Raw genomic sequence first — 115343 nt, 5'->3', positions numbered from 1 at the left:
GACAAGGTTAAACCGTAGGTTCTAAACCGGGAGTAACCTAGTACCAGCACTCCTATGTTCACCGAGATTTTTTCGCCATCACTCGTGATATAAGGTACATTCTCTTTCCAGTCAAATTGTGCTTGTTCTCCTGGTGGCGTTTCATACCGCACGACTACGTGAGGGTTTGGCACTCTTTGCCCTTTACTAAAGTACGCTTGGCATTCCGGCTTGGTTGATAAATATCTTCTAAAAGAGGACTCCGAACACTCTAATCCATGGTGATCCTTCATAAACTGCCATAAGACTTTTTTGTAGTAAAAGGTTTGCGGAGTTTTATCTGATAAAAGGTCTAGAATGATTTCATAATATGGATCTATTTTTGAGGCTCTCACCCTTTTCTTTTCTAAATCCTTTCCAGACAAGTATCGATCGACGGTTCTCCTATCCACCCCTAAATCCCTTCCTAACTTACTCTTGTTGATTTTCATATTTAAGTTCTCCATTAACTCTTTATATTTTATTAAATCCTCTAACTGTTTAATCTCTATCTCCGTTGTCACTTCTATTTGCACATGCATCTGTCTCTCACCTCTAGCTCAGTATGCATGCGCTGACTAAAAGTGTACATTCTTATTTAATCGTTTCTGTACATTCTAAGACTAGCATTTATAAATGCATCTGTCTCTCACCTCTAGCTCAGTATGCATGCGCTGACTAAAAGTGTACATTCTTATTTAATCGTTTCTGTACATTCTAAGACTAGCATTTATATGAAAATCGAACGGTTAGGTTTTTGATTTCCACTTTAGGTAGATGCTTTCCCAAGGGCTTGTCTTCAGCTAACTCTGACTACGCAGAGATTGGTCAGAGTGGATCTTCAGACTACGCTGATCCTTTGGTAGTCACTACCTACCGTTACAATCATCGAGTGAGTTCAGAAACATTCAGTACATTTTCATAATGAATGATCGTTTTATTCATTTAAACCCACTTCATCATTCATATTCTTAGATGAAAATCGAGCGGTTAGGTTTTTGATTTTCACTTTAGGTAGATGCTTTCCCAAGGGCTTGTCTTCAGCTAACTCTAACTATCCAGAGCGTCGTCAGAGTGGATCTTCAAACGGCGCTCATCCTTTGGGAGTCACTACCTACCGTTACAATCATCGAGTGAGTTCAGAAGCATTCAGTACATTTTCATAATGAATGATCGTTTTATTCACTTATAGAGCAATGATGAAATTCACTTAGTTAGAATATTAAGAAAAAAAGATTGATTGTCTCAAATCTTTGTAGTAAGGTTTATTTAATAAATATATATATTAATATTATTTATAAATGTAAATCAAATGATGAATGGTGCATCTGTATTACGTTTTTTTATAATTGTAAGATTTAAGTTTAGTAATCACTGAGTAATAATTATGAAAGCGTTATCAAAGGAGGGTTTTTATGAAAAGAGTGTTAATGTTGATATTGTTTGCTGTTTTTATTAGTTTAGTTGCTTTTAAGGCTGAAGCGAATGAGCCTAATCCTGTTTTTAAAGAAGCATCTGTACACGATCCCTCGGTCATAAAAGTAGAAGACACATTTTATGTATTTGGCTCACATTTAGCCGCAGCTAAAAGTAAGGATTTTATGCAATGGGAGCAAATAACCACTCATGTTCATGAGGGAAATCAGTTAATCCCTAATGTTTACGAGGAATTAAGCGAAGCATTAGAATGGGCTAATAGTGATACGTTATGGGCTGCTGATGTTATTCAGCTAGATGATGGTCGTTATTACATGTATTATAATGCTTGCGAAGGGAGTTCTCCTCGCTCTGCAATGGGAATTGCTGTAGCGGATCATATTGAAGGACCATATGAAAATTTAGGAATATTTTTAAAATCGGGAATGTGGGGAGAGGAAAGTGAAAATAGTGGCGAGATTTATGACCCACAAAAACATCCAAATGTCATTGATCCTCATGTGTTTTTTGATGCTGAAAATAGACTCTGGATGGTTTATGGCTCGTATTCTGGTGGGTTATTTATCTTGGAAATGAATTCAGAAACAGGGTTTCCTTTAGAGGATCAAGGCTATGGAACCAAATTAATAGGAGGTAATCATGCTCGAATAGAAGCCCCATACATCCAATATCACCCAGATACTGAACATTATTATTTGTATATGACCTTTGGTGGCTTAGATACAACAGGTGGCTACAATATGAGAGTGGCTCGTGCTGAGAATCCGGAAGGACCTTATTATGATGCTGAGGGAAATAACATGCTTGATGTATATTCTGATCCGACTTTACCTCTTTTTGATGATCAATCTATTGAACCTTATGGAGTAAAGCTAATGGGTAATTTTTTGTTTAAGAGAGAGCTTGGAGAGGCTGGGTCTGGAATAGGAAATGGTTATATTTCTCCTGGTCATAATTCGGTTTATTATGATGAAGAAAAAAATGAACAGTATTTAATTTTTCATACTCGTTTTCCTCAAAGAGGGGAAGAACATGAAATTCGTGTTCATCAGATGTTCATGAATGAGGATGGCTGGCCAGTAGTTGCTCCAGTCCGTTATAGTGATCATGCTCTTCCTGAGGTTGTAAATGAGGAGATTGCTGGTGATTATCGTTTCATTAACCATGGAAAACAAATAAGCGCCGAGATCAATGAATCTGTTTATATGTCATTGAATCAAGATGGCACGATTACTGGAAGCGAAACAGGAAGCTGGCAGAAATATAATGACGATGATATTTTGATTGAAATAGCCGGCGTCGAATATGTAGGAGTTGTCCAAAAACAATGGGATCCTGATGCAAAAGCCGAAGTGATAACCTTTTCAGCACTTTCAGAACAGGGTGTAGCGATATGGGGTAGCCAATTAAAATCTTTGAAGAACGAAGAGCTCGTTCAAGCAATAGCTGACCAATTAAATTTAGGGGCTACTCATAGTGTGATACAAGACATATTTTTACCAACTCTCGGAAGTAGAGGAGCGATTATAGAATGGGAGTCATCACACCCAGAGTATATTTCGCCAACTGGAAAAGTTACTCGTCCAGTATCTGGAGAAGGCAATATAACGACAACTTTAACCGCTACTATCAAAAAAGAACAAGCAATCGCTACCGTATCGTTTGAAATTACCGTTTTAGAAAGTGTAAAAAGTGGGCTTGTTGTTCATTATTCATTAGATGGTCATTTAGAAGATAGTAGCGGTACTTTTCGTCCAGGAACGATTGTAGGAAATCAAATAGACCGTGATGGTGGAAATCTCTTATTTGAGGAAGGAATGGTAGGAGAAGCTGTTCTATTTGATGGAGAGACAGGTGTCCGTTTAGATGATGGCCTTATTACTAGTGATCAGTATTCCATCTCTTTCTGGCTTAAACCTTCTCAACTAACCACATTTTCGACTACTTTTTTTGCTGCAAAAGATTCAGAGAATTGGATGAGCTTTGTACCGATGGGGCATGATGGTGTTCAAAACCAAACGATGCTCTGGTCAGGATCACAGCAGTGGTATGATGCAAGTTTAGGAACAAGCTTGGATATCAATGAATGGTCTCATATCACCTTTACAAATAACAGGGGTGAAATTCATCTATTTCTTAACGGAGAGCTTGTATTCGAAGGAAGTAATTTTCCTCATATTTTTTCAAGTGGAGATGGAACTTTTACATTAGGTGTCAATTGGTGGGATGAACCTTATAAGGGACTAATGGATGAGATTCTAATTTACAACGAAATAGTCTTATCCGAATCTGAGATTATCTCCTACTATCAATCAAATGGATTAGAAATTCCTCGGAAAGAAAACGAGGACTCCGATACTAATGATGATGAAGAATTAATAATAGATAAGGATGAACAGGAAAGCGATTATAAAGAAGAGGGAAATGACACAGAAACAGATAAACAGATAACAGGTGACAAAGACCCTCAAGAGGAAATGAAGGGAAATCAAAAAAGAGAACAGGAACAAATAGAACAAAGGCTACCAAATACATCTACTGATTCTCACCGAAATGTATTAATAGGACTCATTATTTCTTTAATAGGCGCTGGATTATTTACTATATTGAAAGTAAAAAGAATAAAAATGAAAACATAGAATGGTTAAGGTTTATTCAGATGTTAACGAAAAAGAGTGGGGCACAACTTGTTTTTAAAATATCTCTCAAATCGAAACTTGAAATGATCAGTAACGGATGCAAACACAATGAACCCTCCTTCTTGTTAAAAGAATGAGGGTTGTGTTAAATGGATAAATTCTTTATGGAAAGACAAAATTAGCGGAGTGCCTTGGGAAAGTGAACAGCCGGGCGCTTAACATGTGAAGAGTCATTTATTTCATGCGTATTATCCAAGACTAAGACTCTTATTTTCTTTTAATTTATTATGATTTTATTCTTTTAAATGAGTGAATTTCATCATTGCTTTATAAGTGAATGAAACCGAACGTTTTTATAAAATATATTTTGAATGTTTGTGAATTCACTCGATGATTGTAACGGTAGGTAGTGACTCCCAAAGGATGAGCGTAGTCGGAGTTAGCTGAAGACAAGCCCTTGGGAAAGCATCTACCTAAAGTGAAAATCAAAAACCTAATCGTTCAGTTTTCATTATAAGATATGAGTGATGAAATGGATTCAATTAACGTATCGTTATTTTCAATCGAAAATGAGGTGGCATTAGTTTTTCGGAGATAGCTACTTGGGTAAGGCGCTCATAGCGTGTAACCTCAAGCGCTTTTTTTTCTTTTTGAAGCTTTATAATTTGTTTGCCTTCTCCACTTTCATAGAAATTTTCTCCGTATTTCTTCTTGCTATAGTCCAATAAATCAAATATTTGTAAATCTAATGATTGAATCGATTCGGCTAGAGAATATATTCTTCTTTGCTCGTAAATAGAAAGAGATGTTAGGGGAATAATGACACTAACAGCTGCTTCAATTCTTTTTTGATAGCTAATGATTTCCCAATTTAATTCATTTCTTTTTCCAGGCTCCAAGCAATAATTTCCATCTTGTAAAAGCAAGAGGTGAGGGTATCCTGAATAGGTTTTATTAAGTAGTTTGTTTCTTTTTTGGAGTGGTGGGACTAGATACTTTTTTTGATTATGATTAATAGGTAATCCTACTATCTTCTTTGTTTCCACTACCTTAATACCTATATCAAGCCATTCATAATCAGTACTAGCATTTTGATTAACTCTTAACATATATTCTGCTTTTCTATTAGCCATCAAATCAACTCCATTTTAAAATAATCAATGTACCCTATATGAGTGATGTTCATAATTGCTTTATAAGTGAATAAGAACCGAGCATTTTTTATAAAAATGTCTTGAATGTTTGCGAATTCACTTGTTGATTGTAACGATAGGTAGTGACTCCCAAAGGAGCAGCGCCGTTTGAAGATCCACTCTGACGACGCTTTACATAGTCAGAGTTAGCTGAAGACAAGCCCTTGGGAAAGCATCTACCTAAAGTGGAATCAAAAACCTAATCTTTCGGTTTCCATTATAAGATATGAGTTATGAAATGGATTCATATATAAATTTAATAGTTTATAAACCTTATTAAAAGTTATGTGAGATGATAGAGTAATATGTCTGTTTTCATGAAAAAATCGTAAAGATAAACTATGAAGCTAGTACATAAATTACCATGCAAATACCTATACTATTTCCTAGAAAATATAAAAATTTGAACATGTTATCGAAAAACAAATGAATTGTTTATAGTAAGTGTTATAATTTCCTTAATAGATTTTAATAAAAAAATGCAACTAGAACATAGTATCTATTTAAATTAGTAGAAATCAAGTAAAGATGAATTGAAAGCGTTTCACTTTAGGTGTGTCATCATATGAAAACTTACTTGATTTTAAAATTTCATTAAGATACTAGTAATCTTTTGAGGAGGTCATTTAATCATGCAATTAGAATATTTGGATCGTGGTTTAGTAGCTGTTTCGACGGATGAAGGGATTTTTCTTAGCTGGAGACTTAGAGCAACAGAGGTAGATGGCTATTCAAAATCGGGACTTACGGGTGTAAACTTCAACGTTTATAGAGATGGAGAATGGATTATTCAAATAGAGGATAGTACCAATTTTTTAGATAAATCAGGGACTAACCAATCTAAGTATTTTGTGAGGGCGGTTAAAGAAGACAAAGAATTAGATGAAAGCTCAACAGTAACCCCTTGGAGTGAGGGATATTATGATTTACCTTTACAAAAACCAGAGGATGGAATAACACCTGTAGGAGAAACCTATACGTATCATGCAAATGATATGAGTGTAGCGGATGTAGATGGCGATGGTCAGTATGAGTTTATTGTCAAATGGGACCCGAGTAACTCCAAAGATGTATCTCATAAAGGATATACTGGAAATACCTATATTGATACATATAAATTAGATGGTCATCTATTATATCGAATTGATTTAGGAGTTAACATTCGTTCAGGGGCACACTATACCCAATTTATGGCATATGATTTTGATGGTGATGGAAAAGCTGAAATTATGTTTAAAACGGCACCTGGCACAAAAACGGTTCATTACAAGGAAAATGGTGAACCAAAATCTGAAACATACATAACGATGCCTTCTTCTGATAGAGAGGCAGGATATAGTCATACAGACGACTATAGAATGAGCAGTGATGATTATTATGAGCACATTGTAGAGATGTTTAGTAAATGGCATGAGCATAGTGAGGTTTTAAGTGGGAACTGGCCAAAAACTTTAGAAGAAGCCTTTGGAACGACGCCACAATATGACTATCCTTTATCTAATAAAGATGCAAGAGCATTAGCTGATTATTTTATAGATGAATATGCACCAAGTCGCAGCGAGAAGAATCAATTGCGTAGCTTTGAAGGTTTTATAGTCAATGGACCAGAATATTTGACTATTTTTAATGGAGAAACAGGAGAAGAGCTTCAGACTATTCATTACAAACCTGCTCGCCATGATGATGGCTTAATGTGGGGAGATTATTCTGCCAAACGTATAGAACCAGGGAATCGAGTGGATCGGTTTTTAGCAGGAGTCGCTTATTTGGACGGCGAGAAACCATACGCTATTTTTGCAAGAGGGTATTATACAAGAACGACTCTTGCTTCATATAGTTGGGATGGAATGAATTTAGAACAATATTGGTATGTAGATAGCGGATGGATACCGATGGATAATCCATTTAATGATAATCAGCATGGTAAAGACGGGACAAGTGAGCAGTACGGAAAGATTACTACACAAGGAGCCCATTCCTTAAGTGTGGCGGATGTAGATGGAGATGGAAAAGATGAAATTGTTTATGGAGCTGTGACAATTGATCATGATGGTTCTGTTCTTTATAGTTCCTTTGATGTGTTACCACCAGAAAGTGCTGATCCAGGGAAATATGTACGATTAGGTCATGGAGATGCTCTTCATGTAGCTAATATTGACCCTGATCGTCCAGGCTTAGAGATTTTTATGGTATTTGAAGGAGGTCAAGTTGCTCCTTATGGATATGCTTTAAGAGATGCTGCAACAGGTGAAGTACTATACGGTGGATATTCCGGACGTGATACGGGAAGAGGAATGATAGGAGATATTGATCCAAGCATAAGAGGACTTCAAACCTGGGCAGAAGGGTTATTTTCTGCTAAGGGGGAGCACTTAGGAGATTCAATACCAGGCTCGAATATGAATATTAAATGGGCAGCTAATATGACTACTCAAATTATCAATGGGGCTATTGACCAGACACCGACAATTGATGATTGGATTCGAGGCCGTCTTTTAACTGCAGAGGGTACTAGGACAAATAACCATACAAAAGGAAATCCTTGTTTAGTTGCCGATATATTCGGTGATTGGCGTGAAGAATTGTTAGTTCGCACAACCGATAGCTCAGCAATAAGAATATTTGTTAGCACAGAGGTAACAGATCGAAAGCTCTACACACTTATGCATGATGCTCAGTATCGAACTGGAATTGCTTGGCAAAACACATGTTATAACCAGCCAGCGTATCCAAGCTTTTATTTTGCTTCTGATATGGATTGGTCTAAGGTCCCTATCCCAAAAATAAAAATAGTGGAAGCGGGTAATAGGTAAAGACAAGGATGAAATTAGTCTCTCGATGATTATGAGCTAATCTCCATTAAAAGATCTGATACATTGTCATTTTTTAATTGTTTCAGCGAATTCTTTGATTATCAGCAGTATGTTTTCATGGTAAGAAAGTCACTTCATGTTATTTTTTATTCGTTACTTAAACTAGGAGGGATTATGATGCGAGTTACTGTATGGAATGAAAATCGTCATGAACAAACAAATGCTACTGTAAAAGACATTTATCCGAATGGAATACATGGAACCATTGCCCAATTTTTATCATCTGAAGAAGTAGAGGTGCACACCGCTACATTAGATGAAAAAGAGCATGGTTTAACAGAGGAAGTTTTAAGTGAGACAGATGTATTAATATGGTGGGGTCACTTAGCACACCATGAAGTAAAAGATGAGATTGTAGCTAAAGTTAAGAAAAGGGTTCTAGAAGGTATGGGACTGTTGGTCCTCCATTCGGGACATTTTTCGAAGATTTTTAAATCATTGATGGGAACTACCTGTGATTTAAAGTGGAGAGAAGCAGATGAGCGTGAGAGGTTGTGGGTGGTTGATCCAAGTCATCCTATTGTTGATGGAATAGGTGAATATATTGAATTAGAAAAGGAAGAAATGTATGGAGAGCATTTTGATATTCCAGCACCTGATCAATTGATTTTTATGAGTTGGTTTGAAGGAGGAGAAGTGTTCAGAAGTGGGTGCACGTATCAAAGAGGAAGCGGAAAGATATTCTATTTCCGACCAGGACATGAAACGTACCCTACTTATCATCAATCCGATATTCAGAAGGTTATTAAAAATGCGGTTCAATGGTTAAAACCGGTAAATAGAAATACTCCTATTTATGGAAATTCTAAGCCGTTAGAAACTATAACTCAAAAAGAGTAAAATCTCGATTGATTTTTTGAAATCAATTATAATTAAAGACAGGCAACTATAATTAGAAGACTATAAAAAAGAGGTGTGTGTATGCCTAATTTATCAGCTTGGTTTGAAAAAGGCTTGTCCAAAAATGAATATATTAGAGCGATGGAAGTTCATAAGGATAACTTATTAAATGTGTATAATCACTTTGAGTTACCTGATGAGGAAAAGAAACAATTATGGGAGCTTCAGGATAAAGGGCTGAAAGCTGTTATTATAACAGCCGATTGGTGTGGCGATGCAATGGTTAATTTGCCTATTTTAATGAGAATAGCAGATGAAGCTTTAATTGAAACACGATACTTAATTCGTGATGAAAATCTTGAATTAATGGATCAGTATTTAACAAACGGAAAATCAAGGTCAATCCCTATTGTTATTTTTCTAAATGAATCTAATCAAGAAATTGGAAAATGGGGGCCAAGAGCACCAGAGGTCCAAAAGCTTGTTGAACAAATAAAGAATGAAAAAAGAATCCCTGAGGATAAAAACGCTCCGGGCTATGAAGAAGCTTTCAAAGCTTTTGTTAAGGAAATGACAACAATGTTTAGAGAAAATCAAGATATATGGGGTTTAATTAAAGAGGACTTATGTACTGAATTGAATAATGCAGTTGAAGAAAATTAGGGCTGGGACATAACCTTTTTTTAAATAACATCTCATATAACGAAACTTGAATGATGTGGAATGAATGCAAACACATATAACGAACTATGAACCCTCCTTACTGTAAAAAAGGAGGGTTCTGTTGAACCAATAAAGACGAAACCTAGCGGACAGAAGGCACGGAGACTCCAGTGAGATGAAGTGGTCATGCCCAACACCCTTTTAAAAAAGTTAGTTCGGCAGCGCCCAGCTGGACGCGTAGTGACTTGGGGAAGCGAACGGACGGGCACCTATCCTGTGTGGAGTTCTTCATTCATGCGTTTCGCTTTCTTTAATTTTTTTGCAGGAAATCTATTAAGAGTCTAACTGTCTAATGAGTAAAATTTTTAGTTAGAGAGGGGAAATGAAAATGGAGAAGGTTGTTCTTGTAGGATGCGGTGGAATGGCAAATGTTTGGATCGACGAGGCTTTGAAAAGAGAAGACGTTGAAGTGGTAGCTTTAGTGGATTTATATGTAGAAACGGCCAAAAGGTTTGCTGAAAAAAAACAAGTATCTATCCCTATTTTTTCTAATTTATCAGAAGCGATTGAGGAGACAAAGCCAACCATTATATTTGATGTGACGATTCCTGCAAGTCATAAAGAGGTAGCAACAACGGGTTTATTAGCAGGACTTCATGTCTTCGGTGAAAAACCAATGGCTGAATCGATACAGGATGCAAAGGAATTAGTTCATTTAACAGAAAAAACAGAAAATAATTATTTTATTATGCAAAATAGAAGGTATGTTAAGGGAGTAAGAGCAATCGAGCAATATTTAAAAGATGGACATTTGGGAAAATTAGGCTCCGTGCATACTGACTTTTTTATTGGACCTCATTTTGGAGGGTTTCGAGAATTAATGAAAAACCCATTATTAGTTGATATGGCCATACACACTTTTGACCAAGCTCGTTTTATGATTGGAGCTGATCCAGTAGCAGTTTACTGCCATGAATTTAACCCTCCAGGCTCTTGGTTTCAGCATCCTTCATCCGCAATTTGTATATTTGAAATGAGTGATGGAACCGTATTTTCTTACCGTGGTTCATGGAGTGCTGAAGGTTTTGAGACTTCATGGGAAGCTGATTGGCGCTTTGTTGGAACGAAAGGAACATTGAAATGGGATGGAACTTCTTCTCCTAAGGCAGCCATTGTTAGACCATCTGAGGAGCAGGTATTTTTGAATGAATCTGAAGTAATAGAGATTCCGTTAAATTGGAAAGGAAGAGAAGGACATTTAGGCTGTCTGGATGAAATGTTTTTAGCGTTAAAAGAAAATAGAAAAGCCGAAACAGATTGTAGTGATAATATTAAAAGTTTAGCAATGGTTTTAAGCGCAGTCGAAAGTGCACAAAAAGGAGAAAAAGTGCAAATATCTTGGTAATATTTTATGTTTAAGGTTTAAAGGCTCACTTTGTCTTTAAACCTTTTTAAATGGAGTTCACATGCTTGGATAATTTCTTTAAAGAGAGAAAAATAGTAAGAGCGACTAATACGAATAATAAATCAAAAAATAGAATTAAAAAATAAAAGTTTGATTGATGGAAAACCATCATCCCCGTCATCGCACCCATCATTCCACCCATAATCCCTTCAATAGTTCCGCAAAGTATACAGAGGGCTTCAAAGTCTTTTCCTACTAAATAACCGATTGATATTCCAATGAAACTGGCTATTAAAGTCGACCAAACCAAATCATGTCCAAATAATAAGCCAATAGTAATACCGAATGATAAGCTCGACATTAAACATAAAGCCATAACGATTATATGAAGATGCTTGGCTGAGTTTTTTAACTGTATTCTATTGTAATGGATATGAAGCATACAAAAAAAGGTTATAAAAGTTAATAGAATGAAATTAATAATCAGTATATACATTAAAAAAACGCTCCTTTTATTACTAAATAAGGTTTTCTTACAGTCTATTCGTTCATTGGGACAATAAGACCGTAATCTGAAAATAACAAGAATAGATGGAAGGATTTTTTGTCTAACGGACGTAATTGGCGAATCTATATGGTAATCAATCCTACTCTTGATAAATAAAATTATTAATTGTAATATATATTTATTAACAATTTAATTAGCGTTCTATTTTATAGTTCAATAGAGATTAAATGAGGGGAGTAGGAATGTGAAAGAAAATAAATTAGAAACCGTAATGATAGAAGCAAAGTTGGGAGAAGAAGTGAAGTTACCGAATGCCATAAAGGTTCCATTATCAAGCGAAACTTCTATAGAAATAGAGGTGGTATGGGATCTTGAAGTGGAATCTTTTAATGAGGCAGGAATCTATCCGATAGAAGGGAGATTAGCGATAGAAGATTATCCGAATCCATTAATTGAACAAAGAGCCGATCCTTACATTTATAAGCATAGTGATGGCTATTATTACTTTACGGGTTCTTATCCAAGCTACGATAGAATTGTTTTAAGGCGTGCAAAGACCATTAAAGCTTTAAAAACAGCGGAAGAAAAAGTCATTTGGCAGAAATATGATCAAGGTATTATGGGAAATCATATTTGGGCGCCAGAAATTCATTACATAAATAATAGCTGGTTTATTCATTTTGCCGCGGGCAGTGCGGAGGATAAGTGGGCTATTCGTCCTTACGTTCTTCAAACAAATGCTAGTAATCCTTTGGAGGGTGATTGGAAGGAGCTTGGTCAAATCAACCTTTCATTTGATAGTTTTTCTCTTGATGCTACTACTTTTGAACATCAAAATACGAGATATTTAATTTGGGCACAAAAACCTGATAATGCACACATATCTAATTTATATATTGCGGAAATGGAAAATCCTTGGACAATAAAAGGCTCTCCAACTTTATTAGCTCAACCAGAATATTCATGGGAACAGGATGGAGAGAGAGTTTGTGAAGGAGCTAGTGTCATTAAAAGAAACGGTAAAATATTTGTCACTTATTCTGCTAGCGGTACTGATGATCGGTATATGATGGGATTACTAACGATTAATGAAGAAGATGATTTGTTAAATTCAGCTGCATGGACTAAATCAAGTGAGCCTATTTTTTTCAGTTCAGTTGAAAACTCTGAATATGGACCAGGTCATAATAGTTTTACAGTTAATGAATCTGGTGAGGATTTACTAGTCTATCATTCTAGATCTTATAAGGACATTGAGGGACACCCACTCTATGATCCTAATCGTCACACAAGAGTTCAAAGAATGTTTTGGGATTCAAAAGGATTTCCCTTTTTCGGAGAACCAGGTCAAACTAAAAAGCTGCAAAGTTTAATTATTGAAGGTAAAGTGATTGTTCATAAAGAATATGTTAAGGAAGAGAATATTCTTTAGCTCATAAAATAAAAGCAATGATAGGGGAGAATCGTCATGACTAATTTCGTTAAGTTAAATGTTGATATTGAACAAGGAATTATTAATAAAAATGTTTATGGCCATTTTGCTGAACATCTAGGTCGCTGTATTTATGAAGGAATTTGGGTAGGTGAAGATTCAGAGATTCCAAATACAGAGGGTATTCGAAATGATGTATTAGAGGCATTAAAGCAATTAAAAATACCTGTTTTAAGATGGCCTGGAGGCTGCTTTGCTGATGAATATCATTGGAAAGATGGAGTAGGCCCGAGAAATGAAAGAAAACGAATGGTTAACACTCATTGGGGCGGAGTGGTTGAGAACAATCATTTTGGTACACATGAGTTTATGAGATTATGTGAGCTTTTAGAAAGTGATCCATATATTTGCGGTAATGTGGGAAGCGGAACGGTTCAAGAAATGCAAGAATGGGTAGAATATATGACTTTTGATGGAGAATCGCCCATGGCAAATTGGAGAAAGGAAAATGGGCGGGACGAGGCTTGGCCATTACCTTATTTCGGGGTAGGAAATGAAAATTGGGGTTGTGGTGGTCATATGAGACCTGAATATTATGCTGATTTATATAGAAGATATCAAACATATGTCCGACAATATGGAAAGAACAAGATTTATAAAATTGCTGGTGGGGCAAATATTGATGATTACCATTGGACGGAAGTGTTAATGAGAGAAGCCCATTGGCTTATGGATGGGCTAAGTCTACATTATTATACAGTTCCTAAAATTTGGGAAGATAAAGGAAGCGCTACCAATTTCCCTGAAAACGAATGGATTGCAACCTTGAAAAAAGCTCTTCATATGGATACCTTGATTACGAGGCATTCAACTATCATGGATAAATATGATCCTAGTAAAAGAGTGGGACTCATCATAGATGAATGGGGAACTTGGTTTAATGTAGAGCCTGGCACAAATCCAGGATTTCTTTATCAACAAAATACCATTCGTGATGCACTAGTAGCTTCTCTGCATTTTGATATTTTCCATAAACATAATGAACGAGTGCAAATGACAAATATAGCTCAAACAGTTAATGTGCTACAGGCAATGATTTTAACAGAAGGTGAAAAAATGATTAAGACGCCTACTTATCATGTTTTTGACCTATACAAAGTACATCAAGATGCGACCAAGCTTTCCTTAGATATCCAAGCAGAGAACTATCAGTTTGGAGAGGAGAATATTCCAGCTATCAGTGGGACGGCTTCTATAAATAAAAATGGACAAGTTCATATTTCTTTAAGTAATGTTGATCATTTACAGACTCATTCTATTGAGGTTGATATTAGAGGCTTGAACCTTTCTGAAGCAGCCGGTCAATTATTAACGGCGGACCATATAGACTCACATAATACATTTGAAGAGCCTGAGCAAGTTAAGCTAGTCGAATTCACAGATATGGAACTTCAGGATCAAAAGCTTGTCGTTCAATTACCATCTATGTCTGTGGTCACCATAGCTTTATCATAGTAGAATATGAGTTTAGAAGAAAAAGTTTGCAAAGGCTGCGAATCATCTGTTACTGTCGAAAAAAAAGAATTAATTAGACTTTTGGGATCTATTCCTCCAGATAAGATGAGTTCGAATACGGTTTATGAAAAAAGAGTTTCAACCTGTTTAGGTTGTGAGGCATTGTTGTATGGTACAACATGTAAATTTTCCGGTATGATTGTTTTTTATAAAGCGAAACAACAAGAAAAACGCTGTCCTTACCCTCAAAATGGGAAATGGTAAAGAAAGTAAAGCTTCAAATAAAAGCAATCAAAAAACATACTAAGATTAGAGGGTAGCTTCATCGATGGATGATTCTACCCTCTATTTTGATTTGAGAGCATAGTGAGAAGTGAGCAAAAGCTTGACCAAGGCCTCTGGCAATTACAATCTATTTCATATGAAAGGTTGTTGATGAGTGTAAACCAATGAACAGTGGCCTTAAGATTATATAAATTCTCAATGAAATACAGGCAAACAGCCGGTGCATCGTTCCTCTATCGTTCTCCATATTTATGCGTTTTGTTCCATCCTCTAATTCCTTAAGAAAACATTAATAACCACTTGAGTAATTCACTTGATTAATGGGCAGCTGATCCTTTTTTTCTAGATAAGCTTGAAGGTTAGGCAAAAATATATCTTGTATAACTCGTTGATTGTAGTACTCAGTACTACCAGCTGTGTGAGGAGTAATAATAACTTGCTCCATCTCCCATAGTGGACTATTTACAGGTAAAGGTTCTGTTTCAAAAACATCAAGTCCTGCTCCTGCTATGATTCCATTTTCTAGTGCCTCAATGAGATCCTGTTCTTTAACAGAAAGACCGCGTCCAATATTAACAAAAAAAGCTGTATTCTTCATTAACTTAAAGCTTCTTTTATTAAAAAGGTGGTGAGTTCTTTCTGTTAAAGGCAAAGCACAAATAATAAAATCGCATTGAGGAAGTACTTCTTCTTGTTGTTCTTGACTATACATCTGATCAAAATACTCCTCTTTAATGGGGCGGTTTCTTACTCCTATTACCTTCATATTAAAAGATTTACAGATTTTAGCGATTTCTTTTCCGATCGCACCAACACCAAATATCCCGACCGTTTTATTGTGTATTTCTAGCTTTAAGCCTTGATTATGCCACTTTTTTTCTTGTTGATTTCGAACATACTCATGAATTTTCCTTGTGAAGGAGAGTATAAGTGCCATAACCGTTTCAGAAATTGGATAAGCATGTACGCCATTTGCACTTGTTAGAGTGATTCCTTTTTCTTCGAATTGCCTTAATGGAAAAGAATCTACTCCAGCTGACCAAGATTGAATCCATTTTATTTGTGAGGAATCTAAGGCGTTTTTCATTTCATCTCGCCAACCTATAATAATTTCAGCTTTTGCTACTTCATTATTCCAAATCGAAGGGTCTTTACCATGAATAATTTCCCAATCAGACATTTTGTCAGAAATTGCTTTTAATAAATCCTGATTAATATTTTGGCTGATGATTATTTTTCTTGTCATAACGTCACCTCATTTATGTTTGTAAAGAAGAAATTAATTCGTTATTTATTATCATAAAACAACTGCACTTTACTTGTCACAAAATTTAATCAATTCTATACTAAAGGTAAGAATAAATTTAGAAGGAGGAATTGTAATGGAATATCGTCGTTTAGGAAGAACGGATCTAAAGGTTTCAACTGTAGGTGTAGGTACATGGCAATTTGGTGGTGAGTGGGGTAGAGATTTTAATCAGGATGAAGTCAATGCTATTTTAGATACAGCCAAAGATGTTGGCATTAACTTAATAGATACGGCAGAATGCTACGGTGACCACTTATCAGAAAAATTTATCGGACAGTATTTAAAAGATTCGAATCGTGATGATTGGATTTTGGCTACAAAATTTGGACACCAATTTCATAATCATTTCGAGAGAACAGATTATTTTGATGCGAAGTCTGTATTGAATCAATTAGACCAATCTTTGCAAGCGCTATCGACCGATTATGTTGATTTGTATCAATTCCATTCTGGAAGTGATGAAGTTTTTCGTAACGATGAACTATGGACTACTTTGGATAAACAACGGCAAGCAGGAAAGATTAGACATTTAGGAATTTCAATTGGAAGCAATGAAAATATCTTTCAAGTAGATTTGGCTTCTGAATATCAAGCAGATGTTATTCAGGTAGTATATAACCGACTTGAAACTCAGCCTGAAGCAAAGGTTTTTCCTTCTTGTATTGAACAAGATTTAGGTGTGCTAGCACGTGTTCCATTAGCGAGTGGTTATTTAAGTGGGAAATATAAAGCTAATGCTACTTTTAATGAACAAGATGTCCGCTCGAGACATGAAGCTGAAAATCGCAAAAGAATTTTACATAACGTTGAAGATATAAAAAAACAAGAGGTTCCGACAGGTATGGATATGGCTCAATGGGCTTTAGCATGGTGCTTAAAGCACCCGGCAGTTACGACCGTTATTCCAGGATGTAAAAATCCTGAACAGGTCATTTCTAATGCAAAAGCTGCCAGCTTAGATTTAGGAACAGGTGAGCATAGACAATTATTGAAATAAGTATCGTATTGTAGCGGTAGTTAGACAAGATAAAACAAAAGAAGCACAAAATGAGGCTGTCTCAAAAGCCCTTGGTCTTCGTGATTTTGCGGTGAACTTAAGAAAGTTCACCGCAGCCACCACCCAACCGCCTCTATTCACCTTAAAAAGAAGCAAAATGAAGAGTGGGATGAACAAAAAATGTTCATCCCACTCTTTGTTGTTGAATATAAAATCAGCTAGACAGGCAACGACTTTGTGTGGAGTTCTTCATTCATGCGCAATATACTAGCTGCTTTTTTTCCTCATCCTGCTGTTCTACAGTTACCTTTTTTTAAAACCATCATCGTTTATGAAGCCATTTTAATGTTCTTAAGGTTTCTTTAATTTTTCTTTCTTTTTTCTTTAATCTAGTTATGTAAATTAAAGATATTAAAATGACATTAGGAGAGAAACGTTATGAACAAAAAAATATTGCCGTATGGAGTATTATCTGATCATCATTTTGCGTAAATCGGTCGATTTTCAGTTGATGTCAGCGAAAACAAATTCACTCATACAACGGAATAGAGAAAAGGATATCCTTTGTCGGAAGAGTATTGGGTGAGCGAACAGCCCTTTCTTTTTATTTGAAAGGAATAATTACTATGAAAAACGGGAAAAAGGATAAAGCTAATGTATGAGAGGAACTTCATATTTTGCATGGAGGATTCTACTTTTTTTTAATATCTTTGAGATTTTATCACATAAAAAGTGACAGAATTGTAACAGTGATAGCCTATAATTTGTTTAGTTTCTTTTCATCTATAGACATAAACAAGGTGAATGTAAGATAAGGAGTGTTTAGTGTGACAGAAGTGAGAAGTGCGCCAGGAAGAGCACTAAATGAGAGAAATTCATATTTTGACAACATAAAATTCTTTTTAATTTTTTTAGTGGTAGTGGGTCATGTCATTAGCCCACTTAAAGGACAAGAAGGCTTTTTATTTGACTTATATGTCATGATTTATTTGTTTCATATGCCTGCTTTTATATTTGTATCTGGTTTTTTTGCTAAAGGGTATAAAAAGAAAGGGTATCTATATAAGGTTTTTAAAAAGGTACTTATTCCATATTTTATCTTTCAGCTTATCTATTCTGTTTTCTATTACCTCAATGGGTCGGCAAATAGCATAAGCTTCGATCTATTTTCTCCTCATTGGACCATGTGGTTTTTGTTAAGTTTATTTTGTTGGAATGTATTGTTGTTTGTTTTTGCAAAATGGAGCTGGGCTGGTTTAGTGCCTGCCATTGCGCTTGGTTTAGGAGTTGGTTATTTCGATTTTCTAGGAACCTATTTTAGTCTATCGAGAACCTTTGTCTTCTTTCCATTTTTCCTTTTAGGTTTCCTTATGAAAAAGGAATATTTTCAAAAGTTAAAACGAAGTAAATATACTAGCTATATAGGGGCTTTTATCCTACTCGTCACCTTTATACTTGTTTATTTTTTCTTTCCAGAAGAGGGAATACCTTGGTTGTTTGGTAGCTCTTCTTATGCAGATATTGGTGTAGGAGCTTGGAGTGACAGTCTTATACGATTATCTCAGTATTTTATTTCGGCGGTCGTTATGTTCTCTTTTTTGGTAATCGTTCCACAGAAGAATTATTTTTTTACGATTATTGGCCAAAGAACGATGTATATTTATTTACTACATGGTTTTATCATTCAGCTTATACAAACTTTTGTTTCCAAAAACGTTTTGTATGAATTTGCAGGGAATTATGCATTATTAATAGGGATATCTTTAGTGATTTGTTTTATATGTGGAAGCTATTATTCAAAGAAATTAATTCCTATCCTAAATTAAAGCAACAAGTCCTATTTGAGCTCATTCAATAGGACTTGTTGTTTTCTTTTTAATACTTCGAGTTTCAAACTAATTTCAGATACGGTAAAATAAGATAGAGAGAGGCTTAAGGGGGAAAGAGAGTGTGCGAATGATTTTAAATTTTTTGAAACCTTATCGTATTCCTTTATATATTGCTTTATTTTTTATGCTTGCCGAACTAGTAGTTGAGCTTATTCATCCTTTATTATTAGCCAAAATTATTGATGAAGGGATAGCTAATAACAGACTAGATACGGTCCTTATTTGGGGAGCACTAATGGTAGGAAGCTCTTTAATTGCTTTTGTTTCAGGGGTTTTAAACTCTTTTTTTGCTGGACACGTCAGTCAAGCGACAGGATTTGATATTCGCAATACGTTATATAGCAAAATCCAATCCTTTTCTTTTGCTAGTTCACAAAGGTTTCCTACTTCTTCACTAATTACACGATTAACTAATGATGTTACTCAAATTCAAAATACAATATTTATGGGATTAAGAATTATGATGAGAGCACCATTAATTGTCATTGGTGGTGTCATTATGGCCTTACTAATAAATGTACAGCTTGGTCTCTTTTTAGTCATTACGATTCCAATTCTTATCCTATTTCTGATGGTAATGATGAAAAAAGGAGGAGCATTATTTAAGCAGGTTCAACAAAAGCTGGACGGAGTTAATTCCATTATTAGAGAGCATTTAGGTGGTATAAAGCTGATTAAGGCTTATGTGAGGAGAAAACATGAAAATAAGAGGTTTGTTCAACAAAATAAACAGTTAATGGAACATACGGTAAAGGCTTTACGTTTAATGGAAATAACCATGCCTATTTTGTTATTTCTAATGAATATTACAATTATAGCGATTCTTTGGTTTGGTCGTGAATTACTACTCACTGGCTCTATTCAAGTAGGGGAAATTGTCGCGATTATTAATTATATATTAAGAATAACAGGTGCATTAACCGTCTTTTCAATGATCATTATGGTATTCTCAAGGTCAAAAGCATCAGCGGAGAGAATTGCGGAGGTCTTACATAATAAAGAGGATTTGACAGAGCCATTACAAGTGGAAAATCCTTTACTCAATCCTAAGGAAACGGTGTTATTTGAAGATGTATCGTTTCGTTATCCTAATTCAACTAAATGGTCTTTACAACACCTTAATCTAAGTATACAAAAGGGAGAGACTGTTGCCATAATAGGAGGTACTGGCTCTGGAAAAACGTCACTTTTTCAGCTAATCCCAAGATTATATGATGCAACAGAGGGTTCTGTGAAGATAAACGGGATTGAAGTAAAAAAACAATCTATAGAAGCTTTAAGAACCTCCATTGCCTATGTTCCTCAAGACGTAATGCTTTTTACAGGAACGATAAAAAGTAACATTAGCTGGGGAAAAAATGATGCATTAGACGAGGAAATTATGAATGCAGCAAAAAGTGCCCAAATTCATAGCACTATTGAAAAGCTACCTCAGCAATATGAAGAAAGAATTGGCCAAAAGGGTGTCAATTTGTCTGGTGGGCAGAAGCAAAGAATTTCTATTGCAAGAGCTCTTATTCGTCAGCCGGATATCTTGCTTTTAGATGATTGTACAAGTGCACTTGATGGAGAGACGGAAAGTCATTTAATGACTGCATTAAAAAAATATGACTGTACCACTTTAATCATCACACAAAAAGTGAGCAGTGCTAGTCAGTGTGATCGTATTATTTTGTTGGAAAATGGTAAGGTACATGCTAATGGAACTCATGAGGAGCTTCTAGCTAATAATGAATTGTATCGGAAAATTGAGGAGTCACAAAGAAGGGGAGGGGTTCTAAGTAATGCTTAAATCAATAAAGGAACCATTTCAATACGAAAAAATACCGCTTCGTCAAAAAGTAAATACCTCTAAGACTCCTCGCCCTGAGCAACAAAAAGTGAAAAATTGGTTTACTACTTCAAAGCGAATATGGGGGTATTTAGCTACCTATAAGGGACAAATATTTGCTGTATTATTTTTAGTCATCATTAGTTCAGGGTTATCACTATTAGGTCCATATATTGTCGGAAAATCAATTGATCATTTTTTGATAAATAGAGAATGGGATTGGTTCCTTCCTATATTATGCTTATTAGCACTCGTTTATCTTTTGCATTCTTTGAGCGTATGGATTCAAAATGTATGGATGGTTACAATTGCGCAAAAAACTATTTTTACTATAAGAAAACAACTTGTTCAGCATCTTCATGTATTACCTCTTCCCTTTTTTGATAAAAGGCAGCATGGTGAATTGATGAGTAGAGTGACGAATGATATTGAAAATATAAGCTCTACATTAAACAGCTCAGTTATTCAAATTTTCTCTAGTATCATCACTTTTATTGGTATTATTGTGATTATGCTCATTTTAAGTCCTCTGCTAACGTTTATTACGATGCTGGTGATTCCTTTAATGTATCTGGGTATGAAGTGGATTACAAAACGAACCTCGCAATTTTTTAAGGAACAACAAAAACAGGTCGGCGAGTTAAACGGTTATATCGAAGAAACTATTTCTGGACAGAGAGTTGTTAAAACTTTTTCTCAAGAAAATAGAGTAATTAACGAATTTTATCAAAAAAATCAGAAGCTGAAGGTTGCAAGCTTTTGGGCACAAACGTATTCGGGATTCATTCCTAAATTAATGAATGTGTTAAATAATTTAAGCTTTGCCTTTATTGCGGCTATCGGTGCTATTCTTGTTTTGAATGGAGAAGTTATAACAGTAGGAGTTATTGTGATTTTTGCTGAATATTCTCGTCAATTTACGAGACCTTTAAATGACTTAGCTAATCAATTCAATACTTTATTATCAGCAGTTGCTGGCGCAGAGAGAGTATTTGATATCTTAGATGAAACGAAAGAGAAAGACGCTCATGGAGCAAAAGAAATAAATGCAATGAAAGGCGAGGTCGAATTTAAGCACGTTTCGTTTTCATATAAAAAAAATCAAAAAACGCTTGAAAATGTGTCCTTTTTTAACGGTCACGGCAAAGCGACAGCCTTAGTAGGGCCAACTGGAGCAGGAAAGACAACGGTCGTTAATCTATTAGCAAAGTTTTATGAACCTACATCAGGAGAGATCGTAATTGATGGAATGGACATTTCGAACATAAAAACAGAAAGCTTACGGAATAAGATGGCTTTTGTGCTTCAAGATACCTTTCTTTTTCATGCAACCATTCGTGAAAATATTCGATATGGTCGCTTAGATGCAACGGATGAAGAAGTTGAAGTAGCAGCCACTATGGCGAATGCTGAATCTTTTATCAAAGAACTTCCTCATGGCTATGATACGATTCTTGACCAAGATGGCAGTGGCATTAGTCAGGGTCAAAAACAATTATTATCGATTTCCCGAGCTATTCTTGCTAATCCTTCTATTTTAATACTAGATGAAGCTACAAGTAGTATCGATACGATTACTGAAATGAAAATACAGGAAGCGTTAGATACATTAATGAAAGGAAGAACAAGCTTTATTATTGCACATCGCTTGAATACGATCGAAAGAGCGGATCAGATATTAGTCATTGATGAAGGTAAAGTAATTGAAAAAGGAAATCACCAGGAATTAATTAATAAGAGAGGTCATTATTATAAATTACAAAATTTATAATAATGATTTCAATTCTATACCATTACAGCTGCAAAGTTGATGTCATTAATAATAGTAGAGCTGGGACAAAACGCATGAAATGAATGACTCTACTATTAGATTACCGGCTGTTCGATCTCTCAAGACACTTCAGTTCGGTGTGGTGCTGCCGAACTAACTTTATTAAAATGATTTAGACATGGCCATTTCATCCCACTAGAGTCTCCGTGCCTTATGTCTGCTAATTTGTACTTCATAAAGAATTTATCCGTTCATCAGAGAGCTCCTTCTTTTCATAAGAAGGAGCTCATTGTTCGTTAATTGTGATAGAAAGTTTATGAACTTGTACCATATTTTAACCCCTTGTCTCATATAGTGAAGTAACAGACATAGACAAGGAGAGAAATTATGAAGCGATTTGTCAAAGGTGCAATACTGTTAATGATAGCTGCTTTTATTGGAGAATGTTTAGAATTTATTATTAATATAGTACTTGCCAAAGAATTAGGCGAAGAAGGTTTAGGACTATACATGTCGATTTTGCCGACCATTGTATTTTTTGTTGTGATTGCAAGCCTTGAATTACCCGTCTCCATTTCTAAGTTTATCGCAGAGAAGGAATCGATTTTTCATTACAGCATGTTGACCCACACGATACGCTTTGCCAGTTTATGTACTTTAGTATTTATGGCTTTGGCTCTTGCTGTTTTGCCACTTCTCAGTATTTTAGATCATTATCATCCAATGGTAAAAGTATTATTAATTATACTAATACCAATTGTTTCCTTTAGCTCGGTGGCAAGAGGTTATTTTATGGGTGCTCAAAAAATGACCAAGATAGCCTTTGCTAATCTCATCCGTCGAGTTGTTCAGCTACTATTTTTAGTGGTTATGTTTGGACTGTTCAAATTTGATTTACAGACTTCTATATTAATTGGTTTATCAGCAGTTATCGTATGTGAAATGATTGTACTTGCCTATTTAATCCTCGCTTTTGTTGGACAAATGAAAGGTATGAAGAAAGAACCAAGAGCTGAAATCTCTTCAAAGAAAGTACGTAAATCATTACTAGAAGTTTCATTACCAACAACAGGACTTCGCATTTTCCATGCCGCTACTTTTGCCATTAAACCTTTTTTAATAAAAGAGGCACTTATTAGAGCGGGTGTTTTGGATTCAATGGCAGTCATTCAATATGGTAAGCTCGCGGGTGTAGCTTTTACGATCGGTTTTTTTCCTGCCTTTATCGCTCATTCCTTATTAATCGTTTTAATTCCTACCGTTTCAGAGGCTTATAGTAAAGGTGACCGCTATCAGTTACACAATCTTTTAAGGAAAGTATTAATGTTTACCATGGTTTATGGAATTCCAGTCGTAGCTATTTTTTATTTGTTTTCCTCACAATTAACGACCTTATTCTTTGAGGATTCACCTGCAGCCGGTTATCTTCAATTATTGATTCCTTACTTTTTATCCCATTATTTTATTATTCCCATGCAAGCTTATCTAATTGGTCTTGGGCTTGTAAAGGATGCTTTTATTCATTCGGTCATCACAACCATTCTTTCCTTTTTAATGATGTTCTTCCTTGGCTCGATGCCACAACTACAGATGGATGGAATTATATTAGGAATGAATATGAGTGGTGTATTATTAATGATGCTGCATTATGCAACCATTTGTAAGAAACTTGAGATCGGCTGGCTTTTAAGAAGTAGATAAATTAGCTTAATAATATACGGGCAATAAAGAATCCCAAATATCTTTCTGAAAATGGTAAAATAAAATAAATATCGTTGCTTGAGTGAATTTCATCATTACTTTATAAGTGAATAAAACCCAATATGTCTTGAATGTTTGAGAATGAACTTGTTGATTGTAACGGTGGTTGTGACTCCCAAAGGATGAGCGCCGTTTGAAGATCCACTCTGACGACAAGCCCTTGGGAAAGCATCTACCTAAAGTGAAAATCAAACACCTAATTGGTCGGTTTTCATTATAAGATATGAATGATGAAATGAATTCGATTGTTATAAAAAAATTGAATTTTGAATTTATTGAGGTAAAATATGCAAGCCATTTTTTTAGGATGTATCGTTATATTATTTATATTATTTGAGAAGGGTACGTTGGTTGCTGAACCGCTATTTTGGCTGTGGGTAGGAGTTATGCTTACAGGCTTTAGTGTCGTTCAAATCTTGAAAAAGCCTCAAATTCTTCTGTTATCATTAGCTATTTTGACAGCTGGCTTTCAGCTTGTTTTATTATCTGAAAATCTATTTAGTTTTAGCTTCATTTATTTATTACTGCTTTTTTTTAATAAAACCTTCTCGGAATCGTTTAGACAACTTGTTAGTATCATGATCGTATCGCTCATTCCAATTTTAATGAATTTAAATTGGATGTTTTTAGTTGTCCACGTATTGATGCTACTTTTTCTATTTTATTCTTTTTGGAAAAGTGATCAAGAAAGAGAGAAAAGAATATCCTTGGAGGATGAATACAATCAACTTCTTCTTTCACATAGAAAGCTGAAAAGACAATTTCAAAATCAAGAAATTGATACAAGGGCTTCAGAGCGCACAAGAATTGCCCGAGATATACATGATACAGTTGGACATCAATTAACCGCTTTAACGATGCAGCTTGAAATGTTAAAAATAAAAAATGAGAAGAGTTTTTTAGAAGACAGCGATTTGGAGCAAGCAAAAAATTTAGCAACAGATAGCTTAGAAAAAATGCGCTCTTCAGTTCATGCTTTACAAAATGAAAATATTCAGGGATTTGGATCTGTTCTACAATTAATTCGTCGCCTAGAGGCTGAGAGTCATGTTCGAGTTGATTTGACGACACGGTCAGGGGTGCTTTCTGCTGCTTTATCTACTGAGCATATGATCGTCATCTATCGAATTGTACAAGAAGGACTAACGAATGCAATGAGGCATGGTCAATCAAGAGAAGTAGAAATCATTTTTGAAATCATTGGTGAACGAGGCTTTTCACTAACTATGAAAAATAAGCATTATACGAAGGATAAAGAGTATCAGATGGGTTTTGGTTTATCACAATTGCAACAGCGAGTCAAAATGTTAAAAGGCAGATTTACTGTAGAAAAAACAGATGACTGTTTTGTTCTAGCCGCTTTTTTCCCCATTCAAAAAGAGGAATATTAGTGCTAAGGAGTTTACATATGAAGAAAATTTTACTGGTTGAAGACCAGATGCTGGTTCGACAAGGTTTAAAGATGATGATTGAGTATACAGAAGAAAATGTGATTATTGCAGAAGCGGAAAATGGAAAAGAAGCCCTTTTATTATATGAAAGCCATCATGTGGATTTAGTAGTGATGGATATTAGAATGCCAGAGATGGATGGATTAGAAGCAACTAGAAGGTTAAAGAAATTAGACCCTAACGTTAAAATATTAATCCTAACTACCTTTGCGGATGATGAATACGCCTTAGAGGCTCTTAAGCTTGGTGCGGTTGGGTATTTGTTAAAGGACGCTGACCGCTATCGATTGCTCTATTCTATAAAAAAAGCTATAGAGGGGGGCTTAGCCTTAGATGAACAAGTTGCTGCAAAGGTAGTCCCAACTTTATTAAGTCAGGAACAGAAAGCTTTACCCAAACCTGACAACCTTTCGGAAAGAGAGCTTTCGATTATACGATTAATTGGGAATGGCAAAAATAATCAAGAAATTTCAGAAGAACTGTACTTGTCCACTGGGACCGTGAAAAACCATATTAGTCAAATTTTAATGAAATTACATTTACGAGATCGAACACAAATAGCGATTTTTGCCCTCAAGCATCAATTGACTAGCTCTGACAAATAAAGGTGAAAAATAAGAAAACCACAAAGAAGTGCTACGTTATTACAACGAAAGCCTTCTTCCTTTTTTTATTCCTCAAACAAGTTCTCTACACTTGATTTTATAATCCCATTCTTTGTTTTTCATGATTTATATATTTGAGTCATTTCATCATTGTTTTATAAATGAACGTAGCCGAACCTCTAATATAAAAATTCACTCGTAGATTGTAACGGTAGGTAGTGATTCTCAAAGGATGAGCGCCGTGTGAAGATCCACTCTGACGAAGCTCTGCGCCGTCGGAGTTAGCTGAAGACAAGCCCTTGGGAAAGCATCTACCTAAAGTGAAAATCAAAACCTAATCGATCGGTTTTCATTAAAAGATAGGAATGATGGAATGGATTCATTAAAAAAAAGATTACATTTATTTTTGCCTGGTTGTTGTTTAGTTTAGTAAAAGTAAAGAATTTATTAAAAGATTAAACCCCAAAAAGAAACGAGGTAAAATGGTATTAGTATTAGGAGGGAAAAGGATGTCGAACGCCACGATTTTACTTGTTGAAGATGATCCGGAAATTGCTCGGATTATATGTGACCATTTACGAAAAAATAACTTTCAGATTACTTGGGCAACTACGGGACATGAGGGTTTAGAGGATTTTAAAAAAGATGATTACGATTTAGCACTAATTGATTTGATGCTACCAGAACTTGATGGAATTACCTTGATTCGCTCGCTTCGAAATGTTTCTGATATTCCCTTATTAATTATCAGTGCAAAGGCCGAAGAACAAGAAAAAATAGAAGGCTTAAAGGTTGGAGCGGATGATTATATTACGAAGCCTTTTAGTTTAGATGAGTTATTAGCTCGGATCGACTCTCAATTGCGGCGTTTTAGACGGTATCAAAATAAAGAAGTACAGATACTTACTACTGAATATGTAGGTGGATTAAAAGTTGATTTTGAGAATGAGCTGGTCTATCTAAAAAGCTCTAGAATTAGTCTAACAGCCAAAGAGAAGGGGATATTCTTTTTACTTGCTAAAAATCCTTTTAAAACTTTTTCAAAAAGTGAAATTTATGAGCAGGTATGGTTTGAACAAGAGCTAGATGGTGGAAAAACGGTTACCGTCCATTTAAAAAGTCTAAGAACGAAATTAAAGGAAACTTCGCGAGCACCTAAATTTATCGAAACAGAATGGGGTATTGGTTACCAATTCATTGGAGTCGAAAAGCGATGAAGCTGAAAAATTATTTAATGTTCAGCTATTTTATTGTGATGCTTCTTCCTTTATTAGCTCTCTACTTTATTTACACAAGTTCACAGTATTACTGGCAGGAGAAAAATAGCCAGATTGAAAGTGAGGTTCTTCAAGAAGTGGAAGAATTTCAAAAGGTCATTGAAGACCCTAAATGGTTTACATTAAATCCAGATTTGTCCTATGAACCTCTTCATGATTTTATAGATGCGGATGTCGTTTTATCTGTTTATCGCTCAGATGGCCTTATTCTTTACCAGTCCCATCAAAGTGGAATGAAATCCTATTATCAATTCAGTAATGATCCCAATCTTTATCGAAAAATCGGCGAGCTCCAATCTAATACTAGAGGCTTTCAATATAAGGATATCGCTATAGTCAAAGGTGAAGTGCTAGGAGTTTATGAGATGAACATTCTTCATTCGGGCTGGAGTGAAGTATATCAGAGAAATAGTTCCTTTTACGTTGTTTTGTTTATGTTGATTTTTATTGGGATTTATTTATCGGTGCTATACCTTCTACACAAAAGGTTAAATGCTCCATTAAGCCAATTAGAGCTGGAAATGAATTTCTTTGCAAAAGGGAAAAATATTCAATCAGCTCCCCTTAAAGCGGCAAAAGAAATTACACAATTACAAAAGCATTTTAATGAAATGAAGAAGGAAATTACACAGCAACAAGAATTGGTAAAGCATGAGCAAAGAGAGAAAGAGTGGATGGTGAGCTCGTTATCCCATGACTTGAAAACTCCATTGACAGTGGTTAGGTCCTATTCTGAAGCTCTTTGGAAAGAAAATTATTTAACAGAGCTTGAAAAGGAAGAATATAAAGAAATTGTCATTAAAAAGCTTCATTATATGCAACAGCTCATTAATGATTTGTCGATTTATTCTTCTATCCAATCAACCAATTACCAAACAGAATTAGTAGAAGTTGATGGAGAAGAGTTTTTCGAAATGCTTTTGCAAGGCTATGAAGAGTTAGCACAAAATCAAAACATTCAAATCAACACGAGTATTGAAACGAAAAAATTGTATCGTCTTGATCCGAAACAAATGATTCGAATCATGGACAACCTTGTTGAAAATGGTGTCAGACATACTCTTGCGGGACAAAATCTATCTTTAGCTGCTATTTCATCAGAGCATCAGCTACCAGATTGGGTTTTTAAACCTTTTACTGAAAAAATGGAACAATTCCGTGAAAATGATACGGTTATACTGGTGCAAAATCAAGGATCCTTTATTCCATCCGATCAAATTCATTTAGTATTGAAGCCTTTTTATCAAATCGATCAGGCGAGAACTAAAGGGTCTTCTGGACTTGGACTAAGTATCGCAAAATTATTAATAGAAAAACAAAACGGCGATTTACAGTTATATTCGGACAAGAATTACGGAACCTTAATTGCTTGTCGTATCCCAGAAAGAGAGGAAAAGTGATGATGAAAAAAATATTATTTTTATTTAGTATGTTATTGCTCCTATTAGTGGGCTGTCAGGCACAAGCTGCTACTACACCGGAGGAGATTATTCATAACCTAGTATCAGATAGTACAACCTTTCAATCTTATTATGGAGTATCACGCCTTACGGAACATTACGATGACTTGACGATCGAAACGATTATGGAAGAAAAAGTGGCAGGGCCCGATTTAAGATATGTAGAAAGTACTGATGTTACAACTGGTTATAAAGCCTATTCTATGTATAAAGATAAAATCTTAACCTTTTATTCAGAAGAGCTGGAGGAAGCCTTTCAAACAGAAGGAGAATTGCCTGGCCTTGACCTGTCTAATCAGCTTGATTTTATCATAGATTTTCTTTCAACTTTTACTGAAGAAGAAGTAGAGCTTGAAGTGGTTGGGGAAGAGGAGATAGTAGGGAGAATGACTGATCAATTACAAATAAAGAATTTAGGTACAAACTCTTTGTTTGATGAGATGGTATTGTGGGTCGACCAAGAAATGAATATGATTTTGAAATTTTATAGTAAAACTGGCGAAATGGTTAGCACCACTGAATATGAAGAGCTACAATTGGAACCTTCCTTCGATGAAGATGACTTTTTTATCCCGATTCCCGAGCATATGGTGATTGAGGATTTAGAGGAGGGGTTTAAACCAGAGAGTATTACTTTAGATGAGGCAAAGGAATTTCTCGGTAAGGATTTTCTATTATTAAGTGAAGAGCTTGTAACATTAAGTGATATAGAAATAAGTCAATTTGAAGAGTTAGTAGATATTTCGTTTATTTATAGTAGAGACTCTATTGCCTATATTAGCCTATTTGTTAACCCAATAGACAATGAAGAGAAAGAGGAGGAATTTGATTATTTTCCGGGAGCAGAGCAGATCATCTTTCGAGATACGAAGGCCTATGTAATACCAGAATTGAATTGGATAATGTGGGAAGAAGGAGACTTTAGCTATACTTTAATGTCTGATAATCCTACGATAGAAATTGAAGAATTGTTAGAATTTGAAAATCAATTTATATCTTATTAATTATAGAAAGAGGATATGTAATGCTACCAAGTGCACCCATGCTACTTTTTTATATGCTTCTAACAATTGTTGTTGTAATAGTAGAAGCAGTTGTGAGGCAGAAAAATGAAAAAGCGGGAAATGTTTTTCTGACGATTAGTATACTTGCCTTTTTAGCTTTTATTTATATCGATTTAGGAATTCCTGATTTATTTATTCCATTTTCTATTGCAGCCGTCACTTATTCAAGTTTATCTACGATTATTGAGGGCAGAAGAAGGGCTAATAAAAGAAAGAGAGAACTAGAGACTCTATCCTATGAAGAATGGTCCTTTCCAGTAAATTATCGGAAATTCACTTATGAATCGCTATTAACTCTGATTGTATTAAGCGGTGCGATAGCTTTTTATATCTGGGGACCAGAGACTAGTGTGCTAAAATTCCTTTCTTTATTATTTATTATTCATAGTTTAATAGAAACATTTAAATCCTTTTTCATCGCTTCTTCGACACAATTTTATTGGACAGATACTCATGAGTTTTTTATTATTTCTACATTTGATTCCAGAAAATATCCTTTAGTAGAATTAGAGGCTATTTCAAAGTATAGTGGCGTTGACTTATTACGAATTCATCCCCTCTTTACCATCTTTACAAAGGGAACTGATTTTATTACTGGGAGCGGTACCGTCATTCGCTTAGATTTCCCAGGAGAATCTCTATACGTCAATAACAAGTATGTAGAGAAGTTCCAAGAGTTTTTACCGAAATTTGGTGAAGAAAGTCTCATCACAAACAAAGTGATGCCGCTTTTTCACCCTTCTAATTTGAAGCGGTTGGCAGGTAAGCTTTACTTTGCAGCAGCTATAAAGGGAATTTCTCTTTATATCGGAATATTTCTAGGTTTATATTTGATAGAAGCTCATTATTTAATCATTACTTTTACGATTATTATCGTTTGGTTCATCAATATGTACTTCTCCGACGTTATTTTAAAAATAGCGACCGATGCTAGTGAGGTAAAAAATCAAAACGTTCTAAATGCTGCCCATCAAATATTTGAACGCTTAAATTTACCACATATAACGTTATATGAGACCGATACGAAAGATTATAATGGGTTTGCAGCTGGGATGGGTATCGGACGTTCAATGATAACGCTAACCTCTGAAACGTTAAAATTGCCAACTGATGCAATCGTCGGAATTCTCGCTCATGAGGCTATCCATGTAAAGAAAAGAGATGTTTTGTTTAGTCAATTACTCCGTATCCCTTATATATTACTGATAGTGGCCATTATGTATCCAATACTAGAGTATACAAATTGGTCAGAGGAATATCCTATTATGATGTTTATTGGAATATTTTTGATTATTTGGTTGTTTCCGGTGTATCAATCATTTTATTCACAATGGATGGAGGTTCGAGCCGATCGATTAGCTAGTATGACTATTCCTGGTGGACATAAGCAAATGGCAGAAAGTCTTGAAACACTTGGTAAGGCTCAAGATGAAGCAATAGAGCAATCTTTATTGTATGTAGAGGAGACAGATGAGGAAAAAAATAAAAAGGAAAAAGAGCCATTCCCTTCTTTGGAGCGCTCAGGCTGGTTATTTCGATTTTTAGAATTTCAATTTATGCTCCATCCTCCTCTTTACTGGCGGATATTAGTTTTACAAAAAAATCAATCGTTAAAATCTAGTTTAAAAGAATGGATGGCAGACCGCTTTAAAGAATCGGTGCGAATTAAATAGAGGCTGGTTTAATTAGTTTATGGAAATGGGGGGAGAGAGTTGGAATATATTTTCAATCAGGATGTAACCATTATTCTGTACTGTATCTTAATTTTTTGGATAAGGGTAGGTTATATTATGGATTACCGTAATATAAAGGAAGGCCTTCAATCCATAGAGAGTGAGGAAGAAATTGAGGTTAATACGAAGAGCTTCACAGTAACGATACTGAGTCTTTCCTTTTCTATACTTACAAGCTGGATTCTTTATATATTAGCTTATATTTTATACGAGCATGTGTGGATTTTATATGTGCTAGGGCTTGTAGTCGTAGTAGATCTTTATCACTCTATTCATAATAAAAGCTTTGTAAACCTAAGGCGTTCAAAGCTACCCCTATATAGAGCTGTTTCCGATGTTGCTTTTACCATATTCTTTCTATCCTATTATTTGCTTACTCATTTTTAGAATATAAAAAGGTTGTTTCAAAAAAATGACTAAAGTCATATTGAAATTGAATTTTAATGACTTCTTATAGTGTATGCGCTGCTTAAAATCCTTTATGATAAGTGAAGTTAAGAATGATCGGAGGGAGTAGTAGCATATGCTTGAAGTCATTGATTTAAAAAAGGATTATAAAAAAACTAAAGCGATTAAAAATATGAATCTTTTTCTAGAAAAAGGAGAATCGATTGGACTTTTAGGACCAAACGGAGCGGGGAAATCGACAGCGATTTCCATTATTTCATCCCTTCTAAAACCAACAGGTGGAGAAGTCCGGTTATTTGGAGAAAATGTGGTTAAAAACCCTAAACCTCTTAGAAAAATAGTCGGTGTCGTTCCACAGGATATCGCTCTTTATGCAGAGCTTTCTGCATTAGATAATTTAATGTTTTTCGGTAAGCTATACAAAATTCAGCAGCAGGTCCTGATCAAACGAGTGGATGAAGTTTTAAAATTAGTTGGCTTAACAGATAGGAAAAAAGAACAGGTTAAAGCCTTTTCAGGTGGAATGAAAAGACGGTTAAATATTGCTGTTGCCTTATTACATCAGCCTGAGTTACTTATTATGGATGAGCCAACCGTCGGAATTGATCCTCAATCAAGAAATTATATTTTAGAGTTAGTCCGAAAGCTTCAGCGTGAAGAAAATATGACGGTCATATATACGAGTCATTATATGGAAGAAGTTGAATTAGTATGTGACCGTGTTTATATTATGGACCATGGTGATTTAATTGCATCAGGTACCATTTCTGAATTAAAAGCTCTCTTATCTACAGAACAGACAATTGAAATGAAGCTTATGAAACCTAATGCTAAACTATTCAACCGGTTAGAACAAATATCACCTTTACAGGTTACTCAATTATCGGAAGTAGATTATAAAATAATTGCTCCAAAGGCTAATCATTATTTTGAATTTTTAAGTGGTGAAGCCTCTCAGGTAGGAGCGCGTATTCAGGCTCTTGAAATCAAGTCTCCAACTCTTGAAGATGTTTTTCTTCATTTAACTGGAAGAAAATTGAGAGATTAGGGGGCTGAACAATGTTATTAGGACTAATTAAAAAAGATCTGAAATTGTTTTTATATGATCGGATCGAGCTGCTCATTTTAATTGCCATGCCGTTATTACTCATTACAATACTAGGTTTTTCATTAGGTAACTTCCAATTTAATAAAAATTTAGACCTGACAATAGCCTATATAGAAGAGGAAACATTAGAAGACGCCTTAGTAGAATATGAGTATTTGTTAATGAAGAAAGGTTTAGAAGAGCAGGATATCCAGACAATCATGGAGGCCGCAAGCTCCTTCACTATTCCTGAAATGATTCAAAATGTATTAGAGAAACATTTTGAAGGGGTTACTTTTGAGAAGGTAGATCTTGTAGAAGATAAAGAGGCATATAATGGGGTTGTATTAATAGAAGAAGGTTATCGTCAAGAAACATGGAATTCTATTCTTTTTCACGAAGGAGATATTCCGGTTTTATCAATATCTATAAATGAGCAAAATGCTTTTGAATTAGAAGTGGTCAAAGGAATTTTTGAAGGGATAATGGAGGAAATCAATTTAGCCTTCAGTGAAAGGACAGATGCCGTAAATGAGGCGGCGAACTCTCGTTTTGTCAATGAGGGTGAACATCTCAAAGAAGAGATCGTATTAAGTGAAAGATTAATCTCATCTTTTGATTATTATTCTGTAGGAATGGCCGTTATGTTTGTTTTATATGGATCAGCTTTTATTTCTAATTATACATTAGCTGAGAAACGCTCTCACATATTATCACGGCTAATGATAACGAATGTTCCAATGTATCTTTATATTTCTACAAAGTGGCTGTCAAGCAGCATCATCTCTTTTCTACAATTAAGTCTAGTCTTTATTTTTTGTTATTTAGCTTATGATGTAGTGTGGGATAATATATGGTTCTTTCTTTTAGTAACAGCGTGCCTATGCCTGATGATTGGTGGGATCACTAGTGTGTTATCAATGGCAAGCTTTGTGGCAAATTCCTATCAATTAACGAATTTGTTCAATTCATTTTTTGTCGCTATTCTTGCTATATTTGGTGGTAGCTTCGGTTCTTTATATAGTTTTTCACCAGTGATTGCTGAATTGGGGCGTTTTACACCGAATGGAGCAGCTATGAATGGATACTTTCTAGCGATGACTGGTGGCGATTTTACGGATTTTTATCATTTAGTATTTCTCACATCCGTTTTCTGTTTTGGGTGTATCGTATTGACCTATTTTATATTCAAGAATAGGGGGGATGCTAAATGAGGTCGATTTTATGGGGAGAGTGGCGTCAGCTTCTCAAAAAACCTTTTTCAGTCATTGGTATGATCGTTTTAACGATTGTATTTGCCATCATTATTGGCTTTTCAGGGCAATCAACTCATCAAACCATTCCGGTTTATTCGGAGAGCTTGTCAGAATCAGAATTAATTGAGGAGCTTAAGAGCTTGAATGAAAGTAAGATGTTTCATTATAGTCATCTTGATCGTTCTGCAATTGAGGCAGGCTTGACGAATCAAAGCTATGAAATGGCTATTGAATTAGGTGAAAAGCGTTATAAACTTTTTGTTTCCAGAGAATCGAAGTTTCAAGGGCTATTAGAAAGAGAACTAACCTCCTATTTTGTAAACAAACAACCTAACGAACAGTCTTCTAACAATCTTTTTGAGGTGTCGTTTAGTTCTTATTCAAATGAAGAAGTTAGAAATTATGATCATTCTTTACATTCCTTATTTGGTTTTAGTTTATTTTTTGTCTTTTATACCGTTATGTTTTCTGTGCAATCGATATTAGAGCAAAGAGAGTCAGGGGTTTGGGACCGAATTATTTTATCTCCTACGACCAAATCAAGTCTTTTCTTAGGTCATTTACTTTTCAGCTTCATATTGGGTTATGGCCAATTAATGATTATTTATTGTATTTTTTATTATGGATTTCAACTGGAGTTTTATGGTGGATTTTATCATCTACTCATTGCTGTTATTCCGTATCTCTTAGCAACGGTTTCTTTAGGGGTATTACTAAGTGGACTCGTTTCAAATTCGAAGCAATTAAATGGAGTTATTCCAATTGTTTCGGTTAGTATGGCCATGCTAGGTGGTGCTTATTGGCCTTTGGACATCGTAACTTCCGACATCTTGTTATTTATATCAAACTTTATTCCAATGACCTATGGAGTAGAGATACTAAAAGGAGCTACCATTTATGATTGGTCCTTCCATGAATTTCTTTTACCGATTTCAATCCTTTTTGGTATGAGTGCTCTTTTTATGGGGGTAGGATTAAATTTAATGGAGCGCCGGGCAAAAATCACAAGGGGGTAGCTCTCGGTCTTAAAAAATGTACATTACATGAAAGTCTTTTTCGCCTCATAAAATGAAAGAAAGGAATTTCTTTTTAAATATGGAGGTGAAACAATGGCAGAACATCATGACGATTTATTAGAAAAGGATCGAGAATATGTATGGCATTCAATGAAACCGTATCATCCTGAAAGAACGATCATTGTCAAAAGGGCTGAGGGAGTATGGATAACAGACTCCAAAAATCGGAAGTATTTAGATGCTATGTCGGGGCTTTGGTGCGTGAATATTGGATACGGGAGAAAAGAACTAGCAGAAGTAGCCAAAAAGCAAATGGAAGAGTTAGCTTACTTTCCATTAACCCAAAGTCATTCACCTGCTATCGAACTTGCGGAAAAATTAAATAATATGCTGGATGGTCAATATGTCATTTTCTTTTCTAACAGTGGTTCTGAGGCTAACGAGACAGCAATTAAAATTGCGAGACAATATTATCATCAAATTGGTCAATCAACAAGGTATAAAATTCTCTCCCGCTATCGCTCTTATCATGGAAATACGTTAGCAACTTTGGCAGCAACAGGCCAAGCAGAAAGAAAGTATAAGTTTGAACCTCTTGCAACAGGCTTTATTCATGTAATGCCGCCAGATTTATATCGACATCCTCTTCAAGAAACGATTAATCCTCGTGAACGGAGAGAAACGAAGGCGATCGAAGAGGCCATTACTTGGGAAATGAAGGAAACTGTAGCTGCGGTTATCATGGAGCCTATTATTTCAGGAGGAGGTATATTACTTCCTCCTGAAGATTATTTAAAAGCAGTTGAAGAAATTTGCCGTGAAAACGGAGTCTTACTCATATTAGATGAAGTGATTTGTGGATTTGGTCGTACTGGTAAACCATTCGGCTTTATGAATTATGGAATTCAGCCTGATATCATAACGATGGCTAAAGGGATCACGAGTGGTTATTTACCTTTAGCGGCTACAGCTGTGAAAAAGGAAATTTATGACCAATTCAAAGGAGGCGAGTTGTATGATTATTTTCGTCATATTACAACCTTTGGGGGACATCCAGCATCCTGTGCTGTAGCACTCGAAAATTTGAACATATTAGAGCAAGAAAAGCTTTACCAACGTTCTCACAAATCTGGAAAACAAATTTTGCAAATATTAAAGCAGCGGCTACTTCATACCCCTTATGTTGGTCATATAAGAGGAAAGGGGTTATTAATTGGTATTGAGCTTGTAAGTGATAAAAAATTAAAAACACCTTTAGATGTGCCCTATGTGAATGAAGTCATTTCTTATTGCTTTGAGAAAGGATTAATTATTGGGAAAAATGGTGCAACCGTAGCGGGCTTTAATAATGTTTTAACATTAGCACCACCTTTAACGATATCAGAACAGGAAATCCAATTTTTACTAGAAATCTTAGTCCAATCCATTGATCGATTAGAGAATTTAATTAAATCTTAATTCACACTTTAACAATGAATGAAGAATAGATGCGCAAATTACTAAAAAGTAAAGAGCATCTATTTTTTTATGGCTTTAATTCTATTAAAACGAAAAAAAGTGTTTGAAGTTGTTTCAAAAAGGAAAAAATAACTATAGCGATTGACTTATTTGTATATACAAGTTAAAATTTCATTGTTCCATCTTGTATATACAAGTTAGAGTTGAGTTTTTGCTAAGAAAGTGTTTTAAACGCCAAATAGGGAGGAAAAAAAATGAGCGATCCAAAACAAGCGGCTAAATTGATTTTAGAAGCAGTAGGTGGACAAGATAATATTGAATCAGCTACTCATTGTGTGACGAGGCTTCGTTTTGTTTTGAAGGATGACGATAAAGCAAACAAAGAAGAGCTTGAACAAATCGATGTGGTCAAAGGTACTTTTTCAACCGATGGGCAGTTTCAAGTTATCATTGGGCCTGGGCTTGTAGACAAAGTCTATAAAGAGCTTGTAGCTGAAACGGGAATAGAAGAATCTAGTAAAGAAGAAGTGAAGGATCAAGCTTCAAAGAAAATGAATCCGCTTAAAAAAGGGATTAAAACATTAGCAGATATCTTTATTCCAATCTTACCTGCAATTGTTACGGCGGGTTTATTATTAGGTATTAATAATATTTTAACGGCTGAAGGTATTTTTTGGGATGATGCATCCATAGTAAGTGTTTATACACAGTGGGCAGATTTTGCGGAAATTATTAATTTAATTGCGGTTACAGCCTTTGACTTTTTACCTGCATTGATTGGTTGGTCTGCTGTTAAACGATTTGGTGGCAATCCATTATTAGGTATTGTTCTTGGTCTTATACTCGTCCATCCAAATCTGTTAAATGCTTGGGCTTATGGAGATGCGTTAGAAGCAGGAGAAGTTCCGTACTGGAATTTATTTGGGCTTGAAATAGCTCAGATTGGTTATCAAGGACAGGTCCTAACAACGTTAGTAACCGCCTTTATTCTAGCGAAAATTGAAATACTTTTGAAAAAGAAAATACCACAATCAATTCATTTATTAACGGTAGCACCTATTGCATTATTAGTAACAGGCTTTTTAGCTTTTATAGTCATTGGACCTGTAACATTTGCAATTGGTAATGGTATTACAGATGTTTTCATTTGGATTTTTGAAAATGTAGCAGCTGTAGGTGGACTTTTATATGGTCTAATCTATGCTCCGCTCGTTATTACAGGTATGCACCATACGTTCTTAGCTGTGGACTTGCAGTTAATTGGTTCAACAAACGGAACGTTCTTATGGCCGATTTTGGTTATGTCCAATATTGCACAAGGATCTGCCGCTTTAGCGATGATGTTCTTAATCAAAGATGAGAAAATCAAAGGTTTATCTGGAACATCCGCGGTTACAGCCTATTTAGGTGTTACCGAACCAGCATTATTTGGTATTAACTTACGCTATCGCTTTCCTTTTGTTTGCGCGATTATTAGTTCAGCGATTGCGGGGGCATTCATTACCTTTAATCAGGTAACCGCATTTTCAATTGGTGTAGGTGGCTTACCAGGGATCTTTTCAATCCCTGCAGAGCAATGGTTCGTATTTGCTATTGGAATGTTAATCTCTTTAATTCTTCCATTCGTTTTAACATTTTTATATGGAAAGACCCAAAAATCTTTATCATAAATTCAATAGATAAACAACACAAGAAAATAATCATAGGCTACGCTCTAAAGCGCAGCCTATTTCCTTTCATAAATAGAACAAATATATTGTAGGGAGTGACAATAAATGAAGGAATGGTGGAGACGTTCAGCCGTTTATCAAATTTATCCAAAAAGCTTTAATGATACAACGGGAAATGGTGTTGGTGATATACAAGGTATTATAGAGAAGCTTGATTATATAAAAGAATTAGGAGTCGATGTAATTTGGTTAACCCCAATCTATACTTCTCCTCAAAATGATAATGGCTATGATATTGCAGATTATTATCATATACATGAAGATTATGGAACGATGGAGGATTTTGAACAACTGTTAAATGAGGTTCATCAGCGGGACATGAAACTAATCATGGATTTAGTTGTTAATCATACTTCAACGGAGCATAAATGGTTTCAAGAGGCAAAAAAATCGAAAGAAAATCCATATCGAGACTTTTATATATGGAAAGACCCGATTAATGAAGAGGAGCCAAATAATTGGCAATCGAAATTCGGTGGAACCGTCTGGAAGTGGGATCCTGATACGAAGCAGTATTTCCTCCATTTATTCGATACCACTCAAGCTGATTTGAATTGGGAAAACGAAACAATGCGTCAACATGTGTATGATATGATGCATTTTTGGTTTAATAAAGGAATTGATGGGTTTCGTTTAGATGTGATTAATTTAATATCGAAGGACCAAGACTTTCCAAATGAAACAGATCCCAAAAAAGATGGTAGACGTTTTTATACCGATGGACCTAGAGTTCATGAATTTTTGCAAGAGATGAACGAAAGAGTTTTATCTAAGTACAAAAACATTACCGTTGGTGAAATGTCATCGACCTCGATTGAGAATTGCGTTAAATATTCAAATCCAGAGCGAAATGAATTGAATATGACCTTTAATTTTCATCACTTAAAGGTAGATTATCCAAACGGGGAGAAGTGGGCAATTGCACCCTTTGATTTTATAGCTTTAAAAGATATATTATCAACCTGGCAGGTAGAAATGAATAAGGGGGGCGGATGGAATGCACTATTTTGGTGTAACCATGACCAACCTAGAGTCGTAAGTAGATATGGAGACGACAAGAAATTTAGAATAGAATCATCCAAAATGCTAGCGACAGTTGTTCACATGATGCAGGGAACACCCTATATATATCAAGGTGAAGAGTTCGGAATGACGAATCCTTATTTTGAAAAAATTGATCAGTATCGTGATGTGGAAACATTAAACGCATATCATACATTAAAGAATGAAGGTAAAGATGAGAGTGAAGTTATGGCTATTATTCAAGAGAAATCTAGAGATAATTCCAGAACCCCTATGCAATGGAATTCCAAAAAAAATGGTGGTTTTACGGAAGGAGAGCCATGGATAGGGTTAGCTAAAAATTATCAAGGTATTAATGCTGAGTTAGCTCTTGCAAATCAGAACTCTATCTTTTATCATTATCAAAAATTAATTACATTAAGAAAACAATATGATATTATCACTTATGGTGATTATCAATTATTAAATAAAGAGGACCCACAAATTTTTTCATATGTTCGTACTCATTTAAATGAAAAACTACTTGTGATAAATAATTTTTATGGTGAAAACGGAACGTTTACAGTGCCAAAAGATTTACAAAATCATGAATCACAGTTGTTGTTAAGTAATTATGAAAATACATCTGAGTTAACATCTGAAATTGATTTACGTCCATTTGAATCGTTAGTTATTCTACTAAAAAGTAAAAGATAGGATGGTGTCAAAGAAGTGAGCCAGAATAAATATCAGCTAATATATGATCGAATTATTTCAGATATCCAAAAAGGTAATTACAAGCAGCATGATTATTTACCCTCTGAGCATGAATTAGTTGAATATTTTCAGGCTTCTAGAGAAACCATTCGTAAAGCTTTGAAGCTATTATCTGAACACGGATTTATTCAAAAAATCCAAGGTAAGGGTTCATTAATCCTAGATTCTAGTAAATTAGATTTTCCGATTACGGGGCTAGTTAGCTTTAAGGAACTAGCCTCTAAGCTCGGAAAAGAATCAAAAACAAAGGTTATCACATTAAATGAACAACCATTAATCCATCCATTAATAGGTAAAAATGATTCTCCTAATGAGAAAAATTGGGAAATTATTAGAGTGAGAGAAATTGACGGAGAACAAATCATTCTTGATAAAGATTATCTTCTGAAGAAATTTGTTCCCAGCTTAACAGAAGGGATTTGCGAACATTCTATTTATGAATACATAGAAAATCAATTGGGGTTAACGATTAGTTTTGCCAAAAAAGAAATTACGGTTGAACCTGCAACAGTTGAGGATCGAGAGTTTCTCGATTTGAAGCATTTTGAACTAATGGTTGTCGTAAAAAGTCATGTTTACTTAGAAGATGCTAGTTTGTTTCAATATACCGAATCTAGACATAGACCGGATAAGTTTAGGTTTGTTGATTTTGCAAGGAGATTAAATAGATAGTTTTCCCTTAGCAACTTTGTGATTATTTGAAAAGGGATCAGACATAATTCGCTAACTTGCTGAAGTGAACGTCTCATTTCGACAGAAATATTTCAAATTTCGCTAATCATTAAGTTACAATTCTAATTCCTTTTGTAACATTACTGTAATATAACGAAAGCAAGGGAGTGCAGAAACTATATCTTATTTCCTATGAAACAATGTAATAATTACCGTAAATATAGGGTTTTATCTTTATGTTGTTTTAAATATGCCTATTTTTTTCAATAAAAAGAACTATTAACACATTACAAAATGCCGGAATTTTGTAATGTATGTAATGTAATTGTAATACTAATAACATCTCACTGTCATTTTTTGATGATATACTTCAAATCGTGAAAGACAATTAATATATTCATAGGATTTTGTCGGTTTTATACATATGAATGTTTTTAAGAGTTAAATAGAGAAGAAGTAACAATTTACGAAGGTAGGGGAATATATGCGTAAGCAGAAGCAATTAATTTTGAGTACAGCGGTAATTCTCGGTTTATCTAGTGTGGTGTTTGCTCCATCAGTCTTTGCCAATACTGATTTAGACCGAATTCAAGAGGAACGTAGTAGTATACAGACACAGATTTCTAAACAAAATGTAGAATTAACAGCTCTTGAAAAAGAAATCACTCAAATTAATGAACAAATCGCTCGTGTAGAGCAAGCTATTGTAGATAACCAAAAAAAGATTGATGAAGCAGAAGCAAACATTGAAGAAGCAGAAGCTGAAATTGCTCAATTTGAGGAAGAAATAGCTGCATTACAAGAACAGATTGAAGCTCGTTACGAACTATTAAAACAACGTGCAGTATCCTATCATCAAAACGGTTCGGATTCTAATTACTTAGAAGTGGTTTTAGGCTCAACAAGCTTTAGTAACTTTATTGATCGTGTAGTTGCCGTAACAGCAATTGCAGAAGCTGACAATGCGATTATTGAAAGCCTCGAAGAAGATACGAAAAAGCTTGAAGAATTACAAGCGTCAGTTGAAGAGAAATTAGAAGAATTACAAGAAACTAAAGTTGAATTAGACGGAATGCAACATCATATATTAGAGCAACAAGAACAAAATGAAACATTAAAAGCTGAATTGAAAGAAAAAGAACAAACAGCTAAAAATGAGAAAAATAACCTACAAGCTAAAGATAGTGAGTTAGAATCAGAAGCAGCGGCAATTGAAGCTCGTCAACGCGAAGAAGCTGCAGCAGCTGCAGCAAATACTGTAGAGGATCGTTCTGATAGTGTTTCTTTAACAGCAGGTTCTTCATCACCATCATCTAATACAGCATCGCAATCATCAACGCCTGCACCAAAAGCGACAGGTAATGGAAATATTCAAACTGCCATAAATGCTGGGAATAAGTACATCGGAAATTCAGTATATGTATTCGGTGGCGGACGTTCTGCATCTGATATTGCAGCCGGTCGTTTTGATTGCTCTGGATTCGTAGCTTGGGCTATGGGACAAGCTGGATATAGTGTACCAGCAAGTACAGATGGTTTACGTTATGCTGGGAAGCAAATTGCATCAGGTGACAGACAGCCAGGAGATCTTGTTTTCTTTAACACATATAAAACAGACGGTCATGTTGGAATCTATTTAGGAAATAATAAATTTATTGGTGCTCAAAGCTCAACTGGGGTAGCTATTGCAGATATGGGTAGTGGATATTGGGCAGACAAATATAATGGACGAGTTGTACGAGTTCATTAATATTAATAATGATTAATCGATAGACTTACTTCTTTATTAGAAGTAGGTCTATTTTATTTATTCCCCTTTCAAAGAAAAATAAACAGGTTTATTGCTTGAAAATGAATAGAATCATAAAGTACAAGGTAAAAGAGCTTTACTATCACTTTTGTATAATAAGATTAATAGTAAGTAAAAGTATAGATTACTCGTATTCCCTCTCTCTTACTAGTATAATGTAAGTAAGAATCTTACGAATGATTTAAGAGGAGGAAGATAGTATGACAACCGTTTACGACTTTTCTGTAAAAAAACCAAATGGTGAGAATGTAGAACTAAAAGATTATGAAGGTAAAGTATTATTGATAGTTAATACAGCAACAAAATGTGGACTTGCTCCTCAATTTCAAGGCTTAGAAAAACTATATCAAACATACAAAGAACAGGATTTTGTTGTATTAGGCTTCCCATGCAATCAATTTATGAATCAAGAGCCAGTCACTGATGAGAACATGCAAGAGGCGTGTCAATTAAATTTTGGTGTCACCTTTCCCCTTTTTGCGAAAATCAAAGTGAACGGATCTGAAGCTGACCCTTTGTTTAAGCATTTAAAAAAGGAACAAAAAGGTATGTTGAGCTCTGAGGTTAAGTGGAACTTCACAAAGTTCTTAGTGAATCGTAATGGAGAAGTAGTCGATAGATATTCTCCACAAACAGAGCCAGAGAAGATAGAAAAAGATATTGAGAAATGGTTACAAAATTCCTAATCGTCTTATTGAGTTAAACCTTTATAAACGGGATTTTAACGGAACTGCTTCTTTGGCGGTTCCGTTTGAATTCATGTAATTTCAACAGTGCTTATTCCCTTCCTCTAACACATAAGTCATACCTCAAAAATAACGTTTACTTCCTATTGAGTTCCATAAATAAATAGTCATGAGTCTATTCATGTTTTGTTCTTGCTACTGTTAGCTATTTTTATTAATTATGAGTCATGTTGATGCTTTTGAATAAATGTTTTGAAATAAAAAAATAGATACTAAATGGGGTGTGCTGTCATGCTTTCTATAGAAAAACGAGAAAATGAAGCAATGGAATTTCTTGAGCAGTGCTACTTAGAACTATCAAAATCCCATCAAGAATTAGAGCAAAGAAAAACAGAGGTAAAGAAAGAGCTACGAGAAACTGGCATTTACCAACATACATATGAAGAGCTTTGTCATGGAGCTAAAATGGCCTGGAGAAATAGTAATAAATGTATCGGACGACTATTTTGGGATTCCATGACAGTTCGTGATGCAAGAAATATAGAGACAACAGAAGGCATTCAAAAGGAGATTCTTACTCACATTGATTTTGCTACAAATCATGGTAAAATTAGGCCAACAATAACGATTTTTCCAACGTATTTAGAGGTAGAAAAACAAATTAAAATTATCAATCATCAATTTTTTCGATATGCAGGCTATGAAACAGAATATGGCATTATTGGGGATCCTGCTACCATTGAACTAACAAAATATTGCCAGTCATTAGGTTGGGAAGGACAAATGGGGCAGTTTGATTTATTACCAATTGTGATTCAAATAGGTAATGAAAATCCTGTCTGGTTTACTATTCCAGAAGACTTAATTTTAGAGGTCGAAATCGAACACCCTGATTGCTTAGAATTTAATGATTTACAATTAAAGTGGTATGCGGTTCCTTTAATTTCAGATATGATATTAGATATTGGTGGAATTACCTATTCAGCTGCTCCGTTTAACGGTTGGTATATGGGAACTGAAATTGCCGCTAGGAATTTTGCTGATCCTTTCAGATACAATATGCTAAAGAAAGTAGCGGAACTATTCAACCTTAATCAAAACAAAGAAAGTACGTTATGGAGAGACGAAGCTTTAGTAGAATTAAATAAAGCTGTGCTTTACTCTTATAAAAAGTCAGGAGTAAGTATGGTTGATCATCATACGGCAGCTAAACAATTTAAAAATTTTGAGGAGAGAGAAAAGAAGGAAAATCGAGAGCTCACAGGAGACTGGTCGTGGCTGATTCCTCCGATATCTCCAGCATCTACCCATGTTTTTCACCAACAATATAATAATAAAATAGTTAAACCAAATTATTTTAGACGAACATAATCATTATAAAAAACGAAATCACAAGCAGATGTTCGAAGATTACGGGACAAACTGTAGGACATTTTTTGTTTTTATTAAAGGAATGAGAGCGCATGAGTTTACTACAAGTTGAGCAATTAACAAAATCATTTGGAGATAAAACTTTGTTTCAAGATTTATCTTTTACTGTAAATGAAGGAGACAGAATCGGCTTAATCGGTGTTAACGGGACGGGAAAGTCTAGCTTATTAAAAGCTATTGCTGGCATAGAAGAAGCTGATCATAGTCGTTTAATCCATCGTAATGATTTTAAAATAGAATATTTGGCACAGCAGCCTGATTTGGACGAAGAATTAACGGTTCTAGAGCAAATTTATTATGGTGATACCCCGATCATGAAAACGATGCGTAGTTATGAGCAGGCTTTGTTAGAAATGGAAAGTAAAAGTGATGATCAATCATTAAATAAATTAATAAAATATCAGCAGGAAATGGATCAAAAGGAAGCCTGGGAAGCAAATACAATAGCGAAAACCATTTTAACTAAGCTTGGTATTACGACCTTTAACCAAAAAATTAGTGAGCTTTCTGGCGGACAGAAGAAACGGGTTGCTATTGCAAAAGCATTCATACAGCCAGTTGATTTACTTTTATTAGATGAACCGACTAACCATTTAGATCATTCTACGATTGAGTGGCTAGAGCATTATTTAGGCCAATATAAGGGTGCTTTCATCGTCATCACTCATGATCGGTACTTTCTGAATCGAATAACGAATCAAATATTTGAACTTGATAAAGGGAAGCTTTATCGTTATGAAGGAAATTATGAAGTATTTTTACAGAAAAAAGCGGAAAGAGAAGAGCTTGCCGTTCAAAATGAAAGTAAAAGACAAAATCTTTTAAGAAAAGAGCTTGCCTGGTTACAAAGGGGTGCAAAGGCAAGAACGACCAAACAAAAAGCAAGAATCGATCGAGTAGAAAATTTAAAAAATGATAACCCTGAATTTGAAAACCGAAACTTTGATTTTGCAATCGGGTCAAAGCGGCTTGGAAAGGATGTCATTGAATTAGTAAATGTCAGTCTATCCTTTTCAGAGAAAAAAATCATTGATTCTTTTCATTATTTGATTAATAAAGGTGATCGCTTAGGAATCATTGGACCGAACGGTACAGGAAAATCTACATTATTGAATATGATGGCAGGACGATTGAACCCAGATAGTGGAGAAATTAAAATTGGCGAGACTGTAAAAATTGGCTACTATACGCAAGAAGAATCAGAAATTAATGGTGAGCTACGAGTCATTGAATATATTAAAGAAATTGCTGAGGTCGTATATACCAAGTCGGGGGATGTCATAACCGCTGAACAGATGTTAGAGCGTTTTTTATTTTCGCGTTCTATGCAAAGAACCTATATCCGTCGTTTATCCGGTGGCGAAAGGCGCAGACTTTATTTGTTGAAAATATTAATGACCGAACCTAATGTATTGTTTTTAGATGAACCTACGAATGATTTAGATACGGAAACGTTATCAGTTTTAGAAGATTATTTAGAACAATTTCCTGGAGTGGTTATAACGGTTTCTCATGATCGTTTCTTTCTAGACCGCTTAGTATCCCATTTACTCGTATTTCAAGGAAAAGGTCATGTTTCAGTTTTTCAAGGCAATTACAGTGATTATCTTGAAAAGGAGGAGCAAAAAGAAACAATAGAAAAAACGTCTCCTTCCAAAGCTGAAAAACTGACTACGAGGGTTGAGAAGAAAAAGAAGCTCTCCTATCATGAGCAAAGAGAGTGGGAAACGATTGAGGAGAAAATTTCAAATCAAGAAGAAGCTTTAGCCGATATCCAAAAGAAAATTGATGATTCAGGTAGTGATTATGGTACGATTGCTGATTTAATGAGAGAGCAGGAGCACTTGAATCAAGAGCTGGAGAAGCTCATGAACCGTTGGGAAGAACTGTCTCTAATGATAGAAGAAATACAATTGTAAACCAATTAATCTACAAGTGTGAAGAAGTATATGTTACAATAGAAAAAAATAAAATCACTAGGGGTGTCAAATCTTTGACTGAGAGAGGTTATTCCTTAACTCTTAGAACCTGATCTAGTTCAATACTAGCGTAGGGAAGTGGTGTTAGAGTATTCACTATCGATATTTAGCGAATTCATGACATCCCCTTTGTGGTATTTTTAAAAGGGGATGTTTTATTTATTATGGAAAGAGAACGCTTAGTCATTATGATTGAAATGGCTGTAATGGCTGCACTATCAGTAATTTTAGGACTAGTAAAAGTTAATTTCTTTTGGGCATTTGGAGGTTCAATTTCATTAGAAATGGTCCCGATTATACTTATTGCAATTAGACGTGGCTGGAAGATAGGTTTAGGAGCCGGATTGATTGCAGCACTAATTGATTTGATTACAGGTGGAATATATCAAGTTCCTTTACAAATCATTTTGGATTATATTCTACCAGCGACACTTCTTGGGCTTGCAGGTGTATTTATAATCAAAGGGCAATTACCTAAAATATCCTCTATTATTTATGGAATTATTTTAGCGAGTTCATTAAGGCTTTTAAGCTATTTTATCTCAGGAGTCGTTTGGTTTGGAATTTATGCTCCAGAAGGCTGGAATGTGGCCTTATATTCATTTGTTTACAACATTTCACACGTTTTTCCAGAAATGCTATTAACCATGGCAATTATGGTTTTATTAATTAAAAAAGCTCCTCAAGTTTTTAAGGTCAGAAGACTATAATAGTCTAGGGTTTGGCTGTACTTTTTATCATCATTACGATTATAAGGGGAAAGAATGTCTACGTAACAAACGAGGACATTCTTTTTTTCGTATAAGCAACGCAATGTTTAAATTTAGATTGAAGCGGTTATATAAAAATTAAAGCTAATCATATAAAAACAGGAGGATGATTAAGATGGAACAAGTGAAATGGAAAGGTAAATGGAATCAATTAAAAGGAGAAGCGAAGAAAAAGTGGGGAAAACTAACAGACGATGATATTCAGCAAGTAGATGGAGACAAAGATAAATTAGTCGGGAAAATCCAAGAAAGATACGGTAAAACAAAAGAAGAAGCAAAAAAAGAAGTAGATAGCTGGAACTAAGCAAGTAGCAGTAATAACAATTCAGCAATGCATCGCTGAAATGTATTACTGAGTTGATTATATAGATGAAAGAGCTGTTTCGTTAGGGTTTTTAACACCTAATCGTACAGCTCTTTTTGTATTTTTACAGGGAAGAGAATGAGTAAGATTAAAAGGTAAATGACCTATAAATAACAGTATTCATATGAGAAAGAATGAAGAGCTTGAGGACAGGTAGAAAGGGAAAGTTCTATTGGAAGGAAAAGAGCGACAAAGAAGAGGGAAGGGTAAATAGGCGGTTCTATTGGAAGGGAAAGAAGAATGAATAGGAGGACGAGTCAAAAAGGAGCGCTCTATTGGAAGGAAAAGAGCGATGAATGAGTAGAAACGGCAAAAGGGAACGTTCTATTCGCCCGAAAAAGGAGTCGCACCACAAAAACGGTCAAAAGGAGAAGCTCTATTCACCTGAAAAGAGTGCAGAACAGGTGGGAAGGGTGAATAGGAAAGTTCTATTGGAAGGAAAAGAGCGCTGAACGAGTAGAACGGTCAAAAGGAGAAGGTCTATTCGCCCGAAAAAGGAGTCGCACCACAAAAACGGTCAAAAAGGAGAGCTCTATTGGAATGATTGTGCGTGCTTGCCAGAAAACCACTTTTCAATAATGGATTTCATGGCACCCCAGGGACGCGGAGTGCCTTGGAAATCGAACAGCTGCAACTTCTACCTGTGGATATTGTTCACCCGTGCTTTTGATCCAAAACAGTTAACACCTTTCTTTTTAGTGAAGCAATAAACAATCTATTTATCCTTAGTACCTAATAATCTTTGTGGATGCTCTCTATTATGAATTCTCTGTTATTTCCATTTGAAAAATGCACAATATAAGTGCCTTGTTCAGAAACAATTTTTATAGAATGCGTATTGGATATTTTTGAAGACCTTAAAATACTTCTTAAATCCTCTATTTGCTCCTTATTAACACTCTCACTAAATGAAAGTTCTTGACCATTTATTAAAGCTTGCATAGCTTCATTAGGTGATATATTTTTGTTTCTTTCAACATAATATAAACTCGCTAATATAATGGTAATAGATAAAGTGAATATAAAATAAACAATACTTTGTTTATTAGAAAACATATAATGACCTCCCAAAAATAAGATAAGAGGGACACTTACTACCTCAACCTAATCATATATTACATTTCCTCCTTTTTTTAAATAACTATTTTTAATAAAGTAAAATTAAAGTAAAATTTACCATAAAGGGGTGATGATTTGAATCTTTTTGCATTATCTGGGTTACTTTTTTGTGCGATTTTAGTAATAATTAGTACCATAATTGTGATTAAATTTAAAAATAAGGTTAGGTTGTTTTCTAGTGGAGTATTAATCATTTTAATTTTTATTATGGTTTTATTATCAAAAGAGCTTACTAATATTGATGCAGAAATACAAAAAAGAATAGAAATACTAGTTCCCTATTTAAAAGAACATTACCCTAACGAGAAATGGGAATTTTCAATTATTCCTTATAAAGAAGAAGGATACAAACATTTAAATCCTAAATATATCGGTGTGATTTTTGAAAGTGAGCCAGATAAAACTTTTTATTATTTTACTGATAAAGATGGAAATACAGCTCTTGTAGCTGAAGATGACCGCACTCATAATGATTGAAGTTCATTTTTTAGAAGTATTCATTAACGAATAAGAGCTAAGGATTAAGAGATCGGTCAAATGGAGATGGTCTATTCACCCGAACAAGGATTCGCATCACGAAAACGGTCAAAAAGGAGCGTTCTATTGGACAGTAAAGAGCACCGCACCACGAAAACAGTCAAAAAGGAGAGCTCTATTGGACAGTAAAGAGCGCCATACCACGAAAACGGTCAAAAAGGAGCGTCCTATTAGATAGAAAAGAGCGCAGCCTTTATTACATATGTGCCTTAAGAATTAATTCATATTAAATCGTTCCCATCATAGAGATAAGTAGCTAGGAGGGATTATGATGTTAAATTCTGAGGAACAATTAAAGCATATTAAGGAATTACAAGACAAGTTTAAAGAAACGATGCAAGCTTCTCCTTATCCTCTTTACCGCCATTATGCAAAAATTGAACAATATGAGGAAATACCTGTTACAGTTCCAGAACAAAGACAGCTCAATCACCCGGGCATAGATGCCTTAATGGTGCCACTTCCGCTCCTTGAAAATCCCAATTACAAGGGAAGTGGAAAGCTAGAAAATAAAGTAGCGCTCATAACAGGTGGTGATAGTGGAATTGGAGCGGCTGTTGCTATTGCGTTTGCAAAAGAAGGGGCAGATGTGGCAGTCTCGTATTTGAATGAACATGAGGATGCGCAAAGAACGAAAAATCGTATTGAGGAATTGGGAAGAGAATGTCTATTATTACCTGGAGATGTAAGAAGCAAAGAGCAAAACGTTAGGAATGTTACTCAAACCGTTAATGTCTTAGGAAAAATTGATATTTTAGTAAACAATGTGGGCATTCAATTTCAACAAAAAGAGCTTACCGATATTACAGATGAACAATTTGATGATACGTTTAAAGTTAATATTTATTCACATTTTTATACGACTAAAGCTGCTCTACCTTATATGGGTGTAGGGAGTTCAATTATTGGTACGACTTCAATTGTGGCCTATAATGGGGAAGAACAAATGATTGATTATACGGCAACCAAAAGTTCAATTGTGGGATTTACACGAGCATTAAGTAAAAATGTAATTGATAAAGGAATTCGTGTGAATGCAGTGGCCCCAGGGAGAATATGGACTCCACTCATCCCTGCAAGCTTCACAGCTGATCAAGTGGCTATATTCGGCTCACAAAATCCGATGAAACGCGCAGCACAGCCATTTGAGCTTGCACCAACTTATGTCTATTTGGCATCTGATGATTCCAGATTTGTGACTGGTCAGGTTCTCCATGTTAATGGTGGTGAATCAACTAGCTCTTAAAAAGGAGGAAAAAATATGAAATTTATGTTTAATCCTGAAATCACTCTACTATTAACAAATAAACCAGGTCTTGTAACAATGAATTATTTAAATCATTCATGGCCCATGCAAAAAATTGGACCAAGACCACCCTACTTTCGAAATCCCTCTTATCAAAGCCATTTACCAATCCTTTAAGAATAATTCTTTATCTTATACAAAAAATCAGCTAATCTAGTTGTAATAAATGAATGGTTTATTAAAGGGTGATGAGATGCTTAAAATGTCAATTTATCAAATGTCTATTATTCCTGCAGACCCACAGGCTAACCGTGAGCGTGTAAGTAAATGGGTCAGTAATGAGGTCGAGAAAGCGGAAAAGCCTGATATATTAATTCTTCCTGAGCTGTGGACAACGGGATATCGTTTAGAGGATTTGCAGGAGATTGCCGAAGTGCCTGAAGGAGAAACCTATAAGCTATTAAGTGAGTTAGCTCAAAAGTATGCGATTAATATCGTGGGTGGCTCTATTGCTGTTAAAGTAGGAGAAAAAATTTACAATCGAGCGCTTGTTTTTAACAGAGCTGGTCAGCTCATTTATCAATATGATAAAATGCACCTTGTTCCTATGCTTAATGAGCCTAATTTTTTGACCGCAGGTGATAAACGAGCAAGGTTGTTTACATTAGATGGCTATAGGATGGGGTTAATCATTTGTTATGATTTACGCTTTCCAGAATTAGCAAGGTCTTTAGCGTTAGAAGGAATGGATGTACTATTTGTAGTAGCTGAATGGCCAGAAGCGAGATTTCAGCATTGGGAAGTTCTTCAGCAAGGCCGAGCCATTGAAAATCAATGCTTCCTTGTATCGTGCAATACGGTCGGTGAAGATCAGGGGACTATTTTCGCTGGGCGTTCAAAGGTTATAAATCCATGGGGAGATATAATTATAGAAGGGACAAAGAATAAAGAAGAAACCATTACTAGTCTAATTGATATAAAAACAGTCAAAAGTATTAGAGAAAACGTTCCAGTATTTGAAAGCCGAGTACCCCACTTATATTAATGAAAAACTGTTAGAGCATAAGGAAGTACATGCTTTGACAGTTTTATTTATATACTTTTATAATCAGATTAGTTAAAAATGTTTTACAAAATTTGTGACATTTTTATAGGTCAATTACATATATTGAATTATTCCTACTTGACTTATTGGGATACTTGAGTAAAATGAATACACAGGAGAGGTGAAATGTATGTTAGTTATTTTAAATATTATTATAATGCTATTATTAATTTTAGGTTTATACATGATGCAAAGAAAGCATCTATCATTTTCTAAAAGAGTATTTACTGGTCTAGGTTTAGGAATACTTTTTGGGTTGGGGCTTCAATGGGCATATGGTAGCTCATCAGAGGTTGTCGCTGAATCATCAAATTGGTTTAATATGGTCGGAACAAGCTATATTCGATTCTTACAAATGATTGTGATGCCTTTAATTTTTATTTCTATCTTATCTGCCTTTACAAAAATGACCTTATCAAAAAATATTGGTAAGATAAGTGCGTTAATTATTGCTGTATTAATTGGTACAACTGCCATTGCAGCAGCAGTAGGGATTGCAACATCTGTTGGATTTAACCTAGAGGCTATCCAAATTGAACAAGGTGAAGCAGAGTTAGAAAGAGGAGCTTCTTTAGAAGAAAATTATACGAATAATGTTGAAGGGTTAAGTTTTCCAGAGCAGATTATTCAATTATTGCCTGCTAATCCATTTTTAGATTTTACCGGAGCCCGTTCTACTTCTACAATAGCAGTTGTTATTTTTACGGTATTTTTAGGAATTGCCTATTTAGGAGTTCGACGTAAGGAACCAGAAAAGGCAGAAACCTTTGCTAAAATTATCGATTCCATTCACGCAATTGTGATGAGAGTCGTGACTTTGATTCTTAGATTAACGCCTTATGGTGTATTAGCGATTATGACTCGTACTGTTGCGACAAGTGATTTAGCAGCTATTGCTAGCTTAGGTAAATTTGTTATTGCTTCTTACGTTGCATTAGCAGTTATGTTTATTATTCACTTAATATTGTTATTAGTTTCTGGTTTAAACCCTATTACTTATGTAAAAAAAGCATTTCCAGTATTAGCATTTGCTTTTACGTCAAGAACAAGTGCTGGTGCATTACCATTAAACATACAAACACAACGCAAGCTAGGTGTACCTGAAGGGACAGCAAACTTCGCTGGATCGTTTGGTTTGTCAATTGGTCAAAACGGTTGTGCGGGTATTTATCCTGCCATGTTAGCTGTAATGATTGCTCCAACAATTGGAATCAATCCTCTTGACCCAGGCTTTCTTCTCATGTTAATTGTCGTAGTAGCAATCAGTTCATTCGGTGTTGCTGGTGTAGGTGGAGGAGCTACCTTTGCTGCGCTTTTAGTACTATCCGCTTTAGATATGCCGATAGCGTTAGCTGGTGTCCTTATTTCTGTAGAACCATTAATTGACATGGGACGTACAGCTGTTAATGTTAGTGGAAGTATGACAGCTGGAACCCTAACAGGTAAATGGACAAAGGAATTGGATGAGTCAGTATATAACGATCCAAACCAAAAGCTAGAAACACAAGAAATTTAACTAATAAAAAAGAGCCGCAATTACGGCTCTTTTTTTATAGAGTTGCTTTTTGTAGTTTGTCAATAAATTTTAATGAACGACCAGTTCCAATAGCGACTGATTCAAGTGGACTTGGAGCAATATGAACAGGGACGGAAATTTCTTGGGATAACCAATCTTGCATTCCGTTTATTAAAGCGCCCCCTCCTGTTACCATTACACCTCGGTCAACAATATCACCACTAAGCTCAGGTGGACAATTCTCTAATGTTGCTCGAATGGCTTCTAATAGTTGGAGCATAGCCTCTGTAAGAGCACTCTGAATTTCTAGAGAAGAAAGCTCGATCGTTTTAGGTAAGCCATTGACGAGGTCCCTTCCTCTTACCTCCATGGTCATTTCTTCATGCTCTACAGGTGTATAGCCTATTTCCATCTTGACTAGTTCAGCCGTTCGTTCACCGATAAGTATATTGTATTTTTTACGTACATATTGAATAATGGCGTCATCTAATTTGTCTCCACCAATTCGAACTGAATTACAGGAAACGACTCCGCCAAAAGAAATAATCGCAACCTCTGTAGTTCCACCACCAATGTCTACAACCACATTTGCGATCGGCTCACTAACAGGTAAATCTGAACCAATGGCAGCAGCAACGGGTTCTTCTATAATATGAACATTTTTAGCTCCGCAACTTCTAACAGCATCTAAAATGGCACGTCGTTCAACAGAGGTTGAACCGCTTGGTGCACAGACTACAACATTAGGTTTTCGCAAAGATAACCCTATTTTTTTACTGGCTTTTTTCATCACGGCTTTTAGCATATCGGTTGTTACATCAAAGTCCGCGATTACACCATCTCTTAAAGGGCGTACCGCAATAATATTAGCAGGGGTTTTTCCTACCATATTTTTAGCTTCGGTCCCCACCGCTAATACTGCTTTTGTTTCTGTGTTTAAAGCCACCACAGAAGGCTCATTTAAAACAATCCCTTTATCTTTTGTATACACTAATAAATTTGCAGTTCCAAGGTCAATTCCGATTTCTGCAGTAGATAACATGTTTACACCAACTTTTCATAAAAAGTATTTTCTGAGATGTCATTTTACCAAGCATAATGTCACAATCATAGAGTCGTAACTCTTATCTTGTATGTAAGAATATGTGAGGAAGTTGGGATATTCTTTATTATTTTGCTGTATTAGAGGAAAGTAATGGTAAGATTATCGTAACTAAGATAAAGGGTTTAGGCCTTTATGAGTGAAGTGAAGGTTAGAAGGTATTTTAAGGAGTCAAGAATAGGATTATTCAAGAACAAAAAAAGGAACTCCATTCGCCTAGGCAAATGAAGTTCAAACTAAAGGGGGTGAGGAATAAAGATGCATTTATCTTCACTCGTTCATTATAAATATACCCGCTCCTCAATTATTAAAACATTTATTTTAAAATTTATTTTTAGATGTATGTATTAACTAATCCTACATTATGATGTGAGTGAAAGTGCTTTTTTGTTATAATAAACGAATAGAGTAGGAATTGGCAGGAGAGGATGAGAAAGTTGAAGGAAAAAGAAGCGGGCGGCATTATTTTATTTGATGGAGTCTGTAACGTGTGTAATACATTTGTAGATTTTATCCTCAAAAAAGATACAGATGAATTTTATTATTTTGCATCCCTTCAATCAGAAAAAGGACAACAGCTTTTAGAAAAGTATCAAATCAATAAAGAATTGGATACGGTTGTTGTAATAGAAAATCATCAGGTATACCTGTTTTCTGATAGTATCATTAAAATTGCAGAGAAGCTCTCAAAACCTTGGAGCTACTTTAGGTTCATCATCATATTTCCCCGTCCTATACGGAATTTTTTCTATAGAGTTTTTGCTAAAAGAAGGTATAAATTATTTGGACAAAAATCATCGTGTCGATTACCAACAAAAGAAGAAAAACGTCGATTTCTTTCGTAAATATAACCAGGGTGTCTTATATAAATTAAATATTTTCAATAAAAAATTCTTATCCCACATCTGAATCCTCAATTAGTTAGTTTTTTTATTATCCTTATAAAACAAAGTAAATAATCCTAATATTTACAATGAATTGTATATATTAAGATTATTTATCATTTTATAAAAATATTTATTATATGGGGATTATAATTTCCAAAATTTTGAAAAAATAGATTGACTCCTTTTTTTGCATGTGCAATTATAAGTTTAAGATTCTTAAATTTACAACGGGCTTAATCATTATGGTTGGTGCAGTGCTATGGTTAAAATTAGAAGAAAAAAAATCTAATGTAAGTGAATAAAGATAAAAAAAACTTCCTAAAGTATGGAGGAATATATGTTTAATAGTGATATAAAATTAATCTTATTTGATTTAGATAATACACTATATAATTTTAATGAGAAGTGGGACATAGGTACATATCATACTTTCAAAGCATCTAAATTGACCGATGGAATTCAATTTGAAGATTTTATTGTAGAATATAAAAAGAATGATAAATATTATTGGGAATTACACCATAAAGGAGAAATAGATTTAGATGCTGTAAGAAGATTAAGGTTTATTAAGACTCTACAATTCTTTGGTAAAAAGGCGAATGTTGGAGAATCAGATGAATATTTTCAAGCATTCATTTCCAAAGTACTTGATTTAATTAAACCTGATGAAACAGTTAATCGATTTCTAAAAGAGCTAAGTAATCACTACAAGATAGGAATTCTTACTAATGGTAAGGTTAAAGAACAATCTATTAAAATAAATAACTTGGAATTAGATACCATAATACCAGAAAGTCATATATTTGTATCTGAAAAAATCGGATATGATAAACCAAACGAAAAAGCATTTTTAACCGTCCTAAATGACTTTAAATTAGAACCACGTGAAGTTATTTATGTCGGAGATTCATGGGATAATGATGTAATTGGAGCTAAAAAAGTAGGTATTAAACCAATATGGATTGACATTAATAGTTCTAAAATAACAGACCATGAAATCGATACTTATAGTAATATTCATGATTTTATAAAACATTGGAATCAGGTGTTGCAATCTTAAATATTCTATAGGTATAAAATATAACGTTATTTATTTAGTATTTTTTAATCAAGTTCTACTCTCATTTGAGCTTCAATGATTTGTTTTCTTCAATGATAATTGTCTTACATTAGTACTGGCTTCCAAAACTATACCTCATTAAATTCATTCCCTTAGGGAACTTTGTTCTTTAAATATTGTCAAAAATTGATCAAGAAATTCTATTTAGAATGTTTTGATAACATGGTAAAATAAAAGCAAGTTACAACTAAGTGGTGCTTTATTAGCATAGCAGGAGGGACGGATATGGAGAACAACCAGTGGCAAGCTTACTTTGAAGAAAGATTGGCTGCGGCAAAGTTACAATTTGAACGGACAATTGATTGTAAGCATACGGAATTCGATGATTTATATCCTTATATGACTGAACAGCCTCAGTTTTTTTGGTATAAAAGATACGTTGCTTGGCAAGAGTTGTTAACCATTGTTCAAACTGTTTCAGATTTAAAATTAGATTGGCATGGCCTTTTCACAGAGACACAAATAAAGTATATAGAAAAAAAGGTGATGGATGCTAAGGTTCTTGATAACTGGTATGAAGAACAGCAAGAAGGTTTAGAAACCGGTCATTCATCGAATAAAGAGTAGAGAGGAACCCTAAGTCCCAAAATGTTGGTGCTTAGGGTTTTGTCCTATTTATCTAGAAGGAGTACTAGTTAATGAAATTATGGATTCATTTGATGATTTATAGCCTCATCGTCATTAGTATAGGTATCGTATTATTCATATTCTTCTCGAGTAGTGTTGATAAAGAGGTGGCAGAAGAAAGTATGATAGAAGAAAACATAAAAAATAAACTAGAAGAAAATCATGATAGAAATGAAACGGAAAAAAGTGTGAACGACGAAGAGCAACAACAAAAAGAAAATGCCGAAAGTGATATAGATACAATGCTTAACGAGTTAAAAAATCTAAAGGAAAACTTTGATATTGAGCGTTATTCAGATGTGAAGGCCGAGCAATGGGGAGAGTTTGTTACAGGAGTGAAAACCAAACTTCAAACAAACGACCAAGTTATCGCTTTAACTTTTGATGCATGTGGAGGTTCTCATGGTCATTTATATGATGGAGAATTAATTGATTTTCTTCGTGAGGAAAACATTGCTGCTACTTTATTTATCAATGAACGTTGGATTTCTGCTAACAAAGAAATTTTTTTAGAGCTTGTTAAGGACCCTCTTTTTGAAATTCAAAACCATGGAACGGATCATTTACCTTTATCAATAGAGGGAAAAGAAGCTTGGGGTATTAAAGGAACAGAAAGTGTTGAGGGAATTATAGAGGAAGTACTTCATAATCAAATGGCTATTACAGAGCTAACGGGAGAACCTCCTGCTTATTTTAGAGCGGGAACAGCATTTTATGATGAGGTTGCCGTGCAAATTGTAGAAGAGCTAGGATTAGAAGTGGTCAATTATTCTATTTTAGGAGATGCAGGTGCAACATTTTCCTCCGCACAAGTAGAAAAGTCTTTGTTAGAGGCCGAGGCTGGTGATATTGCATTGTTACATATGAATCAGCCGAACTCAGAGACCTTTGAAGGAGTCAAGGCAGCTATTCCTCAACTAAAAGAGCTTGGATTTGAATTTGTTCAATTATCTGAATATCCACTACAATAGTTTATTTTATCTTTATTGAAGCTCGTTCATGATCATAAACATCATGAATTTCGACTCCTACATCTTCTTCGATTTCAGTATTTGAGGGTAAAGAATCATAGCTCTGTATGACTGAAAAAGTTTGAAGGCATACGAGATGAAAGGGATATTTATCACCTTTATCCTCTACTAAGGCGTAGAGCTTTTCATCAACTGTTGCGATCAAATCTCCAGCCTCTTTAACTGTACGAATTTCGTCAATATCAATAAGCATGTTCAAACCTCCTTTTTATTAATTATTTTAATCAAAAAAAAGAAACTTAAACGTAATAATAAGAGTGCTGTATAAAATGTTTTCTTAAAGAATATAATCCTAGAATTTGTGAATTGTCACAGTCATTGTTACTATTTGATTAGAAGCAAATTATATAAAGTAGGTGTCTTTTTTGAGCAAAAAGAAGTTTTATGTTGTTTGGGAAGGAAGAAAAAAAGGAATTTTTACCACATGGAAAGAGTGTGAAGAGCAAGTAAAAGGATATCAAGGGGCTAGGTTTAAATCTTTTCCAAGCATAGAAGAAGCGAAGGCGGCTTTTGATGGCAATTTCAAATTAAAAAAGAAATCAGCTAAAAAAGCAGATTTATCCAATTTCTCATTAGATTCAGAGGAAATTATTTGGGATAGCATTTCAGTTGATGTTGGATCGCGTGGAAACCCTGGTATTATCGAATATAAGGGTGTGAATACAAAAACAGGAGAGATTCTGTTTAGTCATGATGAAATTCCTATAGGAACCAATAACATGGGGGAATTTCTAGCGATTGTCCATGGTTTAGCTTATTTACAAAAAATAGGGAGTAATCAACCGATTTATTCAGATTCTATAACAGGAATAAAGTGGGTCAAGCAAAAAAGGGCAAATGCAACCTTGGTAAAAAATGAAGAAACTCAGTATATTTGGAGTCTAGTGGAAAGAGCGGAGAACTGGCTAAAAGAGAACTCTTATTCAAATAAAATTATTAAGTGGCAAACTGAAAAATGGGGAGAAATTAAAGCAGATTACGGAAGAAAATAATGTTTATCAAAGAGGAGGTAAGCGGTTGTTTACACAATTAAGAAATTCGCAGAAGCGTTATTTTTACGAAGGAAAAACATTAGATGTATCGTTTAGAATTGAACAGCTTAAAAAGTTAAAAGTTGCGATTGAAGAAAATGAAGATTTATTATTTGATGCGCTTTTTAAAGATTTGCACAAATCGAAGCCTGAGGCTTTTATGACAGAATTGGCAATGGTTTATCAGGAAATTAATTATATGATTGAACATCTTCCTAAATGGTCCAAGCCAGAGAAGGTTAAAACGGTCGCGACACATATAGGCTCACAGGGATATATACAATATGAGCCTTATGGAGTAGCCCTCATCATTGCACCATGGAATTATCCAGCCCAATTAGCTTTTTCACCTCTTGTAGGGGCAATGGCAGCTGGGAATTGTGCAGTAATTAAGCCATCTGAATGGACACCTAATACATCGAGAGCAATAGCCAATATAATAAAGTCTACTTTTCCAGAAGAATATATTGCTGTAGTAGAGGGTGAAAAGGAAGTAAGTCAGGCTTTGTTAAGTGAGCATTTTGATTATATTTTCTTTACAGGTAGTGTAGCTGTTGGAAAAAAGGTAATGGAAGCTGCTTCCAAACATTTAATTCCTTTAACCTTAGAGCTAGGTGGAAAAAGTCCGTTAATTGTTGATAAAAAAGCGAAGCTAAAGCTTGCTGCTAAAAGAATCGTATTCGGTAAATTTTTAAATGCAGGGCAAACGTGTGTAGCACCTGACTATTTACTAGTCCATGAAACGGTAAAGGATGAATTAATTCACTATCTAAAAAAGGAAATCAAGCAGTTCATGAAAGATAAAGTAAATAAAGGGAAATATGTAAGGATTGTAAGTGAGAAACACTTTGAAAGGCTAGTTAGCTTTTTATCAGAAGGTGATGTGCTAATCGGAGGTGGAATAAATGAAAGCTCTCTTCAAATAGAGCCTACTATTCTAGATAACGTCTCAATAAACTCCTCCATTATGGAAGATGAAATCTTTGGACCTATACTACCTATTTTTAGCTATAAAGAAAACACTGAGGTATTAGACATGGTTAGAGAACACCCTAATCCATTAGCTCTTTATTTATTTACAGAAGATAAAAAGGTAGAAGAATTGTTTATGAATCATCTTTCCTTTGGTGGAGGCTGTGTAAATGATACGATTATGCATTTAGCAACTCCTCACTTACCTTTTGGTGGCATTGGGGCAAGCGGAATGGGAGCTTATCATGGGTTTGAAAGCTTTAATACATTTTCACACAGAAAGAGTATCTTGAATCAAACAACAAGTTTTGATATAGGAGTACGTTATAAACAAAATAAATTAACGACCTCATTATTTAGAAAGATTATAAAATAAATTTCGTATGAGGTAGAGAGTATCGTTATCTCTAAAAGCGGAAGCGCCTGTCGACAAATCTCGTAAGCGAGAGAGTCGATAGGTTTTTTATTTTGATAAATTGATGTTATACGGACGACTAGAATATGTTGATGGAGAGCTTTGTGCTAATGATTAGACTTTTACTCACCTATAAGAGAAATATAGTTATGCCCCTATTGCCGGTTCAATTGCACAATTTCAACTAATTGTTCGGCCATATAAGTAGATGAATAATTAAAATCATTTTCAATCCATTCAATGATGATCCCAATAATAGCGTAGGAGTGATAGCTAGCAATCAATTCCTTGTTGATAACAGTTGTTGGAATCACATCAAGGAAATCTTCTAATATTAAATCTTTAAAAATAGTATACATTTTACGGTGATAGCCAATTAAAGCATTGGAGTGAACGATAAGTGAGTAAAAGCTCGAATATTCTAGGACATGATCAAAAATAAAAATAGCTTTAGAATTTAGCTTTGAAATTTGGAAAGTCTCCTTATTTTTTATGGGTTCTCGGTAACAATCGATAAAGTCAGTTATGACATCATCCATCACTTCATCAAGGATATCTTCTTTGTATTGAAAGTGCTTATAAAAGGTGCCTCGATTTAGATCCGCTTTTTGGACAATATCTGTAATCGTAATCTGTTTAAATTCTTTTATTTTCATTAAAGATATCAGTGCACTCTTAAGTGCCTTTTTAGATTTTACTATTCTTCTATCTTTAGATCGATTAGACATCGAACTCCTCCTTTTTAATGAACAAATGGAAAGTGGTTTGTTTAATAAGGTACAAAGCAAGCATTCTTTGCTGATTGAAGTAGTCTTTTTTCCTTATTATACTGTAGAAAGAATATAAAAAAACAACATTTGTTCATTATTTCTTTTGACTAAAGGGAGGTTGATGTAAGTGGAAATAAAAGGTAAGGTTTTTGCAGTAACGGGTGGAGGAAGTGGGATAGGTAGAGAGTTAGTGCTTAATTTACTATCAAAGGGAGCTCGAGTAGCAGCAATTGATTTGAACAAACAAGGATTAGAAGCAACGTTGGAATTAGCAGGTGAAAGAAAAGAAAGCGTTTCTATCCATGTTGTCAACATTACAGAGAGAGAGATAGTAGAGTCCTTGCCAGAGCAAATTATCTCTCATCATGGAAACATCGATGCTATTATTAATAATGCTGGAATTATCCAGCCCTTTGTACACGTTAAGGATTTAGATTATGAAAAAATAAAAACAGTGATGGATGTTAATTTTTACGGAACTCTGTATATGGTCAAAACTTTTTTACCTTATTTATTAAAAAGGCCGACTGCTCATATTACGAATATTGCGAGTATGGGAGGCTTTTTGCCTGTTCCAGGTCAGTCGATTTATGGAGCTTCTAAGGCAGCGGTAAAGTTAATGACAGAAGGGTTACATTCAGAGCTTAAGGATACAAATGTAAATGTTACGGTCGTTTTCCCTGGAGGAGTTGGTACTGATATAACTAAAAATTCAGGAGCCGATACTGGTAAGAAGAAAGAGGTAAGTGCTGAGCAAATGAAGAAGTTGCTAACACCACAGCAAGCAGCTGAAATGATTGTAAATGGTACAGCTAACAATGAATACCGAGTTTTAGCTGGGAAGGACTCTAAGTTAATGGACTTCCTTTATCGTTTTAATCCTAAAAAAGCGGCTTCTATTATAGCGGATAAGTTAAAGTAATTTGTAAGGTTTTTCAGTTTTCCATTCATAAAATCCAGTGAATCTTTAAATGTAGATAAATGAAAAAAAGCTTTTTTTAGGTATCAATCCTAAAAAAAGCTTTTTAATTATTTAAGGACATTTTCTATTTTTCTTGTCCGTTGGAAGATATTTAGATGGGTTTTAATAAATTGAACATAGCGATCCACTTCTTCAACCGTTGAGTAAGGAGAGATCGTGAAGAATTTTTGAGCATATATAGAGACTCTTTTATTTGAGTTTATCGCTTCTACTAAGCACTGTTTACTCGTATTACCAAAATAAATCGTTTCTCTTTCAAGACCGAGTACTTCTGCAAATTCACTATTATAGTCATTAATTTCGAGCATTTCTTCTATCGTTAACAGTCCATTTAACTCCTCAGTCCATTTAGGCCTTTCGGGATAAAAACGGAAGGTAGTGATAGGTGAAACTTCATTTGTAATAGCTACCGTTTCAATCTCTTCTTTTAGCTTCTTTCTAAAGGCTAGGTTAACTCGAATATAGTTGGCTAACAGCTCTTGATAGCCTGTTATACCAAAGGCGAGTAACGATGAATAGATCGTTAGAGAGCTCCCCATTCTTGAACACTCAAGTGTATAATTGGTATGGTAGCTACCGTAGCCTCGATTACCTACATAAGGGGTTTCTTCTTCATCTAAATCTACATATTTTAAATAGTCCCGATTTTTTATAAGAAATAGACTGGTCGTATAAGGTGTCTGCCCAAGTTTATGGAAATCAAAAACCAAACTATCGGCAAGGTTTATATGCTTAAATTTCTCTTGATACTTGTTTAAAACAAGGAGTACTTCATCCTCAAAATTTAATGGATTATTGATAAAATCATAATCGTTAAAAAAAGTATACATTCCGCCCATAGCTGAATCAGCATGGATATAAATAGGGTGTATTCCGTGTATCTGTTCTAACTGTTCTGATAGTTCTTTAATTCCTTCTAAATCATCAATTCCAAAAGTATCAGTTGTCCCCATGGTAGCAAGTATATAGAGTGGAATTCCACCTTTATTAATAACCTCGTTCATTTTTTCTTCTAAATCGGTTAGGTTTATGGAATGATCATGATTTACTTTAACTCGAATTAGGTTTTCAACACCAATGCCAGTCGCTTCAACTGATTTAAATAAACTGTAATGAGAAAGCTCAGAGCAAAAGCAATATAAATTGTTCGGAATTCCTGATTGATTAGAGGAAGGAGAGTATCTCGATATGGCTAATCGCAAAGAATTAAATACCGCTCCTTGTCCTCCCCAAGTTGTATAACCTGCACTTCTCGATTCATCATAACCAATAAGCTTTGATAGCATGCTAGTAATTTTTATTTCTGCTGATGCAGCTGCTGGTCCTTCAACATCCCAAAGGTTATTTCCATTCACGAGGACCATAACTAAGTTTCCAAGAATACTTGCAATGTTAGGTAGGGGAGCTGCATTGGCTACATAATTTCTATTTACATAACGGTGGCCTTCTATAGAATTTAGTAGCTCATGCAAAACGTCTTCCATTGACACTCCCTGTTGAGGAATCCCAGCTTTATCTATTAAAGTATGGTAATAATCGTCTGTATACGTCGGCATAGCCCCAAGTGTTAGCTTATCTGGATCCTTTAATTCATCGATTTTGCTTAGTAGTAAATCAATATAGGATAGTAATTCCTCTTTTTGGAGGCTGTTTCCATCCATACTAGGAAACAATTTTTGTATATCTTTCATTGTTTACCTCCTTTATACCTACAATCATCCTCATTTTTATATCTACTTCATAAATCTTTTTGTCCCGTCATCGGTTTCATTAAGTGAAACAGGGTTATACAGCTTGTGCCTTTTGATCGGCTTCTATTAAGTCTGCACTAACAGTTTCTTCATTAGTAAATAAAGAATTGACTTCATTACTTAATTCGACAAGACCGCTTGCCTCATTAATTAACTTTTGCATCGTGACAAGCTCTTCATCATTTATTCCAATAAGCTCTTCAAACATCTCAACAGATTCACGAGAAATTTCAGCAATTTCCACAATTGTTTTCATAATTTGTTGTGAAGCAGAGGATAGCTCCTGAGTACTAGCAGAGGAATTCTCATTATTTTCAGCAATAATTTTTGTAGTCGATAAAATCTGTTCGAACATTGAACCAACCTCTACAATCGTATCATTTGTTTCTTTAAACTCATCTGTCCCTTGTTGCATAGATTGAACAACTACATCTGTTTCAACTTGTATGTTCTTAACAATATCAGATACCTCAGAAGAAGATTTGCTTGATTGCTCAGCTAACTTTCTTACCTCATCAGCTACAACAGCGAATCCTTTACCGTGTTCACCTGCTCTTGCCGCTTCAATAGCTGCATTTAATGCTAATAAATTTATTTGCTCGGAAATTCCTGTGATTACCTTTACGATTTTGCCGATTTCTTGTGATTTTTCTCCTAGCTTATTAATACCATCAAAAGTGTTTTGAACCGTTTGATTAAACTGATACATTTTCTCTAATGAAACCTTAAGCTTATCATTTCCTTCACTAGTTAAATTCAAAGTTGTGTTGGATTGATCAGAAATTTGTGTTGATCTTACGGATAAATCTTCTATAGCTTGCGTCATTTCTTCCATAGATGCAGCACTTTCTTCTGTCACGAGCAACTGATCTTCTAACCCTCTACCGACTTCATCAATAGCTGCTCTAACAATATCTGCTTTTTCAGAGGCGTGCTCACCAATTTCTGAAAGGTTTTGGCCCTTTTCATGGACACCATCAGAGAAGGAAGTTAATGCCACTCTTTCATTATTGTAATAGTCGATAAAAGAGTTAATAGGAAGGTGATTTGGGTTTTTTTCATCAACCTTGTCTATCATTTTTCCTGATGATAACTCCTGAATGCTGTTTAAAATTTCCTTGTGGATAGCCTCTTGTTTTTTAAGAGAAAAGTAGCGAAAAGCAAAATATAGTGAACTTGCTAACAATACGATAATTAAACCTAGCATAATAGCTTCTAACATAAACAATCTCCTATCTTGTATGAGTAATAAATTATGATAATTCTCTTATAATCATGTAAGTTCCATCAGCGATATCTGCAGGGATTTCCTTTAGTTTATTGTTATCTTGATAGCTGTGAACAATATATTGACCATTCAAATCTTTATATTTTTCCATTTGATGATACTTTTCCATTACTCGCATTGATTTTAGATTAGTAGCCTCACCTAATACAGCCTTTAATCCTTGTAGAATTGCTTTTTGGATAAGCATGTCCCCTAATTGCTGAATGATGCTGTGACGCTCATGCTCTGCTATAACTCCTAGCATGAATAGATGAAGAAGCTCTCCATCTTCAATATCTTTCCCGTTTCGATTACGATAATCTTCGATAAATCGTTCGTCTACATCTTCTAAAACTCTTAAGATGACATTCATATCAGCAAAATCACCTTCAAAAATATCTTCACCGATAATCTCTAATTTGTTAGTATCTCCTGCAAGAACACCCACTACTTGATTCTGATCATCAGTGGCTATTGCACAAAAACCTTGCTCAATCGTAGAGTCTAAGTAATCAAGAGTAAATTGATAAAAATCCTCATAATTAATGTTTAGTCGACCGACCATCGGTTCCTGTACCCATTTCCCAGATACATCTACTCCGATAAATGAAAGAGCGAGACAAGCAGCTGCCTTCTTTTTTAAATCAACTTGCTCATTAGTAATGATTTGATAGTTATAAAGACCTATAGTTGTTTGCACCTTTTTAATCCTTCCTTTCTGCTTGAGTTTTATATGTGACTACTTTGATAATCAGATGGAATGAGGTAATTTATCCACAAATGTACCGGTAAAATCAATTCTTTTCAGAGCATTTCTAATTTGTACCTGAGCAATTTTTGAAGTAGGCTTTATAACTAGAACATCTTTAAATCCTAAACTACAATAAAATTGCATCGTTTGCTCTAATTGAGGGACAACCTTTGAAGGTACAGGAGTCTGGTGTGTACCATCAACTACAAAGGTATAATTTTGTTTAGAGACTTTGTTAATGGTCTCTTGCAAATCGACCATATACTCTGCCGCATCTTCCTCTCTCATTAGTCCGTGAACTTGAACTTGGACTTGTTTTGCACCTTCATTAATAGCCATATTATATTTTTTCTTGTCTACAACAATCATTCTTTTGGCTCTCCTTTTCGTTAACGTTTGTATGTGGTTCTTTGGTGTAATGGTGTAATGTATTTTAATAAATGTGAGGTCTTAAATGATGAGGATAGAACTGCAGCCATTACAAAAGGGTAGCCAAATTCTTTTCTTGGCAACCCAAAAACAACATTCTTTCAGAGGTTAATAGCTTTGAGATATAAATCTGCCAAAAAGAATGTAGGGATACATGTTCATGCATCATAAATAGAACTAATTTCACAGATATATTATACTATAAAAAAGAAAGAATACATGTGTTTTTTGTCGATATCTGTATAAATTTCCTCGATTTAAACAAAGGATATAGGACTATATATCTATAAAATGTGAAGCTATGTGAAAAAATCCCGTTTTTTTATACTATATATAAGTTTATTAATAATTTTTATAGAGTAACTGGACGACTAAAAGGAATTTAATTATACTGAATATTAACAAAATGAAATTGTTTTTAATGATTTATTTTATTTAAGATGCCTATTATCTTCATATGAACGACAGAAAGGAGATGTATTCTTTGGCGATTTATGATGCTTTTTCCTATCCTTATGCTTCAAAAAGAAATGTGACATATGCAGCAAATGGAATGGTCGCTACTTCTCAGCCATTGGCAGCTCAAGTAGGATTAGATATTTTGAAAAAAGGTGGAAATGCAATAGATGCAGCAATCGCAACTGCTGCATGTTTAACGGTAGTTGAACCAACCTCGAATGGAATCGGCTCTGATTGTTTTGCTATCGTTTGGATGAATAACCAAATTTACGGCTTAAATGGAAGCGGGCAAGCACCTCAATCCCTGTCGATAGATGCCGTGAATAAACTTGGCTATACGGATGAATTACCTCGTTTAGGGATGACACCAGTTACTGTTCCTGGAAGTCCCGGAGCATGGGCAGAGCTTTCAAACCGTTTTGGTGTGCTACCTTTTGAAGAATTATTACAACCTGCCATAGAATATGCAGAGAATGGTTTTCCTCTTTCACCAACGTTGGCGAAATATTGGAATAGAGCTTACACCAAATATAAAAATGCCTGTCAGGGAGAGGAATTTCAGCATTGGTTTGATACGTTTGCTCCAGAGGGGAGAGCTCCACAGATGGGCGAAATTTGGAGCTCAAAAAATCACGCTAAAACATTACGTGAAATCGCATTAACTAAATCTGAATCTTTTTATAGAGGAAATCTTGCACAGCTAATAGATGATTTCTTCCAAAAGCATGATGGCTTTTTGAGAAAAAGCGATTTAGAAAGCTATAAACCTATTTGGGTAAATCCTATATCAATAGATTATCAAGGATATAAGGTTTGGGAAATTCCCCCCAATGGTCAAGGCCTTATAGCATTAGAGGCATTAAAGATACTAGAGGAATTTAATTTTAAAGAAAAGGAAAATATTGATACGTATCATAAGCAAATAGAGGCTTTGAAATTAGCGTTTGTTGATGGGATGGCTCATATTACAGATGAGAAAGAGATGAAAGTTTCTGCAAGTGATATACTTTCTGACAGCTATATTTCGACGAGAAGAGCAGAAATAAAAGAGTATGCGCATCTTCCGAAGCCAGGAAACCCACTAGGTGGTGGCACGGTCTATATTGCATCAGCCGACCGTGAAGGGAATATGGTCTCTTTTATACAAAGTAATTATAATGGCTTTGGCTCAGGAATAGTTGTACCTAATACCGGTATCGCTATGCAAAACAGAGGTCATAATTTTTCTTTAAATAAAGAGGCTGCCAATGCGTTAATGCCTGGTAAAAGAACGTACCATACCATCATTCCAGGATTTTTATCAAAAGGTAAAAACCCAATAGGCCCTTTCGGTGTCATGGGTGAATTTATGCAGCCACAAGGACATTTACAGGTTATTATGAATGCGATAAATTTTAAGCTTAATCCTCAATCTGCTTTAGATGCTCCTCGCTGGATGTGGAAAAAAGAAAAAGAAGTCTTTGTTGAACCCTCATTCTCAATCGATATGGCTAAGCAACTAGAAGCAAAAGGTCACGATATACAATTTCATCTAGATGAAGGGTTGTTTGGTAGAGGGCAAATTATTTGGAGAGATCCGGATACTGGAGTTCTACAAGGAGGAACAGAATCAAGAACGGATGGCTGTATAGCTGCTTGGTAAACATCTAAAAAATGATAAAATGATGAAGGAGTCAAAGTTGTCACTTTGGCTTTTTGATTTTTAATCACATTTAAGTTGAGTGAATTTCATCATTGCTCTATAAGGGAACGAAACCGACCATTCATTATGAAAATGTCTTGACTGTTTTTGAATTCACTTGTTGATTGAAACGGTAGGTAGTGACTCCCAAAGGAAGAGCGCCGTTTGAAGATCCACTCTGACGAAGCTCTGCATAGTCGGAGTTAGCTGAAGACAAGCCCTTGGGAAAGCAACTACCTAAAGTGAAAATCAAAAACCTAATCGCTCGATTTTCATTATGAAAGTGTCTTGACTGTTTTTGAATTCACTTGTTGATTGTAACGATAGGTAGTGACTCCCAAAGGATCAGCGCAGTTTGAAGATCCACTCTGACGACGCTTTACATAGTCAGAGTTAGCTGAAGACAAGCCCTTGGGAAAGCAACTACCTAAAGTGAAAATCAAAAACCTAATCGCTCGATTTTCATTATGAAAATGTCTTGACTGTTTTTGAATTCACTTATTGATTGAAACGGTAGGTAGTGACTCCCAAAGGAAGAGCGCCGTTTGAAGATCCACTCTGACGAAGCTCTGCATAGTCAGAGTTAGCTGAAGACAAGCCCTTGGGAAAGCATCTACCTAAAGTGAAAATCAAAAACCTAATCGCTCCGTCTTCATTAAAAGATAGGAATGATGAAATGGATTCAGTTAAGTAAAGGATGACGAAAATCATTTAAATAATAAAGAGGAATTTATCCACTTTTGTCAAAAGGTACTTAAGAGGATATGTAAGCTCTTACAAACATAAGAAATGAGGAGTGGAGATTATAATGGAAATTAGAGATGTAGAGAGATTAGCCACCTCTATTAAAAAGTCTATTAATCAAGTGATAGTAGGAAAGGATGAAATCATTGATTTAATGTTAGTCGCCCTGTTTTCATCGAGCCATGTATTATTAGATGATGTTCCTGGAACAGGAAAGACCGTACTTGCAAAAACAATGGCTAAATCGTTAGGAACCTCATTTAATCGTATACAATTTACTCCCGACCTATTGCCGACTGATTTAACTGGAATTCAATTTTATAATCAAAAAAGTGGAGAGTTTGAATTTCGGCCAGGCCCACTTTTTTCAAATATCGTTTTAGCGGATGAAATTAATCGTGCAACACCTAGAACACAGTCGAGTTTATTAGAATGTATGGAAGAACGGCAGGTTACGATAGATGGTGTTACTCATTCACTTTCGAGACCATTTATGGTTATAGCGACTCAAAATCCTGTTGAAAGCCAAGGAACTTTTCCGTTACCTGAAGCTCAACTCGATCGTTTTTTAATTAGAATATCGATGGGTTATCCAAGTAAGGAAGAAGGGATAGAGATATTAAAAAGATTCAAGGAAAAAAGTCCTTTATCGACTATAGAAGCAATAGTGAATGAACATGATTTGATTCAAGCTCAAGACGTTTATTCAGATGTATATGTCAATGACGATATTTTGAATTATTTAATGGATATTGTTGAGAAAACGAGGACACACCCTGATATTGAATTAGGAGTTAGTCCGAGAGGCAGCCAAGCTCTACTAAAAGCAATACAAGTATATGCAATTCTTCAAGGTAGAGATTACGTAGAGCCAGATGATATCAAAAAAATGGCTTTACCTGTTCTTAGTCACCGAATCGTTTCCAATCAATTGTATCAACAAACAGCAACAAATGAGCAAATTCTAGAGGGAATTATCAATAGTGTAAAAGCTCCAGTCGAGGGGGATTTTAAAGAAAAAGGAAGTCACTTGTTATGATGGCTATCCCATCTTTTATTATTATATTAAGTCTAATCGTCTTCGTACAGGTCGTTATTTATAGTAAATGGGCATTGTCCAAAATGCATTATAGTCGTTATATTAATCAACCAAAGGTTTTTGAGGGGCAAAAAACGGTAATGACAGAAGAAATATCGAACTACAAGCTTTTACCATTACCATGGATAAGATTAGAATCTAGAATGCATCCAAATTTAAGATTTGGTTCACAAGAAAATTTAAATGTTGTTGGAGACCAATTTCATAGAAGCTTGTTTACTTTAGCTCCTTTCCAAAAAATTAAACGGAGACATCAAGTGACTTGTATGAAAAGAGGCTTTTATTCGCTTCCTACTGTAACGATGACAAGTGGAGATTTACTTGGGATATCTCAAAACTTCAAAACCATCCACGTAGATTGTGAAATAATCGTTTATCCTAAACTACTAAAGATGTCTGAGCTTCCACTGCCTTCATCAAGCTGGCAGGGAGATACGATTGTAAAGCGTTGGATTATTGAGGACCCGTTTATCGTTTCAGGAGTGAGACGGTATGGAACAAACGATACAATGAAGCAAGTTAATTGGAAAGCGACTGTAAGGACCGGTGAGCTTCAAGTGAATAAAAGGGACTTTACCGCAAATTATGATTTTCTCCTTTATATCAATTTTGATCAAGAGGAAGAAAATTGGAACCAAGAGAGGTATGAACAACAATTGGAAAAAGCGATATCCTATGCGGCTACATTGGCAACATTTATGATTAATAATGGCTTAGCTGTTGGACTATATTGTAATTCCTATGTAACTGAGGGAGCGGAGAGTGTCCGTAATAAAAGAAAGCCTATAAGAATAAAGCCACTAAAAGGAAAGGTTCATTTACAAGCATTGTATGAGCAGTTAGCACGTTTGCAGTTGGCACCAAGTGTTACTTTTGGTCAGCTTTTAGAACAGGATGTTCAAAGTAGATTGAACGGTCAAGATATTTTAATTATAACTCCGCAATTAAATGATAAGGCAAATATACAAATCGAGCAGTTAAAAAGATTAAGAAATAAAGTTCATACGATGTGGATAGAAGAAAAAAACTATCAAAAACGAGCATAAGAGAGGAGGCGCTTATGTTTATCAAAAAAATGCTGTTAGCCTTACTAGAATATTTCATTTTTTTCCCCGTCATTTTATTTTTAGGCAAAATAGCGGTGGGAGAATCATTATTTTTAATTTGGCTTGTATTTGTTTATCTTATGTTTGTTGTTTGTATATGGCTAGGAGACATTTTTAGCAATCGAAGTCGAATGATTGCGGTCATTTCAGCAATTATTCTTTCCATCGGTCCCGTTTATCTAGTTAACACTCCTATTATTTGGGGAATCGTTTTGTTTCTTTTCCTTATGAGCTTATGCTTGCGGGGCTTTTATTATAGTAGAGAAATACTTGCCAAGATTATTCCCGTTAAATTACTTTGGTACGGTATGGTTGGTTATGTATTGTTTTACTTTGTTTTTAGGTTTCATTCATCTTTGGTCAATGATTTATTGACACTTAACCTAGTTGGTTTCTTTTATGTTTGTCTTACCTTATTTTATAGTAACCATGTACATATTAAACTGGCGACACTCTCCGACCGAGAAAAACCAATAATCGGTATGGCAACCAAAAGACAAAATCGCTTCCTTATATTTTTAACGATTCTTTTTGCTGCTTTGTTGGCTAATGCAAGTTATCTGTCAGAGTTACTCAATATGCTAAGAAATGCAATAGGTTTTATTTTAGAATCGATTGGCTCTAACGAAGGGGAATATATTCCTTTAGAGCCTGAAATGCCTGTTAATCAATTAGAAGAAATGCTAGGTGAGAGTGAACAAAATCAAAGCTCCTTTTGGGTGACTATTCTGAATTACTTTGGAATGATTTTATTAGTAGGAGGGCTCGTATTCATACTAATTTTCATTCTAAAAGGGTTGCGGAAAAAGCTTGCTAAATTATTTAATTGGTTAAAAAAATCTCTCGAAAAATGGTCTATAAGGAATAAGGAAGAAGAAGAAGCTGATTATATAGATGAAAAGGAAAAATTAATAAATTTTAAAAAAATCACGGATGAGCTACAAAAGAAGTCAAGGGATTGGCTTGTCTCTAAGTTTAAAAAACAAGCTTCATTAGAGGATTATTCTACTAATCAAGAGAAGATTCGTCATTTATTTAGACTCTTTATTCATCAAGAAGTGAAAAATGGATTTGTAAGGAAAAATAGCTATACAGCTAATGAAATGGTCCAAATTTTATTGTCTCATTATGAAGAGGATAAAGAGGTGGCGATTTTACAAGAAAATTATAGTAGGGCAAGATATAGCTTGGCTACTATTAAAGATTCCGATGTAGAAAAACTAAGAGTTTGGGTTATGGAGCGTATTCAAAATAACTAGGAGGGTGTAACTTTGTTTGAAGAGATTCATTATTTAAAAAAGGGAACGGCTAAACAAAGAAAGGCATACCTTACTCTACAGCAAATCAGAATTATGGAGGAGTTAGCACACTATACTCCTCTCCTTTGTGGAACTATACCTATTGGGATTGACCTGCTGGATGCCGATTTGGATATTATCGTTGAGGTGCATCTTTTTCATATATTTGAATCTGAAGTCAAAAAGTTATATGGTCACCTTGACACCTTTAAAATAAATAAAGGCAGGGATTACATGACAGTAAGCTTTTATTACAATGGTTTTATGATCGAGATATTTGCTCAAAATAAGGCTGTCAAAGAACAAAATGCCTACTTACATATGATCATTGAATGGTGTCTAATCGAAAAATGGCCATTTTTAAAAGAGGAAGTCATCGATTTAAAAAAGAAAGGCTTAAAAACAGAGCCGGCGTTTTGCAAGCTATTAAATTTAAAAGGAGATGACCCCTATTTAATGCTGTTGGAGTATGGTGAGAAATTAGACATCATATCTAAACAATAACTAAAAATAAAGTACTTCCTTATAGTTTTAGACCCGTTCTACTTTTAAATCTTCGTAAAAGAATATGACTTTCCACTCTTGTAATTCCTTCTAAGCTATATAGTTCCTCATTGATAAAATTCTCGAGCTCCTCAAAATCATTGACAAGTACATGCATATGTAATGTGCTCGGGCCAGTCATTTGATAGCAGCTTGCCACCTTAGGATTGTCAGCTAGCTCTTCAGCTACTGAGACAAGGGAAGTAGGCTCGCAATCTACTTCAAAAAAAGCAGAAACCTTTTTTCCGATTTTATCAGAATTAATGACCACACTAAATTTTTCGATGACTCCTTCTTTCATTAATTGATTAATTCGCTCTCGAATAGCTACTCGTGACAAGCCTAATTCCTTGGCTATATCTACATAAGACATTCTCCCATTTTTAGTTAATAACTCAAGTATTTTCCGATCGTTAGCATCTATTTTCATATTGATTTCTCCTTTTATTGTAAGGATAAGTAGATAACTTACTTACTGATAGAATTTTACGAATAAAAATTCCGTTTGTAAATCATTTTAACCTGTTTTATAATCATAGTAAATAAAAAAAGGATTATATATTTACATATGTAAAGTGAGGGTTTGAGATGGATTGGAGAAAACAAAGAGATATTTTTATCGCTTTTTTTCGCTCAGGAATGCTTGGATATGGAGGAGGACCTTCAACCATACCACTTGTGCATAAAGAAGTAGTTACTCATTATCGCTGGTTAACCGATGAAGAATTTGGAGATATATTAGCACTAGGAAATTCTTTACCTGGACCTATTAATACAAAAATGAGCGGATATATCGGTTATAAAGTAGGAGGTTGGGTAGGTCTAATAAATGCTACATTGGCAACGATTATGCCTACTGTTATTTTAATCATCGCTTTAATTGGTGTACTAAGTCAATTTCGTGATTCTAGAGTTGTGGCAGGAATGACAGAAGCAGTAGCTCCTGTAGTTGGTGTCATGCTGGCAACTTTAACGTACGGATTTTTAAAGCAAGCCAATAAGGGACTTGGTTTTACTTGGATGGTTATTTTAACTATTTTAAGTTTAATTTTTTATCAATTCTTTAATATTCATCCTGCTATTTTAATCTCAGTCTTGTTAGTATGCGCTCTTTTAAAAAGAGATAAACCAGTAACTTCCGTACCAAAAGAGAAGCAGGGGGAGTAATATGATATATTGGGAGATTTTCTTAGCTTTTTTTATTCCGGGAATTGTTGGATATGGAGGAGGACCAGCGACGATTCCTTTAATTCAAGAAGAGGTTGTTCATAATTATGGGTGGGTGTCCACTGAGCGATTCGGTGAGATATTAGCCATCGGAAATGCTTTACCTGGGCCTATTGTTACAAAAATGGCTGGTTATATCGGATACGAAGTTGGAGGCGCACTAGGGGCTTCCGTTGCTTTATTTGCTAGTGTTGCACCTTCCTTATTAGCAATGGTCTTTTTATTAAAGCTACTGTATAAGTTTAAAAATTCACCGAAAGTCAAAAGAATGACTGGTTTTATTCGACCTACTGTTGCTGTCTTATTAGGAGTAATGGCTTATGAATTTTTCTTTACCTCGGTTGAAAGCTCTGGTATATGGCATATGGCTTTTTTGACCATTGCTAGCTTATTACTATTAGAAAAATGGAAGGTTCATCCTGCCTTTGTAATCGTAGGTGCTTTACTGTACGGGGCTTTATTTTTAGGGTGAGGTTCCATAACTATTCATTTTTTCTTCATAAATGAATAGTATAGTACTATTTTCTAGAGTGAGAATTTAATGTTAGCATAAAGAAGAGACAAAAAAGTCAAAGGAGGGATTTTATGACATATCCAATAAATTGGGATTTGGATATTTTCTTCAAAGGGGGCAGTCATTCTGCGGAATTTGAGGAATTTGTTCAAGAGACGTTTGATCGGACTAAAGAGCTTACTATTAGGGCCAAACAAGATCATCAGTCCTTTGAATATGTTATCGAATTAATTAGAGACATTCAGCCTTTAATGCAACGATCAAGGCATGCTTCAGCATTTATTAGCTGTTTAAGTGCTGCTGATGTGCATGACAAAAAAGCAAGACAATGGCAGGGGACGATTTTGTCATTATCTACACAGATTTCTGAGGCTTGGACAATGATCGAAGAAAAGCTATCATTCTATACAGAGGACGAGTGGAATACATTTATCCAGCATGAAAAAGTAAAAAACATTTCTTTTAAGTTAGAAGAGAGTAGAGAACAAATCAAGGAAAAATTATCTCTATCTGAAGAAAAGCTGGCTGCAAAGTTAGCAGTAGATGGATATCATGCATGGGGAAGTTATTATAATCAATTAGTAGGACAATTAGAATTTCCATTTGAAGAAGATGGAAAAATCACTTTACTTTCGGCAGGGCAAATTCAAAACCGTATGGATGATGTGAACAGAGAAGTGAGAAAGCAGGCATTTCATGTAGCAGAGAAGGTCTGGTCAGAAAAAGCAGATTTATTTGCTACAACAATCAATCATTTAGCCGGATTTCGATTAAACCTTTATGAAGCAAGAGGCTGGTCAGATGTATTAAAAGAACCATTATTAATTAATCGGATGGAAAAAGATACTCTTACGACGATGTGGTCTACAATTGAGGAAAACAAAGATATGCTCCACAAATTTATGGAGCGTAAAGCACATTTATTAGGAATAGAGAAGCTTGCTTTTTATGATGTATTTGCTCCTCTCCCGAATAATAGTGATTCAGAAATTACATATGAAGAAGCCTGTGACTTAATCATAAAGCATTTTCAATCGTTTAGTCCAAAGCTTGCTTCCTTTGCAGAAGGAGCTTTAAGAGATGGGTGGATAGAGGCTGAGAATCGTGCCGGTAAAAGACCAGGTGGATTTTGTACGAATTTCCCATTGCAAGAACAGTCTAGAATATTTATGACCTATGATAATAGTATGTCTAATGTGATGACTCTTGCTCATGAGCTCGGTCACGCTTATCATAGTCATTGCTTGAAGGAATTGGAGCCTTTTGCCCAGAGGTATGCCATGAATGTCGCCGAAACAGCTTCAACGTTTGCTGAGAATATAATAGCTGATGCACTTGTAAAGGAAGCGAGTAATAAAGATTTAAAAATATCTCTATTAGAGAATAAAATTTCAAGAAGCATAGCCTTCTTTATGAACATCCATGCTCGCTTTTTATTCGAAACTCGTTTCTATGAAGCAAGGAAAACAAATACAGTATCTACGGAACAACTTAATGATTTAATGGAAGAGGCTCAAAGAGAAGCATTTGGTCAGGCTCTAAGTGATTACTCACCAACTTTTTGGGCATCAAAATTACACTTTCATATAACAGGAGTTCCATTTTATAATTTCCCTTACACCTTTGGATACTTATTTAGCCTAGGGATTTACAAGCGTGCTATCGTAGCTGGTTCGGACTTTGAAGACCACTATATTAATCTACTTAAAGATACAGCGAGAATGACGGTTGAAGACCTTGCAAAAAATCATTTACAAATCGATTTAACAAAACCTCAGTTTTGGCAAGAAGCTTTGGATGTCATCAAAAATGATATTGAGGAGTTTATGGAGCTTACTAAGATATAGAGAATAAAATCCTCAAAAAAAAGCGAGTCTGATCGAATGATCAGACTCGCTTTTTAAGGGTATAAAACGAGTTGCATAAGAGTCTTTTAATGACGAATCAAGTAGTCGAATGCGCCTAGTGAAGCTGTAGCACCAGAACCCATTGAAATAATAATTTGATTATAAGCACTATCTGTACAATCACCTGCTGCAAAAAGTCCAGGAACGCTAGTCGCACCATGCTTATCTACAATAATTTCACCAATTCTATTCTTTTCAACTGAAGCATCTAACCACTCCGTATTAGGAACAAGTCCAATTTGAACAAATACTCCTTGTAATGGAACATGATGCTCTTCATTGGTTTGGCGATCCTTATATGAAATTCCAGTAACATGGTCTGTTCCCGTAATTTCAGTGGTTTGGGCGTTAGTAATGACTGTTACATTTTCTAAGCTAAATAGTCGATCTTGCAAGACATTATCAGCTTTTAGTTCTGGAGCAAATTCTAGAACAGTTACATGCTTTACAATTCCAGCTAAATCAATCGCTGCTTCTATACCTGAATTTCCTCCACCTATAACAGCTACATCCTTACCTTCGAATAGTGGACCGTCACAGTGAGGGCAATATGCGACCCCTTTATTTTTAAGTTCTTGCTCTCCAGGAACCCCGACGTTTCTCCAACGAGCTCCGGTAGATAGAATCACTGTTTTTGCTTTTAAAACTGCATCATTTTCAAGAGTTAATTCGAAAAGATCTTTCTTTTCTAAACGTTTAGCGGTTTGTAAATTCATGATATCAACATCATAGTCTTTAACGTGTTCCTCTAAATTAGCAGCTAATTTAGGACCTTCCGTTTTAGGAACACTAATAAAGTTCTCAATACTTAATGTATCTAATACTTGGCCACCAAATCGTTCAGCTACAATTCCTGTTCGAATTCCTTTACGGGCAGCATAAATAGCTGCACTTGAACCTGCAGGTCCTCCACCTACGACAAGAACATCGAATGGATCTTTACTGGATAGTTCTGCTGAATCTACTCCAACTCCCATTTTCGCAATCATTTCTTCTAAGCTCATGCGTCCGCTACCAAATGGTTCTCCATTTAAAAAGACTGTAGGTACAGCCATGACGTTCTTTTCTTCTACTTCAGACTTAAAGGCAGCACCGTCAATCATCGTATGAGTAATATTAGGATTTAGCACACTCATTATGTTCAATGCTTGAACAACATCAGGGCAATTATGGCAAGTTAAGCTAATATAAGATTCAAAATGAAACTCTCCATCAATTCCTTTGATTTGCTCAATGATTGAAGAATCAATTTTAGGTGGTCTGCCACTTACTTGAAGTAATGCCAACACTAAAGATGTAAATTCGTGACCTAAAGGGACACCGGCGAAAGTTACACCGGTGTCCTCTCCAACACGATTTACACTGAAGCTTGGCGTTCTTGACAGAGCCGCATTTTCAACTGTGATTTTAGAAGACATTGCTTTTAATTCATCTAATAATTGAAGCATTTCTGTCGAAACAGAATCATCTCCTGCATTCACTTTAATGACAATATCATTTTCCAATAATTGCATATATTGGTTTAATTGTGATTTAATCTCTGCGTCAAGAGCCATTAGCTAACACTCCTTAAATTTTTCCAACTAAATCTAGGCTTGGTTTTAATGTTTCAGATCCTTCTTCCCATTTTGCAGGACAAACTTCACCTGGATTATTACGCACATATTGTGCAGCTTTAATTTTTGAAACTAAGTTACTAGCATCACGGCCAATTCCGTCTGCATTGATTTCAACTGTTTGAATAACTCCATCAGGATCAATGATGAATGTTCCACGGTCTGCTAAACCACTTTCTTCATTAAGGACTTCGAAATTACGTGAAATCGTTTGAGTTGGATCACCAATCATTGCATACGTAATTTTTCCGATTTTTTCAGAAGCATCATGCCAACCTTTGTGAACAAAGTGTGTATCGGTTGAAACGGAATATACTTCTGCTCCAAGTTCTTGTAAAGTAGCATATTGATTTTGTAAATCTTCAAGCTCAGTTGGACAAACGAAAGTGAAATCAGCTGGGTAAAAGCATACAACACTCCATTTTCCTTTGAAGTTTTCTTCTGTAACTTCGATGAAATCACCGTTTTTGTACGCTTGTGCTTTAAATGGTAGTACTTCTTTTCCGATAAGTGACATATTAAAATCCTCCTAAAAATATAGTTAATTAAGTAATAACTTAATTAGATTAATTATAAACACATAATTATTATTAATGAATTATACCCATAAGTCAAGATGTTAAACAAATATTTGTATATTCTTCACTATTTATTCAAGATTAAGAGGTTAATAGTTACGTTTTCATCAAAAAAAAATCTTATGTTATCAATAAGATGGGTTGAATTGAGAATGGAAAAAGAGAGATTTATAATAAATCTCTCATAAATAACCGCTATTTTTTAAAAGCTTTTGTAGAACTTCGAAGTTCAATTGTTGGCTCTAAAACTAAATCAGTATGAATCGATTGCTCATTGATTAAGGAAATGAGAGCATCGACAACTTTAAGAGAAATTTCCGATTGAGGAACACCCACTGTCGTTATAGGTGGGTCAATTTTTTCCATCTCAGGAATTTGATCATAACTAATTAATGAAATATCCTTCGGAATGGTTAAATTTGATTCTTGTAACGCTTCCATTATCCCTCGAGTTAAATCATAACTTCCACTAATGATGGCCGTAGGAATCTCCTCTTCTTGTAGCAAAGCTTTCGTAGCTAAATATCCGTCCTTTGATTCAAGACCAAAAGTTGATGGAATGAGCCGGGTGTGGATGGGTAATTCGAAAAACTGCATTTCCTCTTTAAACCCAATCATTTTCTCCACCTGTAAAGGATCGTCTTTTTGCGATGAACCAATATAAGCTATCTGCTTATGTCCAAGCTTTACTAAATGCTGTACAGCGATTTGAATCGCTTTTTTCCTACTTACATCAATTGTTCTTTGTGGTAGGTCTTTATCGATACCGTAATTTAAAATAGGAATAGTGGATGATTGTATTTTTTCCTTTAACAAATTATGGTCATAATTAAAGACTAATATCGCATCAACTTGAAATTGCTGGAAAGTAGATATGGCTGATTCGATTTCGTGAATAGAAATAAGCATCGTGTAGTTTCTTTTTTCGAGCTCTTTATTAATTTCAGTAATTAACTTTGATAATGCGACACGCTGGACACTTGGCCAAACAACACCTATAGTAAAAGATTTTTTAGATACAAGCCTTCTTGCAGCGGCGTTAGGCTGATACCCAAGTTCGTGCGCAACAGATATTATTTTCTCCTTTGTGTCCATTTTAACTAAAGGACTATTTCTAAGAGCCTTGGAAACGGTCGAATAGCTTACCCCAGCTTTCTCGGCAACATCTTTTATAGTTACACTCATTTTTTTCACCTGCATTTTATTAAATTCTTTCGTTACATATGCGAAAAAATCTAGTAGCTATACACTAATGTATCAAAAAATAAAAAATAAAGACAGCACTTTGAGAATAGCCAGGGTGGTTTGACAAATGATAATAGAGGCTAAAAGGATAAATAACAGTATAGTAAGAGGGAGTTGAATGGAAATATGAAAAAAATTGTGATTATCGGTGGAAGTGGCACAATCGGAAAAGTTTTAGTGGAACATCTGCAATCCAAATATAAGCTATATGTTGCCGATCAAGAACTAGGTAAAAATCAGGTAAATTTTATAAAAATCGATGCAACCAATCAAAAGGATTTACATACTAAAATTCCAAAAGATACAGATATTCTTGTTAACTTATTAGCGACGGATAACCATCGTTCATTAGATGATATTGAGGCTTTCGATCGAATGACGAATATTTATTTAAGAAGCTCTTACCTGCTTTATGATTTAGCTGTTTCATTGAAAATCCCAAAAGTAATTGTAGCGAGTAGTAATCATGTAACAGACGAATATGAAAAAGACGGTCATTCATTGCTAGGAAGAGAAATTACTGTAAATGATTATCCTTATTCTAGAGGCTTATATGGAGTGTTAAAATTAGCTACTGAGAATTTAGGAAGGATTTATTCAAAGGAAAAAGGTTTATCTGTTTTGTTATTAAGAATAGGCTCTGTGCCTTCACCAGAAAAAAAACAATCAGATCAAGAGCGCTGGAAGCATACACTTTTAACTGAAAAAGATACCGCTCAACTATTCGAAAAAGCTTTTGAAGTAAACAAGCCATTTGGTATTTATTATGGTGTTTCGAATCATCCTTCCAAACCATGGAGTATTAAAAATGCAGAAGAGGATTTAGGCTTTAAATCAGAGTTAAATCCTTAATTGATTAACTTTTCTGAAAATATATTGCGGAGGAAAGTTGCCAATGCTATGATTCAGATGTAGGTATATTCGATCTTATGGACGCGCGTTCAAAAATAACCTTACAAATGGAAGGAAGGGAAGAGATGTCTAACAATTATTTAGGAACAAACGTTGTTTCGCAAATTGGATTAATTGTACAAGATATAGAAAAAACCTCAGAGGCCTATGCGGAATTTTTTGGTGTCGATAAGCCAAACATTTTTTGGACAGATGAATGGGATAAATCGAAAGCAGAGTATAAAGGGGAACCTTGTGAGGCTCGTGCAAAACTAGCTTTCTTTAATATGGGTTCACTACAATTAGAACTAATCGAGCCTGATGAAAAACCAAGTACTTGGCGTGAATTTTTAGATTCCAAAGGAGAAGGGGTTCATCATATTGCTTTTACCATTGATGGCATGAAGGAGAAAATCAATATTTTAAATGAACATCAGATGCCGTGTATTCAAAAAGGAGAGTATGAGGGAGGCAGATATTCTTATATAGATACAGTAAAGCAATTAAAAGTACTCATTGAGATTCTTGAAAATGATCAAAAATAATGGGGTGTAGAATGAGAATTTTAATTACAGGAGCCAACAGAGGTTTAGGACTTCAATTAGCAAAGGTAGGTTTAGAAAGAGGACATGAAATTATTGCTAGCTTAAGAGATTTCAATCAGAAAGGAGAGTTAGAAAGCATACAACAACATAATAGCAACCTTACCTTGATTAAAATGGACGTATCGAATGATCAATCAGTTTCTGATGCTAAGCTTGAATTTGACCAGCATTTCTCTTCATTAGATGTGATTATGAACAATGCAGCAATCTTATTAGAACGTGATCAAAATATTGAAGAATTGTCTTTTGAATCCGTATTAAAATCATTAGATGTCAATACAGTAGGACCTATGAGAGTCGTTCAAGCTTTTTTAGATTCCTTAAGAGCTGGAAGTAATCAACAAATTATTAATATTTCATCAGAAGCCGGCAGTTTAACACATTCTTATAGCCCAGATTATTCTTATGGAATATCAAAAGCGGCACTTAATATGTTTTCTGAGAAATTGAACGTTTATTTAAGAAAAGAGAATATACTTGTTTATTCGATTCATCCAGGTTGGATGAAAACAGATATGGGTGGAACAAAAGCACCACTTAATCCATATGAGACAGCTTGTCATCTTTTCGATTTATTAGAGAAAAAGAAAAAAATAGAAAAACAAGATTTTATTTTTATGGATTATAATGGAGCGGCAATGGATATTTAGAGATTTTACTTGTCCTTACATTAATAAATGATTGAATGCGAGAGGTCCAAGTTGTAAAATTTTAGGATGTATTTATTAAATGAAAGAAGAGAACTTCAAAAACAAACCTACCTTTATAAAGATAATCATTAACTGAGAGATAGGCTCTATGATGGTGCTCAATAAAAAATATAACAAAATGATTATCGCTGTGATTAGCTTGTTAAGCTAAAATTATTTTAAGGAAATCGATTCTTCTTAATAATGTAAGCGGTTAAATAATAGAATACTTGTATTTCCGAACCTACAATAATTAAAGGAGTGGTTTTAATGGAACGTTCTCTTCATGCCTCCACAATAAACCCAGTAACATGGGCGGAGAAAGCTTGCGAAAGTTTAATGAATCAATATGAACCGATCGAATTACCTCCAAGAAACAGATGGCATTATCATCAAGGAGTCTTTTTATATGGAATGTATCGAGTGTATGAGAAAACAAATAATCAAAGCTATTTTCAATATATGAAAAAGTATGTTGATGATTTGGTTGATGAGAATGGTAACTTTTATTTCCGAAGAGATGAATTAGATGCGATTCAAGCTGGTTTACTTTTGTTTCCGATATATAAGGAAACAGGAGAAGAAAAATATAGAATAGCTGCATTTAAATTAAGAAATTTATTAAACACACTAAACAAGACAGAAGAAGGCGGTTTTTGGCATAAGGACAATTATGCTTATCAAACTTGGTTAGATGGTTTATACATGGCTGGACCTTTTTCAGTGAAGTATGGGCAAACATTTAATGAACCAGAACTTGTGGATTTAATTTTACTTCAAGAACGTTTAATGCGAAAAAATACTTATGATAGTAAGACAGGATTATATTTTCATGCCTATGATGAAAAAGCTAGTATGCCATGGGTAGACCCTGAGACTAAATGTTCGAAAGAAATTTGGGGACGGTCATTAGGGTGGTATGCAATGGCTCTAATTGATATTATTGAAGATTTACAAGAAGATGATGAAAATAGAAAAGCTTTAGAAGAAACATTAAGAAGCTTATTAGAACGTATTATTCATTATCAAGATTCGAAAAGCCATCTATGGTATCAAATTGTCGATAAAGGCTCCTTGTCTGACAATTGGCTAGAATCCTCTGCTTCATGTTTGTTTATTTATGCGATAGCAAAATCAATAAGATTACAGGTGTTTGATAAAAAACACTTATCTCTAGCTACGATGGCGTTTGAAGCAGTAGTCAATCACTTTGTTAAAGAAAGAGAAAACGGCTCTGTTGAGTTAACAGGAATATGCATAGGAACCTCAGCGGGTGAGTACGATTATTATATCGGTAGAGAAACGAGTGAAAATGATTTACATGGTGTTGGTGCATTTTGTTTAGCGGCTATAGAGGTACAAAGAGCAAATGAATTAAATTAAATGCAGAAATTTAATCTTACTTCAATTATAATGAGGAATAAGTTTTCCTTTTTATTTATTGTCACTTATTTACGGTAGGTAATTAAATAAAACACTTCTTCATTTATTCACACCTTATGGAAAGAAGCTGAAAAAATGTTAGTGAGATTAAACAAATGGTTGGAAAAATTTCTTCCTATAATTACGCCGATATGTGTTATGATCGGCGTTTTTTTATCAGAAAGAGTAGAATTTTTAGTTTTTTTAGTTCCTTATATCTTTGCTGTTATAACATTAACCAGTAGCTTAGGTATTCACCCGAAAGAGTTATATCATGTTTTTAGACATCCTTTAGCGCTTTTTCTTAGTCTTTTTATTTTACAAGTTTGTATGCCATTCTTAGCCTTTTTAGTTGGAACGGCTTTATTTGGAGAAGAGATGGCTACGGTAACGGGTTTAGTATTAGCTTTTGCTATCCCAACGGGCGTTATTAGCTTAATGTGGGTTACTATTTATGGTGGAAATCGCTCTTTAAGCTTAGCTATAATACTAGTAAACACTTTGTTATCACCGATTATAGTACCATTAACTCTATCTATTTTTATTGGTTTCGCAGTAGAAATGGATACCTTTGGGTTAATCTGGGGATTGTTAAATATGGTCGTATTTCCATCTTTGCTGGGGATGATGATTAACTACTTCAGAAAAGGAAAAGTAGAACCATTAGTAAAACCATTAGCCCCCTTTTCAAAATTTGGTATTATGTTTGTAATTATTATTAATAGTTCAGTAGCTGCTCCCTATTTAAAACAATTTAATTTGAATCTGCTCCTCATTTTACTATCGGTCTTGAGTTTAGCTCTTTTTGCTTATGTATTAGGGTTTTTTATTGGTAAGATTACGAAAATAGGAGAAGCAGAAACGATTAGTATTATGTATAACTCAGGTATGAGAAATATAGGGGTTGGCGCTGCATTAGCTGTTTTATATTTTCCGCCACAAACCACGTTACCTGTTATTATCGGTACATTATTTCAACAAATTATTGCAGCTTGTTGCGGGAAGCTTATAGAAAGAAGAGCAAAAAAAAATAAGTAATGAGGCCCCTTGGGAAAGAATTGACTTTCAGACTAAATATTATTAAACTTGAAATAACAACGTTGTTAGAAGTGAGAGCTTCTAAAAGGAGGAGACGATAGGATGAAACCAACTTATTTAAAAGTTCATCAAGATGATAATGTGATTGTGACATTACAAAACTATCAATCTGGGGATCAAATTACGATTGATTCAGAGACTATTATCATTAAAAAAGATACTCCAGTCGGTCATAAAATAGCGATAAAACCAATTACTCCAAAGGCTAATATCATTAAATATGGTTTTCCAATTGGTCATGCTAAGAAGGCCATTGAAATCGGTGATTGGGTTCATACTGAAAATGTAAAGACCAACTTAGAAGGTACGTTAAATTATGAATATAACCCAAAAGAACGTGAGCTTCCAGAGGTTGAGGAAGAACGAACTTTTATGGCTTATAAAAGAAATAATGGTGATGTCGGAATCCGTAATGAGGTATGGGTAATTCCTACGGTAGGATGTATTAATAAAACAGCAGAACTATTAACAAAAATGGCAAATGAAGAAAATCGTCACCAAAGCTTCGATGGTGTCTTTCATTATCCACATCCATTCGGGTGCTCCCAATTAGGGGATGACTTAAACTTCACTCAAAGAATCCTGAGCAATTTAGTTCAACATCCGAATGCGTCTGCCGTTCTTGTTCTAGGTTTAGGGTGTGAGAATAATCATATTAAAGAATTTAAGAAAGTACTAGGAGACTATGACTCTCAATTCATTAGATTTTTGGGTGTACAAGAAGCCGGAGATGAGCTAGAGGAAGGCCTAGAAATATTAAATGAGTTAATTGAAGGCGTTTCCAAACTAGAAAGAGAAGAAGTACCTTTATCTAAATTAAAAATTGGATTAAAGTGTGGAGGCTCTGATGGTCTTTCTGGAATAACAGCCAACCCTTTAGTCGGAGCATTATCTGATACTATTATTTCACATGGTGGCTCGACCGTTTTAACAGAGGTTCCAGAAATGTTTGGTGCCGAAACGATATTAATGGAAAGAGCCAAGAGCCAAGAGGTATTTAATGATATTGTCACATTAGTCAATGATTTCAAAGAATATTTTATAAAACATGACCAGGTTGTATATGAAAACCCATCTCCTGGGAATAAAGATGGAGGTATCACAACTTTGGAAGAGAAATCTTTAGGCTGTGTGCAAAAAGGTGGATTTTCAAAAATTGTCGATGTTCTTCCATATGGAGGACGGGTAAAAGAAAAAGGCTTAACACTTGTCCAGGGGCCAGGAAATGATTTGGTGTCCGTTACGGCTTTAGCAGCATCGGGAGCCCATATTGTACTATTTACAACAGGGAGAGGTACTCCTTTTGGTGGTCCAGTACCAACTGTTAAAATCTCTACAAATTCAAGGCTCTATCATAAGAAGAAAAATTGGATTGATTTCAATGCGGGAGAATTAGTTGAAGGTAAACCAATGGAGCAATTAAATAAGGAACTCTTTAACTATATAATTGATTTAGCCTCAGGTAATATTAGAGCAAAAAATGAGCAGTTTGGATTTAAAGAAATAGCCATTTTTAAAGATGGTGTTATTTTATAAGCAGGAGGTAAAGAGATGGAGAGCTTAAATAAGAAAGTTGCTATCGAAAAGAAAGAACGAATCAATTATCAATCACTCGACCACTTACCAGAAAAGGTCCTGCAATTTGGTGAAGGAAATTTTCTAAGAGGGTTTACTGATTGGATGCTTCAACGCTTAGTAGAAGCAGATTTATTTCAAGGAAGGGTCGTAGCCATTCAGCCTACCCCTCATGGAAAAGTAGTTCCAAAGCTTAATAATCAGGATGGACTTTATACACTCATTTTAAAGGGAATAGAGAATAATGAAATTGTCGATAAAACGGAAATAATGTCGATTATTTCGAGAGGTATTAATCCTTACGCTGACTGGAAAGAGGTTTTAGAAGTAGCTGCGAGTGAGTCTGTTGAATTTGTTTTTTCAAATACAACAGAGGCAGGTTTAACTTATTTAAAGGAAAACTATAATGAAAACGAATCTCCACTTTCATTTCCCGGAAAGCTTGTTGCCTGCTTATATCATCGTTATCAAACCTTTAAAGGTGATCCTGAAAAAGGGTGGGTAATATTTCCTTGTGAATTAGTAGAAGGAAATGGAAAGCTTTTAAAGGAAATTGTTATACAGTTAGCAGAAGAATGGGAATTTGGTACAGATTTTATTGAGTGGTTAAATCACAGTAATCAGTTTTGTGATACATTAGTTGATAGAATTGTGACAGGATATCCTAAGGATGAAATAGAAGAATATCAATCAAAATTAGGCTACAGTGACCAATTATTAACGGTTGGAGAGCCGTATCACTTGTTCGCAATTGACGCTGATGAGAAAATTGCACAATCTATTCCCTTTGACCGTGCAGGTTTAAATGTCAAATGGGGAGATATTACCCCATTCCGTGAATTAAAGGTAAGGCTGTTAAACGGTCCTCATACATTAATGTTTGCAGTAAGCTATTTAACAGGAGTTAATACAGTATTAGAAGCAATGGAGCACCCATTGTTACGCAAATTTGTAGAAGTAGGCATGCTTCAAGAAATTTATCCATTTGTTAAAATGGAGGAAAACGAAAAGAAGGAGTTTAGTGAAGCGGTTATTGAGCGTTTCTTAAACCCTTTTAATAAACATCAGTTAGCAGACATTGGTTTAAATGCAGCTTATAAATTTAAAACAAGGTTATTACCAACATTACTTGAGTTTGAAAGCAGTCATGCAAAGCTTCCAAATGCAATTGTTTTTTCTTTAGCTGCTTTGCTTGCTTATTACAAACCTAAACAAAAAGAAGGTGAGTTCTTTATTGGAGAAAACCAAGGCAGGACTTATCAAATTAGAGATAACCCTGAAATATTAAGTCATATTGAGCATGGGTGGCAGAAAGTTGAAAGAGGAGAACTCGAGCTCCGCTCATTCATTCAGCAAATTTTTGCTGACAGCCGTATTTGGGGGCAAGACTTGAACGAAATAAAGGATTTAACAGAACAAGTGAATACTTACCTAAGTGAAATCACTCATAGAGGTGTGGAAAAGTCATTAGAAACCTTTTTTAATTAAGAATGTGGACCAATACGGATGAATAAAGAGCTCCACACATGTTAGGTGCCTGGCTGCTTGCTCTACCAATATACTCCGTGTCTGGTGGGAGCCGCCAAACTAAAAGTGGATTTGGCCATCCTCATTCAACTGAAGTCTTCGTGCTTTGTGTCCGTTAGATTACACATATTCAAAAGGACCTTGCTTTTTATAAAAGAAGCAAGGTCCTTTTCATGTTTTATGTATGCATTCAATCCACTCCATTTCAAGCTTCGTTAATTAGGCTTATTTAAAAATAAGCTTTCCTCGAGGTGCTAAGATTCTCAATTCCCACTATACCCACTAATTTTAGTATGTTTTTTATTTTCGATTCGCTTTTTTGTATAAAAAGGTCTTGAATGTTTCTGAATTAACTTGTTAATTGTAACGGTAGGTAGTGACTCCAAAAGGATGAGTGCCGTTTGAAGATCCACTCTGACGAAGCTCAGCGTAGTTAGCTGAAAACAAGCCCTTGGGAAAGCATCTACCTAAAGTGGAAAAACCTAATCGTTCGGTTTTCATTATAAGATAGGAATGATGAAATGGATTCAATCATACTTTGTAGCGATTATACTGTGTATGAATGCCAACTACTTCGGTGAGTTTTTTGATACTTTTTAAAATGTATTCGCTCTCATTCGGTTTAAATAACCGCTTTCGTTTTTTGTAGGTAGAATATCTTACAAAAATCGCAATTTTACAACGACAATAGGATTATAGTTGTGTTATCATATAGAAAAATACTGGGGAGTTCCTATAAAATCTCTAATTTTTAGGATGAAAGGAGTGGTCTTATACAATGAAAATTTGGAAAGGTCGATTAAAAAATAAACAGAAAAATAAGCCCCATAAAATGAAGAGAGATTGGCTACAGAAGATTAACATAAAGGGTTTTAAGGATATTAAATGGAGTTTAGGTAATAAACTAGTCACCTGTTTTGTCATTGTTTCTGTTTTATTTGCAGTAGCCAGTGCCGTAAGTCTTTATTCGATTAAAAAAGTAGAGAGCACCTATCAATATATGAGTGAAAACGTTGAAGTTATGGGGCAAAAGGCGTTGCAGGTTCAGGTAGGCTTACACCAGCAAGCAAGCTTAATTCGTGGGTACATATTAACAAATGACCGTGGAATGCTATCTGAATTTTATTCGATTAATAGTGATAATAATACGGAGATTATTGCGGCGAAAACCCTTTTAAACGAAGAAAGTATAAATGCACAATTTGATCAGCTTCTAGCTATGAATGATGATTATGTAAATATTGCAAATAATGTGGTTAATCAATATAGACTTGACCAAGAAGGTGCTTTAAATTTAGCAGCGAATGAATTAGTGCCTTTTGAAAATGAAATGAACACAGTGATCGATTCATTAGTTTTAGAAAGTAACAATCTAGCAGAAAATTACTCAAATGAAGCTTCAAGTCAAACGAATTTCGGTGTTTTGATTACCATTGGTATTTCTGCCATTGCATTGCTAGCGGCTATTATTTTAGGAGTTTACTTAACGGTTTCGATAACTCGCCCACTGAAACAATTAAAGACGGTAGCAGAAGAAGTCAAAAATGGAAATCTAGCGTTTGAAACAAACATTCAAAAAAGAACAGATGAGCTTGGTGACCTATTTAGCTCCATTATGTCAATGAAGGATAATTTAAGAGATTTAATTGGTAAAATATCTGTTAATGCGAGCCAAGTAGCAGCATCATCAGAAGAATTATTAGCTAGTGCGGAGCAAACCTCAAAAGCAACCGAACAAACCTCTTCATCTATAGAGGATATTACAAAGGGAGCAGAGCAGCAAAACCGAGCTTCTAATCAAAGTGTGGATACATTGAAAAAAATAAACGAAGATGTTAGTCAAATAGCTAAACATTCTAATGTGATTGATGAAGAAGCGAATCAAACATTAACCTATGCAAATGAAGGAAATCAATATATCCAAGATACGGTTGAAAAAATGGATGCCATTCAAGATTCAGTTGTTCAATCTGATCAAGCCATTTATGCATTGTCAAATAGTAGTAAAGAAGTTGGGCAAATCATCAATGTCATTAGTAATATCGCTGACCAGACGAATTTATTAGCTCTAAATGCTGCGATTGAAGCAGCAAGAGCAGGTGAACATGGAAAAGGTTTCGCGGTTGTCGCTGATGAGGTGAGAAAGTTAGCCGAGCAATCAGCACAATCTACTTTACAAATTGATGAAATTATTACCGAAATGCAAAATGGTTCCAATCATTCTGTTTCGATGATGGCTGTTGTAAAGGATGAAGTAAAAGAAGGAATTGTATCTGTTACAGAGGCAAATTCAAAATTTAAACTCATTATGAATTCAATGGATCAAATGGCAACCTTAATAGAAGAAATGAATCAAAGAATTCAAGGGTTAGTAACGCAATCGACTAATGTTATGGGTTCAGTTCAAGAGATGTCAGAACTTGCAAATGAAACGACTGAGCATTCAGCTACTGTTAGTGCAGTTGCGGAAGAAACACTTGCCTCAATGGAAGAGGTAACCTCATCTGCTCACTCTTTAACATCGCTTGCAGATGATTTACAAATGAGAATTCAAAATTTTAAGCTTTAGACTTTCTTTTATAACCATTAAGCAAAATAAAAGTAGAATGATTTTGAATAGAGGATTGGACAAAATCTGATGTGCAATGGATGCATACACAAAATAACTAATAACGAACAGGACCTTACTTCTTATAACGAGAAGGAGGTCCTGTTTAATTTGTAGATTCTTCTCTTTTTGGAATACTTAATATAGCGTATACAAGTCACGGAGATTATAGTGGGATGAAGTGGCCATAGCTAAATCCAATTTTTAAAAAAGGTAGTTTGGCGCGACCCCACAGAATACAGAATGTCTTGAGGGATCGAAAGCTGTACACCTAACCTCTGCGGAACTCTTCATTCATGCTTATTGTTCTAGGTTGTTTTTATTATAAAAATAATTATATCTACAAAAAACAAATGGAATAGTCGTAAAGAACTATTCCTACATAAACTTTAATCTAATTTTTATTAAACTTCAAAAAACAAAAAAAGAGCGATTTATTTGTTATCTTTATAAGTTTGCTCGTTTCTTTCATCGATTCTTTTCTCTATCTCTGAAAGAGCTTCAGGATCGTTTAGTAAATTCTCCTTATTTTTTTCAATTAATTCTTCTAACGTTATAAATTGTCTTCTCAATTTTTCCACCTTTTTTCCTATTGAATTATTACTTCCTTTATTATAACAAAAAATTAAAATAATAGTAGAAAGAGTTGTTACAATTATTAGAAAAATTAATAAATTTATAATTAAGATTTTATGTAAAATTATCAAAAGTAATGAAAAGGTATATGACAAGTTAGGGTTTCGTATAAATAAAAGAATGATAATAACTAGTGATTGGATGTGAGGATCACGAATATTTTTCGAGTAATAAATGAACAAGAATTAGAAAAATTATTTCAAACTGAAAGTCCAGATATTTTAACATTAGATTATTTGTCCACTTTAACGAAAAATTCTGTAACAAAAAATTTGTGGCAGCAGCTTATAGCTTATCGAAAACAACATTACGCATGGTTGAAACAATTTTATTATCAATTAAATGGGGAAATGCCTCAGGTTAATCAAAATACATTTGTAAAACCAACTTCTTATTTAGAAGGAATCAAGCAACAGGTAGAAAATTATCAGCAACGTTTAAAACAACTAAAAATAATGCAAACCAATTCTAATACATCTTTTGAACAACAATATTTAAATATCATTATTCAATACTTTGAGTACGAGGGATTGATTTTAACCGAAATAGAAATTATGCAAAAAAGATAGATAGTATGGAAGTAGAATGGGAAGTAAATAATGAATACGACTATTTTATTAAATCTGATTAAAATCACTTTACAAATGAATGATAAATTGTTAGAATATTTTTAACATTAGTTATTTTATTTTTTTGTTAAACATCTGAGCGAGTGTTCGGTCAGTTAAAAAATGATGAAGGGGAGAGAAGCATGACTGTGTATGAGAAGAAAATGATAGAAGATATTCAAGAACAAATTGAACGTTTGTCAAGAGAGCTAAATAAATTAAAAGAATCTCCTCGTCCTGTCTCAGAATTTGAACGATTAGAGACTGATGATTTCTTACTACAAACATATAATTAAAAGGATATAATCCTTATAATAAAGAAAATTTTACAGTCACTTAAATAAGTGGCTGTTTTGTATTTTTTAAAGTTTGTTTAAAATATGGCAATAAAGGAAAAAGGTTGATAAGAAATAAATTACATAAGTGAATTTCATAATTGCTCTATAAGTGAATAAAACTGAACGTTTATTATAAAATATTTCTTGAATGCTTGTGAATTAACTTGTTGATTGTAACAGTAGGTAGTGACTCCAAAAGGATGAGCGCCGTGTGAAGATCCACTCTGACGACGCTCAGCGTAGTTAGAGTTAGCTGAAGACAAGCTTGGGAAAGCATCTACCTAAAGTGAAAATCAAAAACCTAATGTTCGGTTTCATTATAAGATATGAATGATGAAATGGATTCACATAAATAACTTTGGGAAAGAATGATAAAAAGAAGCTGGTATGAATTTGTTAAGATAAATTTAAATATGTAGAAAGTTAAAGATCCTGCTCCTCTTATTTTCAAATGACTATAATATTGGTAAAATATTCTTAATATAAAAAGGATGGTGTCGTGTAATGGGTGATTTGGACAAGCAGTTTTGTGAAAACAATAAATGTTCAAAAGTTAAAGTGGGATTATTCGTTGGAGCTGCAGCACTAATAACAGCTGTTATGTTAAAAAAGGATTGGCGAGATAAGGTAGTATATGAAGCGAATCAACTAAAAAATTGCACGGCTGAAACGTATTCATTCATACGTGATAATCGTGAGCAGATTGTAGAACAGGTCAGAATAACGGCAAGTGAAGTAAGTGAAGTAGTAAAAGGAATAAGTGAAGATGTAAAAAAAATAGGAGAGAGTGCAGCTCATTTAAAGAGTAGCTCTGAAGATTTCATTAAAGTAACGAAAGAAACCGCTCAAGATATGAAGGATTTAAAGTTAAAAAAAGATGAATAGTATTAAAAAACGAGGTTATTATAATATCGAGATGCACGATTTAATCGTCTCTCAACTATCTAATCACTAATGTCTACGTTCAAAATGCAATAGGACTAGAACCATTTTTGATATGGTTACCGATGAGGTGATTCCATTGAATAGGGATATTGAATTTTCATTTTGAATATCAAAATAAAATGAGGTGTCTCCAAAAGACAAAAATCGTTTCGACCCCACATTGTTGATTGAATAATAGCTGTGATTAGTGAAGGTGGTCACTTTAGGTTGACCACCTTCTTTATATTTGGCATTTTTCGACTATTTCCGAGGAAATAGTTATTTTTTTTGAAGTGATTGAATGAAGAATGATAATTGCAGTGATAGTGGATAATTTATCTTGAAATGCTCAAACTATTCTTAATCAATGGAATAACCCACTAGAAGGAGGAATAATCGATGAAACGTTTCATCGCTATAGCCATAATTTGCTTAATAATCAATCCATTCACTGTATTGGCAGCTAATGAAGAAAAACCAAATGACAATCAAGATACAAAAGTGTTTGAAGTACCTAATTCAGTACTTAATATCGCTAAAGATAATACATTTACAAACCCGACTCAAGAGCTTCCTTATTTACAGCCGAGTGAGCTTGCTCAAAAGCTTATTGAAACAAGTGAAAAGGTTAGTATTGAGAATCCTGACTTAGTAAAAATTTTAAACGAATCCGCGATTCAATATCCTAAATTAGCGATTGGTTTTAGAGCGTCTGTATATTTAGGAGAATGGCCTCTCTCATATGTATCTGAATCTACTGAAGTAAATTGGGAGTACCAAAAAGTAAATACGAATTATTTTGATAATCGAGGCGGAACGGCTGTTCAGAAATTGACCTATAACCAAGAGCAACAAAAGAAGATTTCAGGAGGTTTAACAGCAAAGATTCCAAACAGTGAAGCCGTCCAAAAAATGATGATGATAAAAGCGGCAGAAGTGACAAAGCTTCCTTTAGCTTTTGATACAGTTATTGGTCAAGGTACAAAGAAAGCACAAACTTATAATATATCTCCAAAACAAGTTGGTTACCTTTATAGTTTTGTCCCAGCTGTTCATGAAGCAGGGAAAGTTACCTATGGTGAAGTGTATTTAACCTTCAAAGGTGGAAAAAGTAAATTGGAAGTGAGAAATGTGACGCAGCAGGGAATTGGCGCTTGGATTCCTATTCAAGATCACTTATCGTTTACGTTTATGGCAGGCAATCAGCCTAGATAAAAAACAAGCGCATCATAGAGGAGGATGCGCTTGTTTTATTCATTAGATATTGGTGGAGCGAGTGAGAAAGTCTACAGAACGGTAATAAGCATCTTTTACTAAAATATTCGGACCTAAGCACTGAACGGTAGGACAGTGACAGCTTAATGTTTTAGAAATCTCGCTTTTCCTCCATTTTTGATAGGCGTCAGGTAATGTTTGAGACTGGATATTACCTAATGAAGGGGTATCTCCAAAATCTGTTACAATTATTTCTCCATTGAAAATATTTACATTGAGTCTAGAACGACCATCTGGATCATTTCTTAAAGTAACATTTTCTTCGTTATAAAGCCTTTGTTGTAATTGTAAATCCTCTTGATTTGCACTGCATGGATAAAACGGTAATGTACCGAATAACATCCAAGTATTACGATCTCTAGTGTCTAAAAGACGTTGTATACCGCTACGAATATCATCTAAGGATGCAACCTCTAAACTTTTAGCCATATCATCATTATGGTCCTGGCTTAAAAAACCTGAGGGGTACATGGGATGAATTTCGTGTCTTGCACAGCCCATTTCCTCTACGACTTGTTTATGAATTTTTTCAATATAAGGAAGGGTCCTGCTATTAAGCATCGTTTCTGCAGACACTAAAACCCCTCTTTCAGAAAGTGCTTTTGAGTTACTAATCATTCTATCAAAAAGAGATTTTCTCTGTTCTCTAGATGTTTTTCTTTGACTATAAGCAAAGCCTACATCAATAAATTCATCAACTGTAATCCAGTTATGAGAAATATGAAGAACATCTAAATAAGGAATAACTAGCTCATATCTATCTAATGGTAAGGTTAGGTTTGAATTAATCTGAGTGTATATGCCTCTCTCATGAGCATACTTAAGTATAGGTACTACATAATTTTTAACAGATTTCATATTCATCATGGGCTCTCCACCGGTGATGCTAATGGTTCTTAAAGTAGGGATTTCCTCTAGCCTTTGGATGATAAGCTCTATTGGCAAAGCCTCAGGATCTGTATAGTCTAGATTTTGGCCTACAGCACAGTGAGCACACCTCATATTACACATATTTGTAGTCGTAAATTCTATGCTTGATAAGACCTGTTCTCCAAATTTATTGACATCTAGATAAGCCTCCCAAGCATCATTAGCAGGTGTTTGTCTGCTTTTTAATTGGTTGATCATGTTAACTACTCCTATCTTAATTATCATTTATCATTATGAATACACTCGTTACCTTATGTCAATGAGTAAAATCCAACTTAGTTTGAGGTTGCTTCCTTTTTAGGAGTTTTAATAAAGAATGATCGATATGTTAAGTGAAAAGTTCTTCCATTGAGCTACTTCTATAAATTTGTTACACTATGGAATATGATTCGTAACTGTCGTTATTTTAATTTAAGAATAAAGGGAGCGTAAAATAATATGGGTGGAGCCGTACATGATAAATCAGAGCAAAAGAATTATTTACAAGCACGATTTGAAATGGTGTTAACCATGCTTGAATCTATTAATCCAGAAGAAGCTGGTGTTGAAGAAATAGATCGTTTAATTGATATGCTAGATGATATTGAAAATAAATGTAAACAATTTAGACATGACTGGAAAGAATAGAAGAAAGAGTACTTTTTGAATGGTGCTCTCAAGTGATAACAAAACCGTCTTTGAGAAATGGCTCTCAAAGGCGGTTTAATTGTTTATGTGGGATAACTCTACAGATGACCCCAAGGATTTATAAGAGCTTAATGTGAAGAGAGGAATCCACATAGAGACGGTAAATATCTTCTGAAAAAGCCTGCTACTGGCTAAATACTCTAATAAAAAGATGAGTTGTTTATTTTGGTTAGTAATACTCAAACGATGTTGTAGAGCTTTTAATTATTTAATTACAGCTTCTAATCAAGTTAATGAGCATATCTAAGCGTTTCCATTTTTCACTTTAAACAATTTAAATCTAGCAGTATAATAATAAGGTAGGTTTATATATTTCTATCTAAATAGAGTATTTTAGGTTAAGCTAATTCTTTTCCTTTTTACTCATTCATATTAAGAAGTGACTGATTTTTAAGATAAGGGAGCTGGATATTGTGGAGAAATTGCAAGATAGTATTTATCAATTAATAGTAGAGACCTCAACTAATTTACCAAATGATGTAAGGAGAGCCATTAAAGCAGCAAAAGAAAAAGAAAATGCTGGTACACGTGCTGCTTTGTCATTAGGCACAATAACTGAAAATATTGAGATGGCTGATGAGAAAGTTTCTCCAATTTGCCAGGATACAGGAATGCCAACTTTTGAAATTAAAGTGCCGGTTGGAGTTAATCAAATTCAGTTTAAGAAAACCATTCACAAGGCTATTGCTTTAGCGACTAAAGAAGCAAAGTTACGCCCAAATTCTGTTGATTCTTTGACGGGGAAAAACTCAGGGGACAACTTGGGCGAAGGGACACCTGTTATTCATTTTGAACAATGGGAAAAAGATGAAATAGATGTTCGTTTAATTTTAAAAGGTGGAGGCTGTGAAAATAAAAACATACAATACAGCTTACCTACAGAACTAGATGGCTTGGGAAGAGCTGGGCGTGATCTGGATGGAATCCGAAAATGTATTATGCACTCTGTATATCAGGCACAAGGGCAAGGCTGTAGTGCAGGTTTTATAGGTGTTGGAATTGGAGGAGACCGTACAACAAGCTATTCGTTGGCAAAAGAACAGTTATTCCGTACAGTGGATGATCAAAATTCAAATGCAGACTTACAAAAATTAGAAGAGTACGTGTTGGAAAATGCAAACAAGCTTGGAATTGGAACGATGGGCTTTGGCGGAGAAGCTACTTTATTAGGCTGTAAAATAGGAGCGATGAACCGCTTACCAGCAAGCTTCTTCGTCTCCGTAGCTTATAATTGCTGGGCATACCGTCGACTGGGTGTTGTATTAAATAGCAAGACTGGTGAAATACAAAATTGGTTGTATAAAGATGGAGAAAAAGTAGAATTAAATCAAAGTAACGAAGAAGTGGCAGCAGCTGCTGAAGAAAAAGAAAGTGTAAGAGAAGTCGTTTTAGAAGCTCCCATTACAGAGGAGAAAATTCGTGAATTAAAAGTAGGAGATGTCGTTATTATAAATGGAATGATGCATACTGGTCGAGATGCCATTCATCACCATCTTATAGATCACGAGGCTCCAATTGATTTAAATGGGCAAATTATTTATCATTGTGGTCCTGTTATGGCAAAAGATGAACAAGATAACTGGATTGTGAAGGCTGCGGGTCCAACAACAAGTATTCGTGAAGAACCATACCAAGGTGATATTATGAAGAAATTCGGGATCCGAGCAGTTATTGGAAAAGGTGGAATGGGCCCTAAGACACTAAAAGCATTAGAAGAGCATGGAGGAGTCTATTTAAATGCTATTGGTGGAGCTGCTCAATATTACGCAGATTGTATTAAAGGAGTAAAAGGTGTTGACTTAATGGAGTTTGGCATACCAGAAGCGATGTGGCATTTAGAAGTTGAAGGATTTGCAGCAATTGTTACGATGGATTCTCATGGGAATAGTTTACATGCAGATGTCGATAAATCTTCATTAGAGAAACTAGCACAGTTCAAAGAACCTGTTTTTAAATAATGGTATAAGTTTCAATTCCATAGGCTGGGACAAAAGCTGTTAATGGTATGTATTGAATGCATACACAACAACCGGGACCTTCCTTCTTATTAAAAGAAGGAGGGTCCTGTTGATTTTATAGATACTCTATGAATTACGTAATCTAACGGTTGATAAAGTGTCATATACCAAAATCTACTTTTATAAAAAAGTTAGATTAGCACCACAAATGGACGCGAGGTCTTAGGGGGCAAACAGCCTAAAACCTAAATCATCTACGTACCTTATTCATGAGTATTAACTCACCCTTTTTTTATTCAGTTAAGCTAATCTATCAAAATGTCTTGAATGTTTGCGAATTCACTCGTAGATTGAAACGGTAGGTAGTGACTCCCAAAGGATAAGCGCCGTTTTAAGAGATCCACTCTGACCAAGCTCAGCGTAGTCGGAGTTAGCTGAAGACAAGCCCTTGGGAAAGCATCTACCTAAAGTGAAAATCAAAACCTAATCGCACCGTCTTCATTAAAAGATAGAAAGGATGAAGTGGATTTAAGTGAATAAAACCGACCATTCATTATAAAAATGGCCTCGCTATTTATGATCAGCTCATAGATTGAAACGGTAGGTAGTGACTCCCAAAGGATCAGCGCAGTGTGAAGATCCACTCTGACGAAGCCCTGCGTAGTAAGAGTTAGCTGAAGACAAGCCCTTGGGAAAGCATCTACCTAAAGTGGAAATCAAAAACCTAATCGCTCGGTTTTCATTAAAAGATAGAAATGATGAAATGGGTTCAAATTTAAAAATTTTACATTTCTATTTTTCGATATTGAGAAGGAGTCATTTTAGTGTGCTTTTTAAAGGTTCTATAAAAATGAGGAAGGCTCGTAAAGCCACATTTTTCGGCAATAATTGATATCGTTTCATCATCATTTTTTAATAGCTCTTTTGCATATAAGATTCTTTTAGTTGTAATAAAATCAGTAACATTCATGCCTATTTGCTGTTTAAATACACGACTAAAATGAGCCTTAGAGACGGAAAAGATCGTTGATAAACTTTCTAAGCTCAGTGGTGAATCTAAATGTTGACTAATATAAATGACGGAATCCTTTAACCAACTTGGTTTTGGAGTATGAAATGATGCGGCTAAGGAATCATGATGACTCAGCTGACAATGACGTTTAAGATGTAAAAGAATTAATTGTAACCATAGTAGCATTCCTTGAATACGGTCACTACTTTCTAATATATATTCGCTATTTAAGTTTTCTAAAAAGTGAGCAAACTTTTTTACAGCATCTGTTTCTAAAATATAAAGATATTGTTGATGAGTTTTTGATTGTTTAAATATATTTAAAAAACGATGATCAAATGTATAGTTAGATAAGTGAAGCATGGCAGGACTAAAATAAAGAACCGTTGAGGTAAGTGGGTCTAAGGAATTGGGTAATGTTCGATGAATCGTATTACTTGGGATGAGAATGAGAACATTTTTTTTTATTTCATAGAATGTTTGATCGATAAAGATACTCCCACTTCCACTATGTATCCAGATGATTTCTAACCAATCATGACTATGTTCAGGCAATTCGTGTTGGACATTTTTGGTTTGATCATAATAAATAGAAAAGGGTAATGAGCTTCTTGCAGAAAAATCATTCATAAATGCCATCCAAATTCCCCCTTCTCGCATTATATCAATATTAAGTATAAAAAACGCAATTTTTGCAATTTTTATACTCTTTTTATCATGATAAAATATAAAGAGTATAGAAGCAAGTTAGAAAGAGGGTTCTGATATGGAAAATGCTTTTACTCATTCCAAAGTAAATGGTGTGGTGATGAAAAAAAATGATAACGTTATCACTCTTTTAAATGATATAAAAAAAGGAGAAAAAGTAATCTTTTTTATAAATGAAAGTTATAAAGAGATTGAAGCAAAAGAAGAGGTTCCTTTTGGACACAAACTATCTTTAGTAGAAATTCAAGAGGGAGAGATTATTAGAAAATATGGAGAGTCTATAGGGAAGGCTACTATTCGTATACAAAGTGGTTATCATGTTCATACTCATAATTTGATCGGAATGCGTGGTCGAGGAGATCAAAAAGATGAACAGAAAAGGGGATTATAATGACTAAGCTTAATGGATATGTAAGAAGTAACGGTAGTGTGGGGCTTCGTAATCATTTATTACTATTACCAACCGTTATATGTGCAAATCAAGTAGTCAATCGAATTGCGCAGCAGGTACAAGATAGTATCGCTATTCCACATCAGCATGGCTGTAGTCAAGTAGGTGAGGATAAAGAAAGAACTCATCAAGTTTTAGTAGGAATGGGTAGAAACCCTAATGTTGGAGCTGTCTTAGTTGTCAGTTTAGGCTGTGAGGTCATTAATGCTAAAGAGGTTCGCGATGAAATTGCAGAAGCTGGAAAACCAGTTATCTGGATAGATATCCAAGAAGAAGGAGGCACGATCAAGGCTATTCAAAAAGGAACGGACATTGCTAGGAAACTATTGAAAGATATTGAAAGCTTGCAAAGAGTTCCCATTTCATTGTCAGATTTAATAGTAGGAGTCAAGTGTGGGGGCTCAGATGCGACATCAGGCCTTTGTAGCAATCCAGCATTAGGAAATGCAGCAGATAAGCTGATTGCCAATGAAGGAACGGTCGTGATGGGAGAAACGACCGAAATCATAGGGGCTGAACATTTGTTAGCCAACCGCGCAGTGAATACTGAAGTCAAACAAAAGCTTTATCAATCTGTTGAAAGGTTTGAAAAAGAGATTGAAAGAATGGGAGTCGATATGAGGGGAGGTAACCCAAGCCCAGGTAATATAGCAGGAGGATTATCGACGATTGAAGAAAAATCTCTTGGGTGCATAAGTAAAGGTGGTCATGCTCCCTTACAGGGAGTTGTAGAATATGCAACAGAAATTCCGAAAAAGGGCTTTTATTTTATGGATTCGCCTGGTAATGATATTGAATGTGTAACAGGTATGGCAGCAGCTGGTGTGACAATGGTTTGTTTTACAACGGGAAGAGGCACCCCCACAGGAAATCCTATTATTCCAGTTATTAAGATATCGGGTAATGAAATAATCTCTCGAAAAATGCAAGATAATATTGATATTGACGTTAGTGAAGTTTTAATTGGAAAATTAAGCCTAGAAGAAGCAGGTCGTGTTATATTCAACGAAATAGTCGAAGTGGCGAACGGAAAACAGACGAAGGCAGAAGTGCTAGGTCACCAAGAATTTAGTATTAGCAGAATTGGAATAAGCTTATAAAGGAGAAGGAGGAAGGGACTTGGGGCGTTTACAAAATAAAATAGCACTAGTCACAGGTGGAAATCGGGGCATAGGTGAGGCGATCGTATTAAGGTTAGCTGAAGAGGGAGCTCATGTTGCGATTAATTATTATAGTGACGAGCATGAGGAACAGGCTAAAGAAGTAAAGAATAAAGTAGAAACACTAGGGAGAAAAGCTTTCACTGTGAGAGCGGATGTTGGAAAGAAATCAGAGGTAGACCAGATGTTTGAAATGATTGAGGCAGAGCTCGGTGAAGTTCAAATACTAGTTAATAATGCAGGAGTAGCCCCATTTGAAACGTTTTTGGAGCTAACAGAGGAGTTGTGGGACCAAACTTTTGATACAAATGTGAAAGGAATGTTTTTTACTTCTCAATTAGCAGCGAAAAAAATGCTACAAAAAAAATACGGGAAAATTATTAACATTTTATCAACAGCAAGCTTGATGGTTACAAGTCCTGTTATTCCTCATTATCAAGCTTCGAAAGCAGCTGGTCATATGCTAACAAAAGGAATGGCTATTGAATTAGGAAAATTTAATATAAATGTAAATGCAGTTGGGCCGAGTACGATTGATACTGATATGTGTACAGATTTTTTATCAAGCCCAGGAATGAGGGAAAAGGAAATAGAGGCAAATCCTATGAAAAGGTTAGGAACAGCTAAACAAATAGGGGATGCTGTCATCTTTTTGGCATCTGAAGAAGCACAGCAAATTAATGGTCATTTATTAATGGTCGATGGAGGATTAACGGTAAAAGCTGCGCAGCCTGATGATCATCTAAATCATTAACTGAATAAGGAGGCAAAAAATGAGATTAAAAGATAAAGTAATCTTAATTACAGGAGCTGGCTCTGGCATTGGGAAATGTTCTGCGAAAAGGTTTGCGGAGGAAGGTGCTATTGTAATAGTTAATGATTTAAATAAAGAGGCGGGCGAGACAACCATTAATGAAATAAGAGAAATTCATCAACAAGCTTGGTTTGTTCAGGCTGATGTGACTAATCCACTACAAGTGCAAGAAATGATTGAGAGTGTCGTTTCTAAGCACGGACGAATAGATGTACTATTTAATAATGCTGGAATAAGTGGGGTGGGGAAGCTTCATGAATTAAATGTTAAGGATTGGAACAGAACGCTTGATGTGAATATAAATGGTGTCATGCTTCCTTGTAAATATGCTTTGCCATTTATGATGAGACAACGTAACGGGGTCATTATTAATATGTCCTCCTGTATAGCAGAAATAGGGCTTGCTAGCCGTGCCTCATATGCCACATCAAAAGGTGCTATCTTGTCGTTAACAAAATCACTACAGGTAGATTACGCCGCTTACAATATACGAATTAACGCTATATTACCAGGAACCATTATGACACCATTTGTTGAAGAATATTTGAAAACATCTTATGACGATCCAGATTTAGCTATAAATAAAATAAAATCACGTCAATTAAGTGGAGAATTAGGCAAGCCAGAAGATATTGCTCATGCAGCTTTGTTTTTGGCATCAGACGAGTCCAAATTTATGATGGGTTCACCGCTTTATATCGATGGTGGGGTTGTTTTTGGGAAAGACGCATAAGCGAATGGATTATTTAGGAGGAGGAAGAAAAAATGAAATTATTAAATTTTAATAAAAAAGGTCAACAAGCTTTTGGGGTTAAGAAGGATGGTTCCATTATTGATATAGAAGAGGCTTTAAAGGTTCATAAAAGGGATCAAATTTCAACGAATCTATTGGATTTAATATCAAGTGGAAAAGAAGGGTTATTCGCATTTGAAAATTTCTTGGCAGAATTACCGATGCAAGACGAATATTTACTGAAAGAAGAGGATATTCAATGGGAACCTTGTCTAACAAGGCCAAGTAAGATTATTTGTGTGGGCCTTAATTACCGAAAGCATGCAGATGAGACGGATTCACCTTATCCAAAAGTACCGATCCTTTTTAATAAATTCAACAATACTTTAACAGGGCACCTTTGTGAAATTGAAATTCCTAATGTTACCAACGAACTTGACTATGAAGTAGAGCTTGGTGTGGTAATAGGAAAAAAAGCGAAAAATGTGAAGCAGAAAGATGCCTTAGATTACATATTTGGTTATTGTACAGCGAATGACTTATCAGCTAGAGACTTACAGATGAAAACACCTCAATGGCTATTAGGAAAATCCTGTGATGATTTTAGTCCAATAGGACCTTACCTTGTTACGGCTGATGAGGTAGGAAACCCTAATCAGTTGCAGCTAAAAACCTATGTCAATGGAGAAATACGACAAGATTCTAATACTTCAGATATGATATTTTCAGTAGATGAGGTGGTTAGCTATATATCTACCTATATGACTTTAATGCCCGGTGATATTATATTAACAGGTACTCCAGAGGGTGTCGTTTTAGGATATCCTAAAGAGAAGCAAATATATATTAAACCAGGTGATGAGGTGACGGTTGAAATAGAAAAAGTAGGTAAGCTAACGAATGTTTTTAAGGAGGAGAAATTGTGGAGGGAAAGCGATGAAAATAGATAGCCATCATCATTTTTGGCAATACAATAAGGGCGAATTTCCATGGATAGATGAATCTATGCTGTCTTTAAGAAGGGATTTCTTTCCTAAAGAACTTTTATCCCTTTTAAAATCGAAAAACTTTGATGGAAGTATAGTCGTTCAAGCTAGACAAACGTTAGAAGAGACCAAATGGTTGCTTGATTTAGCTGAACAGAATGAATTTATAAAGGGAGTGGTAGGTTGGGTTGATTTATGTTCGTCAGATATAGACCAGCAGCTCCAAACATTTAGTGTATCACCTTATTTTAAAGGAGTTAGGCACGTTCTCCATGATGAGGAAAATGACCGCTTTATGCTTCGTAACGATTTTAAAAGAGGCATTCATGCACTACAAAAATATGATTTAACGTATGATTTACTCGTTTTTCCTAAGCACCTTCCTTATGCTATAGAACTTGTTAAAGAGTTACCAGAGCAAAGATTCGTTCTGGACCATATTGGTAAGCCTTTCATCAAGGATCAAGTGCTGTCACCTTGGAAAGAAAATATAAAAAGGTTAGCGGAGCACAAAAATGTTTTTGTTAAATTGTCTGGAATGGTCACTGAAGCCAGTTGGAATAATTGGGAGCAGAATGATTTTGAGTTATATTTGGCGACCATTTTAGAAGAGTTTGGATCTGATAGATGCATGATCGGGTCAGATTGGCCAGTTTGTACGGTAAGTGCTTCATATGAAAAGACTATTGATTTAGTCCTTGACTATATGAAATTACATGCTCCCAAAGGCATAGAAGATATAGCTGGAAAAACGTGTACAAATTTCTATAAAATAGTGTAATATCGATGAAATTCTCCTTCAATTATTGTAGTGTATTAGTTGTATACAATAAAGAGGGGAGAGAGACTCGTGCTTTATGAACAATTACAAAGAAAAAGAGCGAAGAGATTTTATATAATCGGTCATATATTGATTGTTAGTTTTATCGTTTGTATCGCTATTATGATTTGGACGGATATTGGTGACGTAGGGTTTTGGGTGAATGCTATTTTGTATTTGGGGATGTCTGGTTTTTCATCCTACATCGGAGCAGCATGGATGAATTACTTAGCGAAACAAAGTGCTGATTCAGTTAAATTTGCAGAATTAGACTTCTCTACGGTAAAGCTTTTGGAAATGAGTCGAGTAATGGCGATGCGAGAAACATTTTGGCGCTATCGCATTCATTTTTTTACTTTAACGGGAAATAGAATTGCTTTTGCCGAGGAGCAAAATAATAGACGTTTTCGCGGGCTTTTACCGCTAGTTAGAATCCTTCAATTACGCATTTGGTTACCAATGGATTATCAATTTTACATATCAGAAACACTTTCCTATAGATTAAAAAAAGAAACTGGACTTAAGCCTTTTATCCTTTACGATCAAGATCATCAAGTAATCGCTAGGTTAACGTATAAGTGGTATGAAATTATCCGATTGAAGCTTCATATTGAAGACGAAAATGGTAAAAAAATCGCGTTATTAGATGGTGAAATATTAGGCAACTACATTAGAGTAATCGATGAAAAGGATGGGGGAAATTGGATAGAAGTTAAAACGGGTGGAGTTCCTCTAGAAGCAATGGCTCGCTTTCCACAGGGTGGGAACATTATAGATATTAATCAGAGCCTTTCAGAAAAAAATAAAGTAATTGCTTTCTCTAGTATCATTGCTGTGCATTCATTCTACGATTTACAAGAATAAATATCCTTCCTAAGGTAAAACTATACCAAAAAAAGAGGGAGAATGATCATTTTGAATGTAAAAGGAAGCTATATTCTTTTTATTTTTTTGGTAGTAGTAGCACTCATTGCACCTTCCTATAGCTTAGCCGCAAATAATCAGAGCTATAATTGGAGCTATAAGCCTGAGAAAAATAATCAACCAGTTACGACAGAAGATAAGTATTTAGAGTTGTTAGCTAAAACAGATGGGATTTTCATCGGAAATACTGAAAGAAAGAAACTATATTTAACATTTGATAATGGTTATGAAAATGGATTTACAGAAGATGTATTAGATGTTTTAAAAGAGAACCAAGTTCCGGCTGCTTTTTTTATTACTGGACATTATTTAGAAACAGCTCCTGATTTAGTGAAACGAATGGTCGAAGAAGGTCATATTGTCGGTAATCATTCTTGGCACCATCCTAGCCTACCTGCAGTAGGTGATGGCGAATTAACAGAGGAATTAAATTCAGTGAAGGAAAAATTTACCGAGTTAACAGGTGTAAAAGAGATGAATTATTTAAGACCACCTCGAGGAGAATTTAGTGAACGCTCATTAACTCTTTCAAATAAGCTTGGTTATACGAATGTATTTTGGTCACTTGCTTATAAAGATTGGGATGTCAACGACCAAAAGGGTGGGCAATATGCCTTTGAGCAAATCATGAAACGAATCCATCCCGGAGCTATTATGCTAATACATTCGGTTTCATCTGATAATGCCGAAGCTCTACCTAAAGTTATAGAAGAAGCAAAAAAGCAAGGATATTCATTTGAAAGCCTTGATGAATTAATGTTTGAACGTCAGATGAATGAATGGCCACTACCATAAAAAAGAGGCTATAGATTGGTTTGGAACTGTCTAAAGAAGGTACCTTCGCTTTCGGTAGCGTTTGGGTATTTCTCGAAGTTATTCAACTATAGATAAAAACAAACGACAAACCTTCCTCATTTTTAGGAATGTTTGTCGTTTTAATCGGTCTATTCACCTAATGTACCATACACTCTTGACCTATTGCCTTAGCAATGGTTTCTAGTGTACTAACATCTGTTACATCAAATGCAATTGGCTGTAAGCTTCGAACGACCAATAAACCTATTTCTTCTTCTGATTCGTTAAGAATAGGGAATTTAAGCTCACCATTACAATCCCAGCGCAAATCATTTTCTAATGATGAAGCGGCTGCTAGTCGATGATCTAAATGCTCATACAGGTATATACCTACCCAATCAATATAAGGAACATTATGGACTAAGCTATGAACAGTTTTTTCATAAATAGATTGAATTCCCTTTTTACGATAGACTTCCGCCATAATTTGTAATGATGCAACATCTGTAGCAATTGACACAATCAATCTCTCCTCAAAAAACGGTTTCTCTTAATTTCTTTATAGACTTTTCCTTGTAAGCAAGTTCATTAAAAGCCTTTTCTCGTTCATTGTAACAAAAAAATAAGGCATACTGGTCTAGAAAGTTTAGGAAGTTTCCTTTCATGTTATAATAGAGGCGCATAAGGACGGTGTTAAGAAATAATGAAAAACAATCAATTTACAAAAAACAAAAATAAAGGGGACATTACGCTTGAAATAGGGCAGCGGATTCCTTTAACGATAAAAAGACTCGGGATTAATGGAGAAGGAGTAGGCTATTTCAAAAGGAAGGTCGTATTTGTTCCAGGTGCCTTGCCGAATGAAGAAATTGTAGCAGAAGTTACAAAGGCTGGAGAGCGATTTACAGAAGCCAAAATAAAAAAAATTCGTAAATCATCAAATGAAAGAATAACAGCACCTTGTCCGATTTATGAGCAATGTGGGGGTTGTCAGCTTCAGCATATGAACTATGAAGCCACTTTAAAAGCCAAAAAAGATATCATGATCCAAGCCTTTGAAAGACATTCGAAGATTTCAAAAGGAGATTTGAAAATAAAAGAGACAATAGGTATGGAGGACCCATGGTATTATCGTAATAAGAGCCAAATGCAAGTTGGGAAGAAAGGAAATAAAGTCATTGCCGGATTATATGCAATGAATTCCCATGAGCTCATTGATCTCTCAGAATGTATGGTTCAGCATAAGACAGCCAATAAAGTTACTCAAGTAATGAAGCAAATATTGGCAGATTTACAAATCTCCATATATGACGAAAGAAAAAGAAAAGGACTTATTCGGACGATTGTGACGAGAGTAGGCTTCGAAAGTGGACAAGTTCAGGTTGTGCTAGTAACAACTGATGCAAACATCCCAAAATTAAACCTTCTTAAGGAAGAGGTCCAAAAAAGGTTACCAGAGGTTTCATCGTTTCAGCTTAATATTAATAATAAAAAAACATCGCTAGTTTTTGGCGAAGCTATTGTACATCTTGATGGTGAAGAAGTAATCGAAGAGACCTTAGGCGATATATCTTTTTCTTTATCCGCACGGGCATTTTTCCAGTTAAACCCTGTACAAACGACAAAGCTTTATAATGAAGCAAAAAAAGCAGCCAAATTAACCGGTAAGGAAAAAGTGGTCGATGCTTATTGTGGCGTTGGAACCATTGGACTTTGGTTAGCAGAAGATGCAGGTGAAGTTAGAGGGATGGATGTTATTGCTTCGTCTATTGAAGATGCGAGAGAAAATGCAAAAAGGCATGGATATCAGCATATGAGGTATGAGGTCGGAACAGCAGAAAAATGGTTACCGCAATGGATTAACGAAGGGTGGAAGCCGGATGTAGTAGTTGTCGACCCTCCGCGTTCAGGCTGTGACCCCCAATTACTTCAAGCGATTATTCAAGCAAAACCAAAGCGGGTTGTATATGTATCCTGTAATCCATCCACTTTGGCTAAAGATATTGAAATTTTAAGAAAAAAAGGCTATAAGATTAATCAGCTTCAGCCCGTCGACATGTTCCCTTGGACTTCTCAGGTGGAAAGTGTGACAGAATTGACATTGAAGGTGTAGCCCTTAAAATAAGTCGTTTCATTTAATCCGCGTTTGTTTCAATACGAACGTGGTTTTTTTAGATCATTTCATCTGATTTTTATCATTTTCTCAAACGTTGCAAATCCTGATATTAGTAGTAGATGATTTTAACGATCTATCAAATTTGGTAAGTGTTGGTGCTATAATGACCATATAAAAGGGAGGAGAGAATATGAATTTTTATATTGCTTCTAGTTTTCAAAATAAAGATACAGTCCGATACGTGAGTGAGAAGTTAAAAAAGGAAGGTCATATACATACCTATGATTGGACCCAAAATGAAAGAGCTTTAACAATAGAGAAACTAAAAGAAATAGGGCAGAATGAGAAAGATGGAGTTGGTCAATCAGATATTGTAGTTGTTATATTACCAGGAGGAAAAGGAACTCATATTGAACTAGGAATTGCCATTGGGCAAGGGAAACGGGTATACCTGTATTCACCAACAGATGATATATATAACTTTGAAACAACTAGTACGTTTTATCATTTACAAGGAGTAGAAATAGTAATTGGCTCTATTGATGATTTAATTGAAAAATTAATTTCAATATAGATATTTTCATAATTAGCTGAAGACAAGCCCTTGGAAAAGCTTCTACCTAAAGTGGAAATCAAAAACCTAATCGCTCAATTTTCATTATAAGATAGGAATGATGAAATGGATTCATATCAAAAAATAATAAGAAATAGATACTGTAAATTCTCAGGAAAAATGCTTTTTCTTATGGCTCACGAAAACCAAACATTCCGACATAGGTTATTATCAGACTGTATATGAGCAAGGTTATACTAAATATAAGTAATAGAATTCTGTAATTGTTTTTTTTCGCTAAAAATGCAGTAATCGTTCCTAACAAACTGTAAATAATTAAAACTAAGAAGAAGAAGGGTCCTGAAGTACCAAAAGATAATACATTTAATAGCTCTAGTTCATTAAACCATGTCACTAAAAACAGTATTCCAAGACCAATAAAGATGCTTGATAGTACGGAAAATAGTATCATCTAAAATTCCTCCTCTAAACTATGTATCATTTAGAAAGATTTTTATAAATTAATGAATCACTCAGTCATAAAGATTTAAACATTACGGGCCAAAATCAATCTGACCAGTAAACAATAGGATAAGAACGACCACCCAGAATATAAAGAAAGATGAGGAAAGGATAAGAGCTATAACAGGGATTACTTTCTTCTCTGTTTTTTTCAGTATACCAATTATAGATAAGATAATCCCAGCACCAGTAAGGAAAAAAGTAATATAATCACCAAGTAAACTACCTATATTTGCAATTCTTGTTGGTGTGATAAAAACAATAAAGAAGCAAATAATACCAATAGTAAGTGCAAGATAACTAATAGTACTGTGTTTTTTTGATGTTCTTATCTTATTTTCCAAATAAACACAACCTTCCAAATTTGGGTTTGAATAAATTAATTTTAACATAAATCCCCACTTTTTTAGAGGTTTATATATAGGTAAATGAGGAGGATATGGTCGCAGTGTTTATCTTGTAATTGATTCTAAAGATCTTCTATGCGCTTAATCCTTATTGTAAAATAGAAAAGCCTCTCTCCAGTCTTCATTATATGTTTATAAATTTACTAAATAGCTAAAAAGTGTAAAAATGAAAGGGAAACTAGGACAATGAGGGATGGTTATGGAAGCACATAAAAAAATATTAATTATTGAAGATGATCAGGAAATTAGCCATTTATTAAGATTAATTTTATCTAACGCAGGCTTTGATGCCATTGTTGCTTATTCTGGTACAGAAGGAATGCTACAACTTGAAAGTAATCGATTTGATTTGATTTTACTCGATTTAATGCTACCTGGATTAACAGGTGAAGAATTAATTAAGAAAATCAAACAGAGAAGTGGTATTCCGATCATTGTGATATCAGCTAAATCTAATATTGATGAAAAGGTACAAGTTTTACAATTGGGAGCAGAAGACTATATAACAAAACCCTTTCATACAAAAGAGGTTTTAGCTCGTATAGAGGTTCAACTAAGGAATTTAAAAGTAAGAAAGAACCATAACACAGAAAAGCATTGGCGAGATTTACTACTGCATACAGAGAAACGCACAGTATTCTTTAAAGGATATGAATTATCTTTAACAAATGCCGAATATGATATTTTGAATTTATTTATGAATCATCCTGAACGTGCTTTCTCCAAAAAAGAAATATATGAGAAAGTATGGAAAGGTCATTATTATGGGGATGATAATACGATTAGCGTCCATGTATCCAATATTCGTAAAAAAATCTCTCTATTTTCTTCCGATTCATACATTAAGACTGTTTGGGGGGTTGGTTTTATGCTTATTTGATTTCTTTATGATTTCTTTATGTTTTGCTTAAAGGATATTTAAGCGAGCTTAGATATAATGACAGCATAAAAGAAAGGTAAGGAGTCGAAAATCGTGAATCCAATCATTGAAACTCATCAGTTAACGAAAAAATTCAAAGAGCATCTTGTTATAAAGCCGACTAATTTTACGTTAAAAAAAGGGGAAATATGTGCTTTAATTGGTAAAAATGGAGCCGGTAAATCTACTTTCTTTAAAATGCTTTCAGGACAAATTAGTCCAAGCTCTGGAGATATTTCTTTATTTGAAAAAACAGGAAATGAACAGGAAAAAGTTAAAAAGCGTATGAGTTTTATGATTGAAACGCCAGCTTTCTCACCAGATTTTACCGCGCACCAAAACTTGGAATATTATAGAATTCAACGAGGTGTCATTGAAAAAGAGCGAATACCTCAAGTATTACAGCTAGTCGGTTTAGAGAAGGAGAAAAAGAAAAAATTTAAAGATTATTCAATGGGTATGAAGCAGAGGTTAGGAATTGCATTATGTTTGCTTAGTAGCCCTGATTGTTTAATTTTGGATGAGCCTATTAATGGGTTAGATGCAAAAGGAATAAATGAAATAAGAAGGCTTTTAGTTAAATTAAATGAAGAAAAACAAATAACGATATTAATATCTAGTCATATTTTGATGGAATTACAATTAATCGCTTCCCGTTATGTCTTTATAAAAGACGGTGAGATCGTCGAGGATATTAGTAAAGAAGAACTAGAGGAAAAAAGCCAAAAGCAAATACTAGTAAAAGTTCAAGAGCCCTCAATAGCAGCGCAAGTATTAGAAACGGTCTATCCTACCATTCAGTATAAAGTGTTAACTGAAAATACCTTGATGATTCAAAGTCATGTCAATCAGGGTGGTCATATTAATACTCTTTTAATTGAAAATGGCGTACATGTACTAGAATTTCGGATAGATACATTTAGCCTCGAGGATTATTTTTTAGAGCTTGTGGAGGGAGAGTCATATGATGAATTATCTAAGAAGTGAAAATTATCGAATCTTAAGAAAAAAAGGGATTTTCATCACAACGGCAATTGGTTTTTTTCTCATTACAGCAGCTGCAGTAGTCTTAAATATTTCCGGGCAAAGTGTTCATCATTTTCCTTATGCGAATAATAGTTTCTTTTATTCAAATGTTCTAGGTGGAGTATTTTTATTACTCACTGTTGCTTTTTTGTTTAATTTAGCTTTAACGAATCACTATGAATATAATCAAATCAAACAATCTATATCATTTGGGATTTCTCGACTCACTATTTTTTGGTCAAAGCTAATGATTTCTTGTATGTATTTTCTATCTGTATGTGTTCTCGGCCTACTGTTAGTTATAGGTTTAGGAGAGACTTTACTTGAATCGGAATCAGGTGTTGCCATTGAATTTCTTTTGGCAAGTATCAATATAATTCCTATTATTTTAAGCGGTTTTACTCTCATTCACTCTTTAAGAATGGTTAAAGTTGGTGAAATTTATATTATCTTTATTGTTTTATTTTTGTATGTATTTTCAGGACAGCTGTTACACTTATTTTTAAGAAATATTCAGGGGTTAAGTGAATTATATCAATATGCACCAGATTCTTTATTAACAGATAATCTCTTCATGTTTATGAATGGAGAAGTGCAGTTGGATATTCGTTTCTGGATAGTAGGCTTTATAATTGCTTTTGTATCACTTTTGATAGGGACGAGAACGTTTAAAAAACAAAGTATTCATTAAAAAGAAAGGTTTGTGAAATTTAATGGATAAGCTGTGGATTGTCGTAGTAATCATAACCATTCTCTTTATCATAACGAGCTATAAGCTTCTAATGTATAAATGGGAAACAAAACAAATGTCAGAGCAATTAGCATCAATTATAGAGAACTTTGGTACGAATGAATTACTTCGAACTACTACACAGCATCAAGGTTTAATAAAGCTTACAAAAAAAATAAATCAGCTCATTACATTGTATAAGCGAGATCAGCAGCTAACCGACCGAAAAGAAAAAGAAATGAAGAAAGAAATGACCAATATTTCTCATGATTTAAGAACTCCTTTAACATCCTTAAAAGGCTTTAGCGAAATGTTAAGTAATCCAAACCTATCAGAGCAGCAAAAAAAGGAGTATCTCTCCATTGTTCAAAAAAAGATAGAAAGTCTCACGCTAATGGTCGATTCGTTTTTTGAGCTTTCCCAATTGGAATCCTCAGAAAAAACCTACCATTTTGAAAAACTTAATCTATCAGAGCTAGTTATTGAGACCTTTTTACCTTTTCATAATGATTTTGAAGCTCGTAATATCAGTCTGGATATTCAGGAAAATAACACTGCCTTCATATGGGGAGATTCAAAAGCGACAAAAAGAGTTATTCTAAACCTACTACAAAATGTGTTGAGGTATGCAAAAAGCTCTGCTCGTATTGAGTACCGAGATAGCGAGCAATATATTATCTTAAAAATAATGAATGATGTGAAGGATTTTGATCAAAGAAAAATAAATAATATTTTTGATCGAACGATCACTTTGGATGAAAGTCGCTCTAATGGTCTGTTAGGGCTGGGGTTGCATATTGTTCAGCAGCTTGTAATCAATCAAAAAGGAGAGGTAAATGCTTATATAGATGAACATAATGATTTTGTAATGTCTATTCGTTTTTGCAAATTTCATGATCATTCAGCTTAAGAGCGGCCATTTGAAGGTTTCAGACCGTAGACAAAATGGGGCTGTCCTTTTGACCTCTCTCAAAGATGCGAGCACTTTTTGGGTGAATAGAACTTCCCCTTTTGACCTCTTTCATAAGTTCAGCAGCTTTTCCTTCCAATAGAGCTTCTCCTTTTGACCAATTCAATGCTGAGGCTGTCATTTCGGGCTAAATGACAGCTTCCTTTTGACTTCTTTTTGTCGAATCTTCTTTTTTCAGATGAATAGAGCTTCCCCTTTTGACCTCTTTCCTTGATGCGAGCACTTTTCGGGTGAATAGAGCTTCTTCCTTTTTGACTTCATCCCATTTTTTCGTAAATATGTCGATTTTCAGTTGGTGAAATTAATGGATGGGTGTTCCTTCAGTGTCAGTTGGTGATTATTTCAATTTCATGGTAGCGAAAACAGGCATCGCCTGCATTGAATTTTTTTCCGATCTTTTTAGGTTAGTTCAATTGCCATTCGCCGGAAAGCGTGCTCCCCAATCCCGATAGTAAGTCTCAGCATCCTAACTAATAGAAAAAAACTGTCGACTTGTCTCAGTTTATGAGAATTTGTAGACAGGGTGAAGCCATTATTTGTGGTTAAGCAAATAATTTGACATTATTTCCTCTCTTGAAGTTTAGAAAGTATAATAGAATGGGTACAATAAATTAGATACTTTCTCATTTTATCTATTTTTATTTTTACTAGAATCATTTCATCATGCATATCTTATAATGAAAACCGAACAACTTGGTTTTTGATTTCCACTATAGGTAGATGCTTTCCCAAGGGCTTGTCTTCAGCTAACTCYGACTACGCAAAGCTTCGTCAGAGTGGATCTTCAGACTGCGCTGATCCTTCGGGAGTCACTACCTACCGTTACAATCAAAGAGTGAATTCGAAAAC

Annotated in this window: 103 protein-coding genes and 1 riboswitch (1 of these 104 only partly in view); of the genes, 81 read left to right on the top strand and 22 right to left on the bottom strand. The window is 34.8% G+C overall.

Features of this window, described 5'->3' with window-relative positions; genetic code table 11:
- On the bottom strand, positions 1-560 hold the beginning of the coding sequence (gene istA / locus AZF04_RS18390) for an IS21 family transposase (protein WP_061950018.1). Its footprint begins 730 nt before the window's first position; only the first 560 of its 1290 coding nucleotides appear in the window; its start codon is at positions 558-560; the stop codon falls past the left edge of the window.
- 873 nt (positions 561-1433) lie between these two features.
- Here istA and AZF04_RS21990 point away from each other — a divergent pair.
- Positions 1434-4094: a family 43 glycosylhydrolase gene (locus tag AZF04_RS21990; protein ID WP_064504231.1), complete on the top strand. Its 2661-nt coding sequence runs from the start codon at positions 1434-1436 to the stop codon at positions 4092-4094.
- 542 nt (positions 4095-4636) lie between these two features.
- Here AZF04_RS21990 and AZF04_RS18380 read toward each other — a convergent pair.
- On the bottom strand, positions 4637-5227 hold the full coding sequence (locus AZF04_RS18380; protein ID WP_061950017.1) for a hypothetical protein: 591 nt from the start codon (positions 5225-5227) through the stop codon (positions 4637-4639).
- A 692-nt stretch (positions 5228-5919) separates the two neighbouring features.
- On the opposite strand from AZF04_RS18380, the gene AZF04_RS18375 reads away from it, so the two are divergent.
- The 4 genes from AZF04_RS18375 to AZF04_RS18360 all read left to right on the top strand — a co-directional run bounded on the left by AZF04_RS18375 (position 5920) and on the right by AZF04_RS18360 (position 11068).
- Positions 5920-8100, top strand: coding sequence for a rhamnogalacturonan lyase (locus AZF04_RS18375; RefSeq protein ID WP_153017301.1), 2181 nt, complete (start codon positions 5920-5922; stop codon positions 8098-8100).
- A gap of 174 nt (positions 8101-8274) precedes the next feature.
- Entirely contained in the window at positions 8275-9000 is a 726-nt protein-coding gene (locus AZF04_RS18370; RefSeq protein ID WP_061950016.1) for a ThuA domain-containing protein, read from the top strand.
- Positions 9001-9081: 81 nt separating this feature from the next.
- Positions 9082-9663: a thioredoxin family protein gene (locus AZF04_RS18365; protein ID WP_061950015.1), complete on the top strand. Its 582-nt coding sequence runs from the start codon at positions 9082-9084 to the stop codon at positions 9661-9663.
- A 388-nt stretch (positions 9664-10051) separates the two neighbouring features.
- Positions 10052-11068, top strand: a complete 1017-nt coding sequence (locus AZF04_RS18360) for a Gfo/Idh/MocA family protein (protein WP_327020402.1) — start codon at positions 10052-10054, stop codon at positions 11066-11068.
- 46 nt (positions 11069-11114) lie between these two features.
- On the opposite strand, the gene AZF04_RS18355 is transcribed toward AZF04_RS18360, so the two are convergent.
- Positions 11115-11564: a hypothetical protein gene (locus tag AZF04_RS18355; protein WP_061950013.1), complete on the bottom strand. Its 450-nt coding sequence runs from the start codon at positions 11562-11564 to the stop codon at positions 11115-11117.
- A 256-nt stretch (positions 11565-11820) separates the two neighbouring features.
- On the opposite strand from AZF04_RS18355, the gene AZF04_RS18350 reads away from it, so the two are divergent.
- From AZF04_RS18350 to AZF04_RS18340, 3 genes are read left to right on the top strand one after another with little or no spacing between them, the layout of a single operon-like run.
- The gene (locus tag AZF04_RS18350; protein WP_235600031.1) at positions 11821-13008 is read left to right on the top strand and encodes a family 43 glycosylhydrolase; all 1188 of its coding nucleotides are present in this window, start codon (positions 11821-11823) and stop codon (positions 13006-13008) included.
- Positions 13009-13044: 36 nt separating this feature from the next.
- A complete protein-coding gene (locus AZF04_RS18345) occupies positions 13045-14523 on the top strand; it encodes an alpha-N-arabinofuranosidase (protein ID WP_061950012.1) in 1479 nt (492 codons plus the stop codon).
- A gap of 6 nt (positions 14524-14529) precedes the next feature.
- Complete coding sequence (locus AZF04_RS18340; protein WP_061950011.1) at positions 14530-14787, top strand: hypothetical protein; 258 nt, start codon at positions 14530-14532, stop codon at positions 14785-14787.
- Between the two features lie 310 nt (positions 14788-15097).
- Here AZF04_RS18340 and AZF04_RS18335 read toward each other — a convergent pair whose 3' ends face one another.
- Positions 15098-16054, bottom strand: coding sequence for a D-2-hydroxyacid dehydrogenase (locus AZF04_RS18335; protein ID WP_061950010.1), 957 nt, complete (start codon positions 16052-16054; stop codon positions 15098-15100).
- Positions 16055-16190: 136 nt separating this feature from the next.
- On the opposite strand from AZF04_RS18335, the gene AZF04_RS18330 reads away from it, so the two are divergent.
- The 25 genes from AZF04_RS18330 (at position 16191) to AZF04_RS18210 (ending at position 48342) form a co-directional block, all read left to right on the top strand.
- Positions 16191-17114 (top strand): aldo/keto reductase, encoded by a 924-nt coding sequence (locus tag AZF04_RS18330; protein WP_061950009.1) that lies wholly within the window; start codon positions 16191-16193, stop codon positions 17112-17114.
- Between the two features lie 827 nt (positions 17115-17941).
- Positions 17942-18940: an acyltransferase family protein gene (locus AZF04_RS18325; protein WP_235600030.1), complete on the top strand. Its 999-nt coding sequence runs from the start codon at positions 17942-17944 to the stop codon at positions 18938-18940.
- Between the two features lie 130 nt (positions 18941-19070).
- Positions 19071-20795 carry an ABC transporter ATP-binding protein gene (locus AZF04_RS18320; protein ID WP_061950030.1) on the top strand — a complete coding sequence of 575 codons (1725 nt, stop codon included), beginning with the start codon at positions 19071-19073 and terminating at the stop codon, positions 20793-20795.
- On the top strand, positions 20788-22605 hold the full coding sequence (locus tag AZF04_RS18315; protein ID WP_061950008.1) for an ABC transporter ATP-binding protein: 1818 nt from the start codon (positions 20788-20790) through the stop codon (positions 22603-22605). Before AZF04_RS18320 ends, AZF04_RS18315 begins: the two co-directional genes overlap by 8 nt.
- A gap of 387 nt (positions 22606-22992) precedes the next feature.
- Positions 22993-24306, top strand: a complete 1314-nt coding sequence (locus AZF04_RS18310; RefSeq protein ID WP_061950007.1) for a polysaccharide biosynthesis protein — start codon at positions 22993-22995, stop codon at positions 24304-24306.
- Between the two features lie 347 nt (positions 24307-24653).
- Entirely contained in the window at positions 24654-25757 is a 1104-nt protein-coding gene (locus AZF04_RS18305) for a sensor histidine kinase (protein ID WP_061950006.1), read from the top strand.
- Between the two features lie 17 nt (positions 25758-25774).
- Positions 25775-26422, top strand: a complete 648-nt coding sequence (locus tag AZF04_RS18300; protein WP_061950005.1) for a response regulator — start codon at positions 25775-25777, stop codon at positions 26420-26422.
- A 509-nt stretch (positions 26423-26931) separates the two neighbouring features.
- Positions 26932-27639, top strand: a complete 708-nt coding sequence (locus AZF04_RS18295) for a response regulator transcription factor (protein ID WP_061950004.1) — start codon at positions 26932-26934, stop codon at positions 27637-27639.
- The gene (locus tag AZF04_RS18290; RefSeq protein WP_061950003.1) at positions 27636-29099 is read left to right on the top strand and encodes a sensor histidine kinase; all 1464 of its coding nucleotides are present in this window, start codon (positions 27636-27638) and stop codon (positions 29097-29099) included. The genes AZF04_RS18295 and AZF04_RS18290 overlap by 4 nt, the downstream gene beginning before the upstream one ends.
- Positions 29099-30163: a LolA-like protein gene (locus AZF04_RS18285; protein WP_061950002.1), complete on the top strand. Its 1065-nt coding sequence runs from the start codon at positions 29099-29101 to the stop codon at positions 30161-30163. Before AZF04_RS18290 ends, AZF04_RS18285 begins: the two co-directional genes overlap by 1 nt.
- A 20-nt stretch (positions 30164-30183) precedes the next feature.
- On the top strand, positions 30184-31896 hold the full coding sequence (locus AZF04_RS18280) for a M56 family metallopeptidase (protein ID WP_061950001.1): 1713 nt from the start codon (positions 30184-30186) through the stop codon (positions 31894-31896).
- Positions 31897-31935: 39 nt separating this feature from the next.
- Positions 31936-32343, top strand: coding sequence for a hypothetical protein (locus AZF04_RS18275; protein ID WP_061950000.1), 408 nt, complete (start codon positions 31936-31938; stop codon positions 32341-32343).
- A 136-nt stretch (positions 32344-32479) separates the two neighbouring features.
- The gene (locus tag AZF04_RS18270; RefSeq protein WP_061949999.1) at positions 32480-33412 is read left to right on the top strand and encodes an ABC transporter ATP-binding protein; all 933 of its coding nucleotides are present in this window, start codon (positions 32480-32482) and stop codon (positions 33410-33412) included.
- 11 nt (positions 33413-33423) lie between these two features.
- Positions 33424-34665 (top strand): ABC transporter permease, encoded by a 1242-nt coding sequence (locus AZF04_RS18265; protein ID WP_061949998.1) that lies wholly within the window; start codon positions 33424-33426, stop codon positions 34663-34665.
- Complete coding sequence (locus AZF04_RS18260; RefSeq protein ID WP_061949997.1) at positions 34662-35723, top strand: ABC transporter permease; 1062 nt, start codon at positions 34662-34664, stop codon at positions 35721-35723. The genes AZF04_RS18265 and AZF04_RS18260 overlap by 4 nt, the downstream gene beginning before the upstream one ends.
- A 93-nt stretch (positions 35724-35816) precedes the next feature.
- Positions 35817-37181 carry an aspartate aminotransferase family protein gene (locus tag AZF04_RS18255; RefSeq protein WP_061949996.1) on the top strand — a complete coding sequence of 455 codons (1365 nt, stop codon included), beginning with the start codon at positions 35817-35819 and terminating at the stop codon, positions 37179-37181.
- A gap of 254 nt (positions 37182-37435) precedes the next feature.
- A complete protein-coding gene (treP, locus tag AZF04_RS18250; RefSeq protein ID WP_045477848.1) occupies positions 37436-38851 on the top strand; it encodes a PTS system trehalose-specific EIIBC component in 1416 nt (471 codons plus the stop codon).
- A gap of 105 nt (positions 38852-38956) precedes the next feature.
- Positions 38957-40630: an alpha,alpha-phosphotrehalase gene (gene treC, locus AZF04_RS18245; protein WP_061949995.1), complete on the top strand. Its 1674-nt coding sequence runs from the start codon at positions 38957-38959 to the stop codon at positions 40628-40630.
- Between the two features lie 15 nt (positions 40631-40645).
- Positions 40646-41362, top strand: coding sequence for a trehalose operon repressor (treR, locus tag AZF04_RS18240; protein WP_061949994.1), 717 nt, complete (start codon positions 40646-40648; stop codon positions 41360-41362).
- A gap of 484 nt (positions 41363-41846) precedes the next feature.
- On the top strand, positions 41847-43112 hold the full coding sequence (locus tag AZF04_RS18235; protein ID WP_061949993.1) for a coiled-coil domain-containing protein: 1266 nt from the start codon (positions 41847-41849) through the stop codon (positions 43110-43112).
- Between the two features lie 260 nt (positions 43113-43372).
- Positions 43373-43858 (top strand): glutathione peroxidase, encoded by a 486-nt coding sequence (locus AZF04_RS18230; RefSeq protein ID WP_045477838.1) that lies wholly within the window; start codon positions 43373-43375, stop codon positions 43856-43858.
- A 291-nt stretch (positions 43859-44149) separates the two neighbouring features.
- Positions 44150-45229: a nitric oxide synthase oxygenase gene (locus AZF04_RS18225; RefSeq protein WP_061949992.1), complete on the top strand. Its 1080-nt coding sequence runs from the start codon at positions 44150-44152 to the stop codon at positions 45227-45229.
- A gap of 92 nt (positions 45230-45321) precedes the next feature.
- The gene (locus AZF04_RS18220; protein ID WP_061949991.1) at positions 45322-47208 is read left to right on the top strand and encodes an ABC-F family ATP-binding cassette domain-containing protein; all 1887 of its coding nucleotides are present in this window, start codon (positions 45322-45324) and stop codon (positions 47206-47208) included.
- A 49-nt stretch (positions 47209-47257) separates the two neighbouring features.
- Positions 47258-47362, top strand: a riboswitch (TPP riboswitch).
- 70 nt (positions 47363-47432) lie between these two features.
- Positions 47433-47978, top strand: a complete 546-nt coding sequence (thiT, locus tag AZF04_RS18215; RefSeq protein ID WP_061949990.1) for an energy-coupled thiamine transporter ThiT — start codon at positions 47433-47435, stop codon at positions 47976-47978.
- Between the two features lie 175 nt (positions 47979-48153).
- Entirely contained in the window at positions 48154-48342 is a 189-nt protein-coding gene (locus AZF04_RS18210; protein ID WP_045477818.1) for a CsbD family protein, read from the top strand.
- A 792-nt stretch (positions 48343-49134) separates the two neighbouring features.
- Here the strand turns inward: AZF04_RS18210 and AZF04_RS18205 are convergent.
- Entirely contained in the window at positions 49135-49458 is a 324-nt protein-coding gene (locus AZF04_RS18205; RefSeq protein ID WP_061949989.1) for a hypothetical protein, read from the bottom strand.
- 138 nt (positions 49459-49596) lie between these two features.
- Between AZF04_RS18205 and AZF04_RS18200 the strand changes: the two genes are divergently transcribed.
- The 5 genes from AZF04_RS18200 to AZF04_RS18185 all read left to right on the top strand — a co-directional run bounded on the left by AZF04_RS18200 (position 49597) and on the right by AZF04_RS18185 (position 53925).
- Positions 49597-49998 (top strand): hypothetical protein, encoded by a 402-nt coding sequence (locus AZF04_RS18200; protein ID WP_061949988.1) that lies wholly within the window; start codon positions 49597-49599, stop codon positions 49996-49998.
- Positions 49999-50329: 331 nt separating this feature from the next.
- Positions 50330-51304 carry an SDR family oxidoreductase gene (locus tag AZF04_RS18195; RefSeq protein WP_412459220.1) on the top strand — a complete coding sequence of 325 codons (975 nt, stop codon included), beginning with the start codon at positions 50330-50332 and terminating at the stop codon, positions 51302-51304.
- Between the two features lie 15 nt (positions 51305-51319).
- Positions 51320-51481 (top strand): hypothetical protein, encoded by a 162-nt coding sequence (locus AZF04_RS21455; RefSeq protein ID WP_169802506.1) that lies wholly within the window; start codon positions 51320-51322, stop codon positions 51479-51481.
- An 85-nt stretch (positions 51482-51566) separates the two neighbouring features.
- Positions 51567-52349: a carbon-nitrogen family hydrolase gene (locus AZF04_RS18190; protein ID WP_327020401.1), complete on the top strand. Its 783-nt coding sequence runs from the start codon at positions 51567-51569 to the stop codon at positions 52347-52349.
- A gap of 190 nt (positions 52350-52539) precedes the next feature.
- Positions 52540-53925 carry an L-cystine transporter gene (locus AZF04_RS18185; protein ID WP_061949986.1) on the top strand — a complete coding sequence of 462 codons (1386 nt, stop codon included), beginning with the start codon at positions 52540-52542 and terminating at the stop codon, positions 53923-53925.
- Positions 53926-53959: 34 nt separating this feature from the next.
- Here the strand turns inward: AZF04_RS18185 and mreBH are convergent, their stop codons facing one another.
- Positions 53960-54967, bottom strand: a complete 1008-nt coding sequence (gene mreBH / locus AZF04_RS18180; protein WP_045477807.1) for a rod-share determining protein MreBH — start codon at positions 54965-54967, stop codon at positions 53960-53962.
- Positions 54968-55464: 497 nt separating this feature from the next.
- Between mreBH and AZF04_RS18175 the strand changes: the two genes are divergently transcribed.
- From AZF04_RS18175 to AZF04_RS18160, 4 genes are all read left to right on the top strand, one after another.
- Positions 55465-55872 (top strand): thiol-disulfide oxidoreductase DCC family protein, encoded by a 408-nt coding sequence (locus AZF04_RS18175; RefSeq protein ID WP_235600029.1) that lies wholly within the window; start codon positions 55465-55467, stop codon positions 55870-55872.
- Between the two features lie 379 nt (positions 55873-56251).
- Positions 56252-56974, top strand: coding sequence for an HAD family hydrolase (locus tag AZF04_RS18170; RefSeq protein ID WP_061949984.1), 723 nt, complete (start codon positions 56252-56254; stop codon positions 56972-56974).
- Between the two features lie 285 nt (positions 56975-57259).
- Positions 57260-57601: a hypothetical protein gene (locus tag AZF04_RS18165; RefSeq protein WP_045477802.1), complete on the top strand. Its 342-nt coding sequence runs from the start codon at positions 57260-57262 to the stop codon at positions 57599-57601.
- 71 nt (positions 57602-57672) lie between these two features.
- The gene (locus AZF04_RS18160) at positions 57673-58632 is read left to right on the top strand and encodes a polysaccharide deacetylase family protein (RefSeq protein WP_064504229.1); all 960 of its coding nucleotides are present in this window, start codon (positions 57673-57675) and stop codon (positions 58630-58632) included.
- A gap of 1 nt (position 58633) precedes the next feature.
- On the opposite strand, the gene AZF04_RS18155 is transcribed toward AZF04_RS18160, so the two are convergent.
- Positions 58634-58885, bottom strand: a complete 252-nt coding sequence (locus AZF04_RS18155) for a hypothetical protein (RefSeq protein WP_061949983.1) — start codon at positions 58883-58885, stop codon at positions 58634-58636.
- 172 nt (positions 58886-59057) lie between these two features.
- Between AZF04_RS18155 and rnhA the strand changes: the two genes are divergently transcribed.
- Complete coding sequence (rnhA, locus tag AZF04_RS18150) at positions 59058-59684, top strand: ribonuclease H (RefSeq protein WP_061949982.1); 627 nt, start codon at positions 59058-59060, stop codon at positions 59682-59684.
- 25 nt (positions 59685-59709) lie between these two features.
- Positions 59710-61071 carry an aldehyde dehydrogenase gene (locus tag AZF04_RS18145; RefSeq protein WP_061949981.1) on the top strand — a complete coding sequence of 454 codons (1362 nt, stop codon included), beginning with the start codon at positions 59710-59712 and terminating at the stop codon, positions 61069-61071.
- Between the two features lie 194 nt (positions 61072-61265).
- Here AZF04_RS18145 and AZF04_RS18140 read toward each other — a convergent pair whose 3' ends face one another.
- A complete protein-coding gene (locus AZF04_RS18140; protein WP_061949980.1) occupies positions 61266-61838 on the bottom strand; it encodes a TetR/AcrR family transcriptional regulator in 573 nt (190 codons plus the stop codon).
- A 169-nt stretch (positions 61839-62007) separates the two neighbouring features.
- On the opposite strand from AZF04_RS18140, the gene AZF04_RS18135 reads away from it, so the two are divergent.
- On the top strand, positions 62008-62802 hold the full coding sequence (locus AZF04_RS18135) for an SDR family NAD(P)-dependent oxidoreductase (protein ID WP_061949979.1): 795 nt from the start codon (positions 62008-62010) through the stop codon (positions 62800-62802).
- A gap of 107 nt (positions 62803-62909) precedes the next feature.
- On the opposite strand, the gene AZF04_RS18130 is transcribed toward AZF04_RS18135, so the two are convergent.
- From AZF04_RS18130 to AZF04_RS18115, 4 genes are all read right to left on the bottom strand, one after another.
- Positions 62910-64553 carry a pyridoxal phosphate-dependent decarboxylase family protein gene (locus AZF04_RS18130; RefSeq protein WP_061949978.1) on the bottom strand — a complete coding sequence of 548 codons (1644 nt, stop codon included), beginning with the start codon at positions 64551-64553 and terminating at the stop codon, positions 62910-62912.
- Between the two features lie 94 nt (positions 64554-64647).
- Positions 64648-65835 carry a methyl-accepting chemotaxis protein gene (locus tag AZF04_RS18125; protein ID WP_061949977.1) on the bottom strand — a complete coding sequence of 396 codons (1188 nt, stop codon included), beginning with the start codon at positions 65833-65835 and terminating at the stop codon, positions 64648-64650.
- A 31-nt stretch (positions 65836-65866) separates the two neighbouring features.
- A complete protein-coding gene (locus AZF04_RS18120; RefSeq protein ID WP_061949976.1) occupies positions 65867-66580 on the bottom strand; it encodes a hypothetical protein in 714 nt (237 codons plus the stop codon).
- Positions 66581-66631: 51 nt separating this feature from the next.
- Positions 66632-67000, bottom strand: a complete 369-nt coding sequence (locus tag AZF04_RS18115; protein WP_061949975.1) for a hypothetical protein — start codon at positions 66998-67000, stop codon at positions 66632-66634.
- Positions 67001-67613: 613 nt separating this feature from the next.
- On the opposite strand from AZF04_RS18115, the gene AZF04_RS18110 reads away from it, so the two are divergent.
- From AZF04_RS18110 to AZF04_RS18090, 5 genes are all read left to right on the top strand, one after another.
- Positions 67614-69161, top strand: a complete 1548-nt coding sequence (locus tag AZF04_RS18110; protein ID WP_412459222.1) for a gamma-glutamyltransferase family protein — start codon at positions 67614-67616, stop codon at positions 69159-69161.
- A gap of 847 nt (positions 69162-70008) precedes the next feature.
- Positions 70009-70983, top strand: a complete 975-nt coding sequence (locus AZF04_RS18105) for an AAA family ATPase (RefSeq protein ID WP_061949973.1) — start codon at positions 70009-70011, stop codon at positions 70981-70983.
- Positions 70980-72089, top strand: a complete 1110-nt coding sequence (locus AZF04_RS18100; protein ID WP_235600027.1) for a DUF58 domain-containing protein — start codon at positions 70980-70982, stop codon at positions 72087-72089. Before AZF04_RS18105 ends, AZF04_RS18100 begins: the two co-directional genes overlap by 4 nt.
- 14 nt (positions 72090-72103) lie before the next feature.
- Entirely contained in the window at positions 72104-73408 is a 1305-nt protein-coding gene (locus AZF04_RS18095; protein ID WP_061949972.1) for a hypothetical protein, read from the top strand.
- Positions 73409-73420: 12 nt separating this feature from the next.
- Positions 73421-73951 (top strand): DUF4269 domain-containing protein, encoded by a 531-nt coding sequence (locus tag AZF04_RS18090; RefSeq protein ID WP_061949971.1) that lies wholly within the window; start codon positions 73421-73423, stop codon positions 73949-73951.
- 19 nt (positions 73952-73970) lie between these two features.
- On the opposite strand, the gene AZF04_RS18085 is transcribed toward AZF04_RS18090, so the two are convergent.
- Entirely contained in the window at positions 73971-74420 is a 450-nt protein-coding gene (locus tag AZF04_RS18085) for an Lrp/AsnC family transcriptional regulator (RefSeq protein ID WP_045489253.1), read from the bottom strand.
- Between the two features lie 158 nt (positions 74421-74578).
- Here AZF04_RS18085 and AZF04_RS18080 point away from each other — a divergent pair, with 158 nt between their 5' ends.
- The 3 genes from AZF04_RS18080 to AZF04_RS18070 all read left to right on the top strand — a co-directional run bounded on the left by AZF04_RS18080 (position 74579) and on the right by AZF04_RS18070 (position 77578).
- A complete protein-coding gene (locus AZF04_RS18080; RefSeq protein WP_061949970.1) occupies positions 74579-75157 on the top strand; it encodes a chromate transporter in 579 nt (192 codons plus the stop codon).
- Between the two features lies 1 nt (position 75158).
- On the top strand, positions 75159-75689 hold the full coding sequence (locus AZF04_RS18075) for a chromate transporter (protein WP_061949969.1): 531 nt from the start codon (positions 75159-75161) through the stop codon (positions 75687-75689).
- 113 nt (positions 75690-75802) lie between these two features.
- Positions 75803-77578, top strand: a complete 1776-nt coding sequence (locus tag AZF04_RS18070) for a M3 family oligoendopeptidase (protein ID WP_061949968.1) — start codon at positions 75803-75805, stop codon at positions 77576-77578.
- Positions 77579-77664: 86 nt separating this feature from the next.
- Here AZF04_RS18070 and ahpF read toward each other — a convergent pair whose 3' ends face one another.
- From ahpF to AZF04_RS18055, 3 genes are all read right to left on the bottom strand, one after another.
- On the bottom strand, positions 77665-79194 hold the full coding sequence (gene ahpF / locus AZF04_RS18065; RefSeq protein WP_061949967.1) for an alkyl hydroperoxide reductase subunit F: 1530 nt from the start codon (positions 79192-79194) through the stop codon (positions 77665-77667).
- Between the two features lie 13 nt (positions 79195-79207).
- Positions 79208-79771: an alkyl hydroperoxide reductase subunit C gene (gene ahpC, locus AZF04_RS18060; RefSeq protein WP_045489268.1), complete on the bottom strand. Its 564-nt coding sequence runs from the start codon at positions 79769-79771 to the stop codon at positions 79208-79210.
- A gap of 256 nt (positions 79772-80027) precedes the next feature.
- Entirely contained in the window at positions 80028-81017 is a 990-nt protein-coding gene (locus AZF04_RS18055; protein ID WP_061949966.1) for a LacI family DNA-binding transcriptional regulator, read from the bottom strand.
- Between the two features lie 186 nt (positions 81018-81203).
- Here AZF04_RS18055 and AZF04_RS18050 point away from each other — a divergent pair, with 186 nt between their 5' ends.
- The 8 genes from AZF04_RS18050 (at position 81204) to AZF04_RS18015 (ending at position 91453) form a co-directional block, all read left to right on the top strand.
- Complete coding sequence (locus AZF04_RS18050; RefSeq protein WP_061949965.1) at positions 81204-81929, top strand: NAD-dependent epimerase/dehydratase family protein; 726 nt, start codon at positions 81204-81206, stop codon at positions 81927-81929.
- 125 nt (positions 81930-82054) lie between these two features.
- On the top strand, positions 82055-82513 hold the full coding sequence (locus AZF04_RS18045) for a VOC family protein (protein WP_061949964.1): 459 nt from the start codon (positions 82055-82057) through the stop codon (positions 82511-82513).
- Between the two features lie 11 nt (positions 82514-82524).
- Positions 82525-83223 carry an SDR family oxidoreductase gene (locus tag AZF04_RS18040; RefSeq protein ID WP_061949963.1) on the top strand — a complete coding sequence of 233 codons (699 nt, stop codon included), beginning with the start codon at positions 82525-82527 and terminating at the stop codon, positions 83221-83223.
- Positions 83224-83532: 309 nt separating this feature from the next.
- Positions 83533-84645 carry a glycoside hydrolase family 88/105 protein gene (locus AZF04_RS18035; protein ID WP_061949962.1) on the top strand — a complete coding sequence of 371 codons (1113 nt, stop codon included), beginning with the start codon at positions 83533-83535 and terminating at the stop codon, positions 84643-84645.
- A 135-nt stretch (positions 84646-84780) separates the two neighbouring features.
- On the top strand, positions 84781-85722 hold the full coding sequence (locus AZF04_RS18030) for a bile acid:sodium symporter family protein (RefSeq protein ID WP_061949961.1): 942 nt from the start codon (positions 84781-84783) through the stop codon (positions 85720-85722).
- A gap of 102 nt (positions 85723-85824) precedes the next feature.
- The gene (locus AZF04_RS18025; protein WP_061949960.1) at positions 85825-87318 is read left to right on the top strand and encodes a UxaA family hydrolase; all 1494 of its coding nucleotides are present in this window, start codon (positions 85825-85827) and stop codon (positions 87316-87318) included.
- A gap of 15 nt (positions 87319-87333) precedes the next feature.
- A complete protein-coding gene (locus tag AZF04_RS18020) occupies positions 87334-88845 on the top strand; it encodes a tagaturonate reductase (protein WP_061949959.1) in 1512 nt (503 codons plus the stop codon).
- A gap of 817 nt (positions 88846-89662) precedes the next feature.
- Positions 89663-91453 carry a methyl-accepting chemotaxis protein gene (locus AZF04_RS18015; protein ID WP_061949958.1) on the top strand — a complete coding sequence of 597 codons (1791 nt, stop codon included), beginning with the start codon at positions 89663-89665 and terminating at the stop codon, positions 91451-91453.
- A gap of 473 nt (positions 91454-91926) precedes the next feature.
- On the opposite strand, the gene AZF04_RS20815 is transcribed toward AZF04_RS18015, so the two are convergent.
- Positions 91927-92064: an FbpB family small basic protein gene (locus tag AZF04_RS20815; protein ID WP_081766782.1), complete on the bottom strand. Its 138-nt coding sequence runs from the start codon at positions 92062-92064 to the stop codon at positions 91927-91929.
- A gap of 207 nt (positions 92065-92271) precedes the next feature.
- Between AZF04_RS20815 and AZF04_RS18010 the strand changes: the two genes are divergently transcribed.
- The 4 genes from AZF04_RS18010 (at position 92272) to AZF04_RS18000 (ending at position 95213) form a co-directional block, all read left to right on the top strand.
- Positions 92272-92697 carry a hypothetical protein gene (locus AZF04_RS18010; RefSeq protein ID WP_061949957.1) on the top strand — a complete coding sequence of 142 codons (426 nt, stop codon included), beginning with the start codon at positions 92272-92274 and terminating at the stop codon, positions 92695-92697.
- A 182-nt stretch (positions 92698-92879) separates the two neighbouring features.
- Positions 92880-93032 carry a thymidylate synthase gene (locus tag AZF04_RS21315; protein ID WP_144203197.1) on the top strand — a complete coding sequence of 51 codons (153 nt, stop codon included), beginning with the start codon at positions 92880-92882 and terminating at the stop codon, positions 93030-93032.
- Between the two features lie 546 nt (positions 93033-93578).
- On the top strand, positions 93579-93959 hold the full coding sequence (locus AZF04_RS18005; RefSeq protein WP_045489578.1) for a hypothetical protein: 381 nt from the start codon (positions 93579-93581) through the stop codon (positions 93957-93959).
- Between the two features lie 438 nt (positions 93960-94397).
- Positions 94398-95213: a YfkD famly protein gene (locus tag AZF04_RS18000; RefSeq protein ID WP_061949956.1), complete on the top strand. Its 816-nt coding sequence runs from the start codon at positions 94398-94400 to the stop codon at positions 95211-95213.
- 42 nt (positions 95214-95255) lie between these two features.
- On the opposite strand, the gene yfkAB is transcribed toward AZF04_RS18000, so the two are convergent.
- Positions 95256-96401 (bottom strand): radical SAM/CxCxxxxC motif protein YfkAB, encoded by a 1146-nt coding sequence (yfkAB, locus tag AZF04_RS17995; RefSeq protein ID WP_061949955.1) that lies wholly within the window; start codon positions 96399-96401, stop codon positions 95256-95258.
- A 240-nt stretch (positions 96402-96641) separates the two neighbouring features.
- Between yfkAB and AZF04_RS17990 the strand changes: the two genes are divergently transcribed.
- Together AZF04_RS17990 and AZF04_RS17985 are read left to right on the top strand one after the other, a co-directional pair.
- Positions 96642-96830 carry an SE1561 family protein gene (locus tag AZF04_RS17990; protein WP_045489587.1) on the top strand — a complete coding sequence of 63 codons (189 nt, stop codon included), beginning with the start codon at positions 96642-96644 and terminating at the stop codon, positions 96828-96830.
- Between the two features lie 473 nt (positions 96831-97303).
- Entirely contained in the window at positions 97304-98848 is a 1545-nt protein-coding gene (locus AZF04_RS17985) for a fumarate hydratase (RefSeq protein WP_045489590.1), read from the top strand.
- A 784-nt stretch (positions 98849-99632) separates the two neighbouring features.
- Here the strand turns inward: AZF04_RS17985 and AZF04_RS17980 are convergent.
- Complete coding sequence (locus tag AZF04_RS17980; RefSeq protein WP_061949954.1) at positions 99633-100499, bottom strand: helix-turn-helix domain-containing protein; 867 nt, start codon at positions 100497-100499, stop codon at positions 99633-99635.
- 127 nt (positions 100500-100626) lie between these two features.
- Here AZF04_RS17980 and AZF04_RS17975 point away from each other — a divergent pair, with 127 nt between their 5' ends.
- From AZF04_RS17975 to pdaA, 8 genes are all read left to right on the top strand, one after another.
- Positions 100627-100959 carry a UxaA family hydrolase gene (locus AZF04_RS17975; RefSeq protein WP_061949953.1) on the top strand — a complete coding sequence of 111 codons (333 nt, stop codon included), beginning with the start codon at positions 100627-100629 and terminating at the stop codon, positions 100957-100959.
- A complete protein-coding gene (locus tag AZF04_RS17970; protein ID WP_061949952.1) occupies positions 100959-102119 on the top strand; it encodes a UxaA family hydrolase in 1161 nt (386 codons plus the stop codon). Before AZF04_RS17975 ends, AZF04_RS17970 begins: the two co-directional genes overlap by 1 nt.
- A 19-nt stretch (positions 102120-102138) precedes the next feature.
- Positions 102139-102933, top strand: a complete 795-nt coding sequence (locus AZF04_RS17965; protein ID WP_061949951.1) for an SDR family NAD(P)-dependent oxidoreductase — start codon at positions 102139-102141, stop codon at positions 102931-102933.
- 19 nt (positions 102934-102952) lie between these two features.
- On the top strand, positions 102953-103726 hold the full coding sequence (locus AZF04_RS17960; RefSeq protein WP_061949950.1) for an SDR family NAD(P)-dependent oxidoreductase: 774 nt from the start codon (positions 102953-102955) through the stop codon (positions 103724-103726).
- Between the two features lie 32 nt (positions 103727-103758).
- A complete protein-coding gene (locus tag AZF04_RS17955) occupies positions 103759-104676 on the top strand; it encodes a fumarylacetoacetate hydrolase family protein (protein ID WP_061949949.1) in 918 nt (305 codons plus the stop codon).
- Complete coding sequence (locus AZF04_RS17950) at positions 104663-105493, top strand: amidohydrolase family protein (RefSeq protein ID WP_061949948.1); 831 nt, start codon at positions 104663-104665, stop codon at positions 105491-105493. The genes AZF04_RS17955 and AZF04_RS17950 overlap by 14 nt, the downstream gene beginning before the upstream one ends.
- 69 nt (positions 105494-105562) lie before the next feature.
- Positions 105563-106396 carry a hypothetical protein gene (locus AZF04_RS17945; protein ID WP_061949947.1) on the top strand — a complete coding sequence of 278 codons (834 nt, stop codon included), beginning with the start codon at positions 105563-105565 and terminating at the stop codon, positions 106394-106396.
- Positions 106397-106447: 51 nt separating this feature from the next.
- Positions 106448-107251, top strand: coding sequence for a delta-lactam-biosynthetic de-N-acetylase (gene pdaA / locus AZF04_RS17940; RefSeq protein ID WP_235600026.1), 804 nt, complete (start codon positions 106448-106450; stop codon positions 107249-107251).
- 157 nt (positions 107252-107408) lie between these two features.
- Here pdaA and AZF04_RS17935 read toward each other — a convergent pair whose 3' ends face one another.
- Complete coding sequence (locus AZF04_RS17935; RefSeq protein WP_045489614.1) at positions 107409-107771, bottom strand: hypothetical protein; 363 nt, start codon at positions 107769-107771, stop codon at positions 107409-107411.
- 183 nt (positions 107772-107954) lie between these two features.
- Between AZF04_RS17935 and rlmD the strand changes: the two genes are divergently transcribed.
- Complete coding sequence (gene rlmD / locus AZF04_RS17930) at positions 107955-109364, top strand: 23S rRNA (uracil(1939)-C(5))-methyltransferase RlmD (protein WP_061949946.1); 1410 nt, start codon at positions 107955-107957, stop codon at positions 109362-109364.
- Positions 109365-109557: 193 nt separating this feature from the next.
- Positions 109558-109941, top strand: coding sequence for a nucleoside 2-deoxyribosyltransferase (locus AZF04_RS17925; RefSeq protein ID WP_061949945.1), 384 nt, complete (start codon positions 109558-109560; stop codon positions 109939-109941).
- A 169-nt stretch (positions 109942-110110) separates the two neighbouring features.
- Here AZF04_RS17925 and AZF04_RS17920 read toward each other — a convergent pair whose 3' ends face one another.
- On the bottom strand, positions 110111-110392 hold the full coding sequence (locus AZF04_RS17920) for a hypothetical protein (protein ID WP_061949944.1): 282 nt from the start codon (positions 110390-110392) through the stop codon (positions 110111-110113).
- A gap of 82 nt (positions 110393-110474) precedes the next feature.
- The gene (locus AZF04_RS17915; RefSeq protein ID WP_412459218.1) at positions 110475-110834 is read right to left on the bottom strand and encodes a hypothetical protein; all 360 of its coding nucleotides are present in this window, start codon (positions 110832-110834) and stop codon (positions 110475-110477) included.
- A gap of 214 nt (positions 110835-111048) precedes the next feature.
- On the opposite strand from AZF04_RS17915, the gene AZF04_RS17910 reads away from it, so the two are divergent.
- The 4 genes from AZF04_RS17910 (at position 111049) to AZF04_RS17895 (ending at position 114434) form a co-directional block, all read left to right on the top strand.
- Positions 111049-111729, top strand: coding sequence for a response regulator transcription factor (locus AZF04_RS17910; protein WP_061949943.1), 681 nt, complete (start codon positions 111049-111051; stop codon positions 111727-111729).
- 93 nt (positions 111730-111822) lie between these two features.
- Positions 111823-112755 (top strand): ATP-binding cassette domain-containing protein, encoded by a 933-nt coding sequence (locus AZF04_RS17905; protein WP_061949942.1) that lies wholly within the window; start codon positions 111823-111825, stop codon positions 112753-112755.
- Entirely contained in the window at positions 112733-113485 is a 753-nt protein-coding gene (locus AZF04_RS17900) for an ABC transporter permease (protein WP_061949941.1), read from the top strand. The genes AZF04_RS17905 and AZF04_RS17900 overlap by 23 nt, the downstream gene beginning before the upstream one ends.
- Positions 113486-113507: 22 nt before the next feature.
- Positions 113508-114434, top strand: a complete 927-nt coding sequence (locus AZF04_RS17895) for a sensor histidine kinase (protein WP_061949940.1) — start codon at positions 113508-113510, stop codon at positions 114432-114434.
- The last annotated feature ends 909 nt before the right edge of the window (positions 114435-115343 follow it).

The sequence above is a fragment of the Alkalihalobacillus trypoxylicola genome, assembly GCF_001590785.1.
Classification (GTDB): Bacteria; Bacillota; Bacilli; order Bacillales; family Bacillaceae_D; genus Alkalihalobacillus; species Alkalihalobacillus trypoxylicola.
Note: the sequence above shows the minus strand (reverse complement) of the source record. Positions and strands in the feature narration are given on the sequence as shown.

What these genes read in the sequence shown, in the direction of transcription:
- AZF04_RS18210 (WP_045477818.1), top strand. Translation starts at nt 48,154, where the DNA reads ATGGAACAAGTGAAATGGAAAGGTAAATGGAATCAATTAAAAGGAGAA.
- AZF04_RS18130 (WP_061949978.1), bottom strand. Translation starts at nt 64,553, where the DNA reads ATGAAAGATATACAAAAATTGTTTCCTAGTATGGATGGAAACAGCCTC.
- AZF04_RS18290 (WP_061950003.1), top strand. Translation starts at nt 27,636, where the DNA reads ATGAAGCTGAAAAATTATTTAATGTTCAGCTATTTTATTGTGATGCTT.
- AZF04_RS18330 (WP_061950009.1), top strand. Translation starts at nt 16,191, where the DNA reads ATGGAATATCGTCGTTTAGGAAGAACGGATCTAAAGGTTTCAACTGTA.
- AZF04_RS18075 (WP_061949969.1), top strand. Translation starts at nt 75,159, where the DNA reads ATGATATATTGGGAGATTTTCTTAGCTTTTTTTATTCCGGGAATTGTT.
- ahpC (WP_045489268.1), bottom strand. Translation starts at nt 79,771, where the DNA reads ATGTCACTTATCGGAAAAGAAGTACTACCATTTAAAGCACAAGCGTAC.
- AZF04_RS18345 (WP_061950012.1), top strand. Translation starts at nt 13,045, where the DNA reads ATGACTAATTTCGTTAAGTTAAATGTTGATATTGAACAAGGAATTATT.
- AZF04_RS17955 (WP_061949949.1), top strand. Translation starts at nt 103,759, where the DNA reads ATGAAATTATTAAATTTTAATAAAAAAGGTCAACAAGCTTTTGGGGTT.
- AZF04_RS18125 (WP_061949977.1), bottom strand. Translation starts at nt 65,835, where the DNA reads ATGTTAGAAGCTATTATGCTAGGTTTAATTATCGTATTGTTAGCAAGT.
- AZF04_RS17950 (WP_061949948.1), top strand. Translation starts at nt 104,663, where the DNA reads ATGAAAATAGATAGCCATCATCATTTTTGGCAATACAATAAGGGCGAA.
- AZF04_RS18025 (WP_061949960.1), top strand. Translation starts at nt 85,825, where the DNA reads ATGAAACCAACTTATTTAAAAGTTCATCAAGATGATAATGTGATTGTG.
- AZF04_RS18310 (WP_061950007.1), top strand. Translation starts at nt 22,993, where the DNA reads ATGAAGCGATTTGTCAAAGGTGCAATACTGTTAATGATAGCTGCTTTT.
- AZF04_RS18285 (WP_061950002.1), top strand. Translation starts at nt 29,099, where the DNA reads ATGATGAAAAAAATATTATTTTTATTTAGTATGTTATTGCTCCTATTA.
- AZF04_RS18225 (WP_061949992.1), top strand. Translation starts at nt 44,150, where the DNA reads ATGCTTTCTATAGAAAAACGAGAAAATGAAGCAATGGAATTTCTTGAG.
- AZF04_RS18155 (WP_061949983.1), bottom strand. Translation starts at nt 58,885, where the DNA reads ATGCTTATTGATATTGACGAAATTCGTACAGTTAAAGAGGCTGGAGAT.
- AZF04_RS18165 (WP_045477802.1), top strand. Translation starts at nt 57,260, where the DNA reads ATGGAGAACAACCAGTGGCAAGCTTACTTTGAAGAAAGATTGGCTGCG.
- AZF04_RS17975 (WP_061949953.1), top strand. Translation starts at nt 100,627, where the DNA reads ATGGAAAATGCTTTTACTCATTCCAAAGTAAATGGTGTGGTGATGAAA.
- AZF04_RS18355 (WP_061950013.1), bottom strand. Translation starts at nt 11,564, where the DNA reads ATGTATATACTGATTATTAATTTCATTCTATTAACTTTTATAACCTTT.
- treC (WP_061949995.1), top strand. Translation starts at nt 38,957, where the DNA reads ATGAAGGAATGGTGGAGACGTTCAGCCGTTTATCAAATTTATCCAAAA.
- AZF04_RS18320 (WP_061950030.1), top strand. Translation starts at nt 19,071, where the DNA reads ATGATTTTAAATTTTTTGAAACCTTATCGTATTCCTTTATATATTGCT.
- AZF04_RS18380 (WP_061950017.1), bottom strand. Translation starts at nt 5,227, where the DNA reads ATGGCTAATAGAAAAGCAGAATATATGTTAAGAGTTAATCAAAATGCT.
- treP (WP_045477848.1), top strand. Translation starts at nt 37,436, where the DNA reads ATGAGCGATCCAAAACAAGCGGCTAAATTGATTTTAGAAGCAGTAGGT.
- AZF04_RS18370 (WP_061950016.1), top strand. Translation starts at nt 8,275, where the DNA reads ATGATGCGAGTTACTGTATGGAATGAAAATCGTCATGAACAAACAAAT.
- AZF04_RS17960 (WP_061949950.1), top strand. Translation starts at nt 102,953, where the DNA reads ATGAGATTAAAAGATAAAGTAATCTTAATTACAGGAGCTGGCTCTGGC.
- AZF04_RS17895 (WP_061949940.1), top strand. Translation starts at nt 113,508, where the DNA reads ATGGATAAGCTGTGGATTGTCGTAGTAATCATAACCATTCTCTTTATC.
- AZF04_RS17920 (WP_061949944.1), bottom strand. Translation starts at nt 110,392, where the DNA reads ATGATACTATTTTCCGTACTATCAAGCATCTTTATTGGTCTTGGAATA.
- AZF04_RS18300 (WP_061950005.1), top strand. Translation starts at nt 25,775, where the DNA reads ATGAAGAAAATTTTACTGGTTGAAGACCAGATGCTGGTTCGACAAGGT.
- AZF04_RS18190 (WP_327020401.1), top strand. Translation starts at nt 51,567, where the DNA reads ATGTCAATTTATCAAATGTCTATTATTCCTGCAGACCCACAGGCTAAC.
- AZF04_RS21455 (WP_169802506.1), top strand. Translation starts at nt 51,320, where the DNA reads ATGAAATTTATGTTTAATCCTGAAATCACTCTACTATTAACAAATAAA.
- AZF04_RS18260 (WP_061949997.1), top strand. Translation starts at nt 34,662, where the DNA reads ATGAGGTCGATTTTATGGGGAGAGTGGCGTCAGCTTCTCAAAAAACCT.
- AZF04_RS18220 (WP_061949991.1), top strand. Translation starts at nt 45,322, where the DNA reads ATGAGTTTACTACAAGTTGAGCAATTAACAAAATCATTTGGAGATAAA.
- AZF04_RS18280 (WP_061950001.1), top strand. Translation starts at nt 30,184, where the DNA reads ATGCTACCAAGTGCACCCATGCTACTTTTTTATATGCTTCTAACAATT.
- AZF04_RS18030 (WP_061949961.1), top strand. Translation starts at nt 84,781, where the DNA reads ATGTTAGTGAGATTAAACAAATGGTTGGAAAAATTTCTTCCTATAATT.
- AZF04_RS18095 (WP_061949972.1), top strand. Translation starts at nt 72,104, where the DNA reads ATGTTTATCAAAAAAATGCTGTTAGCCTTACTAGAATATTTCATTTTT.
- AZF04_RS17925 (WP_061949945.1), top strand. Translation starts at nt 109,558, where the DNA reads ATGAATTTTTATATTGCTTCTAGTTTTCAAAATAAAGATACAGTCCGA.
- AZF04_RS18005 (WP_045489578.1), top strand. Translation starts at nt 93,579, where the DNA reads ATGGGTGATTTGGACAAGCAGTTTTGTGAAAACAATAAATGTTCAAAA.
- AZF04_RS18035 (WP_061949962.1), top strand. Translation starts at nt 83,533, where the DNA reads ATGGAACGTTCTCTTCATGCCTCCACAATAAACCCAGTAACATGGGCG.
- AZF04_RS18235 (WP_061949993.1), top strand. Translation starts at nt 41,847, where the DNA reads ATGCGTAAGCAGAAGCAATTAATTTTGAGTACAGCGGTAATTCTCGGT.
- AZF04_RS18195 (WP_412459220.1), top strand. Translation starts at nt 50,330, where the DNA reads ATGTTAAATTCTGAGGAACAATTAAAGCATATTAAGGAATTACAAGAC.
- AZF04_RS18365 (WP_061950015.1), top strand. Translation starts at nt 9,082, where the DNA reads ATGCCTAATTTATCAGCTTGGTTTGAAAAAGGCTTGTCCAAAAATGAA.
- AZF04_RS18070 (WP_061949968.1), top strand. Translation starts at nt 75,803, where the DNA reads ATGACATATCCAATAAATTGGGATTTGGATATTTTCTTCAAAGGGGGC.
- ahpF (WP_061949967.1), bottom strand. Translation starts at nt 79,194, where the DNA reads ATGGCTCTTGACGCAGAGATTAAATCACAATTAAACCAATATATGCAA.
- AZF04_RS18105 (WP_061949973.1), top strand. Translation starts at nt 70,009, where the DNA reads ATGGAAATTAGAGATGTAGAGAGATTAGCCACCTCTATTAAAAAGTCT.
- AZF04_RS18340 (WP_061950011.1), top strand. Translation starts at nt 14,530, where the DNA reads ATGAGTTTAGAAGAAAAAGTTTGCAAAGGCTGCGAATCATCTGTTACT.
- AZF04_RS18230 (WP_045477838.1), top strand. Translation starts at nt 43,373, where the DNA reads ATGACAACCGTTTACGACTTTTCTGTAAAAAAACCAAATGGTGAGAAT.
- AZF04_RS18045 (WP_061949964.1), top strand. Translation starts at nt 82,055, where the DNA reads ATGTCTAACAATTATTTAGGAACAAACGTTGTTTCGCAAATTGGATTA.
- AZF04_RS17910 (WP_061949943.1), top strand. Translation starts at nt 111,049, where the DNA reads ATGGAAGCACATAAAAAAATATTAATTATTGAAGATGATCAGGAAATT.
- AZF04_RS18115 (WP_061949975.1), bottom strand. Translation starts at nt 67,000, where the DNA reads ATGATTGTTGTAGACAAGAAAAAATATAATATGGCTATTAATGAAGGT.
- AZF04_RS18255 (WP_061949996.1), top strand. Translation starts at nt 35,817, where the DNA reads ATGGCAGAACATCATGACGATTTATTAGAAAAGGATCGAGAATATGTA.
- AZF04_RS18360 (WP_327020402.1), top strand. Translation starts at nt 10,052, where the DNA reads ATGGAGAAGGTTGTTCTTGTAGGATGCGGTGGAATGGCAAATGTTTGG.
- AZF04_RS18110 (WP_412459222.1), top strand. Translation starts at nt 67,614, where the DNA reads ATGGTCGCTACTTCTCAGCCATTGGCAGCTCAAGTAGGATTAGATATT.
- AZF04_RS18270 (WP_061949999.1), top strand. Translation starts at nt 32,480, where the DNA reads ATGCTTGAAGTCATTGATTTAAAAAAGGATTATAAAAAAACTAAAGCG.
- AZF04_RS18100 (WP_235600027.1), top strand. Translation starts at nt 70,980, where the DNA reads ATGATGGCTATCCCATCTTTTATTATTATATTAAGTCTAATCGTCTTC.
- AZF04_RS18000 (WP_061949956.1), top strand. Translation starts at nt 94,398, where the DNA reads ATGAAACGTTTCATCGCTATAGCCATAATTTGCTTAATAATCAATCCA.
- AZF04_RS18020 (WP_061949959.1), top strand. Translation starts at nt 87,334, where the DNA reads ATGGAGAGCTTAAATAAGAAAGTTGCTATCGAAAAGAAAGAACGAATC.
- AZF04_RS18080 (WP_061949970.1), top strand. Translation starts at nt 74,579, where the DNA reads ATGGATTGGAGAAAACAAAGAGATATTTTTATCGCTTTTTTTCGCTCA.
- AZF04_RS21315 (WP_144203197.1), top strand. Translation starts at nt 92,880, where the DNA reads ATGACTGTGTATGAGAAGAAAATGATAGAAGATATTCAAGAACAAATT.
- AZF04_RS18335 (WP_061950010.1), bottom strand. Translation starts at nt 16,054, where the DNA reads ATGACAAGAAAAATAATCATCAGCCAAAATATTAATCAGGATTTATTA.
- AZF04_RS17990 (WP_045489587.1), top strand. Translation starts at nt 96,642, where the DNA reads ATGGGTGGAGCCGTACATGATAAATCAGAGCAAAAGAATTATTTACAA.
- AZF04_RS17900 (WP_061949941.1), top strand. Translation starts at nt 112,733, where the DNA reads ATGATGAATTATCTAAGAAGTGAAAATTATCGAATCTTAAGAAAAAAA.
- AZF04_RS18055 (WP_061949966.1), bottom strand. Translation starts at nt 81,017, where the DNA reads ATGAGTGTAACTATAAAAGATGTTGCCGAGAAAGCTGGGGTAAGCTAT.
- AZF04_RS18265 (WP_061949998.1), top strand. Translation starts at nt 33,424, where the DNA reads ATGTTATTAGGACTAATTAAAAAAGATCTGAAATTGTTTTTATATGAT.
- yfkAB (WP_061949955.1), bottom strand. Translation starts at nt 96,401, where the DNA reads ATGATCAACCAATTAAAAAGCAGACAAACACCTGCTAATGATGCTTGG.
- rlmD (WP_061949946.1), top strand. Translation starts at nt 107,955, where the DNA reads ATGAAAAACAATCAATTTACAAAAAACAAAAATAAAGGGGACATTACG.
- AZF04_RS18295 (WP_061950004.1), top strand. Translation starts at nt 26,932, where the DNA reads ATGTCGAACGCCACGATTTTACTTGTTGAAGATGATCCGGAAATTGCT.
- mreBH (WP_045477807.1), bottom strand. Translation starts at nt 54,967, where the DNA reads ATGTTATCTACTGCAGAAATCGGAATTGACCTTGGAACTGCAAATTTA.
- AZF04_RS18160 (WP_064504229.1), top strand. Translation starts at nt 57,673, where the DNA reads ATGAAATTATGGATTCATTTGATGATTTATAGCCTCATCGTCATTAGT.
- thiT (WP_061949990.1), top strand. Translation starts at nt 47,433, where the DNA reads ATGGAAAGAGAACGCTTAGTCATTATGATTGAAATGGCTGTAATGGCT.
- AZF04_RS18015 (WP_061949958.1), top strand. Translation starts at nt 89,663, where the DNA reads ATGAAAATTTGGAAAGGTCGATTAAAAAATAAACAGAAAAATAAGCCC.
- AZF04_RS18040 (WP_061949963.1), top strand. Translation starts at nt 82,525, where the DNA reads ATGAGAATTTTAATTACAGGAGCCAACAGAGGTTTAGGACTTCAATTA.
- AZF04_RS18170 (WP_061949984.1), top strand. Translation starts at nt 56,252, where the DNA reads ATGTTTAATAGTGATATAAAATTAATCTTATTTGATTTAGATAATACA.
- AZF04_RS17970 (WP_061949952.1), top strand. Translation starts at nt 100,959, where the DNA reads ATGACTAAGCTTAATGGATATGTAAGAAGTAACGGTAGTGTGGGGCTT.
- AZF04_RS18140 (WP_061949980.1), bottom strand. Translation starts at nt 61,838, where the DNA reads ATGTCTAATCGATCTAAAGATAGAAGAATAGTAAAATCTAAAAAGGCA.
- AZF04_RS21990 (WP_064504231.1), top strand. Translation starts at nt 1,434, where the DNA reads ATGAAAAGAGTGTTAATGTTGATATTGTTTGCTGTTTTTATTAGTTTA.
- AZF04_RS18375 (WP_153017301.1), top strand. Translation starts at nt 5,920, where the DNA reads ATGCAATTAGAATATTTGGATCGTGGTTTAGTAGCTGTTTCGACGGAT.
- AZF04_RS18315 (WP_061950008.1), top strand. Translation starts at nt 20,788, where the DNA reads ATGCTTAAATCAATAAAGGAACCATTTCAATACGAAAAAATACCGCTT.
- AZF04_RS18305 (WP_061950006.1), top strand. Translation starts at nt 24,654, where the DNA reads ATGCAAGCCATTTTTTTAGGATGTATCGTTATATTATTTATATTATTT.
- AZF04_RS17980 (WP_061949954.1), bottom strand. Translation starts at nt 100,499, where the DNA reads ATGGCATTTATGAATGATTTTTCTGCAAGAAGCTCATTACCCTTTTCT.
- AZF04_RS18185 (WP_061949986.1), top strand. Translation starts at nt 52,540, where the DNA reads ATGTTAGTTATTTTAAATATTATTATAATGCTATTATTAATTTTAGGT.
- AZF04_RS17915 (WP_412459218.1), bottom strand. Translation starts at nt 110,834, where the DNA reads ATGTTAAAATTAATTTATTCAAACCCAAATTTGGAAGGTTGTGTTTAT.
- AZF04_RS18085 (WP_045489253.1), bottom strand. Translation starts at nt 74,420, where the DNA reads ATGAAAATAGATGCTAACGATCGGAAAATACTTGAGTTATTAACTAAA.
- AZF04_RS18050 (WP_061949965.1), top strand. Translation starts at nt 81,204, where the DNA reads ATGAAAAAAATTGTGATTATCGGTGGAAGTGGCACAATCGGAAAAGTT.
- AZF04_RS18205 (WP_061949989.1), bottom strand. Translation starts at nt 49,458, where the DNA reads ATGTTTTCTAATAAACAAAGTATTGTTTATTTTATATTCACTTTATCT.